We start from the raw sequence: 115,343 nt of genomic DNA, 5'->3' as shown, positions 1-115,343 counted from the left end.
TTCCGTCTGGGGACCAAAGGCCTCCTAGAAAAACGTCACGAGCTCATCCTTGATCGCCTCGTTCGAACCGCCAACCACCTTCTGGAACTGTGGTTTCTCGAACAGAGCCTGGATTTGCTCCGGATACGTCTGCGCAATCCCGCGCAAGCGAATCGACTCATCGAACTTCGCTGGATGCGCCGTGGACAGAGCAACCGTTACCTCGCCAGCTGAGGCGAGCTTGTCGGCAGCAGCGACGCCGCACGCCGTGTGCGGGTCAAGCAAGTACCCTACCTGTGCATGGTAGTCGCTGATCGTGTCCAGACACTCCTCGTTCTGTACGCCATACGCGGCGAAATCCGCCTGCACCGCCGCCAGCTTGTCGGCAGGAATGACGACGCGGCCTTCGGCCTTGAACTGCGCCATGATCGCCGTTACTGCAGCAGCGTCCTCGCCGTACAGATAGAACAAGTAGCGCTCGAAGTTGCTCGCCACTTGAATATCCATGGACGGGCTGTACGTGCCGCGGAACTCGCCTGGTTGGTACACGCCTTCTTTCACGAAGCGCTCCAGAATATTATTCTCATTCGTTGCGAGAATGAGCTTGTTAATTGGAAGACCCATTTTCTGCGCCAAGTAACCGGCGAAAATATCGCCAAAGTTCCCCGTCGGCACGCTGAAGTTCACCTTAGCAGCCTGTGCCTCCTGAGGGAGCTGGAAGTACGCGTAGAAATAGTACACAGTTTGCGCCAAAATACGGGCAATGTTGATCGAGTTAATCGCACGCAGATGGTAGCGGTGTTTAAACTCAACATCTGCAAATAGCTCCTTGATGATGCGTTGGCAATCATCGAAAGTACCCTCGACGGACAAGTTCAACACATTGGCATCGTTCACGGTCGTCATTTGCAGCTCTTGCACTTGGCTGACTTTCCCGTGAGGGTGCAAGATACAAATGCGAATGCCCTCTTTGCCGCGAACGCCTTCGATCGCTGAAGCGCCCGTGTCGCCTGAAGTAGCGCCGAGAATGTGAATGATGGAGTTCGTTTTGCGGGAAACGTACCCGTAGAGATTGCCAAGGAATTGCAACGCAATGTCCTTGAAGGCGAATGTCGGACCGTGAAACAATTCAAGGACATACGTGCCCTCCGTCAAACGCTTCACAGGCGTCACCGCTTCGTCGCGGAATGTTGCGTAGCTGTCGTCAACGAGCTTTTTCAGCTCATCGCGTGGAATTTCGTTATTCACATAGAGTGAGAAAATCTCAAGAGCCAGTTCCGAATAGGACAGTTTCGACCAGGATTGAAGCGTGTCAGCAGATAGCTGCGGGATATACTTCGGAACAAGTAAACCGCCGTCATTGGCTAATCCCATCAAGATCGCATCGATGAAACCGATGGGTGCTACTTGGCCTCGCGTGCTAATGTATTCCATATGAGTCCCCTTAACGATTGAATTTTCAGTTATTGTATCAAAAAACAGAACATTTGGACAGTGTGCGGGGGCCCGATAAACAAAGAAACCCTCCCCAGCAGGGAAGGTTTCCGAAATCCATCTTCTTTTACTCGTTATCAGTCTCAACAACGATTTTCCAAGCTTGGCTGATCGGCGGCAGGCTCTTCGTCATCATCGGCCCGTAGAACCCGATGATCTTAGCACCTTTTGTCAGCGCAGCCTTATCTACTGGTTCACCTTTGCCGTCAACGATAGCGGTATCCGCGCTCACTGTCAGCACAACCTCGTCTGGTGAAGTCTCGGAAAGCCCTTCGCCTTTGAGAAGCAGGCTGCCATTTTCACGCACATCTTCAATCACGCCAGCTGTACCTACCGAGCCTTTGTGAACGGCAGTATCGAGCACTGTGATGTTAGACGCAGACGTTTGCGGCGGCAAGCTCATCGTCATCGCTAAGGAATGTTCAGCCGTAATCGTTAAGCCAACATGCAGATCAGCAAGCGTCAGCTCCGATCCATCCAGCATTTGATACGTTGTCTCTGGGCCTACATTAAGCACGATGCCGCCAGTCCCAACATCCTGAATATGAATCATCGTATGGTCAGGCTTTATGGTTTGGATAGACGTAATCACGCCTGTCGATTGCACCTTCTTCGCCTCCTCTTTCAACGAAACGGACACAGCGTTCCCTTCCGTCGCAACGGAGCCATGCAAGATTGTTTTCACGAATGATGCGGGCACGTACAGCTTGCTATCTACTAATTGAGGCGCGGTGCCGAGCTCAGTAAACATTTTATTAATCGTATAGCGATCTTCGCCTGTCTTAACGGTTGTAAATACGTTGCCCTTCACCAGGTCGACCGAATAAGTTTCTGGATGCCAAGTCAGCTTAAAGCCCAGACTTTCCGTTACAGCGCGTAACGGCAGCATCGCCTCGGCACCATTTGCCCCTAGAAATCCAAGATCAGTAAGGGCAGTGCCATTCACTTGAACGGTCACATCAAGGTTAGCGCTAATCGGTTGAATTTGAACGGGAGCCGCCTCAGGGGAAGCAGCATAAGCCGCACCAGTTGCCAGCATGCTCGATACGGAGAGGATCGCGAGACTTCGGGTCATCAAAGGTTTCATAGATGTAGAACTTCCTTCCTGTATGTAAATGTTGGGTGATCGATCACAATAACTCAAACGCAGGATGCGCGGAGAAGGTTGCAGACGTGCCGAAAGTTTCATTTTAATCATCTGAGGTGTGGACTTGGCGGTCTGGGAACTATACAATCAAGGGATGACTGTAATTTGGAAAAAAAGAGGTGGAAACGTTGTCTTTTGTGCTAAAGTTGCGATGGTTTTTTCAAGAGAGATGGAAGTTCTATGCGCTGGCAGTCTCCCTGATGATCGGTGTGAATTTACTGGCAACCATTCCGCCTAAAATGATAGGCAATACGATTGATCATATTCAAAAAGGGAATCTGTCCGCCTCCCAACTGCATCACACGGTGCTCCTGCTCGTGCTGCTTGCCCTGCTGATTTACGTGATGGCATATCTCTGGATTACGAATTTGTTCGGTAACTCTGCTTTGGTGGAAAAACTGCTCAGAGGCCGTCTGCTCGGCCATCTGACGACCATGTCCCCCGCGTTCTTCCAACGCAACTCGACGGGGCAATTGATGGCGTTGGCAACGAATGATGTGCTGGCCATTGGTCAAACCTCGGGCTACGGCGTTATGACGCTAGTCCACACGATAGTTGGTGCGTCGGTTGTCATCGTGACGATGGTGTCGCTCATTTCGTTTAAATTGATGCTGGCGGCATTGATTCCCCTGCCTTTTCTCGCCCTGGCGATTAATATTCTAGGCAAAAAGGTACGTGTACGCTTTCTCGCAGCGCAAGCCTCCTTCGGCGCCATGAACGATCATGCTTTAGAATCGATTTCGGGGATTCGCGTGATACGCTCCTATGTGCAGGAGGCGCATGATCTCAAAGCTTTTGATAAGGTGACGTCCGATGTCATGCACAAAAACCGCCGCGTCTCCATGCTCAATGCGCTATTCCAGCCGTTGACTTCGTTAATCGTCGGTTTGAGCTATTCGATCGGAATCGGCTATGGCTCATACCTCGTCTTCCAGAATGAGATTACGCTGGGTCAGCTGATCTCTTTCAATATTTATCTCGGGATGCTCATCTGGCCGATGATTTCCTTTGGGGAATTCATCAATGTCCTGCAGCGCGGAAGCGCCTCGGCCGACCGTTTGGATAAAGCGCTGACGCAAAAGCCAGATCTGGTCGACGTGGATACCCCCACGACTGTTGCTATGCCCGAACGTATCGAGATGAAAGGGTTAACGTTCACCTATCCAATTGCGAACCATCCGAGTCTCGTCGATGTTTCCTTCCAACTGGAGCGCGGTCAGACGCTGGGCATCGTGGGTCGTACGGGCAGCGGTAAGTCTACGCTGCTCAAGCAGTTCCTACGCCAATATCCCATTGAGTCAGGTAAATTGTTCGTATCTGGCGTGCCAATCGAGCACATTGCCATGGATCAAATGAAAGCCTGGGTCGCCTATGTGCCGCAAGAGCACCTGCTCTTATCCAAGTCCATTCGCGATAATATCGCGCTGGGCAAGCACACGGCTTCGCCAGAAGAGATCGCGCATGCGGTAGAGATGGCTTCTTTTGCCCAAGATATTGCTGGGATGCCTGACGGATTATCCACGATTGTCGGTGAGAACGGCGTCATGCTGTCCGGCGGACAGAAGCAGCGATTGGCGATCGCGAGGGCGCTGCTCATCGATTCAGAAATCCTGCTGTTGGATGACTCCCTCTCTGCGGTGGATGCTCGGACGGAAGCCCGCATTCTCCAGCATATCCGCAAGGAACGCGCAGGCCGCACAACGCTCATTACGACACATCGCTTATCCGCGGTCAGTCATGCGAACTGGATTCTCGTCCTCGACGAGGGCAGAGTAATCGAAGAAGGCACGCATGAAGAGTTGATGCATTTCGGCGGCTGGTACCGTGAGCAATGGGATCGCCAACAGATGGAAGCCAGTCTCGAAGACTAGAAAGGGAGGAGCCCCATGTCCAAACAAACGACGGCTAGACGGCTTATATCCTACGCCCTGGTCTATAAATTTAGAATTCTCGGAGCGCTGCTCATCCTGTGCTGCTCTGTAGCGGCGGAACTCGGCGGCCCTTATATAACGAAAACGATTATCGACCAGCATCTAGCTGGTGGTGTGAGCGATATGGCGCCCGTGCTGGGGCTGCTTGGCCTGTATATGGCTTTGCTGCTAACAGCCGGTCTCTGTAATTATTCGCAAGCGTACATCCTTCAATCCACCGCTCTGCAAATTATCAAAAACATGCGCATGGACCTCATGGCCCACATCCAGCGCATCTCGTTGCGCTATTTCGACAATACGCCGATCGGGCAAGTCGTGTCACGGATTGCGAATGATACGGAAGCGGTGCGTGACCTGTTCATGAGCTTCATGGCGACCTTCGTCGTCAGCACAATGCAGCTCCTTGGTATTTACATTGCCCTGTTCGTGCTGGACTGGCATCTAGCGGTTTTGGGCTTGGTGCTGCCGCCGATTTTCGTATTGATTATGCGGGTACATCTTAAGTATTCGAAGATTTTTATCACGATTATGCGTGCTAGACTGAGCGATATGAATGCCATGATCAACGAATCCATCGTCGTGATGCCGATTATTCAAGCGTTTCGCCGAGAGAAGGTGACGCTGGATGAATTCGAGGTGTTGAACAATGACCGATTGGTCAATCAGCTGAAACAGTTCCGCATTTACGCATTATCCTCGCGGAATGTGGTGGGAACGATCGGGAGCCTGGTGACGGCGATGGTGATTTGGTATTTTGGCGGAAAATCGTTAGAAACCGCGATCTCCTTCGGTGTGTTCTATGCGTTCATTGACTATCTGGGGCGGGTTTTCCAACCGATTATCGGGATTTTCGATCAATTGACGAATGCGCAGCGGGCTTTCGTGTCAGCGGACAAAGTGTTCGCGATCCTTGACATGGAAGGACACGATGTGGAAAAGACCGACCAAGTTCCGCGACCTGAGGGGGTCGTGAAGTTCGACAACGTCACCTTTGCCTATAAAAAAGGGGAGAATGTACTTAAAGGAATTTCGTTCGAGGCGCGGAAAGGAGAGACCATCGCCTTGGTTGGGCACACCGGCTCAGGCAAAAGCTCCATCATGAACCTGCTCCTCGGCTTCTACGAGCCGAACGAGGGCGTGATTACCATTGATGGGCATAACATTCAGAGCATGTCCAAACAAGCGCTGCGCAAGCACATGGGGATCGTGCTGCAGGATCCGTTCTTGTTCGCTGGCGACATCAAGTTCAACGTCTCGCTGTACAATCCAGACATCACACTGGATCGGGTGAAAAAGGCGTTGCTCGATGTCGGCGCAGCCGGCTTCATCGAGCAGCTGCCGCACGGCTACGACGAGCAAGTCGTCGAGCGGGGGAGCACGCTGTCCTCGGGACAGCGGCAGTTGATCTCGTTCGCGCGCGCGCTGGCCTTCGATCCGTCGATCCTTATCCTCGATGAGGCGACAGCCTCCATCGACAGCGAGACGGAAGGCCTCATTCAGCGCGCGCTGAAGGTGGTCAGTGAAGGGCGCACGACGCTCGTCATCGCGCACCGGCTGTCCACGATCCGCGAGGCGGATCAAATTCTTGTGCTGCACCGCGGCGAGATCGCCGAGCGGGGCAATCACGACGAGCTGATGGCGCTGGGCGGCCGCTACGCGAAAATGTACCAACTGCAGAAGGGCGCTTCTGCGGTTGTGGGATAGGAGAAAGGCGCTTCCTCGGTGGGGGAAGCGCCTTTTTTGCCTTTTTACATATGAATTGGCCTTTGGCCCTACTAGATAAAGTGAGGGGAACCGTATTTCCTAGATCCTAATTCTATTCACGTTTATTGATGTAATCTTTGTAAGCAGCAATTTTATGTTCAAGCATATCATCCGCAGCTTTTAACGTTCTGATTTGTTGCTTTATAACATGTTTGTGTTGTTCTAAAAGGCTTAATCGATCTAGTGTGGTATGGTCTCCTTCTAATACTAATGATGCATATTTCTTTATTTTCGCGATGGGCATTTGAGTTTCTTTTAGCTTGATAACAAATTGCAGCCAGTTAATATGTGAATCGTTATATCGCCTGTCTCCGCTTGCATCACGCGCAGGAAAAATAATGTTTTCCTTTTCATAATACCTCAATGTATGTGTGCTTAATCCTAAAATATCAGCCACTTCGCCAATGGTGTACATAAGCAACCTCCACATTGATTATATTATTCTTGACTTAGAGTTTACTCTAATAAGTATACTTAAATCATAGCTCGTTCACAAAAAATCTATTGTATAAAATTCAGGAGGTAAATCGATGAAATATACACTTATTACGGGTGCTAGTTCAGGAATTGGGTTTGAAACGGCTCTTGCTTTTGCGGGTCGGGGAAAAAATTTAATCCTAGCAGCTCGCAGAACGGAGGAGTTGGAAAAGTTAAAATCAAAAGTGGCTGACATGAACGCAGATCTGGATGTTGTCATTCGGACCGTTGACTTATCGGTTACTGTAAATGTTCATGAATTCTACGAAAGTCTTCGGAATTATCAGATTGAAACCTGGATCAACAATGCTGGTTTTGGAAACTTTGCAACTGTTGGGGATCAAGATTTAAACAAAATTGAGAAAATGCTTCACTTGAATATTGAAGCATTGACCGTTCTATCTTCTCTTTATGTACGCGACTATGCAGATGTTGAAGGAACGCAAATCATCAATATTTCATCAGGAGGAGGATACCGTATTGTTGCCGATGCTGTGACCTACTGCGCGACAAAATTCTATGTAAGTGCCTTTACAGAAGGTCTAGCACAAGAATTGAAAGCAAATGGAGCTGCCATGCAAGCAAAAGTCCTGGCTCCTGCTGCAACAGAGACCGAATTTGCGAAACGGTCCTATAATATTGACAATTTTGAATATAATGGTGTTGTTCCTAAATTCCATACAGCTAAACAAATGGCCGGGTTATTGCTCGATTTATATGACAGTGAGAAGGTGGTAGGCATTGTGAATGGAGAAACGTATGACTTCGAATTAAGAGATCCGATATATCCGTTTGTGTCAAAATACAGAGACAATCCGAACAAAACAAATAGCCGTTAGTTCCTTGGAATATGCCACTTTAACCTACCTCACTTTACGCTCTCTCAAGTAGCTCCACAGCATCAAAACAAACCCCGCGCCCGTCAATCCTGCGCCGAACAGCGGCAGGGACGAGAGGCCGACGTGCGTGATCGCCCAGCCGCCGAGGAAGGCACCCAAGGCATTGCCCAAGTTCAACGCGGAGTGCGTAGAGGTGGCTGCCAGCTCTGGCGCTTCTTTGGCCAGATTCATAATGCGAATCTGGAGTCCAGGTAAGATCCCGAAGGAAGCGACACCCCACACGAAGATGGTAATGATCGCGGCGATCGGGAAATGGTCTGTGTAGGCGAAGACAGCGAGGATGAGCGAAAGCGCTGCGAAGTTGCCGATCAAGGAAGGCATCAGCTTCCAATCGGCCATTTTGCCACCGACCACATTGCCAAGTGTCACCCCAAAGCCAAACAGGACGAGAATCCACGTCACGCTGCTTTCTTTAAAGCCTGTTATTTGCATCAGAATCGGGGCAATATAAGTGAATACGGCGAACAAGCTGCTGCAGCCTAGCGCACCGATCAGAAAAACAAGCAACAACCGCGGCTGTCCTAATGAACGCACTTGCTGCATGAGACCGCTGTTCGTTTTCGTCTGGATGTGCGGGATAAAGATGAGGATGCCGATGAACGAGATAATCCCCATCAGTACAACAGCACCGAACGATGCTCGCCAGCCCAGATGTTGACCAATGAAAGTGCCTAGCGGCACGCCGATAATATTGGCGATGGTGAGTCCAGCCATCATGACGGATATGGCGCTTGCCCGTTTATCAGGACGAACGAGATTCGCCGCAATGACGGACCCAACACCGAAAAATGTGCCATGCGCTAACGCAGAAATGAGCCGAGCAACAAGCACGATGCCGTAATTGGGTGCGAGCGCAGCTAAGCCATTGCCTAGGATGAAAATGAGCATGAGCACCAACAAGAGGCGCTTTTGCGGCAATTTATGAGTGAGCATAGCGAGAATGGGAGCGCCGAAAGCGACGCCAAGCGCGTAACCCGTGATCAGCTGTCCCGCTTGGGAAATACTGACGTGTAAGTCGTCCGCAACATTGGGGAGAATACCCATAATGACGAACTCGGTCATACCAATGGCGAAAGCACCGACGGTTAAGGAAAAAAGGGAGATCGGGAAACGCTCTTTCTCGGCTACGCTCCCATGTAAAACCTGTGATGTGTGCATGTGTAAGCTAACCAACCTTTCTGTCCGTTCTAAAGGCTTAATCATACCATGTGCAGCCCGCGGAAGGTGTGACAATCTGATTACTACTATTTAAGCAACGTTCATTTTACCTATTGACAGTTATCTTAAAATAAAGTATCTTTAAATTAAGATAAATGAAGCGAAGAAACGAGGTGACGTCCGATGAATGAAACGAGAAAAGATGCTCTAGATCTCTATATCGCACTGTCTCGAGCCAGCGAGTGGGTGAATGCGCACGGCGATCGTGATATTCGCAAACACGGACTGAACCGCACGGAGTTCGGTGTACTGGAGCTGCTGTACCACAAGGGTTCGCAGGCCATTCAACAAATTGGGGGCAAGGTGCTCATGAGCAGCGGGAACATCACCTACGTCGTTGATAAATTGGTTAAAAAGGAATACGTCATCCGCAACACGTCCAGCGAGGATCGCCGATTAGTTTTTGCTGAAATTACGGAAAAAGGGAAAGCTTTCATTGAGGATGTATTTCCGAAACATGCGGAAGTGATTGAAGGCGCAGTGGCAGGCCTGACCGATGAGGAGAAGCGAGTCGCTAGTGGGCTGTTGAAGAAGCTGGGCAAATTCGCGCAGGAGGGTTTTAAATAGTGGGTAGACGGCAAGTTCAGCCGTAATCCCACCCTCTGCTTTTGGCACACCCAATATCTTAAATTAAAGACAATTAACAATAAGGAGATGTTCATCATGACAACCCAACAACAAACAGCAGGCATTCACCATATCACCGCTTTCGTGCAGCATGCACAGGCGACAGTGGACTTTTATTCAGGACTTCTCGGACTTCGTATGATCAAAAAAACGATCAATTTCGATGCCCCCGAAGTGTATCATCTTTATTTTGGTAATGAAGCGGGGAGTCCGGGTACGATCATTACGTTTTTCCCGTATGCTGGCTCGCGCAAAGGCCGTATCGGCGGTGGTCAAGTCGGGATTTCCACCTATGCGGTACCGACAGGAAGCCTAGCATTTTGGGAAGCACGGTTGACGCAATTCGATATCGGTTATGAAAAAACAGCTCGCTTCGGAGAAACGTATCTCCAATTCAAAGATCCCGATGGCTTGCGGCTTGAAATTGTGGAGCGCGAGCAAGGTGCGCCTAGCCAGTGGGCTTTCGGAGGTGTGCCTGTGGACAAAGCGATTAAAGGCTTCGGCGGCGCTGTCCTGTACAGCACCGCACCTGATCAAACGTCGCAGCTGCTGCAGAATGTGATGGGGCTGGAAAAAGTGGGCCAAGAAGGCGCCTACGCGCGGTACAGATCTTATGGCGATCTCGGCAACATTATCGATATCAACGTAACGCCCATGGATTACGGCGCTGGCGGCGCAGGAACGGTGCACCATATCGCATGGCGCGCCAAAGATGATGCCGAGCATGCACGCTGGAGAAGCCACGTGACTAACCACGGCTACCATCCAACGGAAATCGTCGATCGCCAATACTTCAACGCGATCTACTTCCGTGAGGAAGGGGGCATTCTATTCGAGATTGCCACGGATCCACCAGGCTTTGCCCGCGATGAGCAGCCTGAGGCACTCGGTGAGCAGCTGATGCTGCCACCATGGTATGAAGCGCACCGCGCTCAAATCGAAAGTAATTTACCGCCGATTAAAGTACGCGTATTGGAGGGGGATGTGCGATGAGACATATTTATCAGCAAGGATCGGATGTAACAGCGCCAGTGCTCGTGCTTTTTCACGGCACAGGCGGGACGGAGCAAGACCTGCTGCCGCTGGCGCAGGCGGTTTCACCAACCTCCTCGGTGCTAAGTGTACGAGGGAATGTATTGGAGAATGGCATGCCGCGGTTTTTCCGCAGGCTGGCGGAAGGGGTCTTTGATGAGGAAGATCTCCTCTTCCGCACGAAAGAAGTGTATGATTTCCTCGATCAAGCGGCGATCGAGCATGGCTTCGACCGTCGCAACGTCGTGGCGATCGGCTATTCCAACGGGGCGAATATTGCGGGCAGCCTGTTGTTCCACTACCCGAATGCGCTGCGCGCCGCCATTTTGCATCACCCGATGGTGCCGCGGCGCGGCATCGAACTGCCGGATCTGACCGATACGCCAGTTTTCATCGGCGCAGGCAAGAACGACCCGATCTGCTCGCCGCAGGAATCGGAGGAGTTGGAAAGATTGCTGAGCAACGCAGGCGCTGAGGTTGTGGTGCATTGGGAGAATGCGGGACACCAGTTGACGCGTTCGGAGGTTTTTGCAGCGGCGGAATGGCTGCGCGGTGCCTTGGTGTAACAGAAGGGAGTGATCGCTCATGACGATGATTGCCATAGATCCATCCACGCAAAGCGAGCGGGACAATTATAAGCTGCTCATTGGCAGTATTATTCCGCGTCCCATCGCTTTCGTGACCACTTTGTCTAAGGAAGGCGTGTTAAACGCCGCGCCCTTCAGCTATTTCACCATCGTGACAGCGAACCCGCCGATGGTAGCCGTCTCCGTGCAGCGCAAGGGCGGCGTCCGTAAGGACACCTCCCGCAATGCGGTCGATAGTGGGGAATTCGTCGTTCATATCTCCGACGAATCCTATATCGACGCGATCAACCAGACGGCGGCCGCGCTGCCGCCAGACGAAAGCGAAGTGGCGCTCGCAGGGCTCACACCCGCACCGAGCAGCCGCCTCGCAGTGCCGGGTATCGCAGAAGCCAGCATTCGCATGGAATGCGTGCTGGAGCAAGCGATTCCGCTCGGCGGAACAGCGGATGCACCCGCGGCCGATCTCCTAATCGGGCGGGTGGTGTACATGCACATCGATGACGCCATCTATGAAGATGGGCATATCGATCCGCAGAAGCTGATGCCCGTCAGTCGGCTGGCTGGAAGCTCGTATGCGAAGCTGGGCGAGATGTTCGCCATCGATCGGCCTTCCTGATAGGGAGACGAATTGCCCCGCTCTGGGATGGAGCGGTGGTGATTCGTCTCTTTTTGTAAATGGGGAGCCCTGCCCCGACTCCGCACCTTATAGAAGCGGTCAACCGCTTCTATCTCGCCCCCAAGCGGCCTAGCTCCCAAGATAGAAGCGTTCCACCGCTCTTAAGTTGCTCAAATGAGCCACAAAACCACCCAAACGAGCCTGATAGAAGCGGTCAACCGCTTCTAACTCGTCTCCAACTAACCAAACTCCCAAGATAAGAGCGGTCAACCGCTCTTAAGTTGCTCAAACCAACCCCGCGGACCTCGCCCCCTCCAGCAAGTTGAATAGCATTATTTCCGAGTCTGGGCTTGCTTCAACAAGCTTTTAACTTAAATTACATTTTACAAAAAAGACGTAACCGCTTATGATGAGGGAGCTTCGACACACAATTGTGAGATTTATTGACTTCATACGGGAACTTAATACGATCCGTTACGTACTACTTCAAGTGATTCACAACTTACAAGATCCGACACGATACGGATAGAGGGAGTTCTAACAGGATGAAGCATGAGGATAAGGGCGGGTGGCGATCAGATATCGCACCTTTCGAAAGACCACATATGAAGCGTAGTGTGTGGCAAATCATCAATACAGTGGGACCCTTTTTCGTGCTGTGGTATTTGGCTTTTCTCAGCTTGTCTGTTTCCGTCTGGTTGACGTTCATCGTAGATTTGCTTGCGGCAGGATTTTTGATTCGCATTTTTATCATTTTTCACGATTGTTGTCACAAATCATTTTTCAGAAATAAATTGGCCAATGAAATTGTCGGCACGTTAACAGGCATTTTGACCTTCGTACCTTATCATCAATGGCGTCACACGCACTCTGTGCATCATGCTTCCAGCGGAAATTTGGATCGTAGAGGCGTGGGTGACATTTGGACGCTGACGGTCGATGAATACATGGGAGCTTCGAAACTCAAAAGAATCGCGTATCGACTCTACCGCAACCCGCTCGTGATGTTCATTGTGGGACCGATTTTCATCTTTCTGGTCGATTACCGATTCAACCGCAAGCGCGCGGGCATGCAAGAAAGAATGAATACGTACATTACCAATGTCGTCATCGTCGGCAGTATCGCGCTGCTCTGTTGGGGCATAGGTTGGCAATCTCTATTGTTGATTCAAGGACCAATCTTCTTTTTCTCTGGCATGGCGGGGATCTGGTTGTTCTATGTGCAGCATACGTACGAGGACACTTATTTCGAAAAAGCGGAGGAATGGGATTACGTCAAAGCGGCGATGCATGGCAGTTCGTTTTATAACTTACCGCGGATCTTACATTGGATTACGGGCGATATCGGCTACCATCACATTCACCACCTTAGTCCGCGCGTGCCAAACTATCATCTGCGCAAAGTTCACAATAAGAACGCCGCACTTCGCAATGTGCAGACGATCGGTTTGGTGAAGAGTTTTGAATCATTGAAGTATCGCATTTGGAATGAAGAATCCAAGAAGTTTATTCAATTCAAAGATTTGAAGCAGTTTCGTGTAAAAATAAAGCCTCACCTCATGAAAGCGGTCGATGTGGAGTGAGGAATAACCGTCTGACTTGCGGCAGTTGCTGCGGGGAGGGCGGTTTTTTGGTGTGATCGAGAGGCTCGCCCCCTGTACATGTTCACAAATTTGTGCCCAGCTATGATCTTGCAATCCCCCGCTAGGCGCCGTATAATCCGACTATAACGACAAAAAGTGAACGGGTGTTTATTAATGCAAATTTTAAAAGATGAAGTCAAACAGAGTATCCGCCAAGCGGCATTGGCCGAGTTCAAAAAGCATGGGTATTTGAAAGCCTCTATCCGCCAAATTGCAGATGCCGCAGGCATCACACCTGGCAACATTTATCGCTATTTCAAGAGCAAGGATGATCTGTTCGATGAGCTGATCCAACCGATTCATGCGCAGTTAGCCGAGGTGTTACGGGTGACGAAGCAAGAGGTGGATAGTACGTTGTGCACCGTGCTGTCCGACCATTTGGTGATTTTGCGCCAAATTGACGCGTCCCTCATTCAACTGTTCAAGGAATCGAGCGCCGAGCTCACAATTCTTCTCAATCTGAGCGAAGGCTCGCGCTATCAATCGACCAAGCAAGACATGATTACCCTGGTCGTACAAATTATGACCGAAGTGTTTACGGCTGAATTGGCGGCAGAGTCGGGGCAGCTAGCTCCCCAGGATCGGCTCACGGCCAGCATGATGGCTACAACGCTAGTCGAGAGTATCTGTTTAATTCTCCGCGATCATGAGGACGGCGACACGATCAAGCTGCTGGTGGATGAGCTTTTGTACGTCTACTGCACAGGAATTTCAGAGAAAATCAAGCTGCTGAAAGCATAAGCGGCTACTGGCCCCGACATGACATACGCGGTCGCCCTTGGTGGTCGGTCGCGTCATTTATCCATAGATATTTTTTTGATCCAATAATGAACACTTGTTTATTACTGTTCACTTAAAGCGTGAAGGAGAAGAGAGAGATGAGAAATATTGTTAAGTTCCGCTGGGCCATTCTCGTGGCTTGGCTGGCTGCTGCTGTACTGCTCACGGTGATTCAACCTGATGTGAATGCGATTCTAGGGCTTAGAGGGCAGGATCCCCTCCGCAGTGACAGCCCATCGCGCGTGGCTACGAGTATTTTGAACAAAATCAACGGAGTTGAAGGAACGAGCGACATTGTCGTTTTCCATAACCCGAATAAGCTGTCGGATGCGGACATGGCTTCGATTCAAGATGGCATTTCGAGTATGAAAAGCCATCAAACCGAGCTGGGCTTTGACCAGTTGATTGACCCTTTTACACTGCCGGATGCAAAGTCTTCGCTCGTTTCGGAAGATGGCACGACGTTGATGGCGAGCTTTTCGCTGGATAAAAGAGGGCGCCATGTCGACGCTATTCACAAAGAGTTTGAAGATGTGCTGAAGGACGTGAAGGTGGATTACTACCTTTCAGGGGAGGATTTCATCCAAGATGACTACCTCAAGGCGTCCGAGTCAGGCGTGGAGAAAAGCGCAGCGTTGACGGTTATTTTTATTCTCGCGGTGCTGATCATCATGTTCCGTTCGGTTGTGATCCCTGTTGTATCGTTGTTCGCGGTCGGGCTTTCCTACCTCGTTTCTATGGGGATTGCCGCGCAGCTTATCGATAAGTTCGGGTTCCCTGTGACGAGCGTGACGCAGATGCTGTTGATTCTAATTCTTTTTGGCATTGGGACCGACTACAACATTCTTTTGTTCAATCGGTTCAAAGAGGAGTTATCCCACGGCTTATCCGTGGATGAAGCGATTGGAGTGACATTCCGCACGGCGGGGAAAACGATTTTTTATAGCATTTTGACCGTGTTTATTGCGTTTGCAGCATTGACGTTCTCGGATTTCGGTATTTATCAGTCCGCGAATGTGGTCGCCATTGGTTCCGCGATTCTCTTGCTTGAGATCGTAACAGTGACGCCATTTTTCATGAAAATGCTAGGGAATAAGCTCTACTGGCCTTCCAAAGGGGCAACGGGGCATAAGGAAAGCAAGTTCTGGGCGGGTTTAACACAGATTGCCGTGAAAAAACCAGTTCTAACGACCTTGATCATTCTCATTGTGATGGTTCCGCTGGCACTTTCGAATCATCAGAAGCTGTCTTTCGACCAGTTGAAAGAGCTGGGTAACGATCACGAGTCGACCAAAGGCTTCTCGCTTGTTGCGGACCATTTCAGCCGTGGGCAGGCGCTTCCGACGATGGTTGTGATTCAGAATGAGCAGCCGTTGAACACGAATGACGGCCTGGCGGCGATCGATAAGGTGACGGAGAAGCTGAAAAGCGTTCCTGGTGTCGCCAAAGTATCCAGCGTCACGCAACCGCAATCGAAGCCGATTGACGATTTCTATATATCGAACCAAACGAAGCTTGTTACGGATGGCATTACCGCTTCGCAGAAGGGTGTCAATCAAATTCGTGACGGGCTCACGCTCATGCAAAGCAAGTTAACTGTGCCAGATACGTCCAGTGTAGGCCAACTCGTGGATGGCACGAGTCAGGTGCAGGACGGCTACAGCAAGCTGACGTTGGCTCTGGATCAAGTGGCTGGCGGTATTGCCAAAGGCGCAGGCGGTGCTGGGGAATTGAGCGCAGGCATAGAGAAATTGAAAGACGGCCTGGACCAAGTGAGTGCCAATAGCGTGAAAATTAGCGATGGACTCACGCAGTTGAGTCAAGGCTACCAGTCTGTGACAAGCGGCTACAGCCAAATCGAGGGTCAATTGACCGGCATTCAGCAAGGGCTTGTCGGTATGAATGGGCTGATTGGCGGCTTGGGCAGCAAGTACAGCCAATTGACGACCGATGCCGATTACATCCAGCTGAAGCAAACGGGAGAAGGGCTTGCTTCCGGCTTGGCGCAGCTCAACGGCGGACTTCAGGAGCTTGGCAAGAACGCTGCCAAGCTGAACAGCGCCTTTGCGGATACGACACAAGGCTTGACGCAAGTGAACGGCGCGCAGACGCAGCTTGCCGCAGGGCTTGCAGCGCTGCACAGCGGCGCGGAAGAGCTCGCGAAGGGGCTGCAGCAAGGCAGCGCGGGCAGCCGTGAGATCGCCGCGAACATGGCGAAGCTGAACGCTGCGCTAGGCAGCGTCAAAGACGGTCAGCAGAAGCTGAGCGAAGGCTTGTCAGGTCTCGGCGGCGGCCTGGGCCAGCTGAAGGACGGCCTTGGACAGAGCGGAAACGGACTTGGTGACGTGTCCGACGGCCTGGGCAAAACGAGCCAGTTCCTCACGCAGTTGAACGGCTCGAAGACGTTCTTTATTCCGAAAGAAGCGCTCGCTAGCGCGGATTTCGGCAAGTCCTTAGACAGCTTCATGTCCAAGGATCGGACGATGACGAAGATGATCGTCATTCTGAAGGATGATCCGTATTCAGCGGCGGCGATGGATACGATTGAAGGCATTAACGCGGAGCTCGCGGCAAGTGTGAAAGGTACAGTTCTGGAGCATGCGAAAGTTGGCGCGGCAGGCCCGAGCTCGACGACATACGACACGAACAAGGCGCAGGTGAAGTCGTTTAACAGCACCGCGATCATCGTCATTATCGGTGTGTTTATCGTCTTATTGTTCGTCATCCGCTCGTTCTGGCCAGCTGTGTATGTGATCTTCTCGCTGGTGATTTCCTACTACGTTGCCATGACGGTAACCAATGTTGTAACGGATAAAATCATTGGCGCTGAGGGGCTCTCGTCCTTCGTTCCGTTCTTCTCTTTCATCATTATTGTCGCGGTTGGCGTAGACTACAGCATCTTCTTGCTGATGCGCTACAAAGAGCTTGGCGAGCTTTCGCCAGCTACTGCGATCGTTCAGGCCGCCAAGCACATCGGCGGCGTGGTGATCTCGGCGATGGTCATCCTTGGCGGCACCTTCGCCACGTTGGTGCCATCCGGCCTCGTCCTGCTCATGGAGCTGGCTGTGGCAGTGATCGTCGGCTTGGTTGTGCTCTGTTTCGTCTTGCTGCCGATGCTGCTGCCCGCTTTGCTGGCACTGCCAGAGGTGCTTCGCGCGAAGCGCGGCGTTCCTGCAGCGCGCCAGATGTCGACGGAGAGCCGCACCGTGTAAAGAAAATGCCTTCCCACATTTTTGTGGGAGGGCATTTTTTGCTTTTTCAACGCCAGTCACCCTTCAAAAAACCTAAAAAAAACACAAGATAGTGAAAAGGCATTCCATAGCTGTAAGCGCTGTATCAGGGTAGGATAGAGCTATAACATCGACGAAGATGAGTGAGGGGGGCCAGAGGATGGCGGTCAACGCACAAGCGGTGAAGCAAATGAATCAGCGCGCGCAGGTGAGCAAGGGTAAGGCCATGCTGCGAACGTTTTGGAAGTATAAGGCGCTATATCTCATATCGCTGCCAGGCATTATTTACTTTATTGTTTTCAAGTACGTTCCCTTGTTAGGTTCAGTTATTGCCTTTCAGGACTACAACATTTTTGACGGCTTTACAGGCAGTAAATGGGTAGGCTTTGATAACTTTACACGGATGTTCGCACACTATGACTTTCTTAATATTTTGAAAAACACTGTGCTTATCGGTGTTTACGATTTGCTGCTTGGTTTCCCGGCGCCGATCATTCTCGCGTTGCTCTTGAACGAGCTTCGCCTGGTGGTGTATAAGCGTGTCCTGCAAACGGTCGTGTACATGCCTCACTTCCTGTCTTGGGTGATCGTTAGCGGGATCGCAATCGGTATCCTTTCCCCGTCAACAGGGGCAGTCAACCACTTCATTACTTGGTTAGGTTTTGAGCCGATTTACTTCTTGGGTGAAGAATCTTGGATTCGTTCCGTGTTGATTACGTCAGGGATTTGGCGGGATTCCGGATACGGCACGATCATTTATTTGGCAGCGCTCGCAGGGATTAACCCTGATTTGTATGAAGCCTCTGAGGTGGATGGGGCCAATCGGTGGAGACAAACAATATCCATTACATTACCTTCGTTGCTGCCAACCATTATGATTTTGTTCCTTTTACACATTGGGAAATTCCTAGACTTTGGCTTCGAGCGTGTGTTTGTATTCCTGAACCCGCTCAACAAAGAAAATGGTGAAATTCTAGATACGTACATTTACTCACAGGGGTTACTCGCTCAGCAGTTTAGTTATACGACAGCGATTGGGCTATTCAAAGCCGTTGTCGGCGTGATCTTCATTGTTACGGGTAATCTTCTGAGCAAAAAAACAACGGGTGAAAGCTTGTACTAAGACGGAGGTGGATGCATTATGAATCGCAAGCCGACAGCCGGCTGGCAAGTGTTTAACGGATTTAACTTACTTTTTCTAACGCTCTTATCACTAGCGATGCTCCTGCCGTTCTTAAACGTGCTGGCCCAATCGTTCAGTTCCTCGGAAGCGATCGTGAATGGGAAGGTACTATTCCTGCCCGTACATTTTACATCGATCAACTACCAATATGTCTTCAGCGATATGGCCATCTGGCGTTCGTTCGGGGTAACCGTGTATATTACGGTGGTAGGTACACTGATCAACCTGATTGCCACGGCTTCGCTGGCGTATCCTGTCTCTCGGCCTGAGTATGCAGGCCGCAATGTTGTCGTGATTATGGTGCTGATTACGATGGTGTTCACAGCGCCGCTTATTCCTAATTTTATTTTGATGAAAAATTTACACCTAACGAACTCGCTTTGGGCCTTAATGATTCCAGGTGCGATCAGCGCCTTTAATTTCTTCATTATGCGGTCATTTTTCATGCAAATCCCGAGCGAGCTGATCGATTCTGGGCGCATCGACGGCTGCTCCGAGCTAAGAATGATCTGGAACATTGTGCTGCCGCTATCTAAACCAGTCATGGCTTCCCTAGGTATTTTCTATGCCGTCAGTCACTGGAATACGTATCAAAATGCCCTGTACTACATCAATAAGCCTGCCCTGTGGCCGCTTCAGGTCAAGCTTCGCCAATTGATCGTATCGGAGGATATCAGTATCGATCCGAATGCTTCGCAATTCAGCGGGCTTGCGCATATGGATCCAGAGGGGATCAAGATGGCAACCATTATCATTGCGACACTCCCGATTATCATCATTTATCCGTTCTTACAGCGCCATTTCGTCAAGGGTATGATGGTTGGATCCGTCAAATCCTAAGTTTTAACTATTTTTACAATATTCTAAAAAAAATACAAATTCAACTAAAGACACTCCATAGTCGTGTATTGTAAACGCTTTTACAATGAAAGTGTTAAAGCGTTTGATACCTAGTCGAAATGAAAAGAGGGGTAGCAGTGAAAAAATGGATTCCCACGACGATGGCTGTCGTATTGTTGGCTGGTGTAATGGCTGCTTGTTCGAATTCGAAGTCCGCAGAGCAACCTACATCCAGTGCAGCAGCTAGTACTAAGCCAGCAGAGAAAACGAAGTTTTCGATCTCCTTACGTACGCTTGCTTTCGGACATGTTGAGAAGTCACCTGATATTAACCAAGATAAATGGGTGAAAAAGCTGGAAGAACTCACGAACTCCGATATGAATATCGTGCTAGTGCCGCACAAAGAATATGAACAGAAAATGATTCAAATGTTTGCAACCAACGACATTCCTGACGTTGTTCAGGCTAATGGTGGCGTAAATGGTAAAGAACTGGCAGGTTCCGTGAAAGCTGGCGTGTTCATGCCGCTTGACGATTTGCTTAAGAAATATGGTCAGAATTTGCTGAAAAAGGTACCCAAAGAAGCATGGGATAAAGTAACGTACCAAGGTAAGATTTTCGCAATTCCTGAATACTTGTCCAACCCGTCCCGTCGTGCCATTTTCGTTCGTAAGGACTTGCTGGATAAAACAGGTCTAGGCGTACCGAAAACAGTTGATGAGTACATGAACGTACTTCGCAAGTTCAAGGAAATGGGCGTAGAGAACCCGTATATGGGTCGTGAGAACTTCAAGTACGCCGATTCCTTCTTCGGTGCTTATGACGTATTCCCTTACTTGTCTATGTTCGAGAAGCAAGGCGATCAAGTATTGCCGAAATTCTATGATACAGAGAATATGATGAAAGCCCTTCAAACGTATAAAACGATGTTTGACGAAGGCTTGATCAATAAAGAATTCGCGACAATCAACGCAACTGTGTTCAAGAACACCATTCTTGCGGGTAAAGCAGGCATGTGGTCCATGAACGCGAACGAAATGCTGCAATGGGAAACACAACTGAAAACGACGGTCCCAACAGGTGACATCGAGATCATTCCAGCACCAACAGGACCAGATGGCAAAGGCGGTCACTACCTGTATGGAGCAGCACCACGCGCTTATTTCATTAACAAAAACGTAAAAAATGCCGCTCAAATTGTCCAATTCTTTGACTGGATGATGTCCCCTGAAGCAGAGAAATTCTTTACTTTCGGTATTGCAGGCGACACGTACACAGAAACGAATGGCAAAATTGATTACAAAGCACCTACGGATACTGCAGGTGTAGATGAAGAGCGTTATCGTCAGTCCTTCTTGTGGTTGGTTCAAGATACAACTTATAATAAAGGGACGCTTGGCCTGACAGAAGAAGGCAAGAAGTTGATGAATATTTTTGATACGACTTTGAAAAATGAAGGTCGCGACGGAATTGAATTCGAACCTCGTCTAGACTCATTAGCGAAGAACCCTGACATTTCACCAATTTCCGACCAAGCACCACCCGTACTTCTTTCCCACATGGTGAAAATGGTTTACGGAAAAGAACCAATTTCCGATTGGCCGAAAGTGTTGGAAGAGTGGAAGTCCAAAGGCGGTAATGATGTAATTAAGGAAGCGAATGATAAATTCAATAGTAAAGATTCCGGTACGACAGTGATCATGCCGCGTAAATAAGCTCAGTTTCTGAGCATGCAGACTCCTCACGTACCTAACGGCACGTGGGGAGCATGTATTTTCAACAGGTTTTGAAAGGAGAGTTCCTCATGTACCGCATACTCATTGTCGATGACGAACCGATGATACGCCGAGGATTACAAAAGCTTGTGGAACAATCGGAGCTGCCGATTGAAAGCTTGCGAACAGCTGAGAATGGTATTGTCGCAATGCAGCGGATTCAGGAGGAACGACCTGATTTTTTATTCACCGACATACGTATGCCGAAAATGGACGGCCTAGAGTTGTGCGCTCAAATTGCCCAGATGGATGCCGACATTCAAGTGGTCGTGATTTCGGGCTATGGGGATTTCGAGTATGCGCAGAAGTGCTTGTCTTACGGCGTGAAAGAATATTTGCTCAAGCCAGTGAACATTAAGAGATTTGGGCAGGTGTTGGAGAAGCTCATTCTGAACAAAAGCAAGGTGAGCTCCGAGTCTTTTGTGGCGGTCACGAAGCTGGAGAGCTGGGCTACCCGCTTGGAGCAGGCGGTCTGGCTGCTGCAGCAAGATGAGCTGGAAGCAGCGCTTGAGGAGATTCGCACCGAGCTTGGCGCCTATAAGTTAAAGCTGAATCGCGTAAGCGAGATTGTGCAGGAGATTTATACGCTTGTACATCAGCGCCTAACGGTTCGCGATGTGTTCGTGATGCAGGAGGAGCTGAAAATTTCCGTCGCGTTGAGCGCAGAGGATGTGTGGCAGTGGTTCACGACATCCGTGCAAGGGCTGTTGCAAGAGCTGAAGAGCAAACGAAAAGGCAAGCATAAGGACCCTGTCGAGGAAGCGAAGCTCTATATGGAACAACATCTAGCTGAAGAAGTTTCCTTGGAAGAGGTAGCGGAATATATCGGTCTCAATCCGTCTTATTTTAGCCAATTGTTCAAGCAAAATACCCAAGAGACCTTCGTTCAGTATCGGACACGCAGGCGGATGGAGAAGGCGAAGAAGCTGCTCCAACAACCGCACTGGCGCATTACCGACATCTCCGGAGAAGTGGGGTATGCGGATCATCCGCATTTTACGAAAACGTTCAAAAAGTATGAAGGCTGCTTACCCTCGGAATACCGCCAGCGAATGGGGATCCGCTAATGAAGAGAAAGTCGCTGTCGCGTCAAATTTATGCGTATTTTCTCATCGTGATCGTGTTGTCTCTCGTGTCGGTTGGCGCGGTATCCTACTGGCAATCCTCGCGGGCGCTCGATGATCAGGTCAAGCAATATATGGAGCAGATGGTGGATAGTGCGAACTATCAGACGGATAGCTATTTACAGGCGTATGAGCTGCTCAGCAATGCTTTTTCATCGAATTCGGATGTACGGGCTTTCATGGAAATTAAACCCGATGACGCCTATGAGTACTACGTGTATTCGGACAAAATCAAGAAATTCGCGCTCGCTTCCGTCGAGTCGATTGTGACGCTGTATAAGCAGCTGAATATGATTTATGTGACGGGTCAGCATGGGCGTTCCGTCATTTATGAGAATCAAAACTTATTTAATTTCGACCCTGTTTTGGTGCAAGAGAAGTACACGAATTTAATGAAATTGACACCATCTGATGGCAAAATCGCGCTGCTCAACATGAGTATCCGTGCGGTGGACAAAGGATCTGTCGTCACGATGGCCCGCAAAGTAAGGGGCCCTTCGTATGGCGATGAGAACCGCGGCGTGGTCGCGATTGAAATCAAACTCGATGAACTCGCGAAGACGTGGGATCGCGTGAACTTGGGCAAGGAAGGCTTCTTCTTCATTGTGGACGATGCGGGAAATTACATCTATCCACGTGCGATGAGTCAGCGGAATCCGCAGGATGAGCTGGCTGCCCGGGTGCTGGGGAGCGGGAATCAAACCTTTTTGTACAAATATAACGGGGAAGAACGTATGTTTGTTTCGCGGAAATCGGGGTACTCGGATTGGAATCTGGTGGCCTCCATGTCCGTGGATGAGTTGCGGCGTCCTGTTAACACGATCCGTACGACGACCCTTGTTGTAGGATTAGCGACGTTGGTGATCGCACTGTGGTTATCTTTCCGTTTCGGCCGCTCCATTATTGCTCCTATTCGTTGGTTGAAAGACAGTATGCGCGAGACGGAAAAAGGAAATTGGCAGTATATCGATGGCATTGGGCGTGCCGACGAGATTGGCGGACTCATCCACAGCTACAACCTTATGGTCACGCGCTTATCGCATATGATTGAGCGTGTCTATGAAGCTGAACTGGAGCAGCACAAAAACCAGCTCGAGCTAGGTGAAACCAAGCTCGAACGGCAAAAGGCGGAGTTTCAAGCGCTGCAGCTGCAAATTAACCCGCACTTTCTGTATAACACGTTAGAAACGATCAATTGCTACGCCATTGTTCAGAATTCGAGTGAAATAACCGAGATGGTTGAGGCGATGGCTTTCATGCTTCGCTACTCGGTTCAGACGAACCTCGAAGAGATAACAGTCGCCAATGAGCTGAATCATGTGCGGAATTATATGATTATTTTGCAGCATCGGACGGAGCGGGAATTCGAAATTGACGTTGCGATCCCGCCGAGCTTACTGCTGGAGAAGATGGTTCGGCTGACGTTGCAGCCGTTAATAGAAAACATTTTCCAGCATGCGTTTCCAGATGGTGTGGAGGCGCATCACATGATTCGTATTGATGCTCGCAAAGAAGGCGGCTTGTTCCAAGTGTTCATCGAGGACAATGGGGTAGGCATGCCAGCAGAGAGATTGGCTGAGCTTCGGCAGAAGCTCGAAGAGAACCGCTTGGCCGAGCCGGAGGAAGCGGTCGGCGGGTCCAAACGCGGCGGCGGCATCGGCCTTATGAACGTGCATCGCCGCATCCAAATGGTGTTCGGCGAGGCGTACGGGCTGTCCGTCGACAGTGAGCGGGGGCGCGGCACCTGTGTCACGATGACCATGCCCGAAACCGTGCGGCCTCGGCTGCGGGGGGAGGGGTGGGCGGAACGTTGAGCGTATAGCCACTAGCCATCATCAACGTATTCCGCCACCGTGACTCATCCCTATTCGGCGGTGGATGGTGGATAGGGAGCCGAAACCGATATTTAGAAGTGGTTGACCGCTCTTAACTAGCCCGAAGTGGAGAAAAAGCGCGAAATAGAAGCGGTTGACCACCCTTAACTGGCGGCACAATTAAGATACTCACGCTGCTGAAGCTGCGTTTTGCATGATAAAAAATAAAACTTATATCCATGGGAGGATTTTACAATGAACATCAACTTAACGGGGAAAATTGCACTTGTCACAGGATCGAATGCAGGGATTGGACGCGCGATTGCGCTGGCTTTAGCGAGTAATGGCGCGAAGGTTGGCGTGAACTGCTTGAACAATGTCGCGCAAGGGCAGGAAGTAGTGGCAGCGATTCAGGCGCTTGGGGGGGAAGCGGTGCTGGTACAAGCGGATGTTACCAATGTGGAGCAAATTGATAGACTTGTGAGTGAAGTGGAGCAGGCACTGGGCGGTACGATCGATATTCTTGTGAACAACGCGGGCCACTTGGTTCAGCGCGTGCCGAATGCGGAGATGTCAGAAGACATGTACGATCGCATTATGGATGTTAATTTGAAAAGCACCGTGTTCGTCTCCAAACGTGTCCTTGCAGGTATGAAAGAGAAAGGCTACGGTCGTATCGTGAACATGACGTCAGTAGCGGCTCATAACGGCGGCGGGCCAGGCTCCAGCATCTATGCAGCGAGCAAGGCGGCTGTGCTTACCTTCTCCAAAGGTCTTGCGAAAGAAGTTGCAGCCAGCGGGATCACGGTTAACAACGTCTCCCCTGGTTTTATCGGCAACACAATGTTCCACGCGACATTCACGACAGATGCAGCACGCCAAGCGACCGTAAGCGGGATTCCATTGCAGCGTGAAGGCACACCAGATGATGTAGCTGGGGCGGTCCTCTACTTGGCTTCTGATCTTGCGGCTTATGTGACAGGTGAAACGATTGAAATTAACGGCGGGATGATGATGCGATGAGCACAGTGACCCCATTAAGCGAAAAAGTTGAGAACAGGGCATGGGCGGCTTCCACCGCCCACCGCCTGCAAGCCGAAATCGACAAGCTCCAGCAAGCTGGCAGCTTAGTCATACCTAAAGAACCTGGGGGGTGGTGGCACCAGTATGTTTGTCCACACCATCACACCGAACTGGTGTTCGAAGATCATCTTGTAGATACCTCAGAATTCCTGTGTCCCCATGGCTGCGTGATCACGGGGGAAGCGTACCGCGGCGCGTGGCTCGTGTTCAAGCACCAGTCGCTGGCGCGCGTGGCGTTGCAAGCTGCGGCTGTTTATGCGGCACAAGGTGACTCGTCCTATGCTCAGATCAGTAAGCGATTGCTCGTGGAATATGCCGAGCAATTCCCGCTCTATCCTGTGCACCCAGAGGCGCAGAGCTGGATGCTGAAGGGACGGGCGTTTCATCAAGCGTTGACGGAGGCGATTTGGTCCACAACGTTGATCCGCGCGTACTTGCTGCTGCGGGACAGCGGTGTTCAATTCCAACCTCAAGAGCAAGCAGCCATCGACGTTTTCCTCGGGTTGCTGGCAGATAGTATGGAAGAATACCGTCACATTCTCATTCATGAACGGAACAATGCCGAGAACAATTACACCGCTTGGCTGAACGCGTCTTTATCCTGTGTGTATGCGGCTCGCGGTGAGCAACCTGCGCTCCAATCGCTAATTGAAGGCGAAGGCGGCTTCATCCACCATCTTTCGATCGGGGTGAAAGCTGATCAGTTCGAATTCGAGGGAAGCACATATTACCATGTTTTCGTGCTTCGTGCCTATCTCATCGCAGCCGAAATGGCGCAGCGCTTCGGTCTAGATCTCTACGCCGCGGCAGGCGCAGAGGGCCAATCCATGCGCGGCATGCTGCAGGCGCTGGCCGACCTGGCCGACGACCAGGGCGCGTTGCCGGCCCTGCACGACGGGCCGCTCGCGCGCGGGCCGTACGCCCGCGAGATCGCCGAGATCGCGGAGCAGGGGCTCGCGATCTACGGCCTTGCCGGCCTCGCGCCTGTGCTGCGCGAGGCGTACCGGCAGCTAGGCGCTGCTGAGCAGCTGGAAGCGCTGCTCTACGGCGCTGACCGCGCGGCCGCCACACCAGAGCCGCGCAGCTCGCGGCTCTGGCCGGAAGCCGGCTTCGTCATCGGTCGCCTCCCGGGTAACCCGCTATCGTTCCTCGCCGATTTCGGCGAGCACGGCGGGTCCCACGGCCACTACGACAAGTTGCATCTGACGTTGATGCACAAGGATCAGACCTTGACCCCCGATCTGGGGATGGTGCCTTACGGCTCGTCCATGCGCAGATCGTGGTTCGCGGAAACAGCCAGCCACAATACGGTGTCGCTGGCGGGTCAATCGCAGGCGCCGCATGAAGGGCGCTGCATCCGCTATGAGGAGACCGCAAGCTCGGTCTATGCCTGGCTGCAATCCGATGCCGCCTACGAAGGCTGCTCGATGAATCGACATCTTTTGCTCACAGACGAGTGGCTGCTCGATTGGTTCCATGTTGAACTGGCGGGCGAGGAGCCGCAGTCCATTGAATGGTGGATGCACCCTGTAGTCGCCATAGAAGCGGCGCAAGTGCCGCCGAAGGACCCAACGGCGTATAAGCTGCTGATCGCAGAGAAGGTAGCAGAAGTCCAGACCTTGAAGGAGCAGTACTTGCCAATCACGGGTCGATTCCTGTCGGAAATGCCGCGAGATGCTCACGGAGCGAGCCAGGTTGCAGCATCCTATCAGCTTACTGACATTGCGGGCAACCCAACAGGTGCAACCGTCTACCATACCGCGCTAATCCAACCAGGCGATGAACTGCTCGCTGTCAAAACGCCAGGCGATGCGATCGATCCAAGCCAATCTTTAACTGCGATGCTGCATCGACGTAACGATCGCAGAGCGGATTTCGTCCATGTATACCGTGTGGGTAGTCCCGTTGCGCTCACTCAGATCGCGGACAACGAAGTCAGCATCAAGGTACCGAATCAAGGCACTGTTCATATACAACTAACCACCGACAAGGGGCTTCAGCGCTCCTAACTTCGACTTTTTGGAGGGAAATACGATGACATTATCTCCACTTTATGAACCGCAAAGCGGCGTATTAACGGTCCAATACGAGCCGAATGAGCAGACGGTGCTGCTGGAAAACCCGCCTCGCTTCACGTGGATTCCCGCACAGCTGGAGCATGATCGTTATGTGCTGCAAATTGCGACATCGGAAGCATTCACATCTGATGAAACGCAAACAGTCCAGCCGATTCCCTATAACTTATATACGCCCGACAACGTCTTTAAACCAGGCACCTATTATTGGCGGTACGCATTACTTCAAGAAAACGGCGAACAGACCGCGTGGAGCCGTGTCAGACGGTTCGAAGTACCTGCGGATTTGCCAGAAACGCCGCTGCCAAGCAGGACGACACGATACGCAGTAACGAGCAGCGGGCACCCTCGGTTATGGCTGCAACCTGATGAAATCGACGCATTTAGAAGCCGCTTAACGACGGACCCTTCCTGCTGCGGTTTCGACATTTTTTTCGAAAAATCCGTCAAACCATGGATGGAGCGGGACTTCATTCCTGAGCCTCTTCATTACCCAGGAAATAAGCGCGTTGCGAAGCTATGGCGTCAAATGTACATGGATACCCAGGAAGCCTTGTATGCCGTTCGTCATTTAGCCGTGGCAGGCAAGCTGCGCAATGATGCTCAGATTCTAGATCGCGCCAAAGCATGGCTGCTCCACATCTGCACATGGGACATTAATGGCACAACGAGCCGCGACTATAATGACGAGGCTTCTTTTCGAACGGCAGGGGCGATTGCGTGGGGCTATGATTGGCTCTATGATCAGCTATCCGAGGAGGAGCGCAGGCACGTTCGCCATGTTCTTCTAGCGCGTACGCGCCAAATTGCACAGCATGTCATCGAGCACTCCAAAATCCATCACGTGCCGTTCGACAGCCATGCCGTGCGTTCCTTATCCAGCGTGCTCGTGCCATGCTGTATCGTTCTTTTGCAGGAAGAACCAGAGGTTCAGGAGTGGCTGGATTATACGCTGGAATACTACGCGTGTCTCTACTCGCCTTGGGGCGGAGCAGACGGAGGTTGGGCTGAGGGTCCGATGTACTGGACGACAGGGATGGCTTTCGTGACCGAAGCGATGAATTTGTTGAAGAAATTTACAGGAATCAACTTTTATGAGCGTCCTTTCTTCGCCAAAACAGGGGATTTCCCGTTATATGCGTTCAGTCCCGATACGTTGCGTGCAAGCTTCGGTGACCAGTCGACGTTAGGCGATCCCGTCAGTTTGAAGACAGGCTTCAACATTCGCCAATTTGCTGGAGTGACTGGAAACGGTCTGTATCAATGGTATTTCGAGCGGGTACGGGAGACCGATACCGATTCCGAAATGAAATTTTACAACTATGGCTGGTGGGATTTCCGATTTGATGACATGGTCTACCGCCATGACTATCCGCAAGTGGAGGCGGTAGCGCCAACGGATGCGAATATTCAGTCGGTCAAATGGTTCCGCGACATCGATTGGGTCGCTTTCCATTCGAATATGGCCGATCCAGAACGTCACATTATGCTCCTGACGAAAAGCAGCAAATACGGCTCTGTCAGTCACAGCCATGGCGATCAGAATGGGTTCCTCCTGCATGCTTATGGTGAGCCGTTAGCGATTGAGAGCGGCTACTACGTGGCATTTAACTCTACAATGCATATGAATTGGCGCAGGCAGACGCGCTCCACGAATAACATTCTGATTGATGGTTTGGGTCAATATGCTGAGAAGGACAAAGTGCTCAATATGGCAGCTAACGGGTTCGTTGAAGTAGCTGAGCAGCGCAAGGGCTACGGCTATTCTCGCAGCAACGCGACCGCGGCGTACAAGGAATACGTTCCTTACCTTGATAGATACGTTCGGGAGCTTTATTTCTTCGGCACCTACGTCGTCGTAGTTGATCATATCGATCTCGCACAAGCTGGATCTATCGATTGGCTGTTCCAAACGTTATATGAATTACAAATCAGTGGCCAGACCTTCAAAGTCCAGGGCCGCAAGGCTGACATGGACGGTCGTTTCGTCTATTGCTCATCGGGTGAGCTGGAGCTCTCTCAGCATCAGAGTTTCACTGACATCGATCCCTCCGAGATCGAAGGGTTGCCGCCGCAGTTCCATCTGAAGGCGACGACAAAGGCCGCACGCAGTCATCGGATCGCAACACTGCTCGTGCCGATTAAGCATGGCGAACCGAAATATGTGTCCTATTTTATGGACGATCAAGGGTTTGACGTGCACATTTACTTCACCGAAGATGGCGTCACGCACCGTGTGGAAGTACCCAAGGCCTATTAATTTCTTCCTCTAATATGTAAAAAAAGCGATCTCTTTCTGCGTGTCAGATGGGGGGTCGCTTTTTCCTTTTTTCACAAGTCAATTCAGCCGATTTCATAGTAAAACACCCCGTCGGGAAACCTAAGTAGGTGAAGAAATCAAGATGAACACCTATAGAAATCAAACATGATACCTAAAGTTCACGCATTGTAAGGGGTATCATTTTAACGGCATAATAAGAGCATAAAGACAACAATCACTCAAAACGAGGGGGATTCACAAGTGAAAAAATTCAAAACACTTCAAGTTATCGCAGCGGGCGCGCTTGCTGTTAGCTTAACAGCATGTGGTACTAATTCGGATAGCAAAAGCACAACAACACCAAGCGGCGGTGCAGCAGCAACAACAACACCAGCGGCTGAGAAGAAAGAAAACATCACGATTACATTCCAAAACATATATCCAGACCCAACGGATCCGAAAAATGGTATGTTGAAGAAAATTGTTAACGACTACCAAACGAAAAACCCGAACATCAAAATCGAGCTTGATTCCTTGAACACGGATCAACAAAAGCTTAAATTGAAAACGCAAGCAGCTTCCAAAGAAGTTCCAGACATCACGGTCGTGAACCCAGCTGCTCAGATGCAACCTTTCGTTGATGCGGGCCTATTCGCTCCATTGAATGATATGGTTGAGCAAAACGGACTTAAGGGTACGTTCCAAGAAGGTATCTTAAACTGGTATACATTCAAAAATAACATTTACGCATTGCCAGATGGTAACAACATCGCAGTTATTTACTACAACAAAGACTTGTTCAAGCAAGCTGGTATTGCTGATGTTCCAAAAACATTCGAAGAAATGGTTGCCGATGTGAAAACGTTGAAAGCTAAAGGCATTCAGCCAATGGCCATCGGTGAAAAAGATTCCTGGACAGGTTCCTTCTTGTTCATGAACGTATTGCTTCGTACAAACGGCGGTCCTGGCTTCTTACAATCCGTTGTAGACGGCAAGAAAAATTTCTCTGATCCTGCATTCACGGATGCCGTTAGCTCCTTCGAAGACTTGATCCAAGCGGGCGCATTCCAAGAAGGCGCAACTTCCTTCGATTACAACGCTGGTGAGAACTTGTTCAAAACGGGTAAAGCAGCGATGTACTTCATGGGCAGCTGGGCAACTGGCGGTATCGAAACATCTTCCGTTAACGGTAAAGTTGGCGTATTCCAATTCCCAACAGTTAAAGGTAAAGGTAACCCAGATGAGTTCATGTTGGCACCAGGATCCGCGTTCGCCGTATCCGCGAACAGCAAACACTTGAAAGAAACAAAAGATTTCTTGAACTACTTCATGTTGAACTTCCCTAAAGAAGCTTTCGCAGTTAAAGGCGCTGTTGGTATCGCACAAAAAGTTGACGGCGACTTCAAAGCTGCTGGTTACTCTGATATGGCTATGGACGTTCTTGGTTTGTTCAAGAAAGTGAAAGGCGGCGACCTTGCGTTCGATAACACAATGAACCCAGGTACTGCACAAGGTCACTTAACAAGCATTCAAAACCTCTTCGTTCAAAAAGCTGATCCTGCTGCTGTAGCGAAAGAGCACCAAACGGCTTACGATACGAACAAAAAATAAGATGTAGTACATTGTAGTAGCCCAATAGGGATTTGCCTTGAGTGCCGCTTGTGGTGCTCAAGGTAAGTTCCCATTGTTATATTACCATCCCCATGAAGGAGGCGAGCCAAGTGAATGTGTTAAGAGTCTCCAAGTGGACGATTGCCATGTTTGTACTGCCCTGTTTGATCATCTATGTTGGTCTTGTGTTTGTACCTATCCTTGTATCCATGTATAGTGGATTGCTGGAGTGGAACGGGATTGGCACATCGAAATTCATTGGACTTGATAATTTCCGTACGATGCTTTTCCACGATCCTGTATTTTGGCCATCTGTTAAACGCACACTGATGTTTGCTGTATTTTCCATGATTGAAATCCCAATTGCTTTGGGTGTAGCTATCTTGCTGAACCGTTTTATTAAAAAACCGAACTTTCTCGTATCAGCTTATTTTTTACCTGTTATTTTATCTGTTGTTATCGTTGGTCAATTATGGAAAACGATTTATAATCCAGCCGCAATGGGCGGTATGCTTAACCAAGTTTTAGATATGCTTCATTTACATAGCTGGACGAGATCGTGGCTAACCGATCCTAAAATTGCTATGTATTCCCTCTATTTTGTGGCCCTTTGGCAGTACTTGGGTTATCACACATTGATACAGTTCACCGGTATTCAGAATATTCCGGCTGATATTTATGAGGCGGCACGCCTCGATGGAGCAGAAGGCTTGAAAGCCGACTGGTATATTACTTTCCCTATGAATATTCCGATTTTCAAAATATCGATCGTCCTAGCTTTCATTGGATCCCTACAAGCGTTTGACATGATTATGGTCATGACAGGCGGCGGTCCTGCACACGCAACAGATGTGATTTCAACGTTGATGTACAACAATTCATTCCTTTCCTTGAAATATGGGTATGGAAGTGCGATTGCAGCCTTCTTGGTTGTGGTGTGTCTTGTGGCAACGGTTATTATTAACACACTATTTAATCGCCTAGAGAGAAAATTTTCGTGAGGAAGGGGAGTGTCACCATGCTAAACGCCAGGGATGCGGCTTCGGCCAAACCGGCCATCATACGGAGACGCAAAAGCTTCTCTATCCTAAAAATTATTGTCATCGCTTTTCTATCCTTACTTGTGGTCACACAGGTATATCCATTGCTTTGGCTGTTTATCTATTCACTGAAAACGAATGAAGAGATTCTTTCGGGTCGATTCTTCTCTTTGCCTCATGTGCTTCAATGGAAGAACTTCACCGATGCCACGAAGGCTGGTCATTACTTCCAGTACTTGAAAAACTCCTTATTCGTCACTTTGGTAACTATGGTATGCGTATTGTTCTTGAGTTCCTTAACCGCATTTGCGATTACAAGGTTCAAATGGAAATACGGTCAGCTGGTTATGGTGATTTTCTTGATCGGGATGATGGTTCCCATGCAGGCAACCTTGCTGCCGCTGATGATTATTTTCAAAAACATGCACATCTTGAACACGCATCTTTCGATTATTATGCCTTACATTGCGTTCCAGACGCCGATTGCGGTCTTTATCTTGAGCGGATTCATGAAATCCATCCCAGCCGAGATTGAGGAGTCAGCGGTTGTTGACGGGGCAGGGGTTTTCAAAATTTTCAGCGGTATCATTCTACCGATCTCGATTCCTCCAATGATGACAGTTTGTATCCTAACGTTCATCAACATTTGGAACGAGTACATTCTTGCAGCAACGTTCATCTCGTCCGAGCGCCTTAAGACGCTTCCGTTCGGGGTCAACAGCTTCGTTAGTCAATATTCCGTGAATTATGGAGCGATCGGCGCATTCCTCGTACTAGGCGCATTGCCGGTTATTCTGGTGTACTTCCTATTAGCGGACAAAATTACAAAAGGTATGGTAGCGGGAGCGGTGAAGGGGTAACTTCACCCCTCTCTTTTTTCATTTTATTTGCAGGCTGTGATAAAATAGCGAGTACTTTCTACGAAAGGGGAGGATGATGCGCGTGACACGAGGCTTTAATTCCATTCATAATCGGTTATTCATGCTATTTATTTCGTCCATGCTCGTGCTCGTGCTGCTCGTCAGCGTGCTGTATTATCAGAAGACAACGCAAATTATACATACAAAGATATCCGATTTAGCGCAAAAAAACATTTCACAAACCGTCGGTTTATTTGATTTGCTCTTGCAGGGTTATGATAGTATTACGAAATCATTAAATAGTAACTTCGAGATGCTTCGCTTGATCGAGGATCGCGACACCAATCCGGATATAACGGCCAGCATCTTAAATGAACGGACGATTACGAACATTCTAGGCGCGATTTATTATTCGCGGGATGACATTATTGGGATTCATGTGATCACCAATGCAGGTAAAAACTATAACTACGAGCGCGGGTTCGATAGCGTTATTGATATGAACTATTCGTCCACGGACTGGTATAAGAAGCTGCAAGATTCCTCAGGGGAGATGGTCTGGTTAGGGCTAGTGCAGGGCTCCGTCATTAACCAATTTCAGCGCGACCCGTTATTCGTTTTTGGTCGGAAGCTTTTCGATCTTACGGATCATAGGGAGATTGGCGTTATGCTCATCGAAACGAATCCAAGGCCAATCTTGGATGCACTTTCGAACGTAACGATCAGTCCGAATAGCCGCGTCTACATTGTGGATCGAGAGAACCGGTTGATTGCTACGCCAGCGGAAGATAAGGCGTCGACGCCTACGTTCAGCGGCCTGCCGCGCCCTGAAGGCAATGAGATCGTTATTGATGATCGAACGAACCAATTGATTGTCGCGGCGAATGCCAAGATGTCGGACTGGACGGTCTTCGGCCTTACACCGAAAGAGGATATCAATGCAGAGGTCGTCAAAACACGAGAATACTTATACGTCGTTATCGTTGTGCTTATCATCCTGTCGACGGCATTAGCGAGTCTCATCTCGCAAAATATCGCGTCTCCGCTGAAATTGCTCATCCGCGAGATGAAGCAGGTGGAGATGGGGAATTTCAAGGGCTCCGTGACGGTCAAATCGTTCGAGGAGATCAACTCACTGGTATCCTCTTTCAATCGCATGGTGAATCGGATGGATGAGTTGATCGAGCGCATCACACTCGCCAACATGAGTGAGAAGAATGCGGAGCTGCAAGCGCTGCAGTCGCAGGTTAACCCGCATTTCCTCTATAACACCTTGGATATGATCTATTGGATGCTCGATGAGCGCGAGAACGATCGGCTGGGCAAGGTCATCCTGGCTCTGTCGCATATGTTCCGCTACAGCAGTGACTGGCAGGAAGCGTCCAAGACGACGCTGCAGCAAGAGCTGGATCAGATGCGTCATTACATGACAATCATTGAGAACCGCTTGGAAGGCCGGGTTCGCACGGATATTCGGATCGATCCCGAGTGGCTGGATGTGGTCCTCCCCAAAATGACCCTGCAACCCATCATCGAAAATGCCGTGAAATACGGGCTGGAGCCATTGCGTGAGCCAGGAGTACTTAGTGTTTATGCCCAGGTGCACGAACAGGAATTGCATATCATCGTCTCCGATAACGGCGCGGGCATTGAGCCGAACTTACTGCGCCAGATGCAGGATAGACTTCTGGAGGATGCACGCTTGAGCGGCGATTTGAACGCGTACAAGGCAGGAGACAACGCGGAAACTCAGCTAGTCGAAGGGGGCAAGCGAACGCGCAGAGGTATTGGTCTGACCAATGTGCATCGCCGGATTGCATTAATGTTCGGAGATGCGTACGGATTGCGAATTCAGAGTACACAAGATGTAGGAACAACGGTCATCGTTGCGATGCCGCTTCCTCGCAGGGGGGGTTAACAAACATGGATATTCTAATCGTGGATGACGAGACCATTATTCGGGAAGGGATTCAGCGCACCCTGCAGAATCGGTTTCCCTCTTATACCATCCATTTGGCTGCTGATGCGGAGCAGGCGATCGCTTTGCTACGAAGTCAGACGATTCATATCGTCTTGACGGACATTTTGATGCCTGGCATGACAGGCCTTGAGATGATGAATGTATCGCGAAACCGTCACCCGCACGTGAAGTGGGTCGTCATTTCCGCGTACTCGGAGTTTTCGTATGCCCAAGAGGCAGTTCGACTCGGGGCGAAGGACTATCTGCTGAAGCCGATCGGCAAAGAAGTTCTGATTGAGATGATCAGGAAGCTGAGCGAAGAAATCGCTCACGATACGGAAATGAGCGAAGAGGCGGAGCTGCTGAAGGCGAACCGCAAGTTTCTGCAAGAAGCGGTGTTCCAGCGCTGGGTACAAGGACTCGATACAGGGCGTATCGATATGAGTCCGTTCGTCGAGCAGCACCCTTATTTTTATTTGATTATGGTCAAAATGGAGACCGATAAGGCCGTATTCCTCGAGAATTTCATTATCGAGAACGTCCTTGTAGAGTTGATTGAGCGCTACGGGAAGGGATTCGTCACCGTACACGACAGCAAGAGCCTCCTAGGCCTTGTTACGCCGCCTGAAGGTACAAGTGTCGCCCAGCTCGTTGAGGAGCTTAGGAGCCATCTGATCAAGTATCTGAAGGTGCCCTTCCAGATCATGAGCACCGAGCGCATCGATCAGTTCCAATCGGCCCCCGCGGAAGTGCAGCGGATGCGGCAAGCCTCCACGACGCAAGTCTACGAGCATCACGCTAGCGGCAGCGACCGTTCGGTTGAGGTCGCGCTTCAGTATATGCGTACACATTACCATGACGACCTTTCTCTGGAGAAAGTGGCATCCATCGTATATTTGAATCCTGTGTACTTCAGTCAGCTTTTCAAACAGAAGACAGGGCAAGGCTTTAAAGAGTTCGTCATTCACCTTCGGTTAGAGCAGGCCAAACAGCTGCTAATGAACCCCAAGCTGAAGCTGGCTGACGTTGCTGAACGGATCGGGTATCAGGATATGCGGCACTTTTCACAGGTGTTTCGGAAGAAGTATGGCGTCACACCTTCTGAGTTCAGACAGGAGCATACGGGTGATAGACCGGATACATTGTTGTCAAGAGATTGATGCTCATGCAATTCTCATCGAATTCTCAGAATGCTCGGTGAAAGCAGGCAGGGCGCGGTATTCCGTCTTCCTTGTTAAATATTAGGTCATTTGGTCTGTGTTATGGTAGTAGCAGGTCAAGCACCTCATATGGACAAGACGAAGGAGGAAATCAATCATGAATATTGTGAAAAAGAACCGCCTTAGCCGCTCGGTCGCAGGAATCGCACTTAGCTTATCCTTACTTGTGGGAGGCACAGCGCTGTTACAGCCGCAGGCTGCATCCGCCGCTACAGCAACGAGCACATCTCGTGCAGATAGTATTGTACGCACAGCCAAATCTTATATTGGCAAAGTTACCTACCGTTTCGGTACACGAGACACTAGCCGTCTCATTTTGGATTGCTCTGCTTATACACAGCTTGTATTTAGCAAGAACGGGATCTCTATTCCTTGGGGTTCCAGCGCGCAAGCGAAGCTGGGTACACGAGTTTCCACGAAAGCAGGTTTGAAAAAAGGTGATTTAATCATGTTTAGTGTATCCACACCTGGTCGAGTCAACCATGTTGGGATTTACATCGGAAATGGCCAATTCATTAGTAACACGAAGAGCTCTGGCGTTGTTGTCAGCCAATTGAACTCTGGTTATTGGAAAGACCGTTTTATTATGGGTCGTCATTTGAAATAGAACGTGGATATTGACCATCTCTCCCTTGGGATGGTATATAGTAGACAAACCATTGCAAGGGAGCACCTGATACCATGACATTGAAACTTGCTTTTGAAGCTGTGAAAAAGTTCCACGAAACCTTTGAACATCCTGTAGGCGCTGAGCCTCAGCGCCTATCGGAACAGCGGAAAGCCGCGCGTCTAGCTTGGATGCAAGAAGAGCTGAATGAATTCGCAGAAGCTGCTACATTGGAAGATGAAGTCGATGCGATGATCGACGAACTTTATTTCGTGCTAGGCACATTGGTAGAAATGGGTGTCGAACCTGGCCCGATCTTCGATATTGTCCAGCATGCGAACATGTCCAAAGTATGGCCCGACGGCAAAGTACACAAGAACGAAATGGGCAAAACGATTAAGCCGCCGCAGTGGGAAGACCCATTCGACAAAATTAGAGCTGAAATTGCTCGGCAACAAAAGAAGGAAAGTTGAGGTGAGGCTTGCATGGCCTTCCATCATCGGCTCAAAGAGCTGCGGGAACAGCAAAACTTAACGCTTCGCAAGCTTGGCGAGAAGGCGGGAATCTCGTATTCCATCCTCGTTTCTATCGAAAGCGGTCGAATCATTCCGTCGAAAGATGTCGCATTAGCACTAGCAATCGCATTGCGAATCGACGACAGGGAATCGTTCCTTACATTAACAGATAATCCCTCTCCACTATAATTGCATTACCCTATATTGTGTGGTACAGTAGAGTAGTCTTGAAGGGATAACCTTAATTGCGTATTGCAAAGGGTTCTCATTTATACGAGAATGAAACCTTTTCCAATGTGTAATTTTTTTGTTCGAAACAAGAAAAAAGACATGTTAATAAAACTTTGGAGGTATTACCCATGGCAGTAGGAACAGTTAAATGGTTTAACGCAGAAAAAGGATTTGGTTTCATCGAAGTTGAAGGTGGAAACGATGTATTCGTACATTTCTCCGCAATCGTTGGTGAAGGCTTTAAATCTTTGGACGAAGGCCAACGCGTTGAGTTCAACGTAGTTCAAGGCAACCGCGGACCACAAGCTGAGAACGTTGTTAAACTGTAAGCTTCGCTTGCACATATAGCATTCTCTAAGAGAGACCCTTACTTGTAAGGGTCTTTTTTGCGTTCAGAGATTGGGGTGACTGGTTGACCTTCCTTAACCGTGCATATCAACCCATCCCCCACTCACATGTCACCTCGAACCCGCTCATTTTCGGGGATCTATGGTAAATGGGGCTGATTAAGAGTGGTCAACCACTCTTATTCTCGGGATTTAGCTAGTTTTGGGTGAGATAGAGATGGTTGACCGCTGCTAAAGTTGGGTTGGAAGGTGGAATTGCGATGGAAGGGGCTTTTTAAGAGTGTTTAACCACTCTTATTTTAGGGAGTTAGCTAGTCTTGGGCGAAATAGGAGTGGTTAACCACAGCTAAAGTTGGACAGGAAGGTGAAATTGTGGTTCATCAACAATTGGCCAGGCCCATCTTCAGAGCAGCTGAGGTGGTGCTTGCGGCGCATGCCTAGGACGACGCCCAGTGCTACGAGGCGATTGCCATGCGCTGCACCGCTGTCCCGAAGAACTGTTCTTCGCGCGTTACGCGGCCTTATGGGCCCGAGTACGCTACAGGTGCCGAGCTAGGCGCCAGATAGCGGACTTTGCACCTGAGAGGTGGCGCTGGACCGCCAGGGCGCCACCAGCTGGGGCGCACACAGCTAACGTTATAGTATGCGGAGTCTACCGCACTGTCCTGACCGGGTCCTTCCATGGCAGCCAGCCTCAATGGCTATTACCGCAGGTTTGCCCTCTTCAGCAATCGCTTAATCGAGCGATTCGCTTCAGGCAGGACGATATTCTTATCCACCGTCCGCAGGATGCGGTTCTCCATGACGATCCGACCGTTGATAATGGTCGTCTCGACATCTGCGCGCGTCGCTGAGTAGACGATGCGCGAGATCGGATCCACGTCGTAGGACGGATACGTGTGAAAATTGTTGAGATCGAGTATCGCCAAGTCGGCTTTCTTGCCGACTTCGAGCGATCCGATCTCTTTCTCCATGCCGACAGCACGCGCGCCGCCGATCGTCGCCATGCGGAAGACCGTCTGCGCGTTCATCGCGGTTGGTCCGTGGATGGGCTTCTGGATGAGCGCCGCCAACCGCATCTCGTTAAACATATCGAGATTGTTGTTACACGGCGCTCCATCGGCACCTAAGCTGACGGAGATATCCAGCTTCAGCATATCTGGCGTCTCGGCGATCCCTGAAGCGAGCTTCAGGTTCGAGCCGGGACAGTGGCTGACATGCACGCCGCGCTCGTGGATGATCCGTTTTTCATCTTCGTCGAGCCAGATGCAGTGTGCCAAGATGAGCCGCTCGTTGGCCAAGCCGAGATGATCTAGATAAACGATGTTGCGCATGCCCGTCTCGGCTTGAACAATCTCAATTTCACCGCGATTTTCAGAAGCGTGTGTGTGCACTTTCACTTGGTAGTGCTCCGACAAGCTGCGCACCTCGCGCAGCAGCTCCTCCGTGCACGAGATCACAAAACGCGGCGAGAACGCATACTGTATCCGACCGTCGTCGTGGCCGTTCCATTTTTCGAGCAAATCCACGCTTTGCTGCAGCGAATCTGCCGTATTTTCCTGCAGAGCGAACGGCACTTCGTCTCCTTTATCCATCATGACCTTGCCGGATAAAGCCCTAATACCGCTCTCCGCGATCGCCTGAAAAGCAAAATCCGTGTGATGCACCGTCTCCATATCCACGATCGTCGTTGTTCCACTCTGAATGAGTTCGCCGATCCCGAGCATCGCCGAATAGTAGATCGACTCCTCGTCATGGGACGCTTCCAGCGGCCAAATCCGCTGTTTCAACCAATCCATCAGCTCGAGATCATCCCCTTTCCCGCGAAACAGCGTTTGGCAAAGGTGGATATGGGTCTGGATAAAGCCGGGAATGACGGTGCGATTCTTGGCATTGATGATCGTATCCGCAGGTGAAGCATCTAAGTTCGGCCCAATCGCGGTTATACGGTCATTTTCAATCAGCAAATCCCCAGTTAGAATGTCTCCGTTCGCGTTCATCGTCACGATTTGTGCATCTTTAATTAAAATAGTTGTCATCGTACAACCTCCTACTCTCCTAATGTATGAAGATTTAGGCACAAAAAAACTAGCCATGAAAAATATGCCGGTCTGCACATTTTTCGTAGCTAGAAATTTACGGTTTCTAAGTAGAGACCCTCAGTCCGATTACTGAGGTTATACGAAAGGTGATCTATGCAATTGTCGTGACTGCTTTCTTTAGAGTAAACGGCGGGGCATTTTTTGTCAACGATGTGTAAGTTAAGGTGACATGCCCTCCCTCTTTTTTGAAAAAAAAGCCTGTTTTCATTTAGGGAAATTACCCTATGCTCTACACAAACGGCCTTTTATTGGCTTCGGTGAAAAATTAGACATCATAGTGTGCCTATTCCTCATGGATGCCTTGCAAATTGTAGTTTAAGACCACTGACAGTGCGTATTATTTAGCAAAAGGGAATGTACTCTTTGAAATTTAGGATATAGGGTATTACTGCATGCTTATGGTTGACTGAACAGCTTTTTGAGGATGAATACGCACATGCTGCGATCTTATTTAAGTACCATACTCACGATCAGACAATCCTTCCCCTCCCCCATCTTCTCCAATTAGGTACTCTGAAAATACCCATCTCCCTCAACGCCAAAACGGTATCTTGCCAATTTGCTGTAAAAAAAGTTGCTAACTAATAGGTATAATTACCTAAATAATAATAGCTCGTCTCGTGTAATTTTATTCGAAAAAGTAGGTATTATTACCCTCAAAAAATTTTAATTGTATGTATAATTATGGAATATTAACATGTAATAATTTACATTAATGAAAACTTAAAATTTTCACAAAATATCCATATCTTCGGAAAATAATCAAACGATAGGTCTAAGTATCCTTGATATCATCGAATTTCATATGAAATTCACTCGCTATAAAAGCAAAAGACCGCCATCCAAATGATAGGCGGTAACTACAGTTTAGCAGAAGAGGCTTGGCTATTTGTCCCAACAAAGTCTATTTAATTCTAAGTTTTAAATTAGGTACTTATACCTAATTTTTTAATAAGAAAACCTATTTTAAATTATAGGTATAAAGAACTATTTATTCCACGCATCATTCCGGATGATTCAACGTCCCACTCCCCACCGAAAATGGCGTCGTCACTCCTTCATACATCACATGCATCGACATGCCCGAAGCGGCGTGGGAAAGGTTGTGGCAATGATCCATCCATAAGCCAGGATTATTGGCGACGAAAGCGACCTCATACGTTTCGCCGGGCTGTACATCCAAGGTGTCTGACCACCAAGGGCTTCCCGTAGTTGGTTTGCCATTGCGTGAAAGCACCAACATATGGTGGCCATGCAGATGCATCGGATGCTCCACATTGCCGCGATTGATGAACGTTGTTTTGACCAGATCCCCTTCCTTCACCATAAACATCGGCGCATCAGGGAACACCTTCCCGTTCAGCGTATAAAGGAAGTTGAAGTTCCGATTATAGAAGCCTAATTTATTATCTAAAATGAGTGTGAAATTGCGATCGAATTTGCTATCCGCATCAAAAGGCGTTGCCTTCGGGCTTCCATAGATAAGTGGATCGAACGCCAGTGTTTTCGGGATCTCAGGGACATTCCCTTGACCGTTTGGGGATAGCAGAATGCCTCCTTTCGCGTTTCCTTCCATCTGCAAAAAAACAGGATGATCTGGCATTGTAAATGTAAGATCGAAGCGACCGCCTGTGGGAACCATGACATGTGTATTCGTAAGAACATCTGGCTTATTCAAGTCAGTACCGTCGATGGCCGCGACTTCGAAAGGCGTTCCGACAAGTGTATACACTTGATCGACCCAATCGTCGGTATTGATCAGCCGCATGCGGACAGGTGTGCCTGGCGCGACGGCCTGACGATCAAGTTCATCTGAAGCGCCGATGGTGATCGCGCCTTTCCAACGATGGGACAGAACCGTAATATCTTTCACTGGCTGCGCCCCCGCCAAAATAGTTGTCACAGCCGAATCCTTCGGCTCTACGATGAGTGCCCCGAATAGCCCTAGGCTTACGGCTTCTCTGGAATCCTGATGCGAGTGGTACCAGAAGCTGCCCACTTGTTCAGCGCGGAAACGATACGTATAGGTTTCACCTGGCATCACCGCATTTTGCGTGGCACCAGCAACACCATCTTCTGCATTGGGAACGTCGAGGCCGTGCCAGTGCGCCGTTACCCCTTGCTCAATGTCGTGGTTCGTTAACGTCACTTCAATAAGTTCGCCTTCCTTCATGCGCAGCTCGGGCCCAGGAATTTGGGCGTTATAGGTCCATGCATCTATCGTTTTGCCAGAGGGCAGAGTGACCGTTTTTTTCTGTGCAACAAGGTCAAAATGACGATCAGGCGTCCCCTCTTTCGGACCCGTCAGCTCGGTGACGGCGACCATGCCTGGCATTCCTGCCATGGCGGTCATATCATGATGGGCATGCTCGCCAGAAGGGCCGCCGCCATAATCATGCGTGCCGCTTGCCATGTCGATCTCGGATGGCAGGACACTTTTATCCATCGCAAATGTGATGCCATAGTATCCGACCCCAGCAATAACAATGAGCACACCTGTCATCGTTAACATACGTTTCCATAGACGAGGCGCCTGGTAAAGCTCAACTTTGCTGACCTGCTTGGCGCGAAGCTGGTGTCTCCACCATAGTCCCGCTGACAGTAGAGCGAGAACAGCAAGAGGTACGGCGACCTGTAACCACTCGAACGGTGTTGCTGGAACTAATGCGAAGTAAAGCGAAGTGAGAGCGCTAAGCGCCGTTAGTTGGTAGGGAAAAATGAGTCTAGGGCTTGCAGCCAGTTGGAACATCATCGGTTCGATCTTACCGCTGCCTTCGGCTACTCCTTGCTTGGTTAGGGAGCGGAGCTTCATTAATAGAGGGACAGACACGAACCACATGCTCAAAAGCGGAAGAACGACCAGCGGTACGTTGAAGAAAAGACGGTCCTTCCAGAAGGTCGGCTCCATATGTTGCTGCAGCCAGATGATGGCCGCTGTGATCGCGGCAGCAGGTATGGCGGGGAACCACGCCCAGAACAATAGCTTGCGTGTTTTGCGCTGGAGCTTCTCTAAGCTGCCGCTGTATAGGAAACGGGATGCTTTCACGCTGCCGATCCAAGTGAAGATGACGTACAATAAACTGGCGCTTAATATCGTTTGAATACTAATGGTGTACACGGTTGAAAACCCTCCTATGCTCGATATGTCAAGTATAGTCCCTCCCTTCTAAGCATCAAACCGTCTGTAGACTAAGTTGCATCCTAGACTAAAGTTGGGGGATCAGAACCGCCTCCACTTGTAAACAATGGAAATAGTTTGCGTTTTCATAGCGGCTGTGTTATGATGAATCCAATCGACAAAAAGAACCTGAATTCACATATTGTAAAGGGTTTTCATTTTGTTAGTGAACCTTATACAATGTGTGAATTTTTTCTCTTTGAAGAATAAAACATGTTAATAATTTTTGGAGGTATTTCACAATGGCTACTGGTACAGTAAAATGGTTTAACGCAGAAAAAGGTTTCGGTTTCATCGAGGTTGAAGGTGGAAACGATGTATTCGTTCACTTCTCCGCAATTCAAGGCGAAGGTTTCAAAACTCTTGACGAAGGTCAAGCAGTAGAATTCAGCGTAGTTCAAGGTAACCGCGGACCACAAGCTGAGAACGTTGTAAAACTGTAATATAATTACAGAGACTGCCTTTACGCAAGTAATGGCAGTCTTTTTCAATTTAAGGCAGATGTTAGGTAACTTTAAAGCGAATGCTTACGAAGCCAGTTTTCTAACGAAAACTCTAAGGAGGTTTATCCATGTATTCCAGAAAAAAGTCGCTTGAAGAGATGCCTCTAGAAAATGTGACGATATGGTCTTGTGAAAATGAAGGCTGTAAAGGCTGGATGCGAGATAATTTTGCATTCGATCACGTGCCGACTTGCCATTTATGTCAGTCTAGCATGATTCGAAGTGTGAAGTTGCTTCCATTAGTGAATAACACGAATAGTGAACAGAAAGCGCTCAAGAAGGGCGTACAAATATAAGTAGTAGAGGACCCGGGGGCATAGCTGTCTCCGGGTTTTTTGTGTTACGATAAGAGGAAATGAGGCGGTACCGAGGTGTCTGGAAGAAGGACAACCTGTTCGCAATCCGAAGGAGGAAGAATCGCTGGTGAGACCACATAAACGGCGCCAATGGCCACTGCTGGCTGGTGCTTGCATCCTTGCGGCTAGTGCAGTGATTTTAATAGGCAAATCGCCATTTGAGGCGGTGCTCAACCAGAAGGAGGCTGACAAGGTTGCGGCACTAGCAACGCCTGTGCCTACGCCAACACCGCGTGTGGCGTTGGAGTTTCGCATGCTCGATCTCGATCGAGGCTGGGTGAAGTACGCAGACGGCGTCGTGCGGACCGAGGACGGCGGCGGTCATTGGCAAGAATTGGCAGATGCAGCCTCTGCGGAAGCTGCAGCGGATACGGCTGGCATTGAACCCGTCGGTATTGAAGCAATCCACAAGCTGTTAAGCTTGGAGACAGTGGATGTTATAGGGTATCCTGGCGTGCAGTCTGTAGCGCTGAACGGCACCACCTTTCCTGTGAAGCAGTCACAGTTTGTGACACCGAAGATTGGTTGGGCGCTTGTTCCTCGTACAGCGGATAGTCAAAGCCCTCTTTTGCTCACCGTTGATGGCGGTCAGACATGGGTAGACGGCATGACAGATGCGGCGAAGACAGCAATTCAAGGGGAGAAAGCGCATTTGCAGCAGCTGGAGACGGAAGCCGCTTTGTATACCGATGCAGCTGGGGCTAAAGCAGCGATGAGCGCGAACTGGCGGCTCTTCCCCGATCAAGCATCGCCAGGCGATGTGGTGCTTGTTCGTCACAAGGAGCCAGGAAGCATAGCCTGGCAGGACAAGACCTATACGCTGCAGCCGTTCGATGCGGGGTATTTCACGTATTTGCCGATTGGGATGAGCGTCAAGCCAGGCGCGTATCCGATCGGTGATCAGACGCTGACAATTAAAGCGAAGAAGTTCGAGACACAGTATCTGAAGGTAACCGAGCAGATGGAGAGCATGAAGCAGGATACGGCGCGCATTAACGCGGATCAGAAAAAGATTGATCTGGCGCGGAGCAAGTCGGAGCCGACTTTTTTGTTCAACGGGCCGTTTGTGAAGCCGATCGAGGGGATTTTGACCACGCCGTATGGGTACACCCGTTATGTGAACGGGAAATATGACAGCTCGCACATGGCCTTGGATCTGGCCGCCAAAGAAGGCACACCGATCAAGGCCACGAACGACGGGGTTGTCGCGCTGGCGGAACCCCTGTATTTGACCGGCAATTCCATCTATATTGACCATGGCATGGGGCTGTTCTCGCAGTACGCGCATCTCTCCGAACTGCGCGTCAAAGCTGGAGATCGCGTGAAACAAGGCGATATCATCGGGCTTGTCGGCACCACCGGCTTCTCAACGGGGCCGCATCTGCACTTTACTTTTTGGGCGCATAATATTCAGGCTAATCCGGATTTATTTTTTAATACCACACCGTTCAAGTGGACGAAGTAAAAAAACAAGCCCTGAGGGAATCCTCTAGGGCTTGTTTTGTGCTTTTGTTACTTTTTCTTTTTTCTGCTTTTACCGTGATTCGGTTTGTTATCTCTCTGGTCCTTATCGTGATTTCTTTGTTGTTGGTCGTGTGTTGTCATGACATTAGCCCACCCATCTGATTTATCTGAGACATAAATATTGTACTCATCTGGGGATGAAGATAAGCAGCCACTTTGTGCCATTTACTATTTATCATCGAGTAATTCATATGCTTTAGCCAAGTAGTCTTTTAGAAAAACTAATGGTATAATAAGGAACAAATGTTCGCGGATGGAGAATTGTGATGCAAACCATGGTCAACATGTCTGTGCGCTCGCTCGTGGAATATGTGTTTCGCAGCGGCAGCCTGGATTCGGAATTTCGGTCAAGCAAGGCGCTGCGAGATGGCACGAAGGCGCATCAGCGCATTCAGAAGCAATACGGCGATTCCGATCAACACGAGGTGTATGTATCAGCGGAGATCGTATATGAGGGGATTTTATTTGTTATAGATGGGCGCTGCGACGGGTTGCTGCTAGGTGCGGATGGCGACATGTTGACGGTGGATGAGATCAAATCAACGTCGTCAGATATCGCGCTCATACCGGAGGATGGCTACCCTGTGCACTGGGCACAGGCGAAGTTCTACGCTTATATGGTGGCGAGAGACCGCGGGCTGGGCACGATGCGGATTCAACTTACGTATACGCAGGTGGATACGGAGGAGACGCGGCATTTTGTGCAGGAAGCCACATTGGAAGAGTTGGAGGCTTTCGTGTATGAAGTGATCGCGCGCTACCATCCCTATGCCCATTTGAAGCATGAACACGAGCAACGGCGGAATCGGAGCATCAAAGAGCTGCCGTTTCCTTTTGCTCAGTATCGGGAAGGACAGCGGAAGCTGGCTGGCGCGGTGTACACGTCGATTCAAGACGAGCACAAGCTGTTTGCTAAGGCGCCGACGGGGATCGGGAAGACGATGTCGACGCTGTTTCCCTCTGTGAAAGCGATGGGCGAGGGATTGCTGCAGCGGTTTTTCTATTTGACGGCGAAGACGATTACGCGGACCGCGGCGGAGGAAGCTTTTACCCTTTTGCAGGAGAAGGGCTTACGGTTGCATGTTATCACGATTACGGCCAAAGAGAAGGTGTGCTTGAAGGAGGAAGTACGGTGCACGCCTGAGTATTGTGAATTCGCCGACGGCTACTTTGACAGAGTGAATGATGCAGTGCTGGATTTGCTGGGGCATGAGACAGTGATGACACGCACGGTGATCGAGACGTATGCGCGGAAGCATCGCGTGTGCCCGTTTGAGTTTGCGCTTGATGTGGCTTATGCAGCGGATGCGGTGATCTGTGATTATAATTATATTTTTGACCCGCGGGTGAATTTGAAGCGGTTGTGGGATGAGCAGAAACGCTACACAGCGCTGCTGATCGATGAGGCGCACAATCTGGTGGATCGCGCGCGGGAGATGTATGCCAGTGATCTGTCTAAGTCGGCTTTTCTAGCGCTGCAGCGCGAGTTCAAAGGCGTTCGCAAGGAGCTTCACGATACGGCTAAAGGGATCAATGCGTATTTCATCGCGCTCCGCAAGAGAATGGGAGAACGGGAGATGCTGGTGGAGGAAGCGCTGCCTGAGACGTTGCTTGATCTAGTGGAGGCTTTTATTCTTGTAGCTGAAAAAGAGTTAGGGAGCGGACTCTCGCAGAGTTCGTTGTTGCTCGAGGCGTATTTCAGCGCACACAATTTTGTTCGCACTTCTAAGCTGTACGACGAGCGTTATGTGACGCTTTCAACCGATGATCGGAATGAGGTTAGCGTGAAGCTGGCTTGTTTGGACCCCTCTCACCTCTTGAAGCAAATGGGCAAGGGGTATCGCTCGCATGTGTTTTTCTCAGCGACGCTGTCGCCGTTGTCCTACTATATGGACGCGCTGGGAGCAGGGGAGCATGATTACTCGGTGAAGGTTCCGTCACCGTTTGCGAAAGAGCAGTTAGACGTGCGGATTCAGCCCATTTCGACACGTTACCAAGATCGCGAGAAGAGTCGAACGTTGATTGCGCGTTCGGTGTATGAGCTGGTCACGGGGCGTGCGGGCAATTATTTGGTGTTTTTCCCGTCATACGCGTATATGAGCAGTGTGTATGAGGCGTTCACGGATCTCGTCGTGATGAACGAGGGGCCGGAGGGGCATCAGCTAGAGGTGTTGGTGCAGCAGGCGAAAATGTCCGAAGAGGAGCGGGAGCACTTCCTTGCTGCGTTTCAGGCAGGGGCAGCGCGGACAGTGATTGGCTTCGCTGTGATGGGCGGCATCTTCTCCGAGGGCATTGATCTCGTTGGCGATCGGCTAACGGGTGTCGTTGTTGTGGGTGTAGGACTGCCGCAATTGGGGCCTGAGCGTAATCTGATCAAGGATTACATGGATTCCACAGGCAAGAACGGGTACGACTATGCCTATGTCTATCCTGGCATGAATAAAGTGCAGCAGGCGGGAGGACGCTTGATCCGATCGGAGACGGATCACGGCGTCCTGCTGCTGATCGATGATCGGTATTTGCAGCCGCGCTATCAGCGATTACTGCCAGAGGAGTGGCGCGACTATTCCGTGCTGCCGATACAGCGGTAGGTGGGCGGCAAGGGGTACTGTGTGCTGGAAAGCTGGACGGTTGATGTTGAAGACGTACGTCTATCGTTTGCATGGCGAATTGGGTTGTCTACACACGCCGAAAAGGCTAACCATGAAGAGGAAGTGTCTACTCATGGTTAGCCTTTTCTTTGTGGGACAGAACGTAGATGCGCTAATCATCCGATATTTGCACTGGACGTGTACGGACTACAGCGACATTCGATAAATCTCCACCACGTCCGCGCGTGTCAACTTGCGGAAGTTGCCGAAGTCGCCGTAGATCATCGCCTTGTCAGCCATGAGCTCGATGGTCGTGTCGTCGATGTTGTAGTCCGCCAATCGGCTCGGTGCGCCGATGGAGGTGAAGAAGGCGCGCAGTGCGGCGATGCCTTCCTCGGCAACTTGCCGATCAGTTTTACCTGCGCTGTCGATGTGGAACACGCGCTCGGCCATCTGCTTGAAGCGTCCCACGTTCGCGTCCAGCGTGTGGAGCATCCAGTTCGGAAAGAGAATAGCGAGTCCGCCGCCGTGCGGGATATCATGGACAGCAGAAACCGCATGCTCCAGATTGTGCGTCGCCCAATCGCCGCGAACGCCCATGCTGAGGATGCCGTTCAGCGCCATCGTTCCGCTGTACAGAATCGTTGCACGATGCTCCAGGTTATTCAAGTCCGCTAGCAGAAGCGGTGCCGTCTCGATAACCGTACGCAGAAGGGATTCACAGAAGCGATCCTGCACGGGGGAGTTGGCATCGTGATGGAAATATTGTTCAATAACGTGCGAGATGATATCAACCATCCCGTAGACGGTTTGATTTTCAGGCAAGGAAGTCGTGTGAGCAGGGTCAAGGATCGAAAATTTCGGGAAGGCGTGGGGACTGCCCCAGCCGAGCTTATCCTGGGTTTCCCAGTTCGTAATCACCGAACCAGAGTTCATCTCAGAGCCCGTGGCCGCAATCGTGAGAACGGTTGCTAACGGAATTGCTCCTGTAGCGGCCGCTTTACGCGTCGCGATATCCCAGAAATCGCCTTCGTATTTGGCGCCAACCGCGATGGCTTTCGCGCAGTCGATCACGCTGCCGCCGCCAACGGCAAGGATCAAATCAATGCTATGCTGACGGCACAACGCAACACCGCGGTGAACCGTCGTTAATCTCGGGTTAGGCTCGACACCGCTCAATTCGATGACCGTGGCATCGAGACCTTGCAGCAGCTGCATCACGTTATCATAAATGCCGTTGCTTTTGATGCTGCCGCCTCCATATACGAGCAGAATGTGCTTCCCGTACTTCGGCACCTCGGTGCTAAGCTTAGCTAACTGTCCCTGACCGAAGTGAAGGGTGGTTGGATTATGGAAAGTGAAGGAATTCATTGTAGCGCCTCCTTAGTGAGCGTAGGTATCAGACTTCTGCCTAATTATAGAGTACAGATACTTAAAAATAAAATTTTGCGACACCTCCCCCTTTTATTCAAAGTAATATGAAATTTTTGCTAATAAGCAGGACAACGACCATCTGACATAGAATGACAAAATCATGTAGAAACGTCATCGTTCACAGGAAGTGATTTCCCATGGTTAAAACAAGAAAGTCCGATCATATCTTAGAGATCACCTACAGCTGTGTGAGGTGGTTTCTTGTTGTTGCCACATCCTATTTATTTCTAAATTATTACCACAAGACCGCAGAGGATCTTAAGCTATTTTGCTCGATGTTCGTCGGTGCTATCTTGTATATGGGCTTAACGGAATTTGCCCTGCATCGCTTCCCGATGAATTCATTTTTTTATCGATTTATGACGAGATTTGGCGTGGTAATGGATTATTTCGCATTCCTTTCCATTTTGGGGTTAACGGGCGGGACCCATAGCTACCTTTATCCGATTGGATTTCTAGTCATTCTGCATGCCTCACTGTACTGGAGCTTCCGTGGCGCGATGGTTGCGACGGGGATGATTATCCTTGGCTATTTGTTCATAGGGTACTGGATCGATGGCGGAATTACAGCGGAGGATTACCCACGGCATTTCATGAATGTTTCTTTTCTGCTCATGATTGGTGTCATTGGAGGTATTATTGTAGCGAGGGAGCGAAAGCATTTTGTCGAAAAAGGGATTTTCGAAAATTTAGCGAAGCAAGATTACTTGACGGGGCTGTACAATCATCGCAGCTTTCAAGAGCATATGCGGGAAATTATCATCAGCAGAAGACCTATGGCACTGGCCATGGGAGATATCGATTACTTCAAAAAAATTAACGATGAACACGGCCATCAGGCTGGAGATGCTGTTCTCCGAATGATCGGCGACATCATGGATACCCTCATTCCAAGCGCCGAAGGCCGCGCCTTCCGCTATGGCGGGGAGGAATTTGCGATTATTTTTTACACGAATGATCAAGCTAGGGTGACGCAGTTGTTGCAGTTACTTATGGAGAAGTTACGCATGCAGACGTTTTACAATGGGGAAGAGACGTTCCGTGTCACCATGAGCTTTGGTGCGGTCATTCGCGATCAGGGTCAACGTAAATCGGAGCTGGTAGCGGCTGCGGATGAATTGCTGTATCAGGCGAAAGATCAAGGCAAGGACCGCTTGCTATGGGCGGCTCAAACTGTATAGGCATCCTCATTTTCTAAAATAAAAGCTCATTTATGAGGCGCGGCGCGCATTGTAAAGGGGCTTTTTTGCTGTTCACGCACTCTCGGCATTCCTCCTGTGGACGGATTCGGTTCCGTTTATATTCTGTTTAAAATAGGGGTGTAAACTATGCAATAAGATCACATCCGACAAGCAAAGGAGTAGAGATAAATGGCATTGAACAAAACAGAACAACGGAAACAAAAAAGTAATTGGCGTGGCTTCCTGCGCTTACTGATGGGGGCGAATCCCCCGAAGCTATTGCTCAGCATTGCACTAGGGTTAAGCGTAATTGCGACCGTGGTTTCCCTGGTCATCCCGCTTTTCACGAAAAATGTCGTCGATAACTTCTCCCTATCTTCAGTCAGTTGGTGGCAAGTCAGCGGCATGGCGCTCGCGTTCGTCACATCGGCTGTTGCCTCAGGCGTGTCTACGTATTTGCTCAATTATGCAGGGCAGCGTGTGGTAGCTGGGATTCGAGATCGCTTATGGAAAAAGCTGCTCGTTCTCCCCGTTCGTTATTATGATAACCATGGGACGGGTGACACGATTTCGCGGATGACGAATGACACGGCGATCATTAAAGGTTTGATTGCGGAGCATACAGCTGGATTCATCACAGGGATGATTTCCATTATCGGATCTGTCGTGGTGCTGTTGTTTATGGATTGGAAAATGACACTGATCATGTTCAGCATATTCCCGATTGCCTTCCTCATTCTTTTTCCACTGGGGATGCAAATGTATAAGGTTTCTAAGGGCTTGCAGGCCGAGACGGCAAGCTTCACATCGGTGCTGAATCGTGTGCTGTCCGAAATTCGCCTCGTGAAAGCCGCAAACGCTGAGCCTGTCGAGTATAAAGAGGGTAGCGATGGCATTCAGAAGCTGTTCAAATTTGGCCTAAAAGAAGGCCGCATTCAAGCGTTGATGTCACCGCTGATTATGTTCGTTATGCTTATGTTGTTTGTCGTCCTATTCGGCTATGGGGGAACACGCGTAGCTTCTGGGGCGATTACAGCGGGGCAATTGGTGGCGTTCATGTTGTATTTGTTCCAAATTGTCATGCCAATCACGCAAATTACACAGTTCTTCACCCAAACACAGAAAGCGATGGGCGCCACGGATACGATTCTGAAAGTTCTGGACCATGAGGAAGAGGACCCTCACGCAGGTGTTGCGGTGAAAGATGCTTCGCAATCGCTGCATTTCGAGCATGTGAACTTCGGCTACAAAGAGGACGAAGCGGTGCTCAAGGACGTGAGCTTCACGATGGAAGCGGGCAAAGTTACGGCCATCGTCGGGCCGAGCGGAAGCGGAAAGACGACGATGTTCTCGTTGCTGGAACGTTTCTATGCGCAGCAGTCCGGGGAAATTCGGCTAGGTGCGGAGCCGATTGATCAATATTCGCTCGTTTCCTGGCGCAGCCAGATCGGGTATGTATCGCAGGAAAGTCCGCTGATTGCGGGAACGATTCGGGATAATATCTGTTACGGCTTGCAGCATGAAGTGAGCGAGGAGGCGCTGAAGCGGGCTTCGGAGATGGCGTATGCCAATGCTTTCATCGAGGAACTGCCGCAAAAATACGACACCGAGGTAGGCGAACGCGGTATCAAATTGTCCGGTGGTCAACGCCAGCGGATTGCGATTGCTCGCGCCTTGCTGCGGGATCCGAAGATTCTCATGCTGGACGAAGCGACATCGAGTCTGGACAGCAAATCGGAGGTTGTGGTGCAGCAGGCTTTGCAGAATTTGATGCAAGGACGCACGACCTTAGTCATTGCGCATCGCTTGTCGACTGTCGTGGACGCGGATCAGATCGTGTTCCTCGATAAAGGCGTCGTCACAGGCCGCGGGACGCACCAAGAATTGATCGAATCGCACGAAATGTATCGCGAGTTCGCTGCTCAGCAATTGCAGATTCAAGAGCAGCTTATTGCGGAGCATTCGCCTGTTTACGCTCAGTAAAATAGGGATCTAGTTAGTGGTCATGTTGTGCCGTGTACAACATGACGAGTTAAAGCGCGTTTCTACATGCGGTTTAAAGGATCTTAAAGGAGTTTCCACAGGAAGAGCCTCCCCCTCTGTCGAATATGTAAGTAACGACAAGCAGGTAAGGGAGGCTCATTCATTTGGATAAGGTACGTTGGGGAATTATTGGATGCGGAAATGTGACCGAGGTCAAAAGCGGTCCCGCCCTCCAGAAGGCAGAGGGGTCGGAACTGGTCGCCGTCATGCGCCGTAATGGCGCACTGGCCGCTGACTATGCGCAGCGACACGGCGTCGCCAAGTGGTACGACGATGCGGCAGCGCTCGTACATGACCCAGACGTGAATGCCGTGTATGTGGCGACACCGCCAGGCTCGCATCATGAATACTCGCTGCTGGCGCTGCAAGCGGGCAAGCCTGTCTATGTGGAGAAGCCGATGGCTCGCAATCATGCGGAATGCCAGGACATGATCGCGGCGTCAGAAGCCGCGGGCGTGCCTTTGTTCGTTGCGTACTATCGCAGAGGGCTGCCAAAATTCGTGGAGATCAAACGATTGCTGGACAGCGGCGTCATTGGAGATGTGCGGTTCGTGCATTCTACGTATCTGCAGACGCTGAGGACCTATGAAGAAGGAACTGAGCCATGGCGCATTCAGCCAGAGCTGTCAGGCGGCGGGCTGTTCGTTGATTTAGCTAGTCATACGCTGGATATTCTAGATTACTTGCTTGGGCCGATCGGCGAGGTGAAGGGCTTTGCCAGCAACCAGTCTGGCGGGCTGAAGCAGGTTGAGGATATCGTCACGACGAGCTATGCATTCGAGTCAGGTGTCATGGGTACGGGAGTTTGGAGCTTCAGCTCCTACACCCATCAGGACGTGAATGAAATTGTCGGCAGCCGCGGCAAACTATCGTTCTCCACCTTCAGCGGCGATCTGCGCATCGAGCTGGCGGACGGTTCCGTCGAGGAACGGAACATTCCGAATCCCGCGCACGTCCAACAGCCGCTGATTCAGACTGTCGTTGACGAGCTTAGAGGCATCGGTCGCAGCCCGAGCACAGGGCGTTCAGCCGCGCGCACCAATCGCGTTATGGATGAATTGTTACGCGACTTCTACCGCGCGCGCTAAACAAATAAACCCCAGTCGGACGTGTGAACAATCACACACCCGACTGGGGTTTGTCTTATGCTTTGGACGCGCGAGGCGCCGTCACAGCAGGTTCAGACGCCGTAGATGGTTTATTTGGCGTAGAAGTATTTTTACGGATGAATAGGCTCAGCGGTAAAGCGGCTAACACGATAAAGGTAGCAAGCAAGTACACATCGTTTACGCCCATCGTGAAAGCATGGGAACCGAGTTGAATTTTATCCTTCATGCCGCCAAGGGCAAGCTCTTTGCTGTGTGTAACCGTTTGTGAAGACAATACGGAAGTGAACAGGGCAATGGCCAGCGATCCGAACACGTTACGAACCCAGTTATTGATCGAAGTCGCATGACCCGTCATCGTTCTCGGAATCTGTTCCATCGCAGCATTGCTCGATGGCATCATGGCGCAGGCAATCCCGAGGTTGCGAACGATCATCCAGAACAAGATGTAGCTGCGGGAGACATCCGTGCTCAACCAACTTAATGTAAGCGTACCGACGGCAATGAGCGTAATCCCTGTAAAGATTAACACACGAGGCCCAACGATGCTATACAGCTTGCCGACAATTGGCATGCTAAGCGCCATGACCAGCGATGCAGGAAGTAGGATTAATCCAGTGTCCAGCGGGGTAACGTGTTGAATGTTTTGCAAGAAAATCGGCGTCAAGAACGTGCCGGAATAAAGACTAATCGTCACGATACTCGAAATGAGCAGCGACAGGGAAAAGCGGGTGTTTTTCATCACGCGTAAGTTCAATAATGGCGACTCAACACTTAATTCGCGCCAAATGAACAGAAGCAGAACGACAACGCCGAAGGCGAATAAGCCTAGGATGCGAGCGGACGTCCAGCCCCACGCATGACCTTGGGAGAAGCCGACAAGCAAGGATAAAGAGCTAATAACGACAGTAATGAGGCCGATGGAATCAAACTTTTTAGGAACAGCTAGACGATAGTATGGAATTAACCGTAAGACGAGAATGACTGCGATGACACCGACAGGGATGTTCATGAGGAACAACCAGTGCCAGCTCCAATTTTGCAATAACCAACCGCTTAAGGTAGGGCCAATCGCAGGCGCCATCATGGCGGCCAAGGACCAGAGGGAAATCGCGATCGGTTGTTTTTCACGGGGAATCACTTGATACACGATGGTCATCGTTGCTGGCATAATCAAACCGCTGAAGGCACCTTGAATAATACGGAAAACAATCAGCGATGAAGAATCCCAAGCTAACGCACATAGGAGCGAAAACACGGTAAACCCAATCAAAGCTAGGGCATATAAGCGCTTATAACTAAATTTTTCTCCTAAATAACCTGTAATCGGAGCGATTGTGCCGCTGGCTAACATGAACCCTGTGATGGTCCACTGAATAATGCTTAGATCTGAATGAAAATGCTCACTCAGCATCGGTATGGCAATATTAATCGTACTCATGCTTAAAATAGAAACGAAAGATCCGAAGAAGATCGCGATCATAATGGGCCAGAAACGGACATGCTGTAAATCATCTTTACCTGGTGTACTCAAAATCTTGCCTCCTCCGCGCTATCCATTGAACTACAAGATAGTATTCTCTATAATTTGAATGGACATCATCATACTACCGAACTATATATATGTCAATTGTGACATAAAGAAGGAGATACGATGAATACCCTTTCATATGGACTACTGAGCCTTTTAGCCAAAAAATCCCGTTCCGGCTATGAGCTTATGCAGCATATACAGCCTTTTTGGCAAGCAAAGCATAGTCAAATTTATCCGCTTTTAGCGCAATTAGAGGGATTAGGGCATGTGGATTTCGTCCACGTCCTGCAGTCGGACAAACCCGACAAGAAAGTATATACGATCACGGAGCAAGGATTGGACGCTTTGCGCCATTGGATTACACTGCCAACGGATGATCCCGTGACGCGGGATGAGCTTTCGCTGAAGGTGTACAGCATCGGGCTGGTCAATCAAGAGCAGGCGAGAAAAGTACTGGAGGAACGCGAGGTTTATTATTTGAAGAAAAAAGAGCGATTCGCCCACTTGTTGGAAAATCTCAAACAAGGGAGTGCGAAACCGCTCGACGAATTGGATATACATGATCCGGAATTTGGGATGTATGTGCTGATTCATAAGGCTTCCATGAAAGTAGACGCAGATTTGGTGTGGTGCGAGTGGATGAAGGGGAAGCTTACCTAAGGGTCACCCGCCAATTTCTTCAATAACCGTTTGTATTTTTTGCAGGCGAATATATTCGGATTTCTCTAATTGAGGGCGGAAATACGCATAGAGATAGGCGGCATCCGCGAAGGTTAGGGCTGGGTAACAGACAACCTCCTGCACAACGAGCGGATTGTCCATAATGACCTGCCATTCGCCGTGGCGCTCCGATGCGGGGATGGCGGAGAAAATGTGTTTTTTCGCGGCAATCTTCGCTTCGAGCTCAGGCCAGATCTTCTCCCAAGAAGGGCTGAACGTCACGGGTTCTGGAAATAGCCGCTTCGCCTTCAACAAGGATTGCTCTAGATCGCCGATGTCGGCATCTCCAGCGGTTTTGATCGCATCGGTGAGACTGTCAAGTAAACGCCGAAAGCCTGCAAATCCTTCCGAGACCACCTCGCGTTGAAATAGGGATTCCGCTTCTGCGGAAGTCAGCTTGTTGAAAACCGCTAACGTATTATTCGTCATACAGGTCACAACCCCCTCAAAGTGTTCCTTTTCCCAAATTTATCATAAAACTTTTTTCAAAGAAAGCCCTTTCATGTAATAGGGACATCTTCGGTTTATATTCAGTTTATATTGCACACTTATGCTACATTCATACGAATATTTCGCGTACAACCTTGGAATTTAACAACTTCCTTAAAGCGAGGGTGGATGACAAATGGCACCGATTATGATCGTAGACGATGATCCTTATATTCGTGAGTTGGTTCGCGTTTTCATGCTGAATGAAGGCTTTCAAGTCGTAGAGGCGGGCAATGGTGTTGAGGCGCTTAAGCTGCTGCAAACCGTTCAAGTCGATCTGGTCATTCTCGATGTGATGATGCCCCAAATGGACGGCTGGGCGCTGTGCAAGGAGCTTAGGGAGCATTACGATATGCCGGTGCTGATGCTCACGGCCAAGAGCGAGACCGCGCAGAAGGTCAAAGGCTTCGAACTCGGCGCTGACGATTACCTCGTCAAGCCCTTCGAGCCGATGGAGCTGGCGGTGCGGGTGAGAGCGCTGCTCAAGCGCTACAAGATCGCGGCCTCGCAGACAATCCAAGCTGGCGATCTCACGATGAATCGCAAAACGTATGAAATCACCGCTGGCGCCGAAAGCGTCACGCTGCCGCTCAAAGAATTTGAGCTGCTCTATAAGCTGGCCAGCTATCCAGGCAAAACCTTTTCCCGCGATCAATTGATTGAGCAGATTTGGGGCTTCGACTACGAAGGTAATGAACGGACAGTGGATGTGCATATCAATCGGCTGCGGGAGCGTTTCCCTGAGGAGCGGCACGCGTTCCGCATTGCGACGATTCGGGGCTTGGGTTATCGGTTGGAGGTGCTCGGATGAGCAATCGGCATAAGCTGCATCGTGAGCGAATTGAGAAGCGTTCGCGCGAGCGCATGGAGCTAAGAGAGCAGATTAAGCGGGAGCGGAAGGAGCAACGGGAACTTCGGCGTCGCTTGAAGAAGGGGTCTCCAAAACAGACCTTACGCCAGAAAGTGGGCGGTATTTTATTTGGCGTTGGCATTTTCGCGTTGATTATCGTGTATTGGCTTGGCACTTTCTATGGATCTGATTATCTGTATACGCGACTTGATAAACGCCCTCCTGAAGTCGTCGTTCAGCTGATCAACTGCATTGGCGGCATGTTCCTTTGGGGGATGACGATGGCGATTTTGGGCCAGTTTTTTCGAAAGCATCAATTAATTTTCTATCAAAGTTTGAATCAAGCGATACGCAGTATGTCCCGCGGGGATTTCAACGTATGGGTGGATAATGACCCGCGGAATGGCCCTTTCGGGGAAATTGCCGATTCCATTAATCAAATGGCGACAGACTTAGGTCAGCTGGAGAAAATGAGGCAGGAATTCATCTCGAACGTCTCCCATGAAATCCAGTCGCCATTAACGTCCATCAGCGGTTTCTCCCGCGCCTTGCAGAATGATCAGCTATCGCCCGAAGAGCGAAAGCATTATTTGACCATTATCGAGACGGAAAGTGTTAGGCTCTCCAAGCTAAGCGATAATTTGCTCAAGCTGACTTCGTTGGAGTCGCAGCATCATCCCTTCGAGCCCGCAAGCTATCGCTTGGATAAGCAGCTGCGCAACCATATTTTAGCCTGTGAACCGCAATGGGTGGATAAAGATATTGAGATGGACATCGAACTGGATACCATCACGATTGCCGCGGATGAAGATTTGCTCTCGCAGGTGTGGACGAATTTGATTCATAATGCTGTGAAGTTCGTGCCTACACGGGGGACCATTCGTGTTCGTGCAGCAAGTTACGGGGATGAAGCGGTGATTCGGATCTCGAACAATGGACCGAGTATACCCGAAGAGGATCAATTGCATATTTTCGAACGTTTCTATAAAGCGGATAAATCGCGCAATCGTACCGCTGGCGGCAATGGGCTTGGCCTTTCGATCGTAAAGAAAATCGTGGAGATGCATCACGGTACAATCAAGGTTGAGAGTAAAGCGGAGGATATGACGACGTTCATCGTGAGTCTGCCTATTCATCAAGAGGCTGGGTTGCAGGGCTAACCTCACAACATTTCAAAACTTCAGACCAATACAAATAGAGACCCCGCTTATCGATGATAACCGGTGGTCTCTATGTATGTTGTTGACTATTCAATTATGTTCCCACACACTCCATTCCCCGAAATTTCGTGAACCCGTAGTTGCCTTTGCTATGTGCCTCACCAATCAACGTGTCCTTTCCTCGGTAGTGACGACCTTGCTCTGACGACAGCTCCTCACTAGATTTCCTTTCCTCGAATGTCTGCTCGTGATCGATTAACTGGATTCCCGCATACGCGCTGAACGAGTGAGTCGTTCCTCATCTTCTCTCCTGTCGCTGAGACTAAAGGGAGTGGTATGCTTCGCTAACATGGTCCAATGGACTATCCCCTTTCTGACGAATGTTCAGGCCCTGAGCTGCTTCGCACCGTGCTGGTGTATTGTGGTTGTCCTCCGTGTGAGCCTGAATTCATCATAGCCCATTATTAAAATATTGTAAATATTCAGATTATTCAGAACTAGGCGATTTTATGCCATTTCTTTTGTGTTTTCATCGTGTTGCTAGCGCTTTCGCGGTTTTCTCGTATTTGCCTTTTCGGCACGTTCGTGAGCGGTGTGGAACCCGAGCTGGAATTCGAGGATAATGGACTCGGGATGAGCCAGGAAAAGCTGGATCAGATCTTCCATGCCAGTGGCTCCAAGATGGGTATGGAATCGGCAATGTGAATGAACGGATCCAGCTGCATTTTGGCAAAATGTACGGCGTCTCCACGAAAAGCACGGTTAGAATCGGCACCTTGGTCCGTATTACACTGCCGAAATATCCAAGTGAGGCTTCCTGCGAGGTTGCCTCGAAGGAGGAGGAGTATCTAGGAGGTGTTAAATGAATCGTTTCACAAAGCGATAGCCTGTTTCATCAAAGCCAATCGGGGATTGAGCTTCACGAGAAGGGTGGGCAGCCCCCGTCTCCGTTAGCCACATCATGCCTGCGCAATTATGCTTGTTGGCGAGCTGTACCGCATAGTCTTCCAACTGTGCGCGAGGATCCTGAGCGCTTGGGGAGTCGTTCGCTGCAGACATCACCGAAATTTCGCTAAAGATGAGTTGGCCGAATTGTTCGGCATCGCGCTTGATTCGAAAACTAAGCGTACCCAGAATGCGATTCTTCTCTTCATACACGTAGAGCAGCTCATCGGGATTGTCTCGCATGCTATATAATCGATTCTCGATATGCAGAGGGGAGATCGATTTGCCTGTCAGTTGGGAAATGAGTGCAGAAATGGCGGTTGTATCTTGGGGTGTTGCTTCGCGAATAATGGAGGTCATGGGTATCCTTCTTTCTAAAACGATTGATACTGTTAATTGTACCATATATTGGAACATTAGTTCTATATTTATGAAAAAAAGGTAAAAATTCTATGTAAATTTTTGTATATAGTATGAACGGCGAGAATGTCTGATTTGTTCGCTATATCAACGGTTTGAGGCTTTGCTGCGTTGTTAGTGAAGTGGGAAAGGGAACGGGTGTACTTATATACGGCTTATTTTCAGGGTGAAGCGTTTTTCGGTTGAATATGAGTGCGTTGACCGAGGGTTAGTTGGTTGATTGGGGGGAATTTAGGGGAGCGAAGCGGTTCGGGAAATTAAGGGTGGTCAACCACTCTTATTTTGGAAGATTGACTGGTTTGGGCGAAATAGAGGTGGTTGACCGCTCCTAAAGTGTGGAATGAGGGTAGTTTGACGTCATTTGTGAGCAGTTAAGGGTGGTCAACCACTCTTATTTTGAAAAACTAGCTGGTTTTGGATTGAATAGAAGTGGTTGACCGCTGCTAAATTGAGGATGAGGTAGATTGGCGATTGATGGGGTGGATACGAGAGGGTAGAAGTAGCTTTCTATGGCATGCAAAAGGCGGCCCCAACGAGGGGACCGCCTTTTATTACTCCATTATGCGTTCGCATGGATTGTATTGAGCGTAGTGCGATCGCTGGCTTGCACTAGCTTAATCAGCAGTTCTTTTGCTGCGGCGTAGTCATCCACGTGGAGAATCGACGTGGACGTGTGGATGTACCGCGCGCACACGCCAATTACAGCGGATGGAATACCGCTGCCCTGTACGTGCACTTGCCCCGCATCCGTTCCGCCTTGCGAGATGAAATACTGATACGGGATCTTATGCGTTTCCGCCGTATCCAGAATGAACTCGACCATCCCGCGGTGCGTAATCATCGTGGGATCGAGGATGCGCAGCAGGGCGCCACGCCCGAGCTGCCCCCAAGCCTGTCGGTCGCCTGTCATATCGGCGGCCGCACTCGCATCCAGCGCGTAGAACAAGTCCGGCTGAATCAGATTCGCAGCCGTCCGCGCGCCGCGCAGGCCAACCTCTTCCTGTACGGTGGCACCGGCGTACAGGATATTCGGGAGCTTTGGCCCGCCGTGAAGCTCTTTCAACAGCTCAATCGCAAGGCCGACGCCGTAGCGATTGTCCCAAGCCTTGGCCATAATCCGCTTCGGATTGGCCATGGGTGTGAACGGGCAGACCGGCACGACCTGCTGCCCGACCTTGACGCCGATGGCGAGTGCATCGGCCTTATCTTCAGCGCCGATGTCAATGTACATCGTCTTGATGTCTGCGGGCTTGCTGCGCGCAGCCTCGTCCAGCAAGTGCACCGGCACCGAGCCGATCACACCGATGATCGGCCCGTTCGCCGTCATAATCTGCACGCGCTGCGCGGGCAGAACTTGACTGAACCAGCCGCCGAGCGGCTGGAACTTCACCGTGCCGTGCTCGGTGATGCCCGTCACCATAAAGCCGACCTCATCGAAGTGGCCGGCAACCATGATGCGCGGACCTGCTTCATCGCCGCGCACAACCCCGAAAAGGCTGCCGAGCCCATCCTGCACGAATTCATCGGTAAATTTGGCCAGCTCGCCTCGGACGAAGGCACGGATTTCTCGCTCAAAGCCAGGAGCCGCTTGCAGTTCAGTTAACGTTTTAAAAAGAGCTAATGTCTCAGCATTCATAAATAAACCTCACATAGTGGGAATGGGTGATCAGATTCTATTTTACCACAACGATGTATTGCAATGCCTATTTACAAAACTAATGTTATTAGTTATTATACTAATATAAATAGTTAATCGGAGGCGTTGGACAATGAAAATAACGCGAAACGGATTTTTGTATCAGGTAGCTTTTATGCCGAGATTTTTCCCTGTGAATTGTTACTTGGTGGAGGAGGAGTCGGAATTAACGTTGATTGATGCAGCATTGCCATTTAGTGTGAAGGGCATTCTACAGGCAGCAGAGGGGATCGGGAAGCCCATCACGCGGATTGTGCTAACCCATGCGCATGGCGATCATGTCGGAGCTTTGGACGGTTTGAAAAAGGTGCTGCCACAAGCGGGGGTCTACATCTCTCGGAGAGATGCGAAGCTGCTGGCGGGCAATGTGGAGTTGGAGGCCGGAGAGGCCCAAACGCCGATCAAAGGCGGCATACCGAAAGGCGTCCAAACAAAGCCGGATGTCCTTCTCGAAGAGGGTGATCGCGTCGGCTCGTTGCAGGCTATCGCCACCCCTGGGCATACGCCGGGTTCGATGTCTTTCTTGGATGTGCGGAGCGGCGCGCTGATCGCGGGCGATGCGCTTCAAGTGCGCGGAGGTGCAGCGGTGTCGGGCGTGGTTAAATGGGGGTTCCCATTCCCAGCCATGGCGACATGGAGCAAAGAAGCATCCCTGGCGAGCGCGCGCAAAATGAAACAGCTAGAGCCCAGCCTGCTTGCCGTTGGCCACGGGCGAATGATTGAGCATCCTGCGGCAATTATGGACGCTGCGATTGAAGAAGCAACGGCGAAATTTCATGGCGCAACCGCGACCATTTAGAAAAGAGGGCTTTCACCATGGCTAGCAGACAAGGTTTAGACGAAGAAGCGGTCGTGCAAGCGGCAATTGAAATCGCCGATCAGCAAGGGATTGAGCAGCTTTCGCTGGCTGCGCTGGCCGCCAAACTAAATATCAAAACCCCCTCCCTTTACAATCACATCAAGGGTTTACCTAATCTGAGGAAGCAGCTGTCAAAACGAGGGCTGATTCTCGCGAAGGAAGCCATGATCGAGGCGGTGCTTGGCAAAGCCGAGGACGAGGCGCTGCTGGCGGCGGGCATGGCTTATGTGGCTTTTGCTCGTAAACAGCCTGGGCTTTACGAGGCGATTACGGCGCTACCCGATTACGAGGATGCTGAACTGCAGGAGGCGGGCGCTTCGATCGTGAGCTTCCTGCTGCGCCTCTTGGCGCCTTACGGACTCAGCGAAGAGGATGCGCTGCACGTGGTGCGCGGGTTCCGAAGCATGGTGCACGGCTTCGCCTCGCTCGAGCGGCAGAACGGCTTCCGCATGGAGCTCGATCGGGACGAGAGCTTGCGTCGGCTGCTGCAGACGTATTTGCGCGGGTTGTCGGTCGGGAGGAGTTAGTTAGGATGTTGCGTGAATCTGTAATGGTGAGCTAGCGTAGGTGTTTTTACGCCCTCGAAGTTGCACTTTGTACAACAGAAAGGTTGTACGTCGTGCAACTTAGCTTGCGAAATGGTTTAAATGTGCTCAGGATGTTGTAGTAAATACAACATGCGTAGAGCTGCAGCCAATGGTGCCTAGCCCTTCCCGCACGCCTCCACAGGCAAGCCAGCATCCACAAGGCCCGTATCGATAGCGCGCCACAAATAAAGGGAGGCGTAGCTGCGATACGGCGCCCAATTGGCAGCGGCTACGCCTAGGTAGTTCTTATCCGCGCGCTCAGGGAGGGCATGCAGCCAGCGGGCTGCTCGCTGTAGACCCGCATCGCCCAGCGATAGAATGTCGGGCCGGCCCAACGTGAAAATGAGAAACATTTCGGCGGTCCATACGCCGATGCCCTTTACGCTCGTTAGTTGCTTCAGCAACTCAACAGTATCTACATCCTGAATCCCCTTCCCATTGACACAGCCACCATCCTTTCAGTAAAATACAGGTAAGTTAATATCATGTGACGGAGAACAGGAGACTCACTCAGATTGCCCTTTGAATATCAATGGCATATCTTGGTGAGTCTTTTTTCGTTAGAACCGGTCATGTTGAGATAGGTTCAGAGAACAGAGGTGAGCGTTATGTCGCTGCAGGAGCAGTCTATTTTACCAGCCATACGCAAGATGAAGGATTTGGAGAAGCTGATGAAGTCGGCCTACACGTATATCGTGCTGCTCGACAGTCATATTGGACAGCTCAAAAGCATCGTGGACCTCGGACGTGCGAACGGCAAAAAGCTGCTGCTTCACGCCGATCTCATTGAGGGGCTCAAGAACGACGAGTTCGCGGCAGAGTTTCTGTGCCAAACGATCCGCCCAGCGGGGATTATTTCGACGCGCGGCAATGTCATTACGAAAACAAGGCAGAACGGCTTGCTCGCGATTCAACGGCTTTTTCTGCTGGACAGCTCGGCACTGGAGAAAAGCTATGCGCTGCTGGAGCGCTCGCAGCCTGACTACATCGAGGTTATGCCTGGTGTCATTCCGCACATCATTCGAGAGGTGAAGGAGCGTTCGGGTATTCCTATTTTTGCAGGGGGACTGATTCGTTCGGTGGAGGATGTGGAGCAAGCCCTAAGTGCAGGTGCAACGGCGGTGACGACTTCGAACCATGAGCTATGGAAGCATTATGAGGGGACTAAAAAGGGTCCGGCCGATCAGCGGTAGCATACATATTATTGCCAAGGAGGTTTTCACAACATGAAAACAACGGGAGTGGGGCCCTCATACATACTTTCCCTCGATCAAGGAACGACGAGTTCCAGAGCCATTTTGTTCGATCAAAAGGGGAGCATTGTCCATACCGCGCAGCAAGAGTTTAAGCAGTATTTTCCGAAACCAGGCTGGGTGGAGCACGATGCGAATGAGATTTGGCTGTCGATTCAAAGCGTGATTGCGACGCTCTTGTCAGAGTCGGGCGTTCAGCCAGCGGATATAGCGGGGATCGGCATCACGAACCAGCGGGAGACGACGGTTGTCTGGGATCGGCACACGGGGATGCCCGTGTATCATGCGATTGTGTGGCAGTCGCGGCAAACGGCGGACATCTGCGAGGAGCTCAGGGCGAAGGGACTTAACGACCTGTTCCGGGAGCGGACAGGACTACTGATTGATGCATATTTTTCTGCGACCAAAATTAAATGGATCCTCGATCACGTTGAGGGCGCTAGGGCGCGCGCGGAGCAAGGGGATTTGTTGTTCGGCACGATGGACACGTGGCTGATCTGGAAGCTGACAGGCGGCAAGGCGCATGTAACGGATTACTCCAACGCGTCGCGGACGCTCATTTACAACATTCACGAGCTGAGGTGGGACGAGGACCTGATGGGGCATTTGGACATTCCTGCGGCGATGCTGCCAGAGGTTCGCTCGTCGTCAGAGGTGTACGGACATACGCAGGAAAGCCTGTTCTTCGGTGCAGCGATTCCGATCGCAGGTGCGGCGGGGGATCAGCAGGCGGCCTTGTTTGGTCAGGCTTGTTTTCAAAAAGGGATGGCCAAAAACACCTATGGCACTGGCTGCTTCATGCTGATGAACACAGGGAATCATGCGATTCCGTCGCGCAGCGGCCTTTTGACGACCATTGCATGGGGGTTGAACGGGAAGGTGGAGTATGCGCTGGAGGGCAGCATTTTCGTAGCGGGGTCGGCGATTCAGTGGCTGCGCGATGGGCTGCGGATGATCAAATCTGCCAAAGACTCCGAGGACTACGCGAAGCGAGTTGCATCGACCGATGGTGTGTACGTGGTGCCTGCCTTTGTAGGGCTGGGGACGCCTTATTGGGACAGTGAGGTGCGGGGAGCGGTATTTGGACTGACAAGGGGGACGTCGAAGGAGCATTTTATCCGGGCGACACTGGAATCCTTGGCCTACCAGACGAAGGACGTGCTGCAAGCCATGGAGGATGACTCGGGGATTGAGCTCACCAAGCTGCGGGTTGACGGCGGTGTGGTGAAGAACAACTTCCTGATGCAGTTCCAAAGCGACATGCTAGGTGTCACGGTTGAGCGTCCGGTCATTAATGAAACGACGGCGCTTGGGGCGGCTTATTTGGCGGGACTCGCGGTTGGTTTCTGGCAGGATCAGGCGGAAATTGCGGCGCAATGGCAGGTCGATCATGCTTTCCAGCAGGAGATGGCAGCGGACGTGCAAGAGCAATTGTACAGTGGTTGGAAAAAGGCAGTAAACGCCGCGATCGCTTTTAAATAACGCCATATCGTGTTATACTACACATAACAAGTTCATATTCGGTTGGAGACTAGGAGAAACCACAGCGGACCTTCACGTGTAAACGTGCTAGGGTTGTTGTGGTTTTTTCGTTTTTCATACTTGTCAATAAAAGGGAGCGATTGGGATGGCAGAGAGAGAGCAAGTGGATCAAGCGGGGAACAAGGGAGATCAAGTGAATAATCCTAGAGATAGAGGAGCAAATAGATCGTTTAGCGGTTTAAAAAGAAAAGAGCTGCTCGAAGCAATGTCTCGTCAGCATTTCGATCTCATCGTGATCGGCGGCGGAATTACAGGCGCGGGCATTGCGCTGGATGCTCAGAGTCGAGGGCTTCGTACGGCGTTGGTTGAGATGCAGGATTTTGCTGCGGGGACGTCCAGCCGTTCGACGAAATTGGTGCATGGCGGACTGCGGTATTTGAAACAGCTGGACGTGAAGGTGGTCGCGGAAGTCGGCAAGGAGCGGGCGATTGTATATGAAAATGGACCGCATGTGACGACGCCGGAATGGATGCTGCTTCCTTTTTATAAAGGCGGCACGTTCGGCAAATTGTCGACTTCGCTCGGCCTGCGTGTGTATGATTTTCTAGCTGGGGTGAAGCGCTCGGAACGTCGTAAGATGTTCAGCCCCGAGGTGACGCTGCAGCATGAGCCGCTACTCAAACGGAAGGATCTCCGCGGCGGCGGCTACTACGTGGAGTACCGCACAGATGATGCGCGGCTGACAATCGAAGTGATGAAAAAGGCCGTCGAACTCGGCGCGATGGTTGTGAATTACGCGAAGGTTGAGGAACTGGTTGTGCAGGACGGGACGTTGGTTGGGGTTCGGGTTGTGGATCAGTTGGCGGGGGCGGGGAGCCAGGGGCGACAAGAAGATCGAGAAGCAGATGATCGAGAAGTACAAGAACGACAAGAAGAAGAACGACAAGCACAAGATCGATCAGCGTCCTACATGCTGTCTGCGAGTAAAATCGTGAATGCGGCGGGGCCGTGGGTGGATACGCTTCGCGAAATGGACCACTCTAAGCACGGCAAAACCTTGCATCTCACCAAGGGTGTGCACTTGGTTTTTGATCAGAGCCGCTTCCCGCTCGGGCAGGCGATTTATTTCGATACGCCGGACGGGCGCATGGTGTTTGCGATTCCGCGCGATGGCAAAACCTATGTCGGCACGACCGACACCAATTATAAAGGGGATATTGCCAATCCCCGCATTACGGTAGGGGATCGCGCGTATGTGCTGCGCGCGGCGAACGAGATGTTTCCGTCCCTCGGCTTGACCGAGGCGGACGTCGAGTCGAGCTGGACCGGGCTGCGCCCTCTGATCCACCAGGAGGGCAAAGATCCTTCCGAGATTTCGCGGCGCGACGAAATCTTCGTCTCGGCTTCCGGCCTCATCTCGATGGCCGGGGGCAAGCTGACCGGCTACCGCAAAATGGCGGAGACGGTCGTGGATCGCATCGCCGCCATGCTGCTGGCGGAGGGCAAGGTCTCGGCGGCGCTCCCGCCGAGCCGCACCCGTACGCTGCCGATTTCCGGCGGCGATGTGGGCGGCTCCGCGCAGCTGGCGCCGTTCTTGCGCAGCAAGGTCAGCCAAGGCCTGCGGCTGGGGCTGACCGCGCCAGAGGCGATGCTGCTCGCGCAGCGATACGGGTCCAACGTGGACCGCGTATTTGCGCTGCTGGAGCAGCACGGGGGTGAGGCTGGGCGGCGAGGCTTGCCCCCCGCGGTGCTCGCTGCGCTCGTGTACGCAGTGGAGTGCGAGATGGTCGTGAAGCCGGCGGATTTCTTCATCCGCCGCACGGGCGCCCTCTTCTTCGACATCGCGTGGGCAAGGCAGTGGAAGGCGCCTGCGGCAGCCTTCCTCGCGGAGCGCTTCGGCTGGGACGAAGCGCAGGCGACGGCTTATGCAGCCGAGCTGGATCGGCTGCTGGACGAGGCAGTTAACCCGCTGGAGGCATAGGGTTAGGATCGTAAGCAGGGTGCTTCGCTCTCATTGAGAGCTGAGCACCTTGTTTTTTTATAATTATGTGAATGCTGAGTTTATACATTTCTTTGCATATCCCTCGACATGCCTCTTGCCGCGGTGTACCTCTCCAATATGTCAAGAATTCCTCGTCTGATGCGGAACGTCAGTACACTATTTATACGAAAACCGCCCGTTTTCGTATCAAGCGGAACGTGGTTCCGCTAATCCGTCCAAAACTAGCGAAAAACGACCAATACAAGAGAAATTGCGCACTGACGTTCCGCTATCACGGAAAACTAGCTATTTTTGCGAAAATAAAGGAACCACGTTCCGTTCGCAGCCTCATTCAGTCCCAAACCAACTAGCAAATATTCGCCCTATATCATGCACGATATGCCTGTTCACCCTGGCTTTGAGATCACAGAGGAGGTTGAGGAGGTTTTGGAAACGGAGAAAGCGATCCTGTATCAACAAGCGGAGAACCGTATGCATGTACAGAAAAGTCTGTTGCTCCACCTACTCTCTTCATCCGACATTCAGCATTCACTCAGATGACATCGCTCAAAGAATTCCACCTCTTGTTCACGCTTGCTAATTACCCGAATCATGTGTTGACGAGGCGGCAGCTGATCGAGCAGGTTTGGGGGATGAACTACGAGAAAGACGAGCGAAAGGTCGATGTGCATATTAAAAGATTGCGAAGCCGCGTCCGCGCCCTGACATCCTCGATTCGATTCGTTTCCATGCGCGGAGTTAGCTACCGACTAGAAGTCGAGTCCTGAGCTTGAGCTTAGGCGAGGGCTCTTTGGTATAAAAAGATGGGTGATCGCTCAGAATAACCATGCTAATCCATTTTGTTAACCCAAGGAGTAGAGTCCATGAAAAGAAAGATGCTGTTTATGCTGCTAGCCCTAACTGTTGTGATGGGAGGATTTATCCCGAGTGGGCAGGCTTATGCGGAGAAAGCTCGTCAAGAACCTTCGCCAGCGGCGGTAGTCTCTTACAGTCCTCAAATGGTCCAGCTGCATGATGCAATGCGCAAGCTCTGGATGGAACATGTCCAATGGACAAGGAGCTACGTTGTCAGTGCAATTGCAGGTCTAAAAGATCAGAAAGACGTGCTGGCCCGATTGCTGAAAAATCAGCAGGATATTGGTGACGCGGTCAAGCCTTTCTATGGTGATGCGGCAGGAAATAAGTTAGTAGAGCTTTTGAGGGAGCATATCATGCTCGCAGGGAAAGTCCTTGATGCGGCCAAAAGCGGCAATCAAGCGGATCTAGCCAAGTTCAACAAAGAGTGGTACCGCAACGCCGACGATATCGCTAAGTTTCTAAGTGCGGCCAATCCGAATTGGTCACAGAAAGTGCAGCAGGACATGCTGCATGCGCATTTGCAGTTCATTACAGATCAAGTGACCGCAAGACTCAAGAAGGATTGGAAAGCTGATATCCTTGCTTATGACAAAGGACAAGACCACATGCTCATGTATGCGGACATGCTTTCGGCTGGCTTGATCAGCCAATTCCCTGATAAATTCAAATGATCGCAGCGCCCAAGCTGAATCGGAAGCTGATACTGGTGATCGCCAGTGTCGGCTTCTTTTGGTTTGCTCAGAGCCCAGAGATCGTGCGAAGCAGGCATACCCATGCTATAATCGAGCCATATGATCGAAAGGAGAGAAAGGCTGCACGGCATAGGCTTTTCACACCATATGGACCTCAAAGAGCTCGTATCCTACTTAACTGAAGACAATCTGATGCTGCTGCTCGACAAGTACCGTTCACTCGGACCGCTGCCAGGGCTGCTGCTTCCTTTTATGAAATCCTTTATTCCGCCGCTTCCCACCATCGTGATCATTAGTGTGAATGCGGCTGTGTATGGGCTTTGGCTGGGCTTTCTCTATTCGTGGATTGGTATCGTCTGCGGCTGTTTAGCGACTTTTGCGATTGTGAAAAAGGTGGCTGGCCACCCGTACTTGGTACGCTGGTCGCAGAAACCGAAGGTTCAGCGAAGCTTGAACTGGGCACGACGACATGCGTTCAACTACGTGTTTATCCTCAGTTTATTTCCCTTAGGACCGTTCGTCGTCATTAACATGGCTGCGGGGCTGGTGCGAATGCGTTTCCGATCATTTTTGCTCGCTGTTGCCTCGGGAAAAGCCGTCATGGTCTTATCCGTCAGCTTTATCGGCTACGATCTGAAGCGGTTCCTGAATAACCCATTCGAGCTCATCTACGTGGCTCTATTTATCGCGGCGTCTCTGTTTATTAGTAAAAGGGTGGAAAAACGGTTCATGTAAGTGGGTCTCCACCGAAAATACAAATAAAAAGACGAACACGCACTATGGCAGTGCTTGCTCGTCTTTTTTGTGCATATCCAGCCCCATATAAATGTGAATCCCGTCTTGGTCATCGATGGTAGCAAGCTCGACCTGCTCCAAGGGGACTTCCGCCGCTTCCATCTGCGCTTGCAGCCAAGCGAGATCTTTGCCTTGCTGCGTGAGCAGTTTTTTATCATAAACGCCTTGCACAATAAGGGGCTTCACGAGGGAGAATGGCTCGCTAGGGATGGCCATATCTTTGGCAGTTACGGTCTGATACTGCGGCTCCAGAAAAACGGAAATCGTCCCGCCTGGCTCCCATAGCGCGCGAGCCACTTTCTCAATATCCTCGACTTGCTGCTTGCGCAGCTCGGAGAAGAGGTGATCGACGGAAATTTTGGCTTTGCGCAAGCCGCCGATATGCAGCTGCCCGTGCTGGATGAGCGTGAGAGGGGTAGGCTCAAAGAGGTGCTTGAGGAAGTTCCATTTGAGACTCAGCCAAGAGGTAATGAGATAGAGCACAACGATCGACAGCGTGGTAATCATGGAGCCTTTTAAAGCTAGGTGCTCGTCAGAGAGCGGATGTGCCATAATATTGCCGAGAATGAGAGCGATGACGAAATCAAGAAAACGCAGCTGGGAGATGGAGCGCTGGCCAAGTGCTTTGGCTGTGATCAGCAGGAAAGAGTAGCCGACAACGGCACGCAAAATCCACTGCAGGGTAGTTAGCGAATCTTGACTGCGAAAGAAGTCCAAGCGAGAGTCACACTCCGCAAATAAGGTAAATGCTCCCTTTAAGATGCCCATAGATGCGGGGTGCTATCCCCAAAAGCTACTCGGAGGCCAGCCCGACCTGCGCCTCGCTCCACGACCAGAGCTGACGAGCTAGCGCGTCGTCTTTCGCTCTGGCCGACACAGGCGCAATCTTGCGCCTGTAGAAATACTCGCCGCTGACCGTTCGCACGTCAGGGCTCGAGGCCAGATACACCGCCGTATCCGCGCCCTGCGCCGGCGTCAGGAAAAACGGCCGTGCCATCGCCAGCACGGCTTTACCGAACCCGGTGTCGCGATCGACACCGATGTTCGTGGCCACGGCTCCAGGATGGAGCGAATTGGCCGTGGCCGCAGTGCCTGCGAGCCGCATCGCAAGCTCGCGGGTGAACAGGATATTCGCCAGCTTCGACTGGGCGTATCCGTGCCACACCCGGAACCCTCGCTGCAGGTGAGGGTTGGTCCAGTCGATGCGCCCGATTTTGTGGGCGCCAGAGGAAACATTGACGATCCGCCCCTGCGGGGCGCGGACGATCGCATCCAGCAGAAGCTGGGTCAGCAGGAAGTGGCCCAGATGGTTGACCCCCATCATGGCCTCGAAGCCGTCTGCTGTGGTTTTGCGCGTGAGGTTGACCACGCCTGCGTTGTTGACAAGCACGTCCAGCACAGGGTGCTTGGACAGGAAAGCCGCCGCGAACGCGCGGATGCTCGCGAGCGAAGCAAGATCGCACAGCATCAGCTCGATGCGTGCGGATCCGCTCTGGCGGCGCGCTTCCAGAAGCGCCTGCTCGCCGCGCTCGCGGCTCCTGCACAGCATCACAACGTGCGCGCCCTGCCCCGCCAGTGCCACCGTCGTGGCCAGGCCCATGCCGGAGTTTGCGCCGGTAACGAGAACCGTTTGAGTATCCACCGGAATCGCCTCCTTTTTATTCCAGTATAATGGATGGGGCGTCTTCCCGCTTGGTAATCGTATTCCATCAAGCGATACTTCCAGCTCCCTAACCCCTCTTTAAACGGAACGTGGTTCCGCTATTTCGACAAATTTATTGATTTTAGCGCGTAGACGGAAGCTGAGTGCGCTATTCCTTTGATTTCCGACGTTTTACCGCTTGTTTTGGCTGATTAGAGGAATGACGTTCCGTGACAAGGCGGTTTTAGAGCGATTTCGGGCAAATAGCGGAACGACGTTCCGCCTGAAGGGGCCATCGCTGCTAACGCACACACAATCGCCACCCCGTGGCGTTACATCTCTTCCGCTGTTGCATCTATTTGTTGACTTTCCCTCCAAACGGAACCAGGGTTCCGCTGCTCTCACCAAAAAAGAGCCGCCCACAAGCATCCGCTTGAGAAGCAACTCCTTTACAATTCTACACCAACGGTTCCATCCCGCGCTCGATCCAATCCTCGCGTGTCGGACCATAAATTTCTGGTACACGGAGACCCGCTTGGCGCATCAGCACGACCATTTCACCCCGATGGTGGATTTCGTGCGAGAGGAAAATACGCAGGGTCAAAGCATTAGGCCACATTTCCCCGTACATGTCGCTGCTGTCCGCGAGTTTCGCATCGGTCCATTGGGATTGAATGGCCTCTAAAACCGCAGCAACCGAAGAACGATACGCGCTAGCAATGGTAGCTGCGGAAGCAGGCGCGTGTTCTTCGCCTTCTGGTGAAGCAAAGGTTAATCCTGTGCGCGAAATCATTTCGTGAATCGTCGTAGCAATATGCCAACCGATTTGGCCAAGGGAGCGAAGCTCGGGTGTGATACGCTGCGCAAGGGAAGCATCAGTTAGAGCATCCAGCACACGCTGGGTCGCTTTAGCCTCATTGGTATACTCGTTAACAAAATCCTCAATCGCTCTGTACATAGGGGAAATCCTCCTTCAAATTTTTCAGTTTGTTTTTCTTTCGTCTATCCTCAGTATAGACAAACCTCACTGACAACAGAATGTCAGTGGGTCGGATAGAGGGCGACGATTTTTTCGGCCTTCTCTTTAATGATAACTGCGATGTGAGGCGGTTCTAGGATCCGCAGGCTCGGGCCATAGCCTAAAAGCATGCCATGCAGCCAAGGTTCGTCGGGCTGTGTAGCTGTAATCATGAGCGTGCCGTCAGGCTGCAGCGCAATATCCTCAGGGCGGAAATAATCCTCAACCTGTGCTCTCACATTGGGCTGGGCATGCAGTACAAGTCGAATGAGGGTGCGGTCGGAGCGCTCACCTCGTCCATATTCGAGCTGTTCGATCGTTTCTTGTTTGCGCTCGAAGGTTTGAGAATGCACTTCCACATCCCCCATCCGAGATAATCGGAAAACGCGAAAATCGTTACGCAGCAGGCAGTAGCCGTACAAATACCAGCCAAATCCCTTCACAACGATGCCCATTGGCTCGATGGTGCGTGTCGAGGCTTTGCTTTGCGAGGACAAGTAGGAGAAGGAAACGAGCTTGGTCTCCCGAATGGCGGTGCGAAGCAAGGGGAGATGCTCTTTATTTTGATGGCCGCTGCCCCAGGGGTTCATGTCGAGAATTAGCTGGCTGCCCAGTTGCGCTGCAGTAGGATGTTCGGATTTGGCGATCAATGCGCCGACTTTATCGAGCAGACCGCCGATCTCTTGATCTCCGATGGAGGCGCGAATCCCTTTGAGCCCAACGATGATCGATTGAAGCTCTTCGAGGGACAGGAACTGGCGGTCAATCCGGTACTGATCCATGATTTCATAGCCGCCGCTGAGGCCTGCATAGGAAACAACGGGAATGCCTGCTTGATTAATCGCCTCCACATCGCGATAGATGGTGCGGAGCGACACTTCGAATCGTTCGGAAAGCTCTTTGGCACTGATCCGACGACGATTCAGCAACAGCATGGTGATGGCGAGTAGACGATCTATTTTCAAAGGAACACCTCATTACAATCTTCAATTTCACTACCTATCTCTTCGCTACAGAGGTGGGGTGTCTCCTTCTCACTGTAAGCAAATGGCAGGTAAAAGTCGAATTTTGCAGTGCGTCCCATCCCCTCCGCATACTGCATGGGAAAATTTGAAATAATAAACCCGCATAATGAATGCCACCAAGAGGGGATGTGCGACCCATGATTTCACCTGCAAAAATGTTTAAAATCGCGCTATACACCGCAGCCATCAGTGTTGGCTTGAGCGGTATGTCCGTAATGGGGGCCGATCTCGCCTATGCACAGAAACTCCCGCCGCCTGCTGTGCAGCCCACACCGCCTCAAGGGCAGGGCAAGCTAATCCAGACGCGCGAAATCGACGTCACTGGGGATGGCCAATTCGAGGTCGTTTCTTTAGTTGGCTGGCAATCCGACCCGAATACCGCCTACTTTGATAAGTTATTTATCGCGATCGTGGGTCAAAACCAGGCTCAGGTCGTAATTCCGCTGCCAGGCGGGTACAATCCAAAGATGGATTTTTGTGATTTTATCCATGACGGCATGCCGCAAATCTATGTTACCTCGGATACGGGGGGCAGCGGCGGGTACACGACGAATCATATCTATTCCCTGAAAAATAACGTACCAACCGCGATCCCGATGCCTGGTCCGCTGCATGCTGACGCCACCTTCAAGAAGAACTATAAGGTGAAAATGAAAATCCAAGAGACCGGCAAATCGTTTACGCTCGATATCGCAGATCGCAAGGAGGCGTATGAGCAGTTTGGGATTTACAGCCACGGCAAGGTGGTGAAGCCGATCATCGTTAACGTTGATGACTACAGTCAATTGAAGCCTGTCGATGTGGATCTGGATGGTTTCTGCGAATTGAAAGGTGTTCAACGGATTACAGGTATCGCAAATGCGGATACACTGGGGTACGTGACATCGGTATGGAAGTGGAAGGGGAACGCGTGGAAGTTGAAAGAGGCCGCTGTCGTGCAGACAGTGAAGACGAGCTTGATGCGCCCGCCGGGCCCTGAAGACGAGGATTGATGAACAAAAAGACCGCAACCACCTGGTTTCTGCCAGGCAGGTACGGTCTTCTTTTTTATGCCCAGTTCCCCTTGCGGAACACAGGCAAGCGCGTGCCATCCGCCATAATCCCGTCAATCTCCATATCGGGTGAGCCGATCATGAAGTCAACGTGGATTAAGCTTTTGTTATAACCGTTCTCAGCGAGTTCCTCTGGTGTCATCGTCGTTCCACCCTCGATCGTGAACGGGTAGGCGTTACCGAGTGCGACGTGGCAGGAAGCATTTTCGTCAAACAGGGTGTTGTAGTAGATGATCCCCGATTGGGAAATCGGCGAATCGTATGGTACGAGGGCCACTTCGCCTAAGTAACGAGCGCCCTCATCCATGTTCAGCATGTTGTCCAGCACTTCTTGGCCTATTTCTGCTGTCGCTTCTACGACGCGGCCGTCCTTGAAGGTGAGGGAGAAGCCATCGATCAGGGAGCCTTGATAGCTCAGCGGCAACGTGCTGCGAACTGTTCCGTTCGTTCCGTTACGGGCTGGCATCGTGAATACTTCCTCCGTTGGAATATTCGGCACGAAGAAAATCCCTTTCTCCGATTCGCTGCCTGCGGCCACCCATTGATGCTTCGGTGCTAGCTCTATGTACAGGTCTGTGCCTGGTGCTTGAAAATGCAGCTGCTTAAACTTATGGCTGTTCAGCGATTGCTGCTTAGCGGTTAACGTATCGATGTGCGTTTTCCATGCGGCAACAGGATCCGCCTGATCCACGCGCGTCAGCGTGAAGATTTGCTCCCACAGCTTCGTAATCCGCTCGGACTCGTCCAGACCTGGGAATACCTTCGCACTCCATTCGGCGGTTGGATACGACACGAGCAGCCAGTTCACCTTATTACCGCGTACATATTGCAGGTAGCCTTCGCGCGCGGTAGCAGCTGCTTTGCTCGACATCGCGACACGATCTGGCGCTACATCTTTGAGTAGCTCCGAGTTTGGCGCATACACGGAAAGGAACGCGGCGCCATCTCTGGCCATTTCCTCCAGGCCCGTCGCTCGCCACATCGGATATGTCTTCAATGTATCTTCGGGTGCATGCTTCAAACGAAGCGCCTTTACTTCGTCGTCGTCCCAATCGACAACAACGTCTTTGGCACCGGCTTCATAAGCCTTCTTCGCCAGCTTGCGGACGAAATCTGCACAGGCGATCGGCGTCGTGATGACGACGGTTTGATCCTTTTGAACATTTAATCCTACGCGTATCGCAAGCTCTGCATATTGATCTAAATAGTAGTCGAATGACTCCATCGCATTGGCTCCTTTATATTTGAGTACCATATAGTGTATGATAGTTAATAAAACTTTAACCCGTGGGAGAAAGGCTGGGCACATATGGAAACGAAAAACGCGGAAGCTAATGTAAGCACGCCATCGAATTTCATTAAGAACATTGTAAACGAAGATTTGAAATCAGGCAAAGTAAGTCAGATCGTGACCCGATTTCCCCCGGAGCCGAACGGTTACCTTCATATAGGACATGCGAAGTCGATTTGTCTTAATTTTGAACTAGCGGATGAATTCAAGGGAAGAACGAATCTGCGCTTTGACGATACGAACCCCGTGAAGGAAGATACGGAGTATGTAGAGTCCATTAAAGCTGATGTAGCTTGGCTTGGCTTTGAATGGGATGGCTTGTTTTTTGCATCGGATTATTTCGAGGAAATGTACCAACGCGCGCTGGTGTTGATTCGCAAGGGTCTAGCTTTCGTAGACGACCAAACGGCCGACGAAATCCGTGAAACGCGTGGAACACTGACACAACCTGGGACAAACAGTCCGCATCGTGATCGCTCGGTAGAAGAGAATCTTGCTTTGTTTGAGCGGATGCGCGCAGGCGAGTTCAAAGATGGCGAGCGCGTGCTTCGCGCCAAAATCGACATGTCCTCACCGAACATCAACTTCCGCGATCCGGTAATTTACCGTGTCTTGCATGCGCACCATCATAATACGGGAGATACTTGGTGCATCTACCCAATGTACGCATTTGCACATCCGTTAGAGGACGCGATTGAGGGCGTTACGCACTCCATTTGTACATTAGAATTTGAAGATCAACGTCCGTTCTACGACTGGGTCATTCGTGAGTGCGAGATGCCGAATGTGCCGAGACAGTATGAATTTGCACGCTTGAACTTAACGAATACGGTGATGAGCAAAAGAAAGCTGAAACAACTCGTCGACGAGAAAGCGGTTGACGGTTGGGACGATCCGCGAATGCCGACTATCTCTGGCCTTCGCCGCCGTGGCTATACGCCAGAGTCGATCCGCAATTTCGCGCGCGAAATCGGCGTAGCCCGCAGCTACAGCGTCGTCGATGCAAAAATGCTGGATCACTTCATCCGCGAGGATTTGAAGTTGAAGGCGCTGCGCACGATGGGCGTGCTCAATCCGCTGAAAGTCATCATCACCAACTATCCGGAGGATGGCGTGGAGATGCTGGAAGCCGATAACAACTCCGAGAATCCGGAGATGGGCAACCGTATGATCCCGTTCTCTCGTGAGATTTATATCGAGCAAGACGATTTCATGGAAAATCCGCCGGCGAAATATTTCCGTCTCTTCCCTGGCAACGAAGTGCGTTTGAAAAACGCCTACTTCATCAAGTGCAACGACTTCGTCAAGGATGCTGATGGCAACGTCATTGAGCTGCATTGCACCTATGACGTCGAGACCAAGAGCGGCAGCGGCTTCACTGGCCGCAAAGTGAAAGGCACGATCCACTGGGTCGATGCGAAGAGCGCCGTCCCTGCGGAGTTCCGCTTATACGAGCCACTGATCTTGGATGACGAGGAGGGCGAAGAAGGGGCATCGTTCCTCGAGAACTTGAACCCGAACTCCTTGCAAATCGTGCAAGGCTTCGTGGAAGACAACATGAAGAGCGCAGCTCCGCATGACAAGTTCCAGTTCTTCCGCCACGGATACTTCAACGTGGATCCGAAGTACACGACACCCGATCATCTTGTGTTCAACTTGATCGTTTCGTTGAAAAGTTCGTTCGTTGTGTAATTAACGAACGGGTGCAGCTTAAAGCCCCGCAATCCTGCGAATGTGCAGGAGTTGCGGGGCTATTTTTGCGCATGACGCATGAACCCTTCGCCTTATTCCCAGCAATAATGTTGCACTCTACGCATCATTATTGCTGGAATATGACCGTTTGGAGCTTCAATGCTGCATGTTGTGCAACAATATTGGCTGAAAAGGGCATTTTGAGGCTGAATAGCCTCAGAATGTTGTATGAACTACAACTTCAGGTAGCATCTAGCCCCAAATGCCTTGATCATGGTGTATAAACTACAACATGGACCTTTCGCCGCCTCACTTGAAGCACTACCCAATAATAGCAAAAGCAGAAACACGAGCAGGCACAAAACGTGTGCGGAACAAGACGCCATTACGATTAAAGGTGCGGATAATCAGCGCGCGATTCGTTGGTGTGGCAATTGTGTTGAACACCGCTGTGCCGAAGCTGTCGAAGCGAACAGTTGCAAGGCGAACACCGCCAAGCGTGCTGGCTACGCAGAAGAAGCCCGTTGTGTTAAACGGCACACCTGCTTGGTTCACCCACAGGACAGTAAAACGATTAAGTCGCGGAGTTGATCTAAGCAAGGTTTTGGGCATCGCATAACGTACTCTTCCTTGACCCTTATCAGCTTTCATAGGACGAAGTGGATAGGTAGACATCGTATCACCTCCTTCCTTTCTCTATAGTAAATGCGAGAAGGAAGGTGCCCGAGTGGTAGATTTCACTACGACCTTAAAAATGTGCAAATGGTAATAGTTTCTTCACATTTATTTCGTATAATAAGGGAATCTAGTTGTTCAAAAAAGGAGTGTGGCATAAGCGTGACAACGGTTCTGGTCGTCGATGATGATTTGAATATTTGTAAAATAACGAAGCTATATTTGGAGAAAAACGGATATCGGGTTATTACCGCTCATGATGGCGAGGAGGCGCTTCACAAGTTCGAAGAGCTGCGGCCGGATTTCATTGTGCTCGACGTGATGATGCCGAAGCGAGATGGCTGGTCGGTGTGCCAAAGCATCCGAGCGAAGAGCGATGTCCCGATTCTGATGTTGACGGCGCGGGGCCATGTGGACGAACGCATCGAGGGGCTGCAGATGGGAGCTGACGATTATCTCGTTAAACCATTTGATCCCAATGAGCTGGTTGCACGGGTCACGTCGATTCTCCGTCGGACAGGGCTTCGCGCCCAAGTGATGCCCACAGCGCATGTGTATGAGATCGGCAGCTTGCGCGTGGATAGCATTGGCCATGAGGTGACGGTTGAAGGGCGAATGGTGCCCCTGCCGAAGAAGGAGTATGAGCTCCTGCTGTTTTTCGTGCGGAACCCGAATCAGGTGTTCACCCGCGAGGATCTGATTGCCAAGATCTGGGGCTGGGACTTCGAAGGAGAGGATCGCGTGGTTGACCTTTACATCAAAAGGCTGCGCCAGAAGCTATCCGCGCTCACAGAGCGCAAGGAAGACTGGAACATTCGCACGGTCTGGGGCGTTGGCTACAAATTTGAGGAGCCTGGGGCATGCTGAATTCTTTTTACCGTAAGATGCTATTCCTTTACATATCCATCACGCTGGTGTCGATCCTCGCGATTTCGGGGGCCATTTCCTACACCATGAAGCAGATGACGTACGATCGAAGTGAGAAGCTGCTGCAAGAGAAAGTGGAGCAGGTGGAGGAGTTGGCAAAGGATTTATTCGATAGTTCGATCCAGCTGAAGGACTTCCGCAAGCAAATTAGTACGATAGAAAAAACGTCGAACGTGCGCGTCTCGGTCGTGAAGCATCCGAAAGCGGCGCTGGACAAAATCCAGTCGATCGGCGAAACCCCCGCCAAGCTGGCGTGGGTAGAGAAGGTCCTCACGGGGGAGACCGTGACGGTGCGGAGTAATTTTGCCCAGAATAGTACGGCTAAAATGCTAATCGTCGGACGTCCTGTCCTGCAGGACAGTCGGATCGTTGGGGCGATATTCTTATATACGCCGCTGCAAAATATTCAAGGCACGATAAATGGCATCAATCGCGCCATTTATATCGCCGCCCTTGTGGTGGCCATGCTGGCCATTGCCGGGCTGTACTTCGTTTCTCGGCATTTTGTAAAGCCGATTCAAGAGATGAGCAAGACCGCGGAGGCGCTGGCGCTTGGTGATTTTAGCGGCAGGGTGCCTGTGCGAGGCAAGGACGAAATTGCCTCGTTGGCCGGCTCATTGAACCGCATGGCAGGCAAATTGCAGAAAGTCGAGGAAGGCCGCAAGCGGTTCCTCTCGGAAATTTCCCACGAGCTGCGGACGCCGCTGACGACGATCCGAGCTTCGCTGCAAGGGATTACAGATGGCGTGGTCGAGCCCGAGGACGCCAAAGAATATATAGATGTCTCCCTGCAGGAGACATTGCGATTAACTCGACTCGTCCAGGACCTTCTGGAGCTGTCCTCGTTCGAGGAGAAAAAAGTCCAGCTCACCATCGGCGAGGTCGATGTTCCTGAGCTGGCGAGCCTCGTTGTGACGCAACTGACGATGAAGGCGAAGGCCAAACAGATTGAGCTGCACGCAGCAGCGGATGGCCCTTATGTGGCTCACGCGGACGGTGACCGGCTCCGGCAGGTGCTCATTAATCTGCTCGATAATGCGATTAACCATATCCCTGAAGGGAGCAGCGCGGGCATTCGCGTCAGGGTCATGCGCCAGGAGCGATGGATCGAGGTGTGGGATAATGGCCCAGGCATTCCAGAGGAGAAACTGCCTTATTTGTTCGACCGTTTCTATAAGGCCGATGAGAGCCGAAACCGAACAGGAGCTGGGCTGGGGCTGACGATCTGCAAGCATATCATTGAAGCCCATGGAGGCACTCTTCACGTGGAGTCGGGGCCACAGAAGGGTACGGTGTTCCGGATTTTTATCCAGGCGCGCACATGACAAACTTATGACATATCTCTCAGGTAAGATAGGTTTCGTGAGGTACTTACTAACAAATCGAGGAGTGAATCCTATGTTGAAAAAATTAGCAGGCATCGTGGCAGCTGGTGTCATCGTATGTTCCGTCCCTGTGGCGGCTTTCGCAGCGAATGCACAAGGAGATACAAACGCTTTTCATCCGCTAAAGCAGCTTTTATCGGAGAAAGCGCAAGCTTTCGGCATATCGACCGACGGCAAGACGAATAAGGAGATCAAAGCGGAGCTGAAAGCAGCGGGCAACGAGCGCCGTACCGAGCATTTGCAAGCGGCGGCAGCCAAACTTGGCATCAGCACGGATGGCAAAACGAATGAGCAGCTCAAAGCGGAGATCCAAGCGGCCGTTGCCGCGAAGCTGCAAGCGAAAGCGGAGAAGCTTGGTGTGAGCGCAGACGGAAAGTCGAATAAGGAGCTTAGAGCGGAGCTGAAAGCTGCAGCTTTGACGAAGCTGCAAGCGAAGGCAGCAGATGCAGGCATCGCGACGGATGGCAAGACAGCGAAGGAGATCCGCGCAGCGCTGAAAGCAGCGAAAGACGCGAAGAAATCCGCCGCGTTGACCAAGAAAGCGGAGAAGCTCGGCATCTCCACAGTTGGCAAAACAACCGAGCAAATCTACGCCGAGATCGAAGCCGCGCTGCAAGCGAAATGGGCGAAAAAAGCGCAGAAATAAGCGAGACGATCCCTCTGCCCCTAGTGCCAATTTGGCGCTGGGGGCTTTTCATTTAACTGAAGTGATATCAGCGATTCTTCTGACTAATTTAACAGGGATGGTTAGTTCTCTCTTCTTCCACTTCGGTCTTTACCTCAAGTCCAAGTTTTCGAGCCACAAAAGCAGTCGAGCTTGCTTGGAATAAGATGGTGATAAGCACAGCCATGAAGGTAACACTCGCGATCAGTTCGCTGTGCTGGACGCCCATCCCTGCCACCATTCCGCACAAAGCTGCGGGAATGACACCCGTTTCTCGCACCCAGAACATAAACACAATCTCATTCCATTTCCACTTCGCTTTACGATCTGGCAGCGTGCAAAGTAAGACTGTCAGAGGGCGAGCAATAAACATAAAGACAAAAATAACACCCAAACTGGTCCAGAAATGCTCGAAAATAATGGTGAAGTTGACTTGGCTGCCGAGAAGAATGAAAATCAGCATACGCATGATCACTGTAATATTTTCGGAAAAATGCTCCATTTCGTGTAGCTTATCATTCATATCCATCTTAAATGTTCCCGCATTTCCCCAAATGAGTCCAGCTGTAAAAGTCGCCATGAAGCCACTAACTCCTATTAGTTCCCCAGCAATATAAGCACCCAATGAGGTTACTACCATTGCAATAGTAGCGTAATCTCTCAGGAAACCTAACTTCAAATGCGCAGTCAGATAGGTTAGGACATACCCGATAACACCACCAAGCAGGAGTCCGCCTAGGGCCGTTTTTGCAAATTCACTTACACCTGATGAGATAGATACAGCTTGTGTTCCCATAATAATAGCCAGCAGTGAAAAGGTGAGAATCGAACCTGTTGCATCATTAAAGGCAGACTCACTTTCTACGGTTTCCCTAACTTTCGTCCGAATTCGCACCTGTTTAAATACTGGAATGAGTGTAGCTGGATCAGTCGAAGAGATAATAGCTCCCAACAATAGCGCATACAACCATGGAAGATCTAAAAGCAGATGCGCGGTAATTGCAACAGCTCCGCAAGTAACGATAACACCTGGAATACTAAGTAAGCTCACGGTTATCCATACTTGGCGAAGACCCGAAAGTCTGATATTGCGACCACCATCGAATAAAATAAGCGTAGAGCCGATGACTAAAATAAATTGATTCGTAAAAGATGTGCTGGACTCATTAATCCAATGAAAGCCTTGTCCGATTATCATACCGGCAACTAGAAAAAGTGCAACATCTGGCAGTTTCAGAAAATGGGCTATTTTACCGAATAGCATCCCCAATCCGAAAATTAAGACTAGAAGAATGATGACGTGGTCAATCATGACAGAAGTTGTATTTTCCATTAGCTAATCACCGCATATTGATTCTTCATTTTTTCCTTAACCCCTATCTAATGGTGTATTTACCCTCTGGGTATCTGTATCATTCTTTCGCCTCTCACTGTCATCTTACCTTCAAAATCTTGACTAACCAGCTCAGCGTCGTCCCCTGTACGAGCAGTGAGAAGACGACGTTGCTGAACGTCATTGCGAGCAGCAGATCGCGCCCTTCGAAGTCGGGAGCCACGCCGAGCAGGAGTGCGATGGACAGCGAGCCTTTCAGCCCGCCCCAGGCGATAATGGGCTTCCACGCCTGCGGGATGCTATGGTCCATCGACAGGCTGACATAGACGGCGACGAATCTCGCCGCGAGGACGATCCCGATGCTGACTGTGATCTCGAACCATTTATCAGCGAAATCGATGTTCGATATTTCGAGGCCGACCATGAGGAATATAATGGCATTCCCGATGAACGCGATCACTTCCCAGAACGAGTCCATCTTCTCCAGGGTCAAGTCGGACATGCCAATCTTTTTTCCGTAGGAGCCGAGTACCAATCCAGCAAAAACCACCGCAATCACACCAGATAGATGAAACATCTCTGCGACTTCGAATGCCCCGTAGAACAACACGATGGACAGGCCGATTTCGACCAAGTAATTGTCGATGGTCGCGGTGATACGGCTAGCCAGATAGCCGAAGAGCAGCCCGATCAGCATGCCTGCCACAACGACTTTGACGAACTCGAAGGAACCGCTCAGCACACCGGACAAGCTTAGTGTCGTTGTGACGAGCGCGATTTTGAAAAGGACTACGGCCACGCCGTCATTCGCTAAGCTCTCACCCTCGACAATGACCGACAGCTTCTGGTTCAGTCCTAACGATTTGAAAATACTCAACACGGATACCGGATCCGTGGCCGCCATCAGCGAGCCGAAGACGAGCGCATTTTGCAAGGAAAGCCCTAGCAGGGTGTAGCACAAGGCAGTGATGAGCACGAACGTCAGCAATGTGCCTAGCAAAGCAAGCATCAAGATGGATCGCTTATTGTCCTTCAGCTCATGGGCGTGCAGTTTGAGTGCCGCATCCCCGATCAGCGCCGACAGGAAGATGAGGATGACTGTGGTTTTGAAAATCGTATCAGAAGCGACATATTCCTTAATATCATGCAGGGCTGGAATGGGAAAGAGGCCAAGCAGTAAGCCAGCGACGACAAGCAGCGTCGGATAAGGCTGTTTGATTTTATCTGCGAGATAAGCGATGGCAACGGCAATGCACATTAGAATAAGCCAATAATGGATCATGACATTCACTCCTCGCGCTCTATTGTTACGGATAATCTTTCCAGAGAAGATCTTGAGTATGTAAAAAAGACAAAAAAAGCCCGCTGTTGGCAGGCTCCTCCGGGTGATGCGATATAGATTTACTATACAGGGGGTTTTCAGGGAAGTAAAGGAAAATCGGTAAGAGCTTATTCGGTCAAGGGTATATAATCAAATAATTATATAATCATTTACAAATGAGATTAAGATTGCGATAATGTGGTAGGAAATGCTGAAATCCAGCTAAATAGAGGAGCGAGTAATCGTGGTCGATATCGAACAATTATCGGATGTTTGCAAGCTTCTAGGGGATAAAATGCGACTAACCATTCTCTCCCTGCTCCAAGAACGCGAGCTTTGTGTGAATGAGCTTGTTGAACTTTTGCAGACCAGTCAACCCAATGTAAGCCAGCATATGCGAAAGCTGAAGGCAGGCGGTTTGGTGAAGGAAGCCAAAAAGGGGCAATGGGTGTACTATTCGCTGAACGTGGAGGATAAGCCGTATCTGAATACGTTTTTACAATACGTACCCTCGCAAAAAGAAAAGGTTGCCGCAATTTCCTGCGAGCAGCTCAATTGTTGTGATTAGCGGTATGCGCTAAAGGCAGGTTGTCTAACCGATAAGGAGGAGCACATGGTTTTTCTTGCAATAATCATCTTTGTAGTAACGTTAACGTTCGTCATTTGGCAGCCGAAAGGACTGAATATCGGCTGGACCGCATCAGCGGGTGCCTTGCTGTCACTGATTTGTCAAACCGTTTCCTTCCATGATGTTGGGATTGTAACGGGGATCGTCTGGAATGCCACACTTACGTTTGTTGCCCTGATTCTCATTTCTTTGATACTCGATCAAATTGGTTTCTTTGAATGGTGCGCCTTGCATATGGCTCGGTTGGCCAAAGGAAACGGTAAGCGGATGTTTGTTTATGTCATTGGGCTGGGAGCAGCTGTAGCTGCGCTATTCGCGAATGATGGAGCTGCGCTTATTTTAACCCCTATTGTATTATCTATGGTTCGTGCATTGAAATTTCCGGATAAAATGATCCTGCCCTTCATCATGGCCAGCGGATTTATTTCGGATACGACGTCGATTCCGTTTGTGGTCAGTAATTTGGTCAATATCGTATCTGCTGATTTCTTCGGCATTGATTTCGTGACGTATGCGAGCCGCATGTTCGTAACAGGGATCGTTTCGATGGGGGCAAGCTTGCTGGTACTCTACCTTTTCTTCAGGAAGGAAATCCCGGCAAACTATGAGCTCGCACAGCTCAAACAGCCCGCAGAAGCGATCAAAGACGGGAAGCTGTTCCGTGTGTCTTGGTTCGTGCTGGGAATCCTGCTAGTTGCTTACCTGGTTAGCGGCTTCATCCATATTCCTGTTTCGATCATTGCGGGCATTGTCGCGCTAATCTTCGTACTTATTGCTCGTACCAGCCCTTCCATAGAAAGCAAAAAAGTGATGAAAGAAGCACCGTGGAACATCGTTGTTTTCTCCATCGGGATGTATGTGGTCGTGTATAGCTTGAAAAATGTCGGGCTCATCGACGCGTTAAGCACACTCATCGAGAACATATCGAATCAGGGCTTGTTGTCGGCCACGCTTGGCATGGGTTTCCTAGCTGCGCTGCTCTCTTCCGTGATGAATAACTTGCCAACGGTCATGATCGATGCGCTTGCGATTAAAGGGACACAGACGGAAGGCGTGATTCGTGAAGCGCTCGTGTATGCGAATGTGATCGGCTCGGATCTAGGTCCGAAAATTACACCAATCGGGTCACTGGCCACCTTATTGTGGCTGCATGTTTTAGCGAATAAAGGTGTCAAAATTACTTGGGGTTACTATTTTAGAGTCGGCATCGTGCTTACAATTCCCACGCTGTTCATCACCCTTCTTGGGCTGTATGTATGGCTCAGGGTGATCACCTAATTTAAGGATAAGGAGATGTTCCACATGGACAAAAAATTAGTGTATTTCCTCTGCACAGGAAATTCATGCCGCAGCCAGATGGCGGATGGATTTCTGGAGGCTTTAGGTGGCGATACTTATGAAGTAAGAAGCGCTGGCTTAGAGGCACACGGCTTAAACCCAAGGGCAGTCGCTGCGATGAAAGAGGCGGGTATCGATATTTCGAACAACACCTCCGATGTGATTGACCCTGAATTGCTGGGGCGTGCCGACTACATCATCACCTTGTGTGGTCATGCGAATGACCATTGTCCTGTGGTTCGAAATGATAAGGCCGTGAGATGGCACTGGGGCTTCGAAGACCCTGCCAAAGCGACGGGAACAGAAGAAGAAATCACGGCGAAATTCCGTGAAGTGCGGGATGCAATTCGGCATCGGATCGAGCAGTTCGTGAAAGGAGATTTCATGCAGAAAAACTATCAAGCACTCATCGATGATCAAGTTTTCTTTGGCGCTGCTGCCGACGTCGAGGCTATGGTGAAAAATGAGAACGTGGAGGTTATCGTAGATTTACGAGGAGAAGCGACGGAATGCGCTTATCCTGGGGGTAACGTAGAATGGCTGCAAGTCCCCCTTGGAGACAACGCGGAAGGACCGCAGGACGTTTTGTTTAAACAGGCGATTCAGCACGTTGTGGATGCGTACAAGAGCGGCAAAAAGGTCGGGTTCCACTGCGGAGGCGGCAAAGGGCGCACGGGCGCAGTAGCTGTAGGTACTTTGATCGAGCTGGGTAAGAGTGCGAATATTGAGGAAGCGGAGAAACTGGCGCAGAGCATTCGATCTGTGGTTAACATTAGACCGCCGCAGCGTGAGGCGCTGGAGAAGTTGTACGATAAGTAGGTGAGAACATGATAAGTATCGGACTTGCGGGCTGGGGCGATCATGAAGAGCTGTATCGGGGCGGTGTGCGACAGCAGGACAAGCTGAAGCAGTATAATAAGCATTTCCCGCTTGTCGAGGTAGATAGCTCCTATTATGCCATTCACAAAGATAGCTGGTACCAGAAATGGGCCACTGACACGACCGACTCCTTCTCGTTTATCGTCAAAGCTTATCAAGGATTAACGGGGCAGACACGGCAAACGTACTCGCAGGAAGAGACAAGCGGGATGTTCACTGCTTTTCGAAACTCCATCCGTCCTGTCGTCGAAGCGGGCAAGCTGAAAGCGGTGCTCTTCCAGTACCCGCCGTGGTTCGACTGCACGAAGGCGAATGTGGATGTCATTCGCGAAGCGAAAGCCCGCATGGGCGACATTCCTGTGGCGCTGGAATTCCGCCACCAGAGCTGGTTTCGCGATTGTCTGCGCGAGAAGACACTATCCTTCATGCGGCGCGAAGGCTGGATTCACAGCGTCTGCGATGAGCCGCAGGCGGGCGTGGGCTCTGTGCCCATCGTGCTGGAGGCGACGCATCCTGCGATGACGATAGTGCGCTTTCACGGCCGCAATGAGAGCGGCTGGGTCAATAACGGCGAGGCGAACTGGCGCGACGTTCGCTACCTGTACAACTACAGCCAGAGCGAGCTGCTAGCGTGGAAGGCGATGCTGCTGCAGCTGCAGGAGCAGTCGCGCGAGGTCTGCGTGATTTTCAACAACAACTCTGGCGGGCATGCGACGGGCAATGCGAAGGAGATGATGGCGATGCTGGGGATCGCGATTGAGGATACGTCGCCGAGGCAGTTGGATTTGTTTGAGTGAGGCTTATGAAAAATTAATATAATAATCGGCAAGTTATTACAAATTTTGATGCCTTACCTTTATACAATGGTAAGGCTATTATTTGCTTTTTCAGATAGAGGATGAAATTTATTTTGGAGGTTTGATACGCATGGGATTTATTACTTTTATTGAAGACCCTCTTGTCATTTCTACTCTAATAATAACTCTAGTATTTGGAACTCAATTAGTGAGGCTGGTTAAAGGTACAAGTAGCAATAGGGTTCCATGGGTTCCGTACTCTTTTGGAATCATAGTTAGCATTTTAGTATTCATACTTTTTATAGACATGGTTTCGACTTCTGAAGGTTTTGGGGAAGAACTTGCCATGCCATTTTTATTAATATCTGCACTTATACTATTTGCATATTTTATGTTGGTAAAATATTCGGTGAAAAATAAGAAACTTGCTTATTTTTTGTATATATTTTTAACATCTTGTGGCGTCATGTATTTGTCTTATAATCTCGCTTATAGGTTTTAGTGAAGGTCACGAAAAAATAACATTCCAATTTCGAAGGTGACAACGTGACATTAAAAAAGCACATGGCCTGCGCAATAATAAGTGTATTTTGGGGAATGTTTCTCATTCCAACTGTATGGTTAATACTATTTGTAGTTATAAGTGGTACAGGTTGGGACAATGATATTCCAACAAATTTTGAAAGACTAGTGGCGACAGTTTTTAGTATTTGCTATTTAACTTCATATGTTATCTTGAATGTAAAAATACTTAGGAAAAAAATTGAATGGTGGGGCGTATATATCACTCTGTTAATTTTGGCGTCAGTGATGTATCCTTATTTTGAATTTATTCAGAGAATCGTTGATCCCTTTATAAGATTTGTAGACTGATAAAATGTTCTCAAATAACCTCAACTTTTACATTAAATTTAGTATACGCAACTGGGCTGCCGTCTCAGGAGATCGATCCTGCAAAAGTGCAGGATTTTTCGGGCATTTTTTCTGAAAGGGCCAGTTTCGGGCCAAATTGCTGTACTTTTGCAGTTAAGTTCGCTCTAAGCGGATGAGGCTGGGTAAATTGATGCACATTTGCAGGAAGTTCAAGTTCGATGCGGGATGGCTCTTCTAAGGAAACGATCAGCCTAAGTGCCAGGCTGAGTGCGCCTGTCCAAATGATCCGCATTTCTGATACAATAGGCGGATAGGAAGTTGAGAAGAGGAGTGCTAGGCATGGTACTAACGGTGATTTTAAGCGTCATCACGATCGCCATCGTGATCGGATTGACGTTGTGGATTACGAAAAAGGCGTACTCCCGGAAGTGGGATGAAGAGGAGTGAGTCGCAGATATTCGGCTGCCGATTAATGAGATGCCCTTGCGGAGGAGCGATGAATTCATTTAAGGGGCTCAGAGCAGGGGCATTTTTGACAGTTGAAGGTGTCTATTGGACTAGTTGTCAGGAAATCGTTTCCTTGCTATGATGAAGAGAGTACGGGTAAGAAGGTGGTTGACTGATGAATCGGATGGAAGCTGAGTTCAGTAATCTGGTGAAGTCCTACCGTAAGAAGCATATGGGCAAAGGACCTGAGCGTGTCACGACGACCTTCTGCAAATGTTGGGCGATTTGTGAGATGGAAGGAAATTTATCCCCAGTGGAGAAGTTTATGGCGAAGACGGGCGATGGCAGACAAATGCTCCGCACGACGCGCACACAGATGGTGAAAGAGCTGTACAAGGATTTTCCTCCCGTCGAAATGGAAGAGCTGCTTGGCGCCAAGTTCGTTCATCTTTTCGTGGATATTGATATCGAGCGGGATATTGGGATGTCGGTGTTTGTTTTTGATGAAGATGTAGAGAAGAAGTTTGCGAAGTAAAGCATATACATAAGTAGTAAGTGCTTGGCACTTGGTAGCGACCCTGCCGGAGACTAACCACTGTGAGACAGAACTGAGGCTTCCTAATTGGAGGTTTGAGTTGTGTTTTGCGGTGGTTTTTTATTTCGAAAATGATAAGTACATACACGCAATGGGAGGCGTTTATTATGGGGAAAACGAAGCACACGGGGCCGATCAAGCTGCCGTCCAAACCAGATCCGAAGCTGTGGGTCAGTAAGATCCCTTTCGGGCTAGGGAAGGTCAAGCCTAAACATATTCGGGAGACGGCGAAAATTGCCTGGCAAAACCGCGACAATCTGCCGTACGCGGTCAGGATTTTGACACAAGGCGTGTGCGATGGCTGCGCGCTAGGTGTGTCAGGCTTGTATGATCAGACGCTGGCGGGGCCGCACCTATGCACGACGCGGCTCAATGTGCTGCGCTTGAATACGATGCCGGCGATTCGCGAGGAAGTCCTGCATGCGGATATCGACGAGCTCCGCCGCATGAACTCCACCGAGCTTCGACAGCTCGGGCGTATCCCGTATCCCCTTATCCGCACGAAAGGGGAGCGGAACTTCCGTCGCGCCACCTGGGATGAGGCGCTAGATACGGTTGCAAAGAAGATGCGCGAGGTGAATCCGAAGGGGACGGCCATTTATTTGACGGCGCGCGGCATCACGAATGAGTCGTACTATGCAGCCGCGAAAATAGCGAGATTGCTCGGAACGAACAATATCGACAACGCTTCGCGCATTTGCCATTCGCCGTCGAAGACGGCGTTGAAGCGGTCCGTAGGCGTAGGCGCTTCGACTTGCAATTACAAGGACTGGATCGGGACGGATGTCCTTGTGTTTTGGGGTAGCGTGGCCGCTAATAACCAGCCGGTCTCGACGAAATATATGTATGCCGCCAAGCGCAAAGGCACGAAGATCATAGTCATTAACCCGTACTACGAGCCATCGATGGACCAGTACTGGATCCCTTCGATTGCGGAGTCTGCTTTATTCGGGACGAAGCTGGCTGACGATGTGTACCAAGTCAACATCGGGGGCGACATCGCCTTCATGAACGGCATCATGAAGGAATGGTTCGAGATGGAGGAGCGCGAGCCCGGCTCCGCGATTGACCATGCGTTCGTTGCTGCGCATACGAATGGCTTCGAGGGGCTGCGCGCCCATGTGGCGCAGCAGGACTGGACGACGCTCGCGCAGTCGTCCGGCCTCACCCGCGAGCGCATGCGCGAGCTCGCGCACATCCTGGCCCGCGCCTCCAGCGCGGTATTCGTGTGGTCCATGGGACTCACACAGCACCGCTTCGGCACGGACAACATCTCGCAGGTGGCGAATCTCGCCCTCCTGCGGGGTTTTCTCGGCCGCGAGCACTGCGGGCTGATGCCCATCCGCGGCCACAGCGGCGTGCAGGGCTCCGGCGAGATGGGCGCCGATCCCTTCTCCTTGCCGGGCGGCGAGATCTCTAGCGCCGCCGACCGCAACCGCATCGAGCAGCTCTGGGGCTTCGAGCTGCCGAGCTGGCAGGGTGACATCGTCGGTGTCACCCTCGAGAATGCGCTCCTGCCCGAGGAGCAGGAGCGGAAGCTCCGGATGTTCTACACATCCGGCGGCAACTTCCTCGAGACGATGCCAGATCCGGCATTCGTTCGAGAAGCCCTAGAGGCTGTGGATGTCCGTGTGCACCAGGACATCATCCTCAACACCTCCACGCTCGTGGACGCGCGGGAGACCGTCGTCGTGCTGCCCGCGATGACGCGCTATGAGCAGCCAGGGGGCGGGACCTCCACCTCGACGGAGCGGATGGTGTACTTCTCGCCCGAGATCGCGGGTCCGCGCATCGGTGAGGCTCGCGCGGAGTGGGCGATCTACGCGGATCTGGCGCGCCGCGTGAAGCCCGAAGCCGCGGCGCTGATCGGCTGCGAGAGCGCGGAAGCGATCCGCGCGGAGATCGCGCTAGCCGCGCCGAGCTATGACGGCATCCAGCACCTGCGGGAGCGGGGCGATGTGTTCCAGTCCGGCGGCGCGTGGCTGTGCGAGGACGGTGTCTGTCCGACGCCAGATGGGCGCGGCCAGCTGCTGCCGATCGAGCTTCCGGAGCTGCGGAAGCCGGAGGGGCATTTTGCGGTTACGACGCGCCGCGGCAAGCAGTTTAATTCCATGATCTACAGTGACGTAGACCCGTTCAATGAAGCGGATCGTTATGATGTGCTGATGCATGGGGATGATGCGAAGTCCCTTTCGCTGAACGAAGGGGAAGCCATCGTGGTCTATAACCGTTACGGGAACATGCACGGTCGCGTTCGTTGTGCGGATGTGCGCACGGGAAATATCGAGGTGCATTGGCCGGAAGGTAACAGTTTAATACCTAAGGGGGTATATGAGCCGTACGCGGGTATCCCTGAATACAACAACGCGGTTATCGTGGAAAAAGCCGAAACCTACCACGCGCACAAAGACATGCGCTATGTAGAGAAACGTATAGTAGAGCTGGAAACCGAAATGGAGGGATAAGGATGGATGGATTGGAACCCAAGTCTGCATCGTCAGCTACGACAACATGGTCGATCCATCGTTACGATGGGTCGGAGGTACTGCCAGCCCAGGATGACATTGCCATTGAAGCGCCCCTGACGATCATGCTGAATGGTGAAGAATTCGCCACCCTTGTTTATACCCCGAGCGACACGGTCGATATGGTGACGGGCTTTCTCGCATCCGAAGGCTTGATCCGATTCGTCGATCAAATTGAATCCCTAACACTTGAGGAAGATCGTGGCTTCGCTCATGTGAAGCTGCGGCAGCTCCACCAGCTGAGCCGTGAGATGGTGTCCAAGCGCTTTATCGGCTCCTGCTGCGGCAAAAGCCGGCAGTTCTACTTCCACAACGACATGCGCACGGCCAAAACCGTCCGTACCAAGCTCAGCTTGACCATTGCCCAGTGCTTCCATCTCATGCGCGAGCTGCAGGACCAATCGGCTGAATTTCGTCTTACAGGAGGCCTGCATAATGCAGCGCTGTGCACAGCGAACGAGCTCCTCGTCACAAGAGCAGACATTGGACGACATAACGCGCTGGATAAAATATATGGGCACATCCTTCGGGGGCGTATTCCCGTTAAGGATAAAATCCTTGCTTTCAGCGGGAGAGTATCCTCCGAGGTTGCGCTCAAGGCGGCAAAAATCGGCGTCGGCATCCTTCTGTCCAAATCCGCCCCGACGGACTTGGCGCTGCGCTTGGCTGATGACCTTGGCATCACGGTAGTTGGCTTCATACGGCGCAATCATTTGACGGTGTATACGCATCCAGAGCGTATTGTGGAGTGTACACAAGGGTTGAAGTCCTGAATTTCTGAAGTGCAGAAGCCCTTAGGCTATGAAGTCAGTCCCGAGTGCACACATTACTGCGATTCTGCATCTTTTTTGGCTTGAAATACTCGAAATAAGTGAAATTGCTGCGAATGTGCATCATTATCTCCGGAAAATCACCACAATCCCCGAAAGCAGAGGAATTTACTGCACATTTGCACCAATTCTTCTGCATACGTACAGCAGGGCAGAAAATGATGCACATTTGCACCAATGTGGCTTCGTATGCCACTCTCAGCTCCCCCTCTCCAAAACACAAAGCCCACGAGAAAAAATCTCGTGGGCTTTACCCTATTGCTCGCACTAAGCGAGCCAGTTTTCACCTTCGTGCTATCCCGCAGCCGCTTTCTCCTGAAGAATCATCTGGCGCATTTCCTCGCGCTGCGAGTCTTTGAGGAGCGGGCAGGTTTAGCATTTTTTTCCTTGCTCACGCGTTGAATCAGCGGTTATTTGTTCATAACTGTTGTCCGCAAAAAGTCATTCATAAATTTCCCGTTCGGATCATATTGACGGAGGAGTCGTTGAAAGTCATGAATTTTCTCGAAACGAGGGTAAATTTGAGCGGATGACATAGTGAACAGCTTCCCCCAGTGGGGGCGCACTTGGAACGGCTCTAGACGTTGCTCGATGACCGGGAGCAATTGGCGAACGGCTTCCCAGTCGGGCTTCCATGTAAAATGAAACGCCACTACGTCCTGCTGATAGCTCGGGCTCATCCAGAGATCATCGGCGGCAACTGTCCGTATCTCCGAAATGTAAAGATGAGGCGCTATCGCCTCGCGCATGCCGTTAAGCGCACATAAAGCTTGGTACGCGTGCTGCCGCGGCACGAAATACTCGCTTTGTAGTTCCTCCCCCGCACTAGGGGTAAAATCCATCCGAAAATGCGGCATCCGCTCGTGCCAAGGGCCCGAGACGCCCATTTGCTCACTGCAATTCTCCGCCGTATGCCCAGGGACAGGGTGTCGATGCTGATCAGCCAGGCGCGCCCTGAAAAAAACAGGCTCCACTGGAGGGAGTTCCGAGGTTGGATCCGCTATTTTTTGCTTGAGCCAGACTTGGTTGAACGCGGCAGCGTTCCAGTCTGTGAACAGGCTGACACTGTAGGCGCTGGCGAAAATCTCGTCAAAATGCGCCTCAAGCTGTGCGAGAGGCAGGTGATCATACACGTGCTGGCGCATATGGAAAGTCGGCACCACATCGAGCGTGATTTTCGTGACGACACCTAATCCGCCAAGATGAACGGCTGCGCCAGCCACATCAGCCTCAGGCTGATCGCGTGAAAATGCGGAGATGTTCCCATCCGCTTTGACGATCTCTATCGCGTGAACAGCAGTCGCGAGATTGCCGTTGCGGTCGCCGGAACCATGCGTGGCCGTGGCGATTGCACCAGCTACCGTGATGTGCGGCAGCGAAGCCAAATTATGCAGCGCATACCCCTGCGCATGAAGGTACTGACCCAGCTCGCCGTAGCGGATGCCGCCTTCAACCGTGACCCGATGGTTCACGCGGTCCAAAGCGATCACGCGATTGAGCTTCGCCAGAGAGAGCAAGCTCTCTTGGGAATCGGCAATGCCATTGAACGAGTGACGCGTGCCAAGCACTTTAAGTTGGGAACGGCTGGCGACGAGTTCTTGTAGATGTTCCAAACTAGTTGGGATATGTATATCTGAAGTGCTATATCTGTAATTGCCTGCCCAGTTGCGATCATTTGGCATGAAGACACACTCCTTGTTCATGTACGTAGTATGTTCACCCATTCGCTGCTTGAGGACGAAAATCCTTGTTACTGCTTCTACTGATTTTCCTGCTAGGATTCCAGAAACATGATCAGGGATGGAAAGGAATAAGCACTTATGCCTCTACTTACGAGAGGCTGTACAACTTTAGAGCGGTCAACCCCCGCTATTTCGCCCAAGACTAGTTAGTTTTCCGAAATAAGGGTGGTTAACCACCCTTAACTGTTTGTTAACCCAGTCAATCGGCGCAAAAATGCAACTTTAGAAGCGGTTAACCACTGCTATTTCGCCCAAAACCAGCTAGTTTTTCGTAATAAGAGTGGTTGACCACTCTTATTTGCATCAGCTTATCTAAATTCTGCGCACACACCCAACACAGAGACCCACGCCCCCTAACCCCCGGTTAAATCTGGGTTGCTTACTTGCGGTACAACGCGTATCCCGGATTCTCCGGCACGTCGATGGCGATGATGCGCATGCCCTGAGCGCTGTCTCCCAGCAGGTGAAGAATTTCCCCATCACCTGCAGCTTGCGCCACGGCAAAATCCTTGTGCGACAAGGATTTACGCCCTTGGCCTTGCTCTTGCCCCTGCCCTTGCTCTTGCCCAAGCCCTGCGGCCAGCCCCGCCGCCCCCACAACCCCCGTGCCCGCGCCGCGGATCACGAGGAACGCCAGCCTGCGGCCTGGCTGCAAACCATAGCTGAACGCTGCGCCAGGCTCAAGCTGCCAATCGTACAGTCGCACATCAGCGTCCAGCTGAATTGGCGCGCCTGCGCCGATTACCGTTTTCGCGGTAGCGCCCACCGTTTGGCTGATGGGGAACAGCTCATGCTCATACTGGTGATAGGTCGCAGGCTTCTTAACCGTCTCGCTCAAATGAGGCTCGAACCAGATCTGCATAGCCTCGCTGCCCGCTCGGCGGAACGCCTCCGCGTGGTACACGCCAGAGCCTGCCTGAATAACTTGGGCGCCGCCGTTCGTTACGGTTTCCAGCGAGCCAAGGGAATCGCGGTGCTCCACGAGACCGTCGATCACATAGGTGACGATCTCGAACGCTTTATGCGGGTGCATGCCAATTTCCGAAACATCGGACGCTTTGCCCCAAGCCCAGTAGAAGAGGGGACCGACCCGATCTACAGCTGTCTTTTCGCCAGGGAAGCTGATGGCGCGTTGCTCGACGAATTTGCCGCCATCAAAAGCGCCTGAACCTTGCTCACTCACCGGATAAATGTGTATGCTCATGGGATCACTCCTAAACTAACTATTTTTTAATCACTTACTTTATGTAAGTATTATACTGCGCCCGAACCTTCCTGTCAAAAAATAAGTTCCCCGCCTCGCATGTACCAGTTGACTTCGTCCACACCGCAGCACTACAATTTATAGTGTAAAAGCATATCCTTCCGATGCGAGTTTTGAAGCTTCAAATCTGCGCTTCGCTTGTATGGGCTCTTCAAAACTTTTAGGAGTGTGGCTACGGATGAAAATGCACAATTTTAAATTGAAGGAAAGCGGTTTGAACCGCTTCTTCGGTCCGCTAGAGTCCAAAATTATGGAGATTCTATGGACCAGCTCCTCAGATATGACGATCAAAGACGTTCAACAGAAGCTGGACGAGGACAAAGCGATCAACTTCAACACTGTCATGACCGTCATGAATCGTCTGGTGGAGAAAGGCTTTTTACAAAAGCAATCGGTGGCTAGATCGTTTCATTACAAACCTGTGATGACGATGGACGCGTTCATGGAAACGCAATCCAAAGAGCTGACGTTTGACCTCATTGAACAATTCGGCTCCTTGGCGGTCACCCATATGGTGGATGCGCTCGATAAAGTGGATCCTGAACTGCTAGACCAGTTGGAGCAGCACATACTAAATCTCAAAAAGGATCGATAACGATGACAGAATCGCGGATCAAGTGGCTGTATGCGGCTGTGTTAGGGATAGGAGGCACGATCGTTTGGCAAATGGGTGCCTTCCTGCTGGGACATCTCCTACATTGGAGGCCGTCTCATAATCTATTTGATTTGTGTATGATTTTATTTCGCTATCTCCATGTGCCTGGGCCTGTCCCGATGTTAGTGGTCAACGGTCTCATTCTGTATACGCTCGGGACGATGGCGTGGGTGCTGGTTAAGCATGGGCACGATGCGAGAAAAGCCAATAAGTTAGTGGCCAAACATGTGGATACCGCCCTATCCGCCGAGTTCGCGGAGCGCTATGGGTTGCAGGCGCATCAGGTGTGTATGCTCAACTACCGTGCTCCGCTTGCGATGACTGTGGGGCTCTGGAAGCCGCGGATCCTCGTGTCGTCGGGGCTTGTGGACATTTTGGAGACTAACGAGCTGCGAGCGGTCATGGAGCATGAGAAATGCCATGTGCAGCACCGCGATCCTGGGGCGATTTTCCTGCTGGCGCTGATCTCGAAGGCGATGCGGTATATCCCTATTTTTGAGTGGATGGCCCATAAATATCCCATGATGATTGAGCTCCGCGCAGATCGGTATGCGATCGACCAGATGGAGCAGTCTAAGGATTTAGGCAGTGCGCTGCTCAAACTGCTCCGGCAAGCTGGGAAGCCGCGCTTCCCATTGTCGCATGCTTCTTTTGCAGAGACGTCGATGAATGTGCGGATTCAACATATTTTGGATCCAGAGCAGGGGGTTCAGCTGCGTTGGCCGCTCGTCCGACTGGCGATCTCGGTGCTCGCGTTTATACTTGTAATGGGGCTTATGTGAATAAGCCCTTTTGGCATGTCTATGAAAAACACAATTGAGCACTGTTCTGGAATAAAATCCCAGAGTTACCCGTATGATTTTGAGTGGGAAATTTTGAGGTTTTACGAGGAGGACATGGTGATGGGCAAAAAGAGAGTGGTCATTATCGGGGCAGGCATTGCCGGATTGACTTTAGCGTATGCCTTTGAGCGCAGCGGACAGTTTGATTACAAAATCGTAATGTCCAACGATGCGGAGGATATACGACACGGCCGCATTCTATCGACGCAGGTGCATTTTGATCGCTTTTTGCACAATGAGACACGCTTTCAGATTGCGGACTACGGGGCCGTCAATGAAATCAAACGGCTTGAATTGCGCATAAACGGACAACGCATGTTCGAAGGGAATGTGCATGCCAGAGCAGTCAGTCAAGACCAACGCTTGTATTTATCATCACTGATCGATGGGCTTAGGGCACGGGGGGCCGATATCCAGAAGACGCGTCTGGACAGCCGTGATTTGGTCGATCTGGCGAACGAATGTGATCTTATCGTGGATTGTACGGGTAAAAGAGGGCCGCTGGCGTCATTTCCTACATACGAAGAACTTCAACATCTCCCATCATCCCCGCAAAGAATTCTGACTGGCGCCATGTTCGAAGGAATCGATTCCGATGACGTTCACAGGATGGGATTTAACATCATTCCAGGGCAAGGAGAGATGTTTGAAATCGGTACTATCTCGAAGCACGGCCCAGCGTGCGCACTGTTGCTGGAGGCAGTACCCGGCGGTGAGCTGGATTGCATGAAAGGGAACCCGGAGCCGGATGTTTTCGTTAAGGAATTTCTTGATATTCTGCGGGGGTATTTTCCCACGATTTATGAAAGAATTAATTTGGATGCATTCCATCTTGTCGATCCGTTATCTTATCTGCGTCTGGCTATACAGCCGAAGGTTCGTATCCCCTATACGACGGTTAACGGAACGCTTGTGATCGGTTGCGGGGACAGCGTCACGTTAAACGACCCAATTACAGGCCAGGGGGCAAATGCGGCTTCCTACTGTGCCGGCGCCCTATATGAAATACTATCCAGCCGAGCAGATCAACCATGGGATACCGCTGTCGGTGAGCAATACTGGAATGTGACAAAAGAATATATAACGAAAATGTCGGAGTGGACCAATGCGATGATGGGACCACCTTCGGAAGGATTTTCTGCATGGCTGGAGAAGGCCTCCAAAAGTCAGGAAGGCGCCGATGCGTTTGTCAATTTATTCTTTAATCCGATACAAGCGTATCATGCGTATTTTTCAATTCCTGAATGAGCGGCACGTGAGGATGGGGTAATAGTTAGGCAACGAAGGGCATCCTGAGGGTGCTCTTTTTGTCGATAACGCCAGTGTAGAAAAGAATTGACAATTGCGCCCTGCGAAACTACACTTTGTAGTGTAACTATTTTCTGGGACAAAAGGGGAGAGAATAGCATGGACTACATCATGAAAAATTTGCATTTTATATTTACACACGTTCCAATTGCACTTTTAATTTTCAGTTTTGTGTTTGATGTTGCAGCGCTTAGTTTCAAAAAGAAAGAGTGGCACTCCGCGGGCATGCTTTGCCTCGTTGTGGGTGCGCTGGGCGCGGTCGGGAGCGTGCTGACAGGGCCCGAATCACGAAATACCCTTCTCAGCTCGCATGAGTTTTATGCGAAACTGACGATGGTCGTCTCAATCGTCTTAGCTGTCGTTCGCGTGGGCTTGCTCATCTGGAAAAAGCTCGAGCTAGGCCGCAATGTCATTTATCTAGTTGTGTCACTTGTGGTTGTTCTTCTCGTGAGCTACACGGGACACCTTGGCGGCAAAATGGTGCACCGCGATATGCAAGGAGGCCCTCCTGGCATGCAAGGTGGCCCTGGCGGTGGCGGCAACGGCCAGATGCAGGGCGGCCAGCGCCAAGGAGGCTCTGGTGCTGGTGGCCAGCAAAGGCAAGGTCAACAGCAGCAGGGTGGACAGGCATCCCCTGCGCCAGCTAAATAGTAAGATGGAGGTGTTCTTCAGCCGATGGCTGGGGACGCCTTTTTCATTTGAACAAACGAGCAGTTTGCTGTAACCTAGAAAGGAAAATAATGGAGGTGTAAGGTGAACGGATTGATCGGATTGGCGTTATCGGGAGGCGGGTTTCGGGCATCCTTGTTTCATCTTGGTGTCATGGCCCGGCTGGCCGATGAGGGGTTATTAAAGCATGTAGGCGTGATCTCGACGGTGTCCGGCGGATCGATTATCGGGGCGTTTTATTATCAAAGGTTGTGTGAAGCACTTCGAAATGATAGACGTCTAAGTGACCAGGATTACCGCGAACTAATCGAACGGCTGATCGTGGAATTTATAGCTGTCGTTCAGGACGATATGCGGGATCGCGTGTTGTACAGGGCGGGAAGCTCCAGGTTGATACCGAAGCCGGTTGTACAGGGTTTGACGTCGATCGGAGTCGGGGAGAGCGATGTGGATTCCAAGCTTGAACTCGTGTTGAGGAAGCTTATGTTCAAGTCTGCTATGATGAGCGAACTGATGGAACCTCCTGCTCATTCGGCGAATGTGAAGGCGGAACTCATTCTGAATACGTCCATTTTGGAAAATGGGAAACTGCTATTTATATCGACAAATTCAGCCAGTACGTTATGGGAAGAAAATGAGCGCAACCATGGTATTCGGGCAGAAGACGTGATTTCTTTGCCGATCGCAAAGGCAGTGGCGGCTTCTGCTTGCGTACCTGGGCTTTTTAACCCAATCAGGATCACGGTTCGTGATAAAGTGGTACATGGCGTGGATGGCGGGGTATTGGATAATATTGGCGGCCATGCCATTCTGTCGCTTGGGCAAGAGAGGATGCAGATTCTGCTTAGTGATGCCTCCAAGCCGCTTTGTACCGAGCGTTATGAAGAGGTGAATTCCGTAGAATCGTTCTTCAGGATTCAAGACATTTTCATGGATGCGATTCGGGAGCTGCGTTTGCAGGACACAGATGCTGATCTTATTCACATGAGGCATGATATTCCCGGCATTGATTCCAAGGCGCGGGAGCTGGCGATGAATATGAGAACCGACTTGAATTCATTCTCGGAGGTCGAGGCTTATTCCCTGATGTATACCGGCTACTGTGCATGCGATCAGGAGATGTCAAAGCTTCGAAAACATGACAAGGGCTGGCAGGAATCGGTGGAGAAGTCCGTGAAAGATTGGGTATTCATGCAAGTGCGTCCCTTTATGGAGAACCCGACGCCAGCATATTTGGCGCTTATGGGCCAAAAGACAAAAACACGGCTTCCTAAATCGAACCTAACTTGGAACCGTGTACTTAGTTTTGGTTACGTACTGCTTTATCTTGCACTTTTTGTCTACATAGGGGTCGAGCAGGATTTTTACAAAGCGATTTGGTATGTCGGGTTGATTCCGCTTATTATTGCGGCGCTAGGGGGCCTACTGTTGCTTCGCCGGATTACGAAACGCAAAAGTAAGGGTACGGTTGCTGCGTTGCATAAACTTTAGTCAATCCATAATGCATAAGCCTTCACTCGCAACCTATGACTTTGTGCGGTCTTAGGTCATCACCCAGCAGCTCTTATCATTTGGCATGGAAGAGAAAAATAACCATCCAGATAAATAGCATAAAAAGGCTGTAACTATCTCATGCTAGCAGGTGTATTTACTATGCTCAGAGGAGGTAGTTCCCGATCATGTCCAAACATGACTCCAGTTTACAGTCTCAGAATCCGATCTCATCTGCACAGAATTCTGTTGAAAATGTGCACCGAGCCGTCAACCATGCCCTGTCTCACCCTACCGCGCAAACCACAGAAGAGGCTCACAATGCTATTGAGAAAGCCGAAAATTCGGTAGCTCAGGCATGCATTCAATCTCACAGTCCGGCGGTACAACAAGCCGCAGATTCGTTAGATCAAGAGATAGAGCGGCTTAATACGCTCAACACGTTCGACTAGCATAAACAACCCCGAGACCTGCAGGGATGCAGTCCCGGGGTTGTTCTTTTTACTTCAATTCTAGCTCCTCCAACGTGTACTTATGGTCCCATAAGAAGACGATGTCATACTGTGTCGAGTCGCGCTTTGTGAACCTGGCAATGCCCGCAATCACCCCGCCCGTAATCGCACCAAAAGCCGCAATCCATCCCATTAATGCAAATACTTGATCGACCATCTACAACCACTCCTCCAAAGAGAGATGAACGCCTATTTCATCCATATGCAAGGAGTTTGTGAAACATGTGTGACAGCTGGCGTGGATTCCGACAGTTCCGTTATAGTCTTTTTCTCCGATTGACACGTTCGGAAGAGGGATGGTAAGATCACCGTGTAAGGTTTTGAATGACATCTTTTGGCAATAACGAAGGAGCTGCACACAGGTGCAAGCATCCACCAATTACACAAACACGAAGGAGGGTTTCGCAATGAATGTTATGGTACTGGATATGAACACACGTCATCGATGGACACGAGTCCTACCTAACTTCATAGACCGTAACCCGCTGGTCGATACGAGCGTCTAACTAGGCATGCTCGGCTGCTAGCACCCCTTCACATACGAAAGTTCAATGAAGCGCGGGTTACGATGTTTGATCGTAACGAGCGCTTTTCTATGTTCATAGAAGGCATATCGCTGCGTGCGGTATGTCTTTTTGCGTCTTTGGGGCTTCCATTTGAAAGGAGTGAGCTTGATTCATGTTTACCGTATTAAAGAAATTGTCTTGGTTTTTCCGAATGAACTGGAAACGCTATACACTCGCGATCGTGCTGCTGAACATCGTTGGCTTTATCGACGTCTTGCCGCCGAAGCTGATCGGCTATGCGATTGATGGCATACACACAGGCACCTTAACGGGTTCCAAATTGGCACAATTACTCACCTTCTGGGGCGTGCTCATCGTGGCTAGCTACGGGCTCTCCTACGTGTGGCTGTACCAGCTGTTTGGCGGCGCCTTCGTGCTGGAGCGCGTACTGCGCTTCCGCATTATGCGGCAGCTGCTGCGAATGACGCCGACCTTCTATGAGCGCAACCGCACAGGGGATCTGATGGCCCGGGCCACGAATGACCTGCAGGCGGTGTCTACGACAGCGGGCTTTGGGATTTTGACCTTCGTCGACTCGACGCTATTCATGTTGACGATCTTAGCAATGATGGGCTTTTTCATCTCCTGGAAGCTGACCTTGGCCTCGATTTTGCCGCTGCCGTTCATGGCGATCGCGATTACCATCTACGGGGGGCGCATCCACGAACGATTCATGCTCGCGCAGAACGCATTCGGACAAATGAATGACCGCGTGCTGGAAACAATTGCAGGAGTACGAGTCATTCGGGCTTTCGTGCAGGAGAAGGCAAGTGAACATAACTTCGCCGAGATGACAAACGACGTTTACCGCAAAAACATCGCCGTCGCCGTTATCGACGCCCTTTTTGAACCAACGGTCAAAATTCTCGTCGGCATTTCGTATCTCATCGGACTTTGTTATGGCGGATACCTCGTTTTCCACAGTGAATTGACGCTGGGCGAGCTCGTTTCCTTCAATACCTTCCTAGGTATGCTCATCTGGCCGATGTTTGCGATTGGCGAGTTAATGAACATTATGCAACGCGGGAACGCTTCACTCGATCGGGTGAACGAAACACTGGGCTACAAGCCCGATGTCCAAGAGGCACCGAATGCTGCAACCGAACTGCGACCTGATGCCATTCATTTTAAAAGTGTCACTTTCCGCTATCCGTCCTCATCCATTGATAATTTGGTCCACATATCGCTGCGCTTGGAGCGCGGGCAAACGCTTGGCATCGTCGGCCGAACGGGAAGCGGCAAAACAACGCTGCTCAAGCAGCTGCTGCGCGAGTACCCGACAGGGCAAGGTGCCATTACGATCGGGTCGACCCCGATTGAGAAGATTGCCATCGATACGCTGCACAGTTGGATCGGCTATGTGCCGCAGGAGCCGATTCTCTTCTCCCGCACCGTGCGAGAGAACATCATGTTCGGCAACGCGGATGGCACCGAGGCGGAGCTGCTGCGGGCGCTTGATTTGGCGGCTTTCCGAAAGGACGTCGAGTTCCTCCCGGAAGGACTGCAAACGCTCGTCGGGGAAAAAGGCGTGGCGCTATCCGGTGGTCAGAAGCAGCGCGTATCCATCGCGCGTGCGCTGTATGTCGATCCAGAGATTCTTCTGCTGGATGACGCGCTTTCGGCGGTCGATGCGAAGACGGAGGCTGAGATCATTCGTGGCATTCGCTCTGAGCGCGCAGGCAAAACAACGCTCATCACCACGCACCGCCTCTCGGCCGTGCAGCATGCGGACTGGATCGTCGTGCTCGATGAAGGTTACATCGTGCAAGAAGGCACCCATGAGCAGCTGCTAGCGCAAGGCGGTTGGTATAAAGAACAGTACGACAGACAGCAACTCGAAGAACAGACGGTTTAGGACCATTTTAAATAAGACAGAATCAAAAAGGCGGTGAACTTCCTTCATGAAACAAACAGGCAAACGGTTATTCCTCTATGCTGCCAAATTTAAGCGCACCTTGCTGCTCGCACTCCTCTTCCTCTCCTTCGCTGTAGCGACGGAACTGGCGGGACCTTTTATCGCGAAACAGATGATCGACACGCATATTCTAGGGATTGAGAAGCCATGGTACGAAACCCAATCGGCGACGAAGACGTCAAAGGCTGTGGCGTTCGAGCAAACCTTCTACAAACGGAGTGATAACTTCGAGGAAGGGGAGCCGAAGGGCAAAGAGGTTCGGATTTTACAAGTAGGAAGCCAATTCGTCTGGTTGAATCAGGCGCTGCCATGGGATGGCGTCCGCACATTGACCGATGACAGCAAGCTTCGCGTAACGCAAGGGAATGAGCAGGCGGAATATGCTGTGCAGAAGCTGGGCGTGCAGGAGTTGTACAGCTTTTATCAGCCTCAGTTCGCGGATTTAATGAGCCTTGCAGGGTTCTATGTGATCTTGATTTTTATCGGAGCTGGCTTCACCTACGGGCAGAAATATTTGCTGCAAACCGCAGCCAATCGGATTATTCAGCGCATGCGCACCGACGTGTTCGCCCAAATCCAGCGGCTGCCGATCAACTATTTTGACAATCAGCCAGCAGGTAAAATTGTATCCCGCATCACCAACGACACCGAATCTATTCGGGACTTGTATGTGCAGGTGTTGGCGAACTTTTTTACAGGCACCGTCTATATTGTCGGCATTATCGTGGCTATTTTCATACTGGACTATCGCTTGGCGCTCTTCACGTTGCCCATCATTCCGCTGCTCCTTGCGTGGATTCTGGTGTATCGGAAGTATGCGTCGACCATTAATCATGAAATCCGCGAGCGCATCAGTGCCATCAACGGCATGATCAATGAGGCGATTCAGGGGATGGCGATTATTCGAGCTTTTCGTAGGCAAAAGGAGACGGCAGCTGAGTTCGAGCAGCTCAATGACGCGTATACGCGCTATCAAAATAAGTTGCTCAGCCTGAATTCGCTCACCTCTCACAATCTGATGAATGTGGTGCGGAACCTGTTCTTCTTCGGCCTCATTTGGTATGTCGGCGGCAGTGCGCTGAATGCTGTGATCACGGTGGGCGTACTTTACGCCTTCGTGGATTATTTGAATCGGATGTTCCATCCAATGGTGGGGATCGTCAATCAGCTGCCGAATTTGGAGCGAGCGTTGGTGTCGGCGGACCGTGTTTTTGAGTTGTTGGATGAAAAAGGGACAGACGTTGTTGCGGCCAAAACGGCTCGCTACAAGGGCAACGTGAGCTTCGAGCACGTTCGCTTCGCCTACAAAGAAGGGGAAGATGTGCTGAAGGACATCTCCTTCCAGGCAGGGCAAGGGCAGACCGTTGCTCTAGTCGGGCATACAGGGTCAGGCAAAAGCTCGATCCTGAACCTTCTCTTCCGCTTCTATGAGGTCAGCGAGGGCCGAATCACGATCGACGGCCGCGACATTCGCGACCTGTCGAGGCAACAGCTTCGTCAGCACATGGGCATCGTGCTGCAAGATCCGTTCCTGTTCACGGGGACGATTGCGTCCAATGTTTCGTTGGACGATCCGTCCATTACCCGTGAACGGGTAGAAGCTGCGCTGCGCGACGTCGGCGCGGCGGAGATGCTTGGCGCGCTGCCGCGCGGTCTCGATGAGCCCGTCATCGAGAAGGGCAGCACGCTGTCTGCGGGGCAGCGACAGCTCATTTCCTTCGCCCGGGCGCTGGCGTTCGACCCGGCGATCTTGATCCTCGATGAGGCGACGGCCTCCATCGACACGGAAACCGAGGCCGTCATTCAGGCCGCGCTCGATGTGTTGAAGAAGGGGCGGACCACCTTCATCATTGCGCACAGGCTGTCGACGATTCGCAGCGCCGACCTCATTCTTGTACTCGACCACGGCGAGATCGTCGAGCGAGGTAATCACGAGGAGCTCATGGCGCTCCACGGGCGGTACTACCAGATGTACCAGCTGCAGGCTGGACATCGGGAGATTGCCGCGGCCGGCGAGGCCGAGGTGCCGAGCGGGTTGTAGGGTTTAAAAGGAGCTGTGGAATAAAAACCTTGCACCTTACGTAGTGTCATGAGTTAAAATGAACGTAATGTTGGATGAAATGATTGAAGAGAGGAACATGTGTATGCAACCGATGTCTGGGAATGCGGCTCCGCTATCGGAGCCGGAGATGGTCAAGCTCAAGAAGAGCGTGCCGTGGATATACTTTGTGTTGTTCTTTGCGGTGTTGAACGAGTCGATGTTCGGGGTGTCTACGCCAAGTATCATGGCCCAGCACCACCTAAGCACGACGGCTGTTAGCTGGGTTGTGACGGTATTCTTCATCGTGATCGGTCTAGGAATGGTGGTGTTCGGCAGGCTGTCGGACATCTACAGTGTGAAGTCGCTCATTCTTACCGGGGTGGTGCTGTACAGCTTCGGTTCGATTCTAGGTTTCGCCCTGAACGTGTCCTACCCGGCTGTACTGGTAGCTCGTGCCTTGCAGGGAGCGGGGTGCGCGGCGATTCCGGCGCTGGTGTTCGTCATGGTCGCGCGATTTTTTACCGCTGAGGAACGGGGCAAAATGTTCGGAATGATCACGTCCATCGTGTCGTTCGCAATCGGCGTCGGCCCGGTGCTGGGCGGATTTATCGCGGGCTCGCTGCACTGGGCGTACTTGTTCCTCGTCCCGCTGCCGATCCTGCTGGCCATCCCCTATTTCCGCAACTATTTGCCTGAGGAACAGCGCCGGCCGGGGAGGCTGGATCTGATCGGCACGCTGCTTATGGGGACTATCATTACGCTGCTCGTGCTGTATACGACAGGCGACAACCTATGGCTCTTGGTCGGTTCGCTGGCCGCCTTGATCGTATTTGTGAGCTATATTCGGAAGGCGAAGGAGCCGTTCGTCGATCCTGCACTTTTCCAAAACAAGTTGTACCGATTTGGTCTCATCATCGGGTTTCTGACATTCGGTACGGTCATGGCGGCGATGTTCACGATGCCCTTGCTGCTCAGTAAGCTCTATGGCCTAAATGCCCGCATGATTGGTGTTATTATGTTTCCAGGTGCGCTTAGCGCGATGATTTTCGGCAGGGTAGGCGGGAATTTGACGGTCAAACGGGGGAGCCGCTTCGTGATGTACCTGGGCTTGTCACTGCTGGCATTCAGTCTCTTCTTGCAAGCCTTCTCCACCGGGCTGTCGGTGTGGTTGATCGGGGCATCACTGGTCTTTATGTATATTGGGTTCTCGTTCCTGCAGACGGCGCTTGCGGAAAGTGTGACACTCGTATTGCCTGGGCATCACATCGGCGTCGGGATGGGCTTCTTCAATATGGTATCGACGCTGGCTGGGGCGATTGTCACGGCAGTCGTGGCCAAAGTGTTGGATCTGCGTCTCGTTGAAATTCGGATTCACCCGCTGATTACCGATGAGAGAGCTTATGCATACAGCGGGTTGCTGCTGCTCACATTCTTGGTCGTCGTAGGCACGCTGCTCCTGTATGTCTTCACGCTTGGCAAAGCGGATCGTGTGGCCGCGACGACGAATTGAAGGCCTCTGTGCTGAACTGTACCTGTCGGTATCATCGACTCACAAGACTAACATGATTCGCACAGGAGGGGTAATGAAGGTATGGTGAGTGCTTCGTTATTAGGGTTGTTCGTGTTGTCAGCCTCGGTGCTGGTGGTAACGCCGGTGCCCTCGGTTCTGTATATTATGGCCCGGAGTATGGACCAGGGGAGAGCGGCGGGGCTGGAGTCTACGCTTGGGATGGCAGTCGGTGCTTCGATTCACGTGCTGGCCGCGGCGGTAGGGATTTCGGCGCTCTTGATGGCGTCGGCGCTGGCATTCAACGTAGTGAAATATTTAGGTGCAGCTTATTTATTTTATTTAGGTGTCAAAACGCTGTTTTTCTCGCGCGAGGGCGGAGAGAGCCAGAAGGAAGAGCGCCGGCCCAGAAGGCTGCGCACGATCTTCACGCAGTCGATCGTAATTGAAGTGCTCAACCCGAAGACGGCGCTGTTCTTCCTCGCCTTCCTTCCACAGTTCATCTCTCCGGATGCGGGGGCCGTCACGATGCAGTTCCTGCTGCTCGGGGTGATTTTCGTCACGATCGGGTTGCTAAGCGACAGTATGTACGTGCTGCTCGCCTCCAGCATCCGGCAGTGGTTCGACAAGAATAGCCGAGCTGGCGCTCGTATCCAGCGCTGGTTCGCCGGCGGAACGTACATTGCGATGGGCTTATACGCCGCGCTTGTTCATCCGGCAAGGAAATGAGATTGCGCGCGTGAGAGGAAATTTGACGGTTTTTCTTAAGGTATCTGTTAAGCTTTGTTGTTGTTTCGTTGAACAAACGGGCAGTAGAGCTTGGTAAAGTATAAGAAGGGGGGACTCAATTGAATGGATTGTTGAAAATAAGTAAAAAAACAAAGATAAGAACAACTGTTTTTTTGTTTGTACTAAGTATCATACTTTTTTACTTGGTAAATCTTTTTACAATTAGACCCGACAAACCATCTGGAAACGGAAATTTAGGAATAGTTCCAATTATATTGTCAATTCCCATTTTTATAGGTTTTAATATATTTTATTTTTTAGTATTTTATACTGCTTTACGGAGATTAAGTAATAAACTTAAAGCCTTAGTATTTATTGTTTGTTTACTAAGTTTAGGCATTCTCTTTCTTCTCGAGTTGAATTTGGTTAAGAATTTATTCGACTTATTAGGATCATTTGACGATCCCGATTCCAGAGTGTACCGTTATCCAATTTTAAACCAATACACCAACACTGTGTTCTTCAACAAATACACCTTTCTAGCTGCTGTGACGATAACTACTTTGATCGGAATTGTGGATCCAAGTAAAAAGATATAAGGGATTTAGCTAACGGAAGACGATAGTTAATGGGATCAAGGAGCCGCGAAAGCTGCTCCTTTTGTCATTAAGCTATTTGGCAGTTTACTTTAATGGTGTGTGTTAAAATGTGGATGGTTTCATTAGATTTAAGGGGGAACAATCTTGCGGCTAATAATGAAGTCTTTGCCATACCTCTTGGAGCTAGGCTACGAATTAGGATTTGGACCAAGCGTTTATGATACTATGGCAGAACTTATTCTTGCTTTCCGTGAGCCGGATCAGAATATTCTTTTCTTATATACAGACTGGGACAGAAAATTGGATCCACATAGGGACGAAATGATACAAAATGATGTCAAGTATTTCCATGCTGATGTTATCTATGACCCTGAACAAGCAATAAGTCGAAGAGTAAAGGAAATACTGTTGCATCATTACGCACCTAAGCTAGATCCCAACGATAATCAGACTTACATGGATGAACTTCTAACTCAATTCAGAGAAGCTGCCTATGAAGAACTCAATGAAGAACTGTTATTGAAGATTGGAACTGCCGTACACGATATGAATTCAGTGTATACTCTTAAAGACCAAAACGAGACGACTCAAGTTTTTGTGAACAGTCGTTTGATGTTCACCAACTCAACCTGGCTTTTAACATATGATCGCCCAGTAAACTTGAAAAACATCTTGTGGTATAAGGTCAGCACGAAAGAGGAAATTATTCAGTCATTCGAACTCACTGACTGGTGGTTTAAATGCGTGATACTAAATGCAGATACACCGGTCGAGGAATACAGCTTTTTTCTCAATTATACCGAAGAGCACGGTGATGATCATGACGGAATGGTCCTTTACATAACACCTGGATCGAATGATTATTTTAAAGAAGATGTTCTTCCTCGATTGCAGAACCTTTTAGTCGATAAGCTCGAAATCGTGCGCTAATCTAGCCGTTACAGACTGCGCGATGAACGAAACATACAGAAAAGAAAAAATCATTTGGCTAACGTAAGTACAATAGCCGCGCAGTCTGAAGATCCCTATTTTGCTGAAGTATCGGGCAGCATAGCGTAATATGGGTATAAATAATTTGTTAAAATATGGAACTTTAGGCGTGCGATACCGTCTAAATACATAGCAACATTGATGAGATGCTTATTCAAGAAATGGTGGTGGTGATTTGAGTGAGAAGAATTTCATTTATTATTTTTTTAATGATTATTTTTACTGGATGCTCAAATTCGAGTGAGGATAACATTGAGAAGCTATTAGAGAAAACACCATTCCCCAATTCATTTGAGGTACTTTATCAAGAAAAAGTGGACAATGGATTAATTGTCTTGTTTAAAGACGAATCGGGATTTCGCCATGCATTCTTCTCGAATAAAACAGAATACTGGAATATTAGTGGAAATGCCGATCTTAATCCAAAAGATGGATTCGTTTGGGGCATGACTAATGACCCTAAAATTCCAAAACTGACGTTCGCAGGGGTAATTACCGATGATAATATACAAAATGTGATGGTAAGACAAAAGACATTAAATCAACAAGCAAGAATGGTTTCAACAGATAAAGGTCGATTTTGGTTTACCATTTTCGATAATTTGGAAGAAGCCGCAGGACAATCAGACCCCCTCAAAATTGAGGCTATATCAGCTGGTGGCGATATAGTATGGAAAGATGGAGTATATAATGGAAAATACTATCATGGAAAAACCTAAAAAAATGATGTCGAAGAGAAAACAGATTTGGATTATATCCATCACGTCGTTGTTAGTGATTTATTTACTTTTCTTTCCCAATCTAACGGCAGAACTAGCGGTAAGGAAGCATTTATTCTTCTCTCTCCATCCAATAAAAGCCTTCAGTGTTCAAGTTGAGGGGAAAGGAAGCACTTCTTTTGGGGGAGCAAAATTATACTATGTTGATGAAATATCCAAATCATTTATTTGGGTGAAGAAAAATTGGTTGGGTTATCGTGTGATTACTGATGGAACTGGACCATGATTTATACGAACGCACTGAGGTCCAATGCCCATTGAACTAACGCGAAACGTTAGTGAAATAGCGGCTGTTTTGGCAGCCGTTTTTGTTTTTCCACGCTAACGGGCAGATTTGCTCAACTAAACGGATAGGATAGTACGAAAGGGATTACGGTTTTGAGCGAAGAATATGTTAAATTAGGAGGTGACTTATGAAGTTTGAACTTAACAAACAATTCGCAAGAAAAATAGGCATAATGCTTGAATCTAAACTTATTTGGTACAAACACTATTTCTTATTTTGTGATGAAGTAATTGAAAAGATGGAAAAGCCTCCGTTTTGGATTATAGAACTTGCAACAAAAAAATATATCGGGGACGCAGTGAAGATTGTAAACACCTATGCTTTTTCCGAGCCGTTCGAAACATTCCCAGATTCAATATATGATTTTTATCTAGGTTGTCTGTTTTTAAGGTATGAACGCAAGGAACTATCATGGGCATCTTTTTTGAAAGATTCTGGTGACTTTGCGGATGCAACTCAAGCGGTGAAACATGAATGTGAATATTTTTATTATATGCACAATGACTATGAAGACAGTGAATACTCAATTGAATTGGAAATTAAACAAGCGGAGATTATCAAAGAAGAGTTTAAGAATGAACTTCATGAGTTGAGAGGTCTTTATGCCTCATTTCTTGATTATTTTCGTAAGTATGTATCATCACAAAGCGACAGTTGAATAAAAGCAAAGTGAAATTCGTGTGCGTTGGTGACTTTGATGATTGAACTAACTGGGAACTATAGCTTAATACCGACTATAACCAGGCAGCCAATATCTTCTTATAAAAGGAGAGTGATGAATATAAAATGCCAAATTCTTAGGCGATCTGGTCCTTTTCACGCCCCTGCCGGACTCTGCCAATCAGATTCGAACGTGTATGTTGAAGGGAAAACAACCGAGTCTCAGCAAATAAATAGCTTGCAACGTATTGCCCGCCGCGTTAAAGATGGCTGCATAACCGGACACTATAGCTGAATCAAGGCTACCCAACGCTGCTGGCAGTCACTGCATATTTATTTTACAAGCAAGGAGCAGAAATCTTGTTAAATAAGAAATCTATCAACATTGTTGTATCTATTCTAATTTTATGTACAATTCTTCTGCTAATGTGGATCCGTCCATTCGGAGGTAATACCCATAAATCAGGGGAACAGGTTTCATCAGTAGCTGTTGAGAAGATCGACGAAGCTAAGAGCTTTTCCTTAGGGGAAGCACTGCGCCTTGGGTATGAAGAGGCGAGGAAGCACACGGAAGAGGAACCTTTACTTATTGACCTATCAAGCACGGATAGTAGTTCTGTCCCTCAGAAAAAAACCGATGGAATGGATGGAAAGAGAAACTCATGGAATATGACCTTTGGAACCAAAAGGGGAAGTATTCATATTTCTATTGAGATTAATAATGGTTTAATCTCTGTTCCTCAAATTGCAAATGACAACAACAATGGACTTCGAAAAGGAATGTATGCTCTCTCGGACATTCAAGTCGATTCTCCCCAGGTCATTCAGAAAGCAATTGAAATACTAGGTATCCGTCCTGGTGATCCTGCCATATCGGATGACTGGATCAAGGGATTTCATTTTAGTATCGCTCCATTTCAGACGAATCCAAGCAAACCATCCGACACGACATTGCTTCTAGAAGTTACGGGTATATCACCACATTCCCCCAATAGTAAAAATGAAAGTTTGAGAATGATTGTATACTTTAATGTTAAAACTGGAGAAATCTTTAACGCTAGCGAAATGATGGGTTATGACAAGGATGGAAGGACTACATGGAAGGCTATTGATCTAATACATTGAGATTGCTGATCACATAAATAAACATAATATATATGGGTAATACACTCTTCCATGGAGGATGAAGGAATGAAAAATACGTTATGGGTTACTTTTATTTTCGTACTCATTTTGGCGGGATGCACTCATGGAAATGAAGCTGTAATATCGGATGACAAAAAGACTCCCGAAGCTACAATTCAAAATGAGAACGTTCAGTTACAAGAACAGGTAATTCAACTTCAAACTCAATTACAGACTACTGAAAAGAAATTGAAGGATCTTCAAGACTCTTCAAAATCGCAACAACAAACTCCACAGCAGTTAGTGTTGAACCAATTCCCCAAATTGGCAGATTTTCTATCCCCCCAGAACTTTCAAAAAATTGAAATCGGAAGCAAAAAAGAAATTACTAATCCTGAAATTCTTAACTTAGCATCGAACATGATTGTTATAAAGCAGCAGGTTGAATTAGGCAGCCCCCCTCAACCTGATATTGAACCAGTCCACTATACCTTGACTACTGGAAAGGGTACGGTAATAGTGAATGTGATACAACAAGGCATTGTCTCTTTCAATGATCTATATCCGGGCATATATTTTGCCGTGGATAATAATGCTTCTCAACTTGGAAAAGCATTTATGCAAAAGCCCTCTTACCTTGCGGGTGAGCCAATATTTTCGAAAATGATTAACAGTGGTCTTATGAGAATCGATGACAAAAACAATATTTATATCTTTGCAGCAGGAAAAATACGCAATGTTGTAATGGCATTCATCAATGCAGAAAAAAATGAGGGTTTGAAAATCAAGGATTCTTCAACAGCCATGCTGAAAATGACTTTCTATTATTATGGGGAAGAAATTATGCTCAACCTATTTAAAGGGAAAGCACAATTAAAGGATAATGACGGGGAAAAATGGTTCGATGTAAAAGAGCAAGATATTTCCCAAATCATCGCACAGCTTTCCGCGGGTTAGCACTTGGAGATGAAATAGTTGTAGGAGAGCTCTAACAGGTAACAATTAATAAGAACAGGGAGTAGATCTCCGCGATTGGCAGCTATTCCCTGTTTATTAGCGTAACTAGCAGATTTCTGAAGTGTCTGCAATCTGTTGAGTAAGCTTAAAGGCTTTCTCTTTATTGAAAAAAAATGGAACTTCTGAATGGAGATTACGTCTAATTTATTGTAGGTTAGAATTTCAAAAGGGCATGGTGATTCGAATTGAAACATTTATATTTATTTCTATGCATTTTTATATTGTTTCTATCGCTTCAGGCTTGTTCTAATGTATCGAAAGCAGATTTTGAGGCACTAAAAAAAGAGAATGTCGAATTGAAATTAAAGACAAATGAATTAGAGAAGCAAATACAAATTAACCAAGATAAAATAAAAGTAACTGAAGTTGATTTAAGCAAAGAAGAACTGATTAAAAGTTACAGTGTAATAATGAACTCAGGGGATATACCCGCAAAAGTTCTTTCGACAATGGTAGAAGAAAAAAGAAAGGAAATTGTCGTTTATGTTAAGGATCTTCCACTAAATGATGGTTTACTTAATAAATTAATCATTATTCGTAGTATGAATCAAACATTTCGAGATTACCCAGATTCATTATCTATTAGTATTTGGGATGATGAGGGGATGGCACTAAAATATATAAAAGGGGATTATGACAAAGAAGCTTCTTACACTGGATGGGAAGGATTTGATCATCGAAAAGCTCGTATTGATAAAGATGATAAGGGAATTCATATTAGTTATGGGTTGAGCCGCGACGATTTTGAACAGGTATCTTTTGGTTTGGAAAAATGGACCAATTAATACAAGGGAATTGATTATCGCTTTTCTTTTAATTTTTTTAGTTTAGGAATGAATGATAACGGAGAATGATAGTGAAATTGAGTAGACTGTCAGACGGTCTGTTTTATCGTTGAACTAACGTAGGAACGATAGTTGAATGAAAAAGCTTCCGGCAAAATCGGTAGCTTCACGTTGATGTAAAGAATTAAGAATTAGGATCATCAGCATTTTCTGTGAGGTGTGGAGTTTGCTTAATTGTCCTTATTGCAATATTTCCAATGATAACAGGCATGAAGTCATCATGAGCAATGAAAGTTGCACTTATACTTTACTTAAAGAACAAGAGATTAAAGGGGCTGGTATTATTGTCCCGAAAGAACATAGGGAAACTGTTTTTGACTTAACTCAAGATGAATGGAATGAAACATTTCAGTTACTACAAGAAGTTAAGCTGTATTTGGATCAGAATTACAAACCAGATGGCTACAATGTTGGATGGAATTGTGGTCATGTGGGAGGACAACACGTTTTTCATTCACATTTACATGTAATTCCTCGATATGCTGACGAATCAATGGCGGGAAAAGGGATTCGGTACTTATTTAAAAAGAATCAG

Annotated in this window: 103 protein-coding genes, 1 pseudogene and 1 riboswitch (1 of these 105 only partly in view); of the genes and pseudogenes, 80 read left to right on the top strand and 24 right to left on the bottom strand. The window is 50.1% G+C overall.

All coding sequences use genetic code 11. The features are described 5' to 3' along the window. Positions 1-24: 24 nt before the first annotated feature. Both thrC and MJB10_RS26180 read right to left on the bottom strand, forming a co-directional pair. Positions 25-1,413 (bottom strand): threonine synthase, encoded by a 1,389-nt coding sequence (gene thrC, locus MJB10_RS26185; protein ID WP_314800149.1) that lies wholly within the window; start codon positions 1,411-1,413, stop codon positions 25-27. 127 nt (positions 1,414-1,540) lie between these two features. Next, positions 1,541-2,560 carry a copper amine oxidase N-terminal domain-containing protein gene (locus MJB10_RS26180; protein WP_314800147.1) on the bottom strand — a complete coding sequence of 340 codons (1,020 nt, stop codon included), beginning with the start codon at positions 2,558-2,560 and terminating at the stop codon, positions 1,541-1,543. A 188-nt stretch (positions 2,561-2,748) separates the two neighbouring features. Here MJB10_RS26180 and MJB10_RS26175 point away from each other — a divergent pair, with 188 nt between their 5' ends. Next, positions 2,749-4,491: an ABC transporter ATP-binding protein gene (locus MJB10_RS26175; RefSeq protein WP_314800145.1), complete on the top strand. Its 1,743-nt coding sequence runs from the start codon at positions 2,749-2,751 to the stop codon at positions 4,489-4,491. 15 nt (positions 4,492-4,506) lie between these two features. Next, the gene (locus tag MJB10_RS26170; protein ID WP_314800143.1) at positions 4,507-6,255 is read left to right on the top strand and encodes an ABC transporter ATP-binding protein; all 1,749 of its coding nucleotides are present in this window, start codon (positions 4,507-4,509) and stop codon (positions 6,253-6,255) included. Positions 6,256-6,367: 112 nt separating this feature from the next. On the opposite strand, the gene MJB10_RS26165 is transcribed toward MJB10_RS26170, so the two are convergent. After that, a complete protein-coding gene (locus tag MJB10_RS26165; protein ID WP_314800142.1) occupies positions 6,368-6,730 on the bottom strand; it encodes a MerR family transcriptional regulator in 363 nt (120 codons plus the stop codon). 115 nt (positions 6,731-6,845) lie between these two features. Between MJB10_RS26165 and MJB10_RS26160 the strand changes: the two genes are divergently transcribed. Next, positions 6,846-7,631, top strand: a complete 786-nt coding sequence (locus tag MJB10_RS26160; RefSeq protein ID WP_314800140.1) for an SDR family NAD(P)-dependent oxidoreductase — start codon at positions 6,846-6,848, stop codon at positions 7,629-7,631. 24 nt (positions 7,632-7,655) lie between these two features. Here MJB10_RS26160 and MJB10_RS26155 read toward each other — a convergent pair whose 3' ends face one another. Then, positions 7,656-8,849: an MFS transporter gene (locus MJB10_RS26155; protein ID WP_314800139.1), complete on the bottom strand. Its 1,194-nt coding sequence runs from the start codon at positions 8,847-8,849 to the stop codon at positions 7,656-7,658. A 183-nt stretch (positions 8,850-9,032) separates the two neighbouring features. On the opposite strand from MJB10_RS26155, the gene MJB10_RS26150 reads away from it, so the two are divergent. The 24 genes from MJB10_RS26150 (at position 9,033) to MJB10_RS26035 (ending at position 37,951) form a co-directional block, all read left to right on the top strand. Further along, complete coding sequence (locus MJB10_RS26150) at positions 9,033-9,476, top strand: MarR family winged helix-turn-helix transcriptional regulator (RefSeq protein WP_314800137.1); 444 nt, start codon at positions 9,033-9,035, stop codon at positions 9,474-9,476. Positions 9,477-9,572: 96 nt separating this feature from the next. Beyond that, positions 9,573-10,529: a ring-cleaving dioxygenase gene (locus MJB10_RS26145; RefSeq protein WP_314800135.1), complete on the top strand. Its 957-nt coding sequence runs from the start codon at positions 9,573-9,575 to the stop codon at positions 10,527-10,529. Further along, complete coding sequence (locus MJB10_RS26140) at positions 10,526-11,134, top strand: alpha/beta hydrolase (protein ID WP_314800134.1); 609 nt, start codon at positions 10,526-10,528, stop codon at positions 11,132-11,134. The genes MJB10_RS26145 and MJB10_RS26140 overlap by 4 nt, the downstream gene beginning before the upstream one ends. A gap of 25 nt (positions 11,135-11,159) precedes the next feature. Further along, positions 11,160-11,771: a flavin reductase family protein gene (locus MJB10_RS26135; RefSeq protein WP_314805866.1), complete on the top strand. Its 612-nt coding sequence runs from the start codon at positions 11,160-11,162 to the stop codon at positions 11,769-11,771. Positions 11,772-12,316: 545 nt separating this feature from the next. After that, positions 12,317-13,354, top strand: a complete 1,038-nt coding sequence (locus tag MJB10_RS26130) for a fatty acid desaturase (RefSeq protein WP_314800132.1) — start codon at positions 12,317-12,319, stop codon at positions 13,352-13,354. Between the two features lie 174 nt (positions 13,355-13,528). Then, a complete protein-coding gene (locus MJB10_RS26125) occupies positions 13,529-14,155 on the top strand; it encodes a TetR/AcrR family transcriptional regulator (protein WP_314800130.1) in 627 nt (208 codons plus the stop codon). Positions 14,156-14,292: 137 nt separating this feature from the next. Continuing rightward, entirely contained in the window at positions 14,293-17,406 is a 3,114-nt protein-coding gene (locus tag MJB10_RS26120; protein ID WP_314800128.1) for an MMPL family transporter, read from the top strand. A 208-nt stretch (positions 17,407-17,614) separates the two neighbouring features. Then, positions 17,615-18,547, top strand: a complete 933-nt coding sequence (locus MJB10_RS26115) for an ABC transporter permease (protein WP_314805864.1) — start codon at positions 17,615-17,617, stop codon at positions 18,545-18,547. Positions 18,548-18,565: 18 nt separating this feature from the next. Then, positions 18,566-19,447 (top strand): carbohydrate ABC transporter permease, encoded by an 882-nt coding sequence (locus MJB10_RS26110; RefSeq protein WP_314800127.1) that lies wholly within the window; start codon positions 18,566-18,568, stop codon positions 19,445-19,447. 137 nt (positions 19,448-19,584) lie between these two features. Continuing rightward, a complete protein-coding gene (locus MJB10_RS26105; RefSeq protein ID WP_314800126.1) occupies positions 19,585-21,162 on the top strand; it encodes an extracellular solute-binding protein in 1,578 nt (525 codons plus the stop codon). A gap of 89 nt (positions 21,163-21,251) precedes the next feature. Further along, a complete protein-coding gene (locus tag MJB10_RS26100) occupies positions 21,252-22,289 on the top strand; it encodes a response regulator transcription factor (RefSeq protein ID WP_314800125.1) in 1,038 nt (345 codons plus the stop codon). After that, positions 22,289-24,160, top strand: a complete 1,872-nt coding sequence (locus tag MJB10_RS26095) for a cache domain-containing sensor histidine kinase (RefSeq protein ID WP_314800124.1) — start codon at positions 22,289-22,291, stop codon at positions 24,158-24,160. Before MJB10_RS26100 ends, MJB10_RS26095 begins: the two co-directional genes overlap by 1 nt. 255 nt (positions 24,161-24,415) lie before the next feature. Beyond that, positions 24,416-25,183 carry an SDR family NAD(P)-dependent oxidoreductase gene (locus tag MJB10_RS26090; protein ID WP_314800122.1) on the top strand — a complete coding sequence of 256 codons (768 nt, stop codon included), beginning with the start codon at positions 24,416-24,418 and terminating at the stop codon, positions 25,181-25,183. After that, a complete protein-coding gene (locus tag MJB10_RS26085; RefSeq protein WP_314800120.1) occupies positions 25,180-27,252 on the top strand; it encodes a heparinase II/III domain-containing protein in 2,073 nt (690 codons plus the stop codon). The genes MJB10_RS26090 and MJB10_RS26085 overlap by 4 nt, the downstream gene beginning before the upstream one ends. 25 nt (positions 27,253-27,277) lie before the next feature. Further along, the gene (locus tag MJB10_RS26080) at positions 27,278-29,578 is read left to right on the top strand and encodes a DUF4962 domain-containing protein (RefSeq protein WP_314800118.1); all 2,301 of its coding nucleotides are present in this window, start codon (positions 27,278-27,280) and stop codon (positions 29,576-29,578) included. A gap of 261 nt (positions 29,579-29,839) precedes the next feature. After that, complete coding sequence (locus MJB10_RS26075; protein ID WP_314800116.1) at positions 29,840-31,189, top strand: extracellular solute-binding protein; 1,350 nt, start codon at positions 29,840-29,842, stop codon at positions 31,187-31,189. A gap of 110 nt (positions 31,190-31,299) precedes the next feature. After that, complete coding sequence (locus MJB10_RS26070; RefSeq protein ID WP_314800114.1) at positions 31,300-32,190, top strand: carbohydrate ABC transporter permease; 891 nt, start codon at positions 31,300-31,302, stop codon at positions 32,188-32,190. A 17-nt stretch (positions 32,191-32,207) separates the two neighbouring features. Then, the gene (locus MJB10_RS26065; protein WP_314800112.1) at positions 32,208-33,089 is read left to right on the top strand and encodes a carbohydrate ABC transporter permease; all 882 of its coding nucleotides are present in this window, start codon (positions 32,208-32,210) and stop codon (positions 33,087-33,089) included. Between the two features lie 76 nt (positions 33,090-33,165). Continuing rightward, positions 33,166-35,007 (top strand): sensor histidine kinase, encoded by a 1,842-nt coding sequence (locus MJB10_RS26060; RefSeq protein ID WP_314805861.1) that lies wholly within the window; start codon positions 33,166-33,168, stop codon positions 35,005-35,007. Between the two features lie 5 nt (positions 35,008-35,012). After that, positions 35,013-36,209: a response regulator gene (locus tag MJB10_RS26055; protein WP_314800110.1), complete on the top strand. Its 1,197-nt coding sequence runs from the start codon at positions 35,013-35,015 to the stop codon at positions 36,207-36,209. A gap of 157 nt (positions 36,210-36,366) precedes the next feature. Beyond that, positions 36,367-36,876 carry a C40 family peptidase gene (locus tag MJB10_RS26050; protein WP_314800108.1) on the top strand — a complete coding sequence of 170 codons (510 nt, stop codon included), beginning with the start codon at positions 36,367-36,369 and terminating at the stop codon, positions 36,874-36,876. 74 nt (positions 36,877-36,950) lie between these two features. Beyond that, complete coding sequence (locus tag MJB10_RS26045) at positions 36,951-37,349, top strand: pyrophosphohydrolase domain-containing protein (RefSeq protein ID WP_314800106.1); 399 nt, start codon at positions 36,951-36,953, stop codon at positions 37,347-37,349. A gap of 12 nt (positions 37,350-37,361) precedes the next feature. Next, positions 37,362-37,580: a helix-turn-helix domain-containing protein gene (locus MJB10_RS26040; RefSeq protein WP_314800104.1), complete on the top strand. Its 219-nt coding sequence runs from the start codon at positions 37,362-37,364 to the stop codon at positions 37,578-37,580. Positions 37,581-37,750: 170 nt separating this feature from the next. Beyond that, positions 37,751-37,951 carry a cold-shock protein gene (locus MJB10_RS26035; RefSeq protein WP_314800102.1) on the top strand — a complete coding sequence of 67 codons (201 nt, stop codon included), beginning with the start codon at positions 37,751-37,753 and terminating at the stop codon, positions 37,949-37,951. 722 nt (positions 37,952-38,673) lie between these two features. Here MJB10_RS26035 and MJB10_RS26030 read toward each other — a convergent pair. Next, positions 38,674-40,008, bottom strand: coding sequence for a 5'-deoxyadenosine deaminase (locus MJB10_RS26030; protein WP_314800100.1), 1,335 nt, complete (start codon positions 40,006-40,008; stop codon positions 38,674-38,676). 66 nt (positions 40,009-40,074) lie between these two features. Continuing rightward, positions 40,075-40,174, bottom strand: a riboswitch (purine riboswitch). 900 nt (positions 40,175-41,074) lie between these two features. Further along, complete coding sequence (locus MJB10_RS26025) at positions 41,075-43,189, bottom strand: multicopper oxidase family protein (RefSeq protein WP_314800098.1); 2,115 nt, start codon at positions 43,187-43,189, stop codon at positions 41,075-41,077. 302 nt (positions 43,190-43,491) lie between these two features. Between MJB10_RS26025 and MJB10_RS26020 the strand changes: the two genes are divergently transcribed. The 4 genes from MJB10_RS26020 (at position 43,492) to MJB10_RS26005 (ending at position 48,223) form a co-directional block, all read left to right on the top strand. Further along, positions 43,492-43,692 carry a cold-shock protein gene (locus tag MJB10_RS26020; protein ID WP_314800096.1) on the top strand — a complete coding sequence of 67 codons (201 nt, stop codon included), beginning with the start codon at positions 43,492-43,494 and terminating at the stop codon, positions 43,690-43,692. A gap of 128 nt (positions 43,693-43,820) precedes the next feature. Further along, positions 43,821-44,048 carry a cold-shock protein gene (locus tag MJB10_RS26015; protein ID WP_314800094.1) on the top strand — a complete coding sequence of 76 codons (228 nt, stop codon included), beginning with the start codon at positions 43,821-43,823 and terminating at the stop codon, positions 44,046-44,048. A 127-nt stretch (positions 44,049-44,175) separates the two neighbouring features. Next, positions 44,176-45,573: a M23 family metallopeptidase gene (locus MJB10_RS26010; protein ID WP_314800093.1), complete on the top strand. Its 1,398-nt coding sequence runs from the start codon at positions 44,176-44,178 to the stop codon at positions 45,571-45,573. A 325-nt stretch (positions 45,574-45,898) separates the two neighbouring features. Further along, entirely contained in the window at positions 45,899-48,223 is a 2,325-nt protein-coding gene (locus MJB10_RS26005; protein WP_314800091.1) for an ATP-dependent DNA helicase, read from the top strand. 207 nt (positions 48,224-48,430) lie between these two features. On the opposite strand, the gene MJB10_RS26000 is transcribed toward MJB10_RS26005, so the two are convergent. After that, a complete protein-coding gene (locus MJB10_RS26000; protein WP_314800088.1) occupies positions 48,431-49,594 on the bottom strand; it encodes an iron-containing alcohol dehydrogenase in 1,164 nt (387 codons plus the stop codon). A gap of 200 nt (positions 49,595-49,794) precedes the next feature. Here MJB10_RS26000 and MJB10_RS25995 point away from each other — a divergent pair, with 200 nt between their 5' ends. The 3 genes from MJB10_RS25995 to MJB10_RS25985 all read left to right on the top strand — a co-directional run bounded on the left by MJB10_RS25995 (position 49,795) and on the right by MJB10_RS25985 (position 53,969). Beyond that, complete coding sequence (locus MJB10_RS25995) at positions 49,795-50,838, top strand: GGDEF domain-containing protein (RefSeq protein WP_314800087.1); 1,044 nt, start codon at positions 49,795-49,797, stop codon at positions 50,836-50,838. A gap of 189 nt (positions 50,839-51,027) precedes the next feature. Then, positions 51,028-52,821, top strand: a complete 1,794-nt coding sequence (locus MJB10_RS25990; RefSeq protein WP_314800086.1) for an ABC transporter ATP-binding protein — start codon at positions 51,028-51,030, stop codon at positions 52,819-52,821. 158 nt (positions 52,822-52,979) lie between these two features. Then, positions 52,980-53,969 (top strand): Gfo/Idh/MocA family protein, encoded by a 990-nt coding sequence (locus MJB10_RS25985; protein ID WP_397386649.1) that lies wholly within the window; start codon positions 52,980-52,982, stop codon positions 53,967-53,969. 55 nt (positions 53,970-54,024) lie between these two features. On the opposite strand, the gene MJB10_RS25980 is transcribed toward MJB10_RS25985, so the two are convergent. After that, the gene (locus tag MJB10_RS25980) at positions 54,025-55,521 is read right to left on the bottom strand and encodes a DHA2 family efflux MFS transporter permease subunit (protein ID WP_314800084.1); all 1,497 of its coding nucleotides are present in this window, start codon (positions 55,519-55,521) and stop codon (positions 54,025-54,027) included. Between the two features lie 120 nt (positions 55,522-55,641). Between MJB10_RS25980 and MJB10_RS25975 the strand changes: the two genes are divergently transcribed. After that, the gene (locus MJB10_RS25975) at positions 55,642-56,181 is read left to right on the top strand and encodes a PadR family transcriptional regulator (RefSeq protein WP_314800083.1); all 540 of its coding nucleotides are present in this window, start codon (positions 55,642-55,644) and stop codon (positions 56,179-56,181) included. 3 nt (positions 56,182-56,184) lie between these two features. Here the strand turns inward: MJB10_RS25975 and MJB10_RS25970 are convergent, their stop codons facing one another. Continuing rightward, positions 56,185-56,670, bottom strand: coding sequence for a hypothetical protein (locus MJB10_RS25970; protein WP_314800082.1), 486 nt, complete (start codon positions 56,668-56,670; stop codon positions 56,185-56,187). A gap of 196 nt (positions 56,671-56,866) precedes the next feature. On the opposite strand from MJB10_RS25970, the gene MJB10_RS25965 reads away from it, so the two are divergent. The 3 genes from MJB10_RS25965 to MJB10_RS25955 all read left to right on the top strand — a co-directional run bounded on the left by MJB10_RS25965 (position 56,867) and on the right by MJB10_RS25955 (position 59,606). After that, a complete protein-coding gene (locus MJB10_RS25965; protein ID WP_314800080.1) occupies positions 56,867-57,541 on the top strand; it encodes a response regulator transcription factor in 675 nt (224 codons plus the stop codon). Further along, a complete protein-coding gene (locus MJB10_RS25960; protein ID WP_314800079.1) occupies positions 57,538-58,740 on the top strand; it encodes an ATP-binding protein in 1,203 nt (400 codons plus the stop codon). Before MJB10_RS25965 ends, MJB10_RS25960 begins: the two co-directional genes overlap by 4 nt. 701 nt (positions 58,741-59,441) lie before the next feature. After that, the gene (locus MJB10_RS25955) at positions 59,442-59,606 is read left to right on the top strand and encodes a hypothetical protein (RefSeq protein ID WP_314800078.1); all 165 of its coding nucleotides are present in this window, start codon (positions 59,442-59,444) and stop codon (positions 59,604-59,606) included. Here MJB10_RS25955 and MJB10_RS25950 read toward each other — a convergent pair. Both MJB10_RS25950 and MJB10_RS25945 read right to left on the bottom strand, forming a co-directional pair. Continuing rightward, positions 59,599-60,045 carry a GNAT family N-acetyltransferase gene (locus tag MJB10_RS25950; RefSeq protein ID WP_314800077.1) on the bottom strand — a complete coding sequence of 149 codons (447 nt, stop codon included), beginning with the start codon at positions 60,043-60,045 and terminating at the stop codon, positions 59,599-59,601. The two genes, MJB10_RS25955 and MJB10_RS25950, sit on opposite strands and share 8 nt — an antisense overlap. Positions 60,046-60,664: 619 nt before the next feature. Continuing rightward, positions 60,665-61,741, bottom strand: coding sequence for a M42 family metallopeptidase (locus MJB10_RS25945; RefSeq protein ID WP_314800075.1), 1,077 nt, complete (start codon positions 61,739-61,741; stop codon positions 60,665-60,667). A 133-nt stretch (positions 61,742-61,874) separates the two neighbouring features. Between MJB10_RS25945 and MJB10_RS25940 the strand changes: the two genes are divergently transcribed. Continuing rightward, positions 61,875-62,600, top strand: coding sequence for an MBL fold metallo-hydrolase (locus MJB10_RS25940; protein ID WP_314800073.1), 726 nt, complete (start codon positions 61,875-61,877; stop codon positions 62,598-62,600). 17 nt (positions 62,601-62,617) lie between these two features. Further along, entirely contained in the window at positions 62,618-63,187 is a 570-nt protein-coding gene (locus MJB10_RS25935; RefSeq protein ID WP_314800071.1) for a TetR/AcrR family transcriptional regulator, read from the top strand. 176 nt (positions 63,188-63,363) lie between these two features. Here the strand turns inward: MJB10_RS25935 and MJB10_RS25930 are convergent, their stop codons facing one another. Beyond that, the gene (locus MJB10_RS25930; RefSeq protein ID WP_314800069.1) at positions 63,364-63,651 is read right to left on the bottom strand and encodes a DNA-3-methyladenine glycosylase family protein; all 288 of its coding nucleotides are present in this window, start codon (positions 63,649-63,651) and stop codon (positions 63,364-63,366) included. Between the two features lie 204 nt (positions 63,652-63,855). Between MJB10_RS25930 and MJB10_RS25925 the strand changes: the two genes are divergently transcribed. From MJB10_RS25925 to MJB10_RS25895, 7 genes are all read left to right on the top strand, one after another. Further along, positions 63,856-64,440: a glycerol-3-phosphate responsive antiterminator gene (locus tag MJB10_RS25925; protein WP_314800067.1), complete on the top strand. Its 585-nt coding sequence runs from the start codon at positions 63,856-63,858 to the stop codon at positions 64,438-64,440. 33 nt (positions 64,441-64,473) lie between these two features. Beyond that, positions 64,474-65,982, top strand: coding sequence for a glycerol kinase GlpK (gene glpK / locus MJB10_RS25920; RefSeq protein ID WP_314800065.1), 1,509 nt, complete (start codon positions 64,474-64,476; stop codon positions 65,980-65,982). A 265-nt stretch (positions 65,983-66,247) separates the two neighbouring features. After that, positions 66,248-67,963, top strand: a complete 1,716-nt coding sequence (locus tag MJB10_RS25915) for a glycerol-3-phosphate dehydrogenase/oxidase (RefSeq protein WP_314805859.1) — start codon at positions 66,248-66,250, stop codon at positions 67,961-67,963. Positions 67,964-68,353: 390 nt separating this feature from the next. Next, positions 68,354-68,524 (top strand): hypothetical protein, encoded by a 171-nt coding sequence (locus MJB10_RS25910; protein WP_314800064.1) that lies wholly within the window; start codon positions 68,354-68,356, stop codon positions 68,522-68,524. Next, positions 68,521-68,751, top strand: a complete 231-nt coding sequence (locus MJB10_RS25905) for a winged helix-turn-helix domain-containing protein (RefSeq protein WP_314800062.1) — start codon at positions 68,521-68,523, stop codon at positions 68,749-68,751. Before MJB10_RS25910 ends, MJB10_RS25905 begins: the two co-directional genes overlap by 4 nt. A gap of 96 nt (positions 68,752-68,847) precedes the next feature. Continuing rightward, on the top strand, positions 68,848-69,513 hold the full coding sequence (locus MJB10_RS25900; RefSeq protein ID WP_397386558.1) for a glycosyltransferase: 666 nt from the start codon (positions 68,848-68,850) through the stop codon (positions 69,511-69,513). A gap of 168 nt (positions 69,514-69,681) precedes the next feature. Further along, positions 69,682-70,269 carry a TVP38/TMEM64 family protein gene (locus MJB10_RS25895; protein ID WP_314800060.1) on the top strand — a complete coding sequence of 196 codons (588 nt, stop codon included), beginning with the start codon at positions 69,682-69,684 and terminating at the stop codon, positions 70,267-70,269. 42 nt (positions 70,270-70,311) lie between these two features. Here the strand turns inward: MJB10_RS25895 and MJB10_RS25890 are convergent, their stop codons facing one another. From MJB10_RS25890 to MJB10_RS25875, 4 genes are all read right to left on the bottom strand, one after another. After that, a complete protein-coding gene (locus MJB10_RS25890) occupies positions 70,312-71,097 on the bottom strand; it encodes a DUF421 domain-containing protein (protein WP_314800058.1) in 786 nt (261 codons plus the stop codon). Positions 71,098-71,122: 25 nt separating this feature from the next. Beyond that, positions 71,123-71,971, bottom strand: coding sequence for an SDR family oxidoreductase (locus MJB10_RS25885; RefSeq protein ID WP_314800056.1), 849 nt, complete (start codon positions 71,969-71,971; stop codon positions 71,123-71,125). A gap of 457 nt (positions 71,972-72,428) precedes the next feature. Next, positions 72,429-72,929 carry a DinB family protein gene (locus tag MJB10_RS25880; protein WP_314800055.1) on the bottom strand — a complete coding sequence of 167 codons (501 nt, stop codon included), beginning with the start codon at positions 72,927-72,929 and terminating at the stop codon, positions 72,429-72,431. Positions 72,930-73,012: 83 nt separating this feature from the next. Beyond that, the gene (locus tag MJB10_RS25875) at positions 73,013-73,954 is read right to left on the bottom strand and encodes a helix-turn-helix transcriptional regulator (RefSeq protein WP_314800054.1); all 942 of its coding nucleotides are present in this window, start codon (positions 73,952-73,954) and stop codon (positions 73,013-73,015) included. Positions 73,955-74,151: 197 nt separating this feature from the next. Here MJB10_RS25875 and MJB10_RS25870 point away from each other — a divergent pair, with 197 nt between their 5' ends. Next, entirely contained in the window at positions 74,152-75,006 is an 855-nt protein-coding gene (locus MJB10_RS25870; protein ID WP_314800052.1) for a hypothetical protein, read from the top strand. 55 nt (positions 75,007-75,061) lie between these two features. Here the strand turns inward: MJB10_RS25870 and MJB10_RS25865 are convergent, their stop codons facing one another. Next, positions 75,062-76,291, bottom strand: a complete 1,230-nt coding sequence (locus tag MJB10_RS25865) for an aminopeptidase (protein WP_314800050.1) — start codon at positions 76,289-76,291, stop codon at positions 75,062-75,064. Between the two features lie 84 nt (positions 76,292-76,375). Between MJB10_RS25865 and MJB10_RS25860 the strand changes: the two genes are divergently transcribed. After that, positions 76,376-78,049, top strand: coding sequence for a glutamine--tRNA ligase/YqeY domain fusion protein (locus tag MJB10_RS25860; RefSeq protein WP_314800049.1), 1,674 nt, complete (start codon positions 76,376-76,378; stop codon positions 78,047-78,049). 321 nt (positions 78,050-78,370) lie between these two features. On the opposite strand, the gene MJB10_RS25855 is transcribed toward MJB10_RS25860, so the two are convergent. Further along, positions 78,371-78,724, bottom strand: coding sequence for a hypothetical protein (locus MJB10_RS25855; RefSeq protein ID WP_314800048.1), 354 nt, complete (start codon positions 78,722-78,724; stop codon positions 78,371-78,373). A 162-nt stretch (positions 78,725-78,886) separates the two neighbouring features. Between MJB10_RS25855 and MJB10_RS25850 the strand changes: the two genes are divergently transcribed. From MJB10_RS25850 to MJB10_RS25840, 3 genes are all read left to right on the top strand, one after another. Then, positions 78,887-79,591, top strand: coding sequence for a response regulator transcription factor (locus MJB10_RS25850; protein WP_314800046.1), 705 nt, complete (start codon positions 78,887-78,889; stop codon positions 79,589-79,591). Then, complete coding sequence (locus MJB10_RS25845) at positions 79,585-80,976, top strand: sensor histidine kinase (RefSeq protein WP_314800044.1); 1,392 nt, start codon at positions 79,585-79,587, stop codon at positions 80,974-80,976. Before MJB10_RS25850 ends, MJB10_RS25845 begins: the two co-directional genes overlap by 7 nt. A gap of 73 nt (positions 80,977-81,049) precedes the next feature. Beyond that, positions 81,050-81,682 (top strand): hypothetical protein, encoded by a 633-nt coding sequence (locus MJB10_RS25840; protein WP_314800042.1) that lies wholly within the window; start codon positions 81,050-81,052, stop codon positions 81,680-81,682. Between the two features lie 88 nt (positions 81,683-81,770). On the opposite strand, the gene MJB10_RS25835 is transcribed toward MJB10_RS25840, so the two are convergent. Both MJB10_RS25835 and MJB10_RS25830 read right to left on the bottom strand, forming a co-directional pair. Continuing rightward, on the bottom strand, positions 81,771-83,033 hold the full coding sequence (locus MJB10_RS25835; RefSeq protein ID WP_314800040.1) for a cation:proton antiporter: 1,263 nt from the start codon (positions 83,031-83,033) through the stop codon (positions 81,771-81,773). A 100-nt stretch (positions 83,034-83,133) separates the two neighbouring features. Then, the gene (locus MJB10_RS25830) at positions 83,134-84,315 is read right to left on the bottom strand and encodes a cation:proton antiporter (protein ID WP_314800038.1); all 1,182 of its coding nucleotides are present in this window, start codon (positions 84,313-84,315) and stop codon (positions 83,134-83,136) included. Positions 84,316-84,598: 283 nt separating this feature from the next. Here MJB10_RS25830 and MJB10_RS25825 point away from each other — a divergent pair, with 283 nt between their 5' ends. The 7 genes and pseudogenes from MJB10_RS25825 to MJB10_RS25800 all read left to right on the top strand — a co-directional run bounded on the left by MJB10_RS25825 (position 84,599) and on the right by MJB10_RS25800 (position 88,869). Beyond that, positions 84,599-84,922 carry an ArsR/SmtB family transcription factor gene (locus MJB10_RS25825; RefSeq protein WP_314800036.1) on the top strand — a complete coding sequence of 108 codons (324 nt, stop codon included), beginning with the start codon at positions 84,599-84,601 and terminating at the stop codon, positions 84,920-84,922. Positions 84,923-84,967: 45 nt separating this feature from the next. Next, positions 84,968-86,260, top strand: coding sequence for an arsenic transporter (locus tag MJB10_RS25820; RefSeq protein WP_314800034.1), 1,293 nt, complete (start codon positions 84,968-84,970; stop codon positions 86,258-86,260). A gap of 24 nt (positions 86,261-86,284) precedes the next feature. After that, positions 86,285-86,692: pseudogene (gene arsC, locus MJB10_RS25815) on the top strand (arsenate reductase (thioredoxin)); the annotation flags it as partial. A gap of 12 nt (positions 86,693-86,704) precedes the next feature. Then, entirely contained in the window at positions 86,705-87,139 is a 435-nt protein-coding gene (locus MJB10_RS26775; RefSeq protein WP_397386648.1) for a protein-tyrosine phosphatase family protein, read from the top strand. A gap of 8 nt (positions 87,140-87,147) precedes the next feature. Beyond that, positions 87,148-87,996, top strand: a complete 849-nt coding sequence (locus MJB10_RS25810; protein WP_314800033.1) for a DUF72 domain-containing protein — start codon at positions 87,148-87,150, stop codon at positions 87,994-87,996. Between the two features lie 130 nt (positions 87,997-88,126). Further along, positions 88,127-88,498, top strand: a complete 372-nt coding sequence (locus MJB10_RS25805; protein ID WP_314800031.1) for a hypothetical protein — start codon at positions 88,127-88,129, stop codon at positions 88,496-88,498. Positions 88,499-88,542: 44 nt separating this feature from the next. Beyond that, a complete protein-coding gene (locus tag MJB10_RS25800) occupies positions 88,543-88,869 on the top strand; it encodes a hypothetical protein (RefSeq protein ID WP_314800029.1) in 327 nt (108 codons plus the stop codon). Between the two features lie 64 nt (positions 88,870-88,933). Here the strand turns inward: MJB10_RS25800 and MJB10_RS25795 are convergent, their stop codons facing one another. Beyond that, a complete protein-coding gene (locus tag MJB10_RS25795; protein WP_314800027.1) occupies positions 88,934-89,161 on the bottom strand; it encodes a hypothetical protein in 228 nt (75 codons plus the stop codon). Between the two features lie 330 nt (positions 89,162-89,491). Here MJB10_RS25795 and MJB10_RS25790 point away from each other — a divergent pair, with 330 nt between their 5' ends. From MJB10_RS25790 to fdhD, 3 genes are all read left to right on the top strand, one after another. Continuing rightward, positions 89,492-89,851 carry a DUF2294 domain-containing protein gene (locus MJB10_RS25790; protein WP_314800026.1) on the top strand — a complete coding sequence of 120 codons (360 nt, stop codon included), beginning with the start codon at positions 89,492-89,494 and terminating at the stop codon, positions 89,849-89,851. A 167-nt stretch (positions 89,852-90,018) separates the two neighbouring features. Continuing rightward, entirely contained in the window at positions 90,019-92,376 is a 2,358-nt protein-coding gene (locus MJB10_RS25785) for an FdhF/YdeP family oxidoreductase (RefSeq protein WP_314800024.1), read from the top strand. Positions 92,377-92,378: 2 nt separating this feature from the next. Then, positions 92,379-93,209 carry a formate dehydrogenase accessory sulfurtransferase FdhD gene (gene fdhD / locus MJB10_RS25780; RefSeq protein ID WP_314800023.1) on the top strand — a complete coding sequence of 277 codons (831 nt, stop codon included), beginning with the start codon at positions 92,379-92,381 and terminating at the stop codon, positions 93,207-93,209. A gap of 467 nt (positions 93,210-93,676) precedes the next feature. On the opposite strand, the gene MJB10_RS25775 is transcribed toward fdhD, so the two are convergent. Both MJB10_RS25775 and MJB10_RS25770 read right to left on the bottom strand, forming a co-directional pair. Beyond that, entirely contained in the window at positions 93,677-94,948 is a 1,272-nt protein-coding gene (locus MJB10_RS25775; RefSeq protein ID WP_314800022.1) for an FAD-binding protein, read from the bottom strand. A 439-nt stretch (positions 94,949-95,387) separates the two neighbouring features. Beyond that, positions 95,388-96,212, bottom strand: coding sequence for a pirin family protein (locus MJB10_RS25770; protein ID WP_314800020.1), 825 nt, complete (start codon positions 96,210-96,212; stop codon positions 95,388-95,390). 238 nt (positions 96,213-96,450) lie between these two features. On the opposite strand from MJB10_RS25770, the gene MJB10_RS25765 reads away from it, so the two are divergent. From MJB10_RS25765 to MJB10_RS25740, 6 genes are all read left to right on the top strand, one after another. Continuing rightward, positions 96,451-96,867 carry a BlaI/MecI/CopY family transcriptional regulator gene (locus MJB10_RS25765; RefSeq protein ID WP_314800018.1) on the top strand — a complete coding sequence of 139 codons (417 nt, stop codon included), beginning with the start codon at positions 96,451-96,453 and terminating at the stop codon, positions 96,865-96,867. 2 nt (positions 96,868-96,869) lie between these two features. Continuing rightward, complete coding sequence (locus MJB10_RS25760) at positions 96,870-97,709, top strand: M56 family metallopeptidase (protein WP_314800016.1); 840 nt, start codon at positions 96,870-96,872, stop codon at positions 97,707-97,709. Positions 97,710-97,829: 120 nt separating this feature from the next. After that, entirely contained in the window at positions 97,830-99,017 is a 1,188-nt protein-coding gene (locus MJB10_RS25755; RefSeq protein WP_314800014.1) for a styrene monooxygenase/indole monooxygenase family protein, read from the top strand. A gap of 159 nt (positions 99,018-99,176) precedes the next feature. Further along, positions 99,177-99,728, top strand: a complete 552-nt coding sequence (locus MJB10_RS25750) for a DUF2231 domain-containing protein (RefSeq protein WP_314800013.1) — start codon at positions 99,177-99,179, stop codon at positions 99,726-99,728. A 102-nt stretch (positions 99,729-99,830) separates the two neighbouring features. Next, positions 99,831-101,237, top strand: a complete 1,407-nt coding sequence (locus MJB10_RS25745) for a patatin-like phospholipase family protein (protein ID WP_314800011.1) — start codon at positions 99,831-99,833, stop codon at positions 101,235-101,237. A gap of 188 nt (positions 101,238-101,425) precedes the next feature. Next, positions 101,426-101,689 carry a hypothetical protein gene (locus tag MJB10_RS25740; RefSeq protein WP_314800009.1) on the top strand — a complete coding sequence of 88 codons (264 nt, stop codon included), beginning with the start codon at positions 101,426-101,428 and terminating at the stop codon, positions 101,687-101,689. 49 nt (positions 101,690-101,738) lie between these two features. Here the strand turns inward: MJB10_RS25740 and MJB10_RS25735 are convergent, their stop codons facing one another. Further along, positions 101,739-101,906 carry a hypothetical protein gene (locus MJB10_RS25735; RefSeq protein ID WP_314800007.1) on the bottom strand — a complete coding sequence of 56 codons (168 nt, stop codon included), beginning with the start codon at positions 101,904-101,906 and terminating at the stop codon, positions 101,739-101,741. A gap of 521 nt (positions 101,907-102,427) precedes the next feature. Here MJB10_RS25735 and MJB10_RS25730 point away from each other — a divergent pair. The 12 genes from MJB10_RS25730 to MJB10_RS25675 all read left to right on the top strand — a co-directional run. After that, positions 102,428-104,170 (top strand): ABC transporter ATP-binding protein, encoded by a 1,743-nt coding sequence (locus MJB10_RS25730; RefSeq protein ID WP_314800006.1) that lies wholly within the window; start codon positions 102,428-102,430, stop codon positions 104,168-104,170. A 46-nt stretch (positions 104,171-104,216) separates the two neighbouring features. Beyond that, positions 104,217-106,271 (top strand): ABC transporter ATP-binding protein, encoded by a 2,055-nt coding sequence (locus MJB10_RS25725; protein WP_314800004.1) that lies wholly within the window; start codon positions 104,217-104,219, stop codon positions 106,269-106,271. Between the two features lie 58 nt (positions 106,272-106,329). Continuing rightward, positions 106,330-107,781 carry an MFS transporter gene (locus MJB10_RS25720; protein WP_314800003.1) on the top strand — a complete coding sequence of 484 codons (1,452 nt, stop codon included), beginning with the start codon at positions 106,330-106,332 and terminating at the stop codon, positions 107,779-107,781. Between the two features lie 81 nt (positions 107,782-107,862). After that, positions 107,863-108,507: a LysE family translocator gene (locus MJB10_RS25715; RefSeq protein WP_314800001.1), complete on the top strand. Its 645-nt coding sequence runs from the start codon at positions 107,863-107,865 to the stop codon at positions 108,505-108,507. Positions 108,508-109,262: 755 nt separating this feature from the next. Then, positions 109,263-110,036, top strand: a complete 774-nt coding sequence (locus MJB10_RS25710; protein WP_314799999.1) for a hypothetical protein — start codon at positions 109,263-109,265, stop codon at positions 110,034-110,036. Positions 110,037-110,275: 239 nt separating this feature from the next. Next, a complete protein-coding gene (locus MJB10_RS25705) occupies positions 110,276-110,815 on the top strand; it encodes a hypothetical protein (protein WP_314799998.1) in 540 nt (179 codons plus the stop codon). Beyond that, entirely contained in the window at positions 110,802-111,101 is a 300-nt protein-coding gene (locus tag MJB10_RS25700; RefSeq protein WP_314799997.1) for a hypothetical protein, read from the top strand. The genes MJB10_RS25705 and MJB10_RS25700 overlap by 14 nt, the downstream gene beginning before the upstream one ends. Positions 111,102-111,288: 187 nt before the next feature. Then, complete coding sequence (locus MJB10_RS25695) at positions 111,289-111,819, top strand: hypothetical protein (RefSeq protein ID WP_314799995.1); 531 nt, start codon at positions 111,289-111,291, stop codon at positions 111,817-111,819. A 362-nt stretch (positions 111,820-112,181) separates the two neighbouring features. Further along, on the top strand, positions 112,182-112,946 hold the full coding sequence (locus tag MJB10_RS25690) for a hypothetical protein (protein WP_314799993.1): 765 nt from the start codon (positions 112,182-112,184) through the stop codon (positions 112,944-112,946). Positions 112,947-113,012: 66 nt separating this feature from the next. Continuing rightward, on the top strand, positions 113,013-113,903 hold the full coding sequence (locus tag MJB10_RS25685; protein ID WP_314799991.1) for a hypothetical protein: 891 nt from the start codon (positions 113,013-113,015) through the stop codon (positions 113,901-113,903). A gap of 356 nt (positions 113,904-114,259) precedes the next feature. Continuing rightward, positions 114,260-114,748, top strand: a complete 489-nt coding sequence (locus tag MJB10_RS25680) for a hypothetical protein (RefSeq protein ID WP_314799989.1) — start codon at positions 114,260-114,262, stop codon at positions 114,746-114,748. 217 nt (positions 114,749-114,965) lie between these two features. Beyond that, positions 114,966-115,343, top strand: partial view of an HIT family protein gene (locus MJB10_RS25675; protein WP_314799987.1) — the 5' portion only. 12 nt of this gene lie beyond the right edge of the window; the window shows 378 of its 390 coding nt (coding positions 1-378); the start codon lies at positions 114,966-114,968; its stop codon lies off the right edge, out of view.

Source organism: Paenibacillus sp. MBLB1832, assembly GCF_032271945.1.
In the GTDB taxonomy this organism is placed as follows: domain Bacteria; phylum Bacillota; class Bacilli; order Paenibacillales; family NBRC-103111; genus Paenibacillus_E; species Paenibacillus_E roseopurpureus.
Note: the sequence above shows the minus strand (reverse complement) of the source record. Positions and strands in the feature narration are given on the sequence as shown.

What these genes read in the sequence shown, in the direction of transcription:
- thrC (WP_314800149.1), bottom strand. Translation starts at nt 1,413, where the DNA reads ATGGAATACATTAGCACGCGAGGCCAAGTAGCACCCATCGGTTTCATC.
- MJB10_RS26180 (WP_314800147.1), bottom strand. Translation starts at nt 2,560, where the DNA reads ATGAAACCTTTGATGACCCGAAGTCTCGCGATCCTCTCCGTATCGAGC.
- MJB10_RS26170 (WP_314800143.1), top strand. Translation starts at nt 4,507, where the DNA reads ATGTCCAAACAAACGACGGCTAGACGGCTTATATCCTACGCCCTGGTC.
- MJB10_RS26165 (WP_314800142.1), bottom strand. Translation starts at nt 6,730, where the DNA reads ATGTACACCATTGGCGAAGTGGCTGATATTTTAGGATTAAGCACACAT.
- MJB10_RS26160 (WP_314800140.1), top strand. Translation starts at nt 6,846, where the DNA reads ATGAAATATACACTTATTACGGGTGCTAGTTCAGGAATTGGGTTTGAA.
- MJB10_RS26155 (WP_314800139.1), bottom strand. Translation starts at nt 8,849, where the DNA reads ATGCACACATCACAGGTTTTACATGGGAGCGTAGCCGAGAAAGAGCGT.
- MJB10_RS26150 (WP_314800137.1), top strand. Translation starts at nt 9,033, where the DNA reads ATGAATGAAACGAGAAAAGATGCTCTAGATCTCTATATCGCACTGTCT.
- MJB10_RS26145 (WP_314800135.1), top strand. Translation starts at nt 9,573, where the DNA reads ATGACAACCCAACAACAAACAGCAGGCATTCACCATATCACCGCTTTC.
- MJB10_RS26140 (WP_314800134.1), top strand. Translation starts at nt 10,526, where the DNA reads ATGAGACATATTTATCAGCAAGGATCGGATGTAACAGCGCCAGTGCTC.
- MJB10_RS26135 (WP_314805866.1), top strand. Translation starts at nt 11,160, where the DNA reads ATGATTGCCATAGATCCATCCACGCAAAGCGAGCGGGACAATTATAAG.
- MJB10_RS26130 (WP_314800132.1), top strand. Translation starts at nt 12,317, where the DNA reads ATGAAGCATGAGGATAAGGGCGGGTGGCGATCAGATATCGCACCTTTC.
- MJB10_RS26125 (WP_314800130.1), top strand. Translation starts at nt 13,529, where the DNA reads ATGCAAATTTTAAAAGATGAAGTCAAACAGAGTATCCGCCAAGCGGCA.
- MJB10_RS26120 (WP_314800128.1), top strand. Translation starts at nt 14,293, where the DNA reads ATGAGAAATATTGTTAAGTTCCGCTGGGCCATTCTCGTGGCTTGGCTG.
- MJB10_RS26115 (WP_314805864.1), top strand. Translation starts at nt 17,615, where the DNA reads ATGAATCAGCGCGCGCAGGTGAGCAAGGGTAAGGCCATGCTGCGAACG.
- MJB10_RS26110 (WP_314800127.1), top strand. Translation starts at nt 18,566, where the DNA reads ATGAATCGCAAGCCGACAGCCGGCTGGCAAGTGTTTAACGGATTTAAC.
- MJB10_RS26100 (WP_314800125.1), top strand. Translation starts at nt 21,252, where the DNA reads ATGTACCGCATACTCATTGTCGATGACGAACCGATGATACGCCGAGGA.
- MJB10_RS26095 (WP_314800124.1), top strand. Translation starts at nt 22,289, where the DNA reads ATGAAGAGAAAGTCGCTGTCGCGTCAAATTTATGCGTATTTTCTCATC.
- MJB10_RS26090 (WP_314800122.1), top strand. Translation starts at nt 24,416, where the DNA reads ATGAACATCAACTTAACGGGGAAAATTGCACTTGTCACAGGATCGAAT.
- MJB10_RS26085 (WP_314800120.1), top strand. Translation starts at nt 25,180, where the DNA reads ATGAGCACAGTGACCCCATTAAGCGAAAAAGTTGAGAACAGGGCATGG.
- MJB10_RS26080 (WP_314800118.1), top strand. Translation starts at nt 27,278, where the DNA reads ATGACATTATCTCCACTTTATGAACCGCAAAGCGGCGTATTAACGGTC.
- MJB10_RS26065 (WP_314800112.1), top strand. Translation starts at nt 32,208, where the DNA reads ATGCTAAACGCCAGGGATGCGGCTTCGGCCAAACCGGCCATCATACGG.
- MJB10_RS26060 (WP_314805861.1), top strand. Translation starts at nt 33,166, where the DNA reads ATGCGCGTGACACGAGGCTTTAATTCCATTCATAATCGGTTATTCATG.
- MJB10_RS26055 (WP_314800110.1), top strand. Translation starts at nt 35,013, where the DNA reads ATGGATATTCTAATCGTGGATGACGAGACCATTATTCGGGAAGGGATT.
- MJB10_RS26050 (WP_314800108.1), top strand. Translation starts at nt 36,367, where the DNA reads ATGAATATTGTGAAAAAGAACCGCCTTAGCCGCTCGGTCGCAGGAATC.
- MJB10_RS26045 (WP_314800106.1), top strand. Translation starts at nt 36,951, where the DNA reads ATGACATTGAAACTTGCTTTTGAAGCTGTGAAAAAGTTCCACGAAACC.
- MJB10_RS26040 (WP_314800104.1), top strand. Translation starts at nt 37,362, where the DNA reads ATGGCCTTCCATCATCGGCTCAAAGAGCTGCGGGAACAGCAAAACTTA.
- MJB10_RS26035 (WP_314800102.1), top strand. Translation starts at nt 37,751, where the DNA reads ATGGCAGTAGGAACAGTTAAATGGTTTAACGCAGAAAAAGGATTTGGT.
- MJB10_RS26030 (WP_314800100.1), bottom strand. Translation starts at nt 40,008, where the DNA reads ATGACAACTATTTTAATTAAAGATGCACAAATCGTGACGATGAACGCG.
- MJB10_RS26020 (WP_314800096.1), top strand. Translation starts at nt 43,492, where the DNA reads ATGGCTACTGGTACAGTAAAATGGTTTAACGCAGAAAAAGGTTTCGGT.
- MJB10_RS26015 (WP_314800094.1), top strand. Translation starts at nt 43,821, where the DNA reads ATGTATTCCAGAAAAAAGTCGCTTGAAGAGATGCCTCTAGAAAATGTG.
- MJB10_RS26005 (WP_314800091.1), top strand. Translation starts at nt 45,899, where the DNA reads ATGCAAACCATGGTCAACATGTCTGTGCGCTCGCTCGTGGAATATGTG.
- MJB10_RS26000 (WP_314800088.1), bottom strand. Translation starts at nt 49,594, where the DNA reads ATGAATTCCTTCACTTTCCATAATCCAACCACCCTTCACTTCGGTCAG.
- MJB10_RS25995 (WP_314800087.1), top strand. Translation starts at nt 49,795, where the DNA reads ATGGTTAAAACAAGAAAGTCCGATCATATCTTAGAGATCACCTACAGC.
- MJB10_RS25990 (WP_314800086.1), top strand. Translation starts at nt 51,028, where the DNA reads ATGGCATTGAACAAAACAGAACAACGGAAACAAAAAAGTAATTGGCGT.
- MJB10_RS25975 (WP_314800083.1), top strand. Translation starts at nt 55,642, where the DNA reads ATGAATACCCTTTCATATGGACTACTGAGCCTTTTAGCCAAAAAATCC.
- MJB10_RS25970 (WP_314800082.1), bottom strand. Translation starts at nt 56,670, where the DNA reads ATGACGAATAATACGTTAGCGGTTTTCAACAAGCTGACTTCCGCAGAA.
- MJB10_RS25965 (WP_314800080.1), top strand. Translation starts at nt 56,867, where the DNA reads ATGGCACCGATTATGATCGTAGACGATGATCCTTATATTCGTGAGTTG.
- MJB10_RS25960 (WP_314800079.1), top strand. Translation starts at nt 57,538, where the DNA reads ATGAGCAATCGGCATAAGCTGCATCGTGAGCGAATTGAGAAGCGTTCG.
- MJB10_RS25950 (WP_314800077.1), bottom strand. Translation starts at nt 60,045, where the DNA reads ATGACCTCCATTATTCGCGAAGCAACACCCCAAGATACAACCGCCATT.
- MJB10_RS25945 (WP_314800075.1), bottom strand. Translation starts at nt 61,741, where the DNA reads ATGAATGCTGAGACATTAGCTCTTTTTAAAACGTTAACTGAACTGCAA.
- MJB10_RS25940 (WP_314800073.1), top strand. Translation starts at nt 61,875, where the DNA reads ATGAAAATAACGCGAAACGGATTTTTGTATCAGGTAGCTTTTATGCCG.
- MJB10_RS25935 (WP_314800071.1), top strand. Translation starts at nt 62,618, where the DNA reads ATGGCTAGCAGACAAGGTTTAGACGAAGAAGCGGTCGTGCAAGCGGCA.
- MJB10_RS25925 (WP_314800067.1), top strand. Translation starts at nt 63,856, where the DNA reads ATGTCGCTGCAGGAGCAGTCTATTTTACCAGCCATACGCAAGATGAAG.
- glpK (WP_314800065.1), top strand. Translation starts at nt 64,474, where the DNA reads ATGAAAACAACGGGAGTGGGGCCCTCATACATACTTTCCCTCGATCAA.
- MJB10_RS25915 (WP_314805859.1), top strand. Translation starts at nt 66,248, where the DNA reads ATGTCTCGTCAGCATTTCGATCTCATCGTGATCGGCGGCGGAATTACA.
- MJB10_RS25910 (WP_314800064.1), top strand. Translation starts at nt 68,354, where the DNA reads ATGCACGATATGCCTGTTCACCCTGGCTTTGAGATCACAGAGGAGGTT.
- MJB10_RS25905 (WP_314800062.1), top strand. Translation starts at nt 68,521, where the DNA reads ATGACATCGCTCAAAGAATTCCACCTCTTGTTCACGCTTGCTAATTAC.
- MJB10_RS25900 (WP_397386558.1), top strand. Translation starts at nt 68,848, where the DNA reads ATGAAAAGAAAGATGCTGTTTATGCTGCTAGCCCTAACTGTTGTGATG.
- MJB10_RS25895 (WP_314800060.1), top strand. Translation starts at nt 69,682, where the DNA reads ATGGACCTCAAAGAGCTCGTATCCTACTTAACTGAAGACAATCTGATG.
- MJB10_RS25890 (WP_314800058.1), bottom strand. Translation starts at nt 71,097, where the DNA reads ATGGGCATCTTAAAGGGAGCATTTACCTTATTTGCGGAGTGTGACTCT.
- MJB10_RS25880 (WP_314800055.1), bottom strand. Translation starts at nt 72,929, where the DNA reads ATGTACAGAGCGATTGAGGATTTTGTTAACGAGTATACCAATGAGGCT.
- MJB10_RS25870 (WP_314800052.1), top strand. Translation starts at nt 74,152, where the DNA reads ATGATTTCACCTGCAAAAATGTTTAAAATCGCGCTATACACCGCAGCC.
- MJB10_RS25865 (WP_314800050.1), bottom strand. Translation starts at nt 76,291, where the DNA reads ATGGAGTCATTCGACTACTATTTAGATCAATATGCAGAGCTTGCGATA.
- MJB10_RS25860 (WP_314800049.1), top strand. Translation starts at nt 76,376, where the DNA reads ATGGAAACGAAAAACGCGGAAGCTAATGTAAGCACGCCATCGAATTTC.
- MJB10_RS25855 (WP_314800048.1), bottom strand. Translation starts at nt 78,724, where the DNA reads ATGTCTACCTATCCACTTCGTCCTATGAAAGCTGATAAGGGTCAAGGA.
- MJB10_RS25845 (WP_314800044.1), top strand. Translation starts at nt 79,585, where the DNA reads ATGCTGAATTCTTTTTACCGTAAGATGCTATTCCTTTACATATCCATC.
- MJB10_RS25840 (WP_314800042.1), top strand. Translation starts at nt 81,050, where the DNA reads ATGTTGAAAAAATTAGCAGGCATCGTGGCAGCTGGTGTCATCGTATGT.
- MJB10_RS25835 (WP_314800040.1), bottom strand. Translation starts at nt 83,033, where the DNA reads ATGGAAAATACAACTTCTGTCATGATTGACCACGTCATCATTCTTCTA.
- MJB10_RS25830 (WP_314800038.1), bottom strand. Translation starts at nt 84,315, where the DNA reads ATGATCCATTATTGGCTTATTCTAATGTGCATTGCCGTTGCCATCGCT.
- MJB10_RS25820 (WP_314800034.1), top strand. Translation starts at nt 84,968, where the DNA reads ATGGTTTTTCTTGCAATAATCATCTTTGTAGTAACGTTAACGTTCGTC.
- MJB10_RS26775 (WP_397386648.1), top strand. Translation starts at nt 86,705, where the DNA reads ATGCAGAAAAACTATCAAGCACTCATCGATGATCAAGTTTTCTTTGGC.
- MJB10_RS25810 (WP_314800033.1), top strand. Translation starts at nt 87,148, where the DNA reads ATGATAAGTATCGGACTTGCGGGCTGGGGCGATCATGAAGAGCTGTAT.
- MJB10_RS25805 (WP_314800031.1), top strand. Translation starts at nt 88,127, where the DNA reads ATGGGATTTATTACTTTTATTGAAGACCCTCTTGTCATTTCTACTCTA.
- MJB10_RS25795 (WP_314800027.1), bottom strand. Translation starts at nt 89,161, where the DNA reads ATGCGGATCATTTGGACAGGCGCACTCAGCCTGGCACTTAGGCTGATC.
- MJB10_RS25790 (WP_314800026.1), top strand. Translation starts at nt 89,492, where the DNA reads ATGAATCGGATGGAAGCTGAGTTCAGTAATCTGGTGAAGTCCTACCGT.
- MJB10_RS25785 (WP_314800024.1), top strand. Translation starts at nt 90,019, where the DNA reads ATGGGGAAAACGAAGCACACGGGGCCGATCAAGCTGCCGTCCAAACCA.
- fdhD (WP_314800023.1), top strand. Translation starts at nt 92,379, where the DNA reads ATGGATGGATTGGAACCCAAGTCTGCATCGTCAGCTACGACAACATGG.
- MJB10_RS25775 (WP_314800022.1), bottom strand. Translation starts at nt 94,948, where the DNA reads ATGCCAAATGATCGCAACTGGGCAGGCAATTACAGATATAGCACTTCA.
- MJB10_RS25770 (WP_314800020.1), bottom strand. Translation starts at nt 96,212, where the DNA reads ATGAGCATACACATTTATCCGGTGAGTGAGCAAGGTTCAGGCGCTTTT.
- MJB10_RS25765 (WP_314800018.1), top strand. Translation starts at nt 96,451, where the DNA reads ATGAAAATGCACAATTTTAAATTGAAGGAAAGCGGTTTGAACCGCTTC.
- MJB10_RS25760 (WP_314800016.1), top strand. Translation starts at nt 96,870, where the DNA reads ATGACAGAATCGCGGATCAAGTGGCTGTATGCGGCTGTGTTAGGGATA.
- MJB10_RS25755 (WP_314800014.1), top strand. Translation starts at nt 97,830, where the DNA reads ATGGGCAAAAAGAGAGTGGTCATTATCGGGGCAGGCATTGCCGGATTG.
- MJB10_RS25750 (WP_314800013.1), top strand. Translation starts at nt 99,177, where the DNA reads ATGGACTACATCATGAAAAATTTGCATTTTATATTTACACACGTTCCA.
- MJB10_RS25740 (WP_314800009.1), top strand. Translation starts at nt 101,426, where the DNA reads ATGTCCAAACATGACTCCAGTTTACAGTCTCAGAATCCGATCTCATCT.
- MJB10_RS25735 (WP_314800007.1), bottom strand. Translation starts at nt 101,906, where the DNA reads ATGGTCGATCAAGTATTTGCATTAATGGGATGGATTGCGGCTTTTGGT.
- MJB10_RS25730 (WP_314800006.1), top strand. Translation starts at nt 102,428, where the DNA reads ATGTTTACCGTATTAAAGAAATTGTCTTGGTTTTTCCGAATGAACTGG.
- MJB10_RS25725 (WP_314800004.1), top strand. Translation starts at nt 104,217, where the DNA reads ATGAAACAAACAGGCAAACGGTTATTCCTCTATGCTGCCAAATTTAAG.
- MJB10_RS25720 (WP_314800003.1), top strand. Translation starts at nt 106,330, where the DNA reads ATGAACGTAATGTTGGATGAAATGATTGAAGAGAGGAACATGTGTATG.
- MJB10_RS25715 (WP_314800001.1), top strand. Translation starts at nt 107,863, where the DNA reads ATGGTGAGTGCTTCGTTATTAGGGTTGTTCGTGTTGTCAGCCTCGGTG.
- MJB10_RS25710 (WP_314799999.1), top strand. Translation starts at nt 109,263, where the DNA reads ATGAAGTCTTTGCCATACCTCTTGGAGCTAGGCTACGAATTAGGATTT.
- MJB10_RS25700 (WP_314799997.1), top strand. Translation starts at nt 110,802, where the DNA reads ATGGAAAAACCTAAAAAAATGATGTCGAAGAGAAAACAGATTTGGATT.
- MJB10_RS25695 (WP_314799995.1), top strand. Translation starts at nt 111,289, where the DNA reads ATGAAGTTTGAACTTAACAAACAATTCGCAAGAAAAATAGGCATAATG.
- MJB10_RS25685 (WP_314799991.1), top strand. Translation starts at nt 113,013, where the DNA reads ATGAAAAATACGTTATGGGTTACTTTTATTTTCGTACTCATTTTGGCG.